Below are 113,723 nucleotides of genomic sequence, written 5' to 3'. Positions count from 1 at the left end.
GTCGCCGGTGTCGTCGAAGTCGCCGGGCAGGTGCGGGGTGGCCCCGGCGATCGCCGGACGGATGCGGTTGAGCCGGTCGGCGGCGGCGCGCCCGGCTTCGCTGGACAGGCCGTCCACCATCCAGGCCGTCAGGAAGCGGTCGGCGTCCCGGAATCGCCGCCCGGGTCTCGTCGTCAGCTTCCCGGTGTGCGCCGGCGTAGCGGCCGTCGCGGCGGTCCGCATCATGCCCATGGTGCCCGGGCAGAGCGTCGCCGCCAGGGCGAACTCCGGGATCCTGTAACCGACATAGAGCGAGATCACCCGCTCCCGGTCGGTTGCCGGATCCAGCCCGGCGAGCTCGCGGTCCACCCACTTGTACCCACGGCGCACCGTCCGCCCCCCAAGTCGAAGCCGTTCCCCCAAGAACAGGACGCAGAAGGGGCGTTCGCGGCTCCACCGTTCCGGTGTCGCGTCCGCCGGGCGTACCCGGCGGACGCGGACCGCTCAGACCTGATCGGGACGCGCCGTGTCCCGGTGGGAGACGGCGAGATAGCCGACGAAGCAGGCGATGGCGGCCGTCCAGGCGAGGGTCACCGGTGCCAGTCCGAGGCCGAGCCCGCCGCGGGCGTGGCCGACCGCCATCCAGTCGGCGAGCGAGGCGCCCAGGGGGCGGGTGACGACGTAGGCCGTCCAGAAGGCGGCCACGGCGTTCAGGGCGCCGCCGCGGTGGGCGAGCGCGGGGAGACAGATCGCGACGGCGAAGAGGACCACCGAGCCGAGGTAGCCGAGGCCGGCGGTGGCGGTCAGGTCGCCGGCGGCGGTGCCGAGGGCGAAGGTGGCGAGGACGGCCGCCCAGTAGAAGATCTCCCGGCGGCGGGTGCGGATGCCGTGGATGGACAGCGTCCGTTCGACGGCGTACCAGAGGGCGAAGACCCCGGCGAGCACGACGAGGAAGAACGGGGTGGACAGCGCGTAGGGCACGCCGAGGCCGACGTGCAGGACGTCGGCGGCCATCGTGCCGAACACGCTGACCATGACGACCGCGGTCCAGTACACCCAGGCGATGTACCGGCGGACCGCGAACTGCACGGCCAGGGAGACCGCCAGGGCGAGACCGCCGAGTCCGACGGCCGGTATCGGGCCGAGGACCCGGGCGAGCAGGTCGGACGCGGTCTCGCCCATCCCGGTGGTGAGCACCTTGATGATCCAGAAGTAGACGGTGACTTCCGGCACCTTGTTCGCCATGGTGCGGAGGGGAACGCGGGAACGGTCGTCGACGAGGTGCTCTGTGGTCATGAGCGGCACGATGACACGCGGCACACCCGGTGCCCCAGATGTCTTTGCCAAGGTTTGGACGCCTCTGGTGCATGAGTTTCAGGTCCACGCGTCGGACCTGAACACAACCTGAACGCCACAGCGAACTCCCTGGTCACGGGGATCGAGTGGGTGATAGGCAGGCGGGTTGGGATCCGGCGCCACGAGCGTGGGCGCCCCGCTGCCCGCCCGCGATCGTCTAGAGTTCCGTACGACGTCTACAAAGTTGTAGTCGCTCAGGTGTTCAGGTGAGACCGTCCGCCGGAAAGGGCCCCGTTCATGACCACACCGATCCTCGCGGCGTCGCAGCTGGCCGTGAACGTGCTCGACGCCCATTCGCTGCTGTCGGCCTTCGGCGTGCTGGGTGTCGGGGTGGTGATGTTCGCCGAGACGGGGCTGCTGGTCGGGTTCTTCCTGCCGGGCGACTCCCTGTTGTTCACCGCCGGCCTGCTGTGCACCGGATCGGCACAGGGCAGCCTGCACCTGTCCCTGGGCCCGCTGCTCGTGGCGGCGGCCGTGGGCGCGCTGGCCGGGGCGCAGTTCGGGTACCTGCTCGGCCGGAAGGCGGGCGGCGCCCTGCTGGCACGCAGCCGCTCCCGGCGCCTGCACGAGGGCGTGCAGCGCGCCGAGGACTTCCTAGGCCGGTACGGCCACGCCAAGGCCATCGTCCTGGCGCGCTTCGTGCCGGTGGTGCGCACGGTGCTCAACCCGATGGCGGGCGCGCTGGAGGTCCCGGTTCGGACGTTCACCCAGTGGCAGGTCGTCGGCGGACTCGTGTGGAGTCTCGGCCTCACCCTCGCGGGATACGCGCTCGGCTCCTCGATCCCGAACGTCGACCGCTACCTGCTGCCGCTGGTGGCGCTGATCGTCGTCGTGTCCCTGATTCCGGTGCTCGCCGAGGTGTACCGGGGGCGGCGGGCCACCAGGGCCGAGGAGGGACGCGGGTGACCGCCCCGGCCCGGGCCGCGGTACGGCCGTAGCCCCGACGGAGGACCATGCCTCACAAGATCCTGGTCGTGGAGGACGACCACGCCCTGCGGGACGTGCTGCGCCGCGGGCTGGCCGACGAGGGCTTCGAGCCCGTGCCCGCCGCCGACGGGGCCACCGCCCTGCGGCTGGCCGGCGACGGCATCGGCGCGGTCGTCCTGGACGTCGGGCTGCCGGACGCGGACGGCCGGGACGTGTGCCAGGCGATGCGCGCCAACGGACTCGCGGCCCCGATCATCTTCCTCACCGCCCGCCACCACCTCTCCGACCGGCTGTCCGGGTTCTCCGCGGGGGGCGACGACTACCTTCCCAAGCCGTTCCACCTCGCCGAACTCGTCGCCCGGCTGCGGGCCACGCTCAAGCGGTCCGCCCCGCCGGCCGTGTCCGCGGCCGGGAACCTGGTCCTGGACCCGACCCGGCACAGCGCGCGTGTCGGCGTGGCCCGGGTCGAGTTGTCCCCGACGGAGTTCCGGCTGCTGGCCACGCTGGTGGCCGCGGGCGGCGGCGTCGTGAGCCGGCGGGACCTGGTGCGGGCCGCGTGGCCGGACGGGGCCCAGGTCAGCGACAACACTCTGGACCAGTACCTGAGCCGGCTGCGCCGCAAGCTGCGCGAGGCCGGCAGCGGCCTGCGCCTCGGGACGGCCCGCGGGATCGGCCACCGGCTGTCGTGAGGAAATGCGTACGGCGCCTGGCCCCGCGCACGCTGCGCGGCCGGCTCTCGCTCGTGGCGGTGACCACCGCGGCCCTCCTGGTGACCGTCCTGACGGTGGCGTTCAACACCGTCATGGACCGGCACCTGCAGCAGCAGGCGGACGCCGAACTGGCCGGCCGCGCGGCCGCCGTCGCCACCACCGTGGACACCAGCGGCCCGCGGGTACGGGTCCTGGAGACCGTCAACGACCGGCTCCTCGACGCCAACGTCTGGATCTACGCCGGGCCGCGGCTGCTGGAGAAGCCCCCGTCCGCCACCGCCGACGGCATCCTGTCCGTGGCCGCCGCCCGGCTCGCGGCGGCCGGAGACACGGACGGGACCTGCAGGTCCGTGACGACCGGGGACCACCGGTCCGTGCGCCTGTGCGCCCACTTCGTGGCCGGGCGTCGCAGTGCGGCGACGGTCGTCACCGCTCTCGATCTCGCCCCGTACCGAAATTCGGCGGATGCCGTACTGCTGGGGTCCCTGGTCCTGGACTCGGTCATGCTCGCGTGCACCTACGCGCTGACCCGCCTGGCCGTCGGGCGGGCGCTGCGCCCGGTGCGCACCATGACGGACCGGGCCACCGAGTGGAGCGCGGCGGGCTCCGACGAGCGCTTCGGCGCCGCCGGCCAGCCGGCCGAACTCGCCCGCCTGGGCGCCTCGCTGGACGCGCTGCTGGACCGCATCCGGACCGTGCTGCGGCACGAGCGGCAGTTGACCGGGGAGCTGTCCCACGAGCTGCGCACCCCGCTCACCCGGATCGTCGTCGAGCTGGACTGGTGGCGGGCCCGGCCGCGCTCCGACGCCGAGACCCGGGCGACGCACGAGGTGATCGCCGAGGCGGCCCAGGCCATGCGCGCCATCTGCGACACCCTGCTGGACGACGCCCGCGAGGAGGCGCGCACCGACGGCACCGCCCCCGGCGCCACGGCCGTCGTACCGCTCCTGCGCCGGCTGGTCGACCGGCTCGGGACGCCGCAGCGGGTGACCGCGGTCGTCGACGCGGCCGGTCCGCAGACCGCGGCGGGCGTCCGGCCCGCACTCGTCGAACGCATCGTCAGCCCCTTGCTGACGAACGCGCTCCGGTACGCGCACTCCACGGTGACCGTGTCCGCGTGTCCGGTGCCCGGCGGGGTCCGGATCAGCGTCACCGACGACGGCCCCGGCGTACCGCAGGCCTTCGTGGGCGACCTCTTCCAGCCCGGCCGCCGGGCCGATCCCGGGGACGGTCACGACGGCGCGGGCCTCGGACTGCCCCTCGCACGGCGCCTGGCCCGGTCCGTCGGAGGCGAGGTCACCCACGACCCCGCGTACACCGCCGGGGCCCGCTTCCTGGCCGACCTGCCCGCCGGGTGAGCGGATGCGGGCCGCCGGGTGAGCCGGTGCGAGACCGATTCTCCGTCCCCCGGGCGCGGGCCCCGTCATCCGTAGGTCCTGCGTTCCCGGATCCGCGCGCAGGCCGTGCAACGACCGGTTGCCGCCCGCGGACGGCCCGGCACCGGCCGCCGCGGGCACGGAGGTCTTGGGCGGTTCATGCTGTAGGGGATGCTCCAATGAGAGTGGTCGGCGCAGGGGCGGCCCGCCACCCGCACCGCCGTGATCCCCGAGAGGCGCAGAGACGACCGGGCCGCGGACGACGCGCAGGAAGCGCGCGAACGGGGTGGAGCCGCGCCGGCGCATCCTGGACGCCACCGTCGAGATCGCCGGGAAGCGGGACTACGACGGCACCTCCATCGCGGCCGTCAGCGCCAAGTGCGGACTGCCCGCCAGCTCGATCTACTGGCACTTCAAGGACAAGGACGACCTGATCGCGGCCGTCATCGAGCGCAGCTTCGAGACCTGGCTCACGGCCGTCGACCGCCCGGGCGCGCCGACCTCGACCTCGCGGAGGGTGAGGACCTCGGGTCCGCCGGTCCGGTCGAACTGAACGAGTCTTGCCATGGTGCATCCGTCCCAGGGGCAGGCATCGGGAAGGAGACGCGCCGGAATCGACCCGGCGTCCCCAGTCACCCTGCCCCAAGGTTCAATGATCAAATTTTGAGCACGATCGAAATAAGCTCACCGGCCGGTCCGGGCCGCGCCCGCTTCCGGCTCCAGCGCCGCTGCGGCCAGCACCGCGGAGAGCAGGCCGGGGAACCGCAGTTCCATCTCGTCGGTGCGCAGGGTGTTCATCTTCGCCGTCCCGACGTAGTACTGCCGGATCACGCCGGCCTCGCGCAGCACGGCGAAGTGGTGCGTCAGCGTCGACAGCGAGACGGGCGCGACGAACGTCCCGCAGCTCAGGTCCTCCCCCGCCCGGGCCAGCTGGGACACCACCGTGCGCCGCACCGGGTCCACCAGCGCCTCCAGCACCTGCTGGAGCGAGACCTCGGACAGCTCGGGGTGCTCCACGGTGCGGGCGGCGGTGCGGGGGCGGGCCACGGTGACTCCTCGGGGCGGCTGCTGGGCGGTCACGTCATAGTACGACCGCCATCGCAGTCGGCCCCGGGATCGCGATGCGCGGGAGCCGGTACGGCCCAGCACGGGCCGACCGGACATCGGTCAGAGGTTGATCATGTGCCCCGCGAGGCCGTGCAGGGCATCCTGGACCGCCTCGCTCAGCGTCGGATGCGCGTGCACGTTCCGGGCGAGTTCGTGCACGGTGAGGTCCCACTTCTGGCCGAGGGTCAGCTCGGGCAGCAGCTCCGTGACGTCCGGTCCGATCAGGTGGCCGCCGATGAGTTCGCCGTACCGGGCGTCGCTGACGAGTTTCACGAACCCGACCGTGTCGCCGAAACCGTGCGCCTTGGCGTTGGCCGTGAAGGGGAACTTCGCCACCCGCACGTCGAAGCCCTGGGCGCGGGCCTCGGCCTCGGTCCAGCCGAAGCTGGCGATCTGCGGCTGGCAGAACGTCGCGCGCGGGATCATCCGGTAGTCCAGCTCCATGGTCTCCGCGCCGGCGATGCTCTCCGCGGCGACGACGCCCATCGCCTCCGCGGTGTGCGCGAGCATCAGCTTCGCCGTGACGTCGCCGATGGCGTAGATGTGCGGCTGGCTGGTCCGGCAGAATCCGTCGATGTCGATCGCGCCGCGCTCGGTGAGCCGTACCCCGGTGCTGTTCAGGCCGTAGCCGGCCGTCCGCGGCTGGAAGCCGGTGGCCTGGAGGACCTTCTCCGCCTGCAGGACCTGCTCCGCGTCGCCGGAGCGGACGGTCACGCGGACGTCGTCCTCGGTCTCCTCGATGGACTGCACCGCGGTGGAGGTCAGGACCCGGATGCCCTGGCGCTTGAAGCGCCTGGTCAGCTCGGCCGAGACCTCCTCGTCCTCCAGCGGGGCGATCCGGTCCAGGAACTCCACCAGCGTGACCTCGACGCCGTAGGACCGCAGCAGATAGGCGAACTCGACGCCGATGGCCCCGGCACCCGCGATGACGATGCTCGACGGGAGGGTGTCGGAGAGGATCTGCTCCTCGTAGGTGACGACGCGGCGGCCCAGCGTCGTGCCGGGGAGGAGCTTCACGGTCGAGCCGGTGGCGATGATGCAGGAGCGGAAGGACAGCGTGCTCTCGCCGTCCTGCATGCGCACCTGGAGGGTGTGCGGGTCGAGGAAGGTGCCCTGCCCGTCGAACTGCTCGATCCTGTTCTTCCGCATGAGGTAGCCGACGCCCTTGACGCGCCCGTCGGCCACCACCCGGCTCCGCTCGTAGGCGGCGCGGTAGTCCAGGGCCACCTCCCCGCTGATCTTCACGCCGAACTTCTCCGCGTCGTGCAGGATCAGCTGCGCGACCTCGGCGTTGCGCAGCAGCGCCTTCGCCGGGATGCAGCCGATGTTCAGGCAGACGCCACCCCAGAAGCGGCCCTCCACGACGGCCGTGCGCAGGCCCAGCTGCGCGGCGCGGATCGCGGCCACGTAGCCGCCCGGCCCGGCTCCCAGGACGACGACGTCGAAGTCGGTCTGCATGGCTCCACCTCACCGTTGTTCGCGTCGGTCTGCTGACTCCACCGTCGCACGATCGGGGCGCGCGATCAGCTGTTCGGGTAGAGGAGTTCGAGCGGACCGGACAGCGCGGCGCGCACCCGGCGGGCGGTCTCGTCGACGAGGACCTCGGGCTCGTCGCGGGCGATCGCGTCCATCGTCTGCGCGGCCACCTCGGCCGCGTCCGTCTTGGGCTCGTCGACCGCCACGGTGGCGTCGGTGTCGACCCAGCCGACGTGCACGCCGACGACGAGCGTCCCCTGCTCCCGCAGGGCGACCCGCAGCGCGTTGGTCAACGACCACTGCGCCGCCTTCGACGCGGCATAGCTGGGGAACCGCCAGGTCGAGCGCCACGACGCCACGGACAGCATGTTCACGAGGGCGCCGCCGCCGTTGGCCGCGAGTACCGGCGCGAAGGCCCGCGAGACGGCCCAGGTGCCCAGGTAGTTGACCTCCAGCTCCTGCCGTGCGCCGTCCAGGGAACCCTCCAGCAGGGGCGGCCCGCCCTGGATGCCCGCGTTGTTGATCACGATGGTCGCGTCGGACGCCGTCCGGGCGGCGGCCGCGATCTGCTCGGGGTCGGTGACGTCGAGGCGGAGCGGCACCGGCCCCGGCTCGGTGAAGTCCTCCGGCCGTCGGACGCCCGCGTACACCTTGGCCGCGCCCCGGGCGAGCAGGGCCCGGCAGAACGCCAGCCCGATCCCCCGGTTGGCGCCGGTCACCAGCGCGACCGATCCCTCGATCCTCATGGTCTGACACCTCGATCCACGGTTCGCGGCCGCCCGGCGGGCGGCCCGGCCCCCCGCTTCATGCTGCGGCCTGCGCGGTCCGCTCACATCCGAGACCGTAGCTGTCAGCAGAGTTTCTTCACAAGACTCGCTATCGTGGAGCCATGAAACGGACGTCGTTCGCCAAGTGGCCGTGCTCCATCGCACGGACCGTCGACCTGCTGGGTGACCACTGGACGCCGCTGGTGGTGCGGGAGGCCTTCTACGGGATCCGCCGCTTCGACGAGTTCCAGCAGGAACTGGGCATCGCCCGCAACACGCTGACCGACCGGCTGCGCCACCTGGTGGACGAGCGGATCCTGGAGAAGCGGCTCTACGAGGCCGAACCGCCGCGCTACGACTACGTCCTCACCGAGAAGGGCCGGGACCTGTTCGCGGTGCTGGCCGCGATGTCCGCGTGGGGCGACCGGTGGCTGGCCGGGGAGCGGGGCGTGCCCGTGGTCTTCCACCACGAGGCCTGCGGCCACGACACCACGCCCGAGGTCGTCTGCGCCCAGTGCCGTACGCCGCTCAGGTCCGAGGAGACCTCGATGCGGATGGGGCCCGGCTATCCCGAGCGGCTCAGGGAGCGGCCGGACATCCGCCGGCGGTTCGGCACGGGCTGAGGACGGCACCTCGCACTCCTCTTGACAAGGTAAGTCTCATCTAGCAACCCTGAAGCTCAGTCACCTGTACGGCGAGGAGGCCGACGGTCTTGGAGTGGACGGGCGCACGCTACGCGGACAGACCCACGGTCGAGGTGCGGACCTGGATCGACGCCCCACCGGCCACGGTGTGGGCCCTGGTCAGCGACATCGGCCTGATGCCGGACGTCAGCACGGAGCTCCGGTCCGTCGCCTGGCTGGACGGGGCCGCGGGTCCGGCGGTGGGGGCCCGGTTCGTCGGCCGCAGTGAGCACGATGCGCTGGGGGCGTGGGAGACCACCTCCCATGTGATCGAGTGCGAGCCGGAGTCGGTGTTCGCGTGGGCGGTGCAGGATCCGTCCGACCCCTCCGCGGTCTGGCGGTTCCGGCTCCGCCCGCAGGACGGTGGGACGGAACTGTCGGAGTGGATGCAGCTGGGCCCGGGGCGTTCCGGGCTGTCCTTCGCCATCGACCGGATGCCCGACAAGGAGCAGAAGATCGTGTTCGTACGGCTGCGGGAGTTCGAGCGCGGCATCACCGCCACCCTCGCCGAGATCAAGAAGCGGGCGGAGGCGTGATGCGGACGGCCACCACGATCGAGGCCTCGGGCGGCGAACACTGGTCCGGGACGGTCGACTTCGTCGTCGAGGCCGAGAAACTGGGCCTGGACGTCTGCTGGGTCGCCGAGGCCTGGGGCTCCGACGCGCCCTCCGCGCTCGGGTACTACGCGGCGCTCACCGACCGGATGCTGCTCGGCTCGGGCATCATGCAGCTCGGCACCCGGACGCCGACGGCCGTGGCCCAGACGGCCATCACCCTCTCCAACCTGTCCGGCGGGCGCTTCCTGCTCGGTCTCGGCGCCTCCGGCCCGCAGGTGATCGAGGGGCTGCACGGCATCCCCTTCGCCCGGCCGCTGCGCCGCATGCGCGAGACCGTCGAGATCGTCCGGCAGGTGGTCGCCGGCGGCCGGCTCTCCTACTCCGGCGCCGAGTTCACCCTGCCGCTGCCCGGCGGCGAGGCCGTCCCGATGCGGCTGTCCATGCGCGCCGAGCACGACATCCCCGTCCATCTCGCCGCCCTCTCCCCCGCGATGCTGCGGCTGACCGGCGAGGTCGCCGACGGCTGGCTCGGCACCAGCTTCGTGCCCGAGGGCGCCGCCGACGCCTACTTCGCCCACCTCGACGAGGGCCTGGCCCGCAGCGGTCGCAGCCGTGCGGACCTCGACGTCTGCCAGGGCGCGGAGGTCGCCTTCGCGGCCGACGAGGAGGCGCTCGGCGCCATGGTCGCCGGACGCCGGAAGGAACTCGCCTTCAGCCTGGGCGGGATGGGTTCGGCGTCCACCAACTTCTACAACAACGCCTACAGCCGCCAGGGCTGGGCCGAGGTCGCCGCCGAGGTGCGCGAGCGCTGGCAGGCCGGCGACCGGGACGGCGCGGCCGGTCTGGTGACCGACGAGATGGTGCTCGGCACGACGCTGATCGGCACGGAGGCCATGGTGCGCGAGCGGCTCGCGGTCTGGCGCGACGCCGGCGTCGACACCGTCCGCCTGTACCCGGCAGGTGAGACCCTGGAGGACCGGCTCAGCACGCTGGGGCGGGCGATCGAGCTGGTCCACGAGGTCGGCGGGGCCGCCTGAGCGCAGCCGGGTCAGTCGAGGGCGTCGCTGCGAGCGGGCTCCTGCCGCTGCCGGTGCTGCTCGTTCCAGAGGTCGGCGAGTTCGCCGAGGGCGTCGCTGACGCGGCTCAGCTCCCACAGCAGGTAGACGCCGGCCACGGCGAACGGGATCCACTCCCCCCAGTGGAAGAGCAGGACCGGCATGTACACCAGTCCGGCCAGGACGAGGAACCTGACCAGGATCTCGGCCACGTACCCCTTCCCGCGCGCGACGACGGCGTGCTCTCCGCGGCCGTGGGTCCACTGGAGGCGCGATGTCATGACTGCTCCCTCGGGGTTCTGGGCGCACACGCTGCTCGAACAGGCCGCCGCCGACTGACAGTCGCCAGTTTCGGGGCGCTTTCGGCGCGAGACCAGGCCCGCCCGAGGACTTCGGCATATCTCCATGTGACCGTCGCGACCGGAAGCTCGTGCTCCGTGTGCCGTTCCGCACGGGCCGCCAACACCGATCGCGCCACCGGGCGTTAGAGATCTCGCAGAGCGCCTGTCGCGAAACTCTCGCGGAATTGTCCGTGATCGGTAACGGAGGGATCCGGTGCCCGCCGTCTTCCGTCCTGACGGGTGCACGGGATCGACTCAACGGCAAGGATCGGGGCGGACATGGCGCGGCACGGCGGACGGGGATGGTACGGCCAGATGGTCGCGGCGGCGCTCGGGGTCACGGCCGTGACCGTGGCCGCCTCGCTGTGGACCGCTCAGGCAGGTCCCGTCGACCGCGCAACGGCAGCCGGCACCCCGGTGCACCGTCCCGTGCCGAAGGCGGCGCCCGCCGCGGTGTCCGTGGAGATCGCGCACGCCTCGGACCGGGGTGCGAGGGGCGTGAACATCACCATCGACGACGGACCGGACCCGGTCTGGACCCCCAAGGTGCTCCAGGTGCTCAAGGAGTACGGCGTGAAGGCCACGTTCTGCATGATCGGACCGCAGGCGAAGGCACATCCCGACCTGGTCAGGGCGGTGGTGGCGGCCGGTCACCGGCTCTGCGACCACACGGTCTCCCACGACGTCACCATGGACACCAAGTCCGAGGCCTACCAGTCCCGGCAGATCCTCGACGCCGAGCACATGATCACCGAGGCGTCCGGGGGCGTGCGGCCGCTCTACTACCGCGCCCCCGGCGGCGCCTTCACCCCGTACAGCCGCAAGGTCGCCGCCTCCCACGGCATGCGCCCGCTGGGCTGGAACGTCGACTCGAAGGACTTCGAGCGTCCCGGCACGGCCGCCATCGTCGCCACCGTCAAGGAGGAGCTGCCCAACGGGCCGACCGTCCTGTTCCACGACGCCGGCGGCGACCGCTCCCAGACGGTCGACGCCCTGCGCGAGGTGCTGCCCTGGCTGAAGGGACAGGGGTACTCGTTCGGCTTCCCGGTGCGCTGAGCCCGGGCCCCCCTCAGCGGCCCCGGCAAATGTTGCGGGCGGCCCGGCGGTGACCGCATATGGGTGGTGTGGGCGGTGCGGCGTCGGGGCCGGCCGCTCCGGGGCCGGCGGGAGGTGGACATGTCGGGGCGGGCGCCACGGTGGGTGACGTGGTTGCGCGGCAAGGACCCGGATCTCGCGGCGACCCGCCGGGCCGGGCGAACGGCGCTGGTGATGCCCGCCCTGTTCGCCCTGTGCAACGAGGTGCTGCACAACCCGACGATGGCGAGCTACGCCGCGTTCGGCTCGTTCTCGATGCTGCTGCTGGTGGACTACTCCGGGCCGATGGTGGAGCGGCTGCGGGCTCAGGTGGCGCTCACGGTGGCGTGGCTGGTGCTGATCTGCCTCGGCACGCTGGCCGCGCCGTGGCTCTGGCTCGCCGTGGCGGCCACGGTCGTGGTCGGGTTCGCGGTCCTCTTCGCCGGCGTGGTCAGCTCGGTGCTGGCCGGGAGTTCGACGGCGCTGCTGCTGGCCTTCGTGCTGCCGGTGACCGCCCCGGTGCCCCTGGAGCAACTGCCCGCGCGCCTGGCCGGCGCGGGCCTGGCGGGGGCGGTGGCCCTGCCGGCCGTCGCCCTGCTGTGGCCGCGTCCCGTCGCCGACCCGCTCAGCGCCCCGGCGGCGGCGGTCTGCCGGGCCGCCGCCGGGTATCTGCGGATCCGCGAGGCCCTGCCCGGGCCGGACGGGCCGGGGTCGGACGCCGAGCGGTGCCGGGCGGGGGCCGAGCACACCGCCAGGACCGGCGTGGAGCTGCGCGGGGTCTTCGACGCCACGACGTGCCGCCCCACCGGTCTGTCCGCGACCTCGCGTGCCCTGGTCCGGCTGGTGGACCAGCTCACCTGGCTGTGCGGCGTCCTCGTCGACCGGTCCGAGTACACCGACGAGCCGCCGGCCTGCGATCCGGCCGCGCACACCGTGCGCGGCGCCGCCGCCCACGTCCTGGAGGCGGCCTACGACCTGCTCACGGACCTGGACGGGGACACCGGTCCGCTGCGGACCCGGGAGAGCGACCTGCGGGCGGCCCTGGCCGGGATGGAGCACAGCTCCACCGTCCAGGTGCCGGCCGAACACCCGGGCGGCACCAGCACGGCGGAGGTCTACGGGTTCATCGCCACGCTCGACGTGTCCTTCCGCGCCCAGGAGATCGGGTTCGCCGTGCTGCAGATCGCCGAGAACGTCGACACGGCGGCCACCGCCTGGCAGCGCAGCTGGCCGGAGCGGCTCCTCGGCCTCGAACCCGGCGCGCTGACCGCACCCCTCGCGGCCGCGCGGGAACGCGCCGTCGCCCACCTCGAGCCCGACTCGGTGTGGCTGCACAACAGCCTGCGCGGCGCCGTGGGCCTCGGGATCGCCGTGTTCCTGACCGGGGTGACCGGTGTGGGGCACTCCTTCTGGGTGCTGCTGGGCACCCTGTCCGTGCTCCGCTCCAACGCGCTCAGCACCGGCCAGAACGCCGTCCGCGCCGTCCTCGGCACGGTCGGCGGATCGGTGGTGGGCGCCGCGCTGCTGTATCTGATCGGCCACCACGGCACGGCGCTGTGGTTCGTGCTCCCCGTGGCCGTCCTGGGCGCCGGGATCGCGCCCGCCGCCATCTCCTTCGCCGCCGGGCAGGCCGCGTTCACCGTCACGCTCGTGGTGCTGTTCAACATCGGCCACGACCCGAACTGGCACATCGCCCTGCTGCGCGTCCAGGACATCGCGCTCGGGTGCCTGGTCAGCGTGGTGGTGGCGGTGTTCTTCTGGCCGCGCGGCGCCCGGGCCGCCGTCCACAAGGCGCTCGCCGAGGCGTACGACGACAGCGCCCGCTACCTCGGGGACGCCGTGGACTTCGCGCTCGGTCACCGCACTCCCGCCGATCCCGAGCCGCAGGGCCGGATGGCGGCGGCCGCGGCCCGCCGCCTCGACGACGCGTTCCGCAGTTACCTCTCCGAACGCGGTGCCAAGCCGCTGTCGCTGCCCTGTGCGACCACGCTCGTCACCGGGGTCGTCGGGCTCCGGCTGGCCGCCGACGCCGTCGTCTCGCTGTGGCAGGGCGAGGACCTGGCGCGTGTCCAGGCCGTCCGGGCCGACGCCCACCGTGCCGTCCTCGGCTCGGCGGCCCTGGTCACCGACTGGTACCACGACTTCGCGGCCGGCCTCGGGGGCCGTACGGCCGTGCCCGACGCCGTCCCGCTCCGGCCCGAGGGGGCGGCACGGCTCGTGGAGTCCGTCCGCACCGAACTCAGCGACGGCCAAGGCCGGGCCACCCCGGTCGCGGTCCGGATCATCTGGACCGACGACCACGTCGACGCCGCCCGCCGCCTCCAGCCCGCCCTGTCCGAGGCCGCCAGGGCGCAGGCAAGGACCCGGCACCGCCGGGCGCGGCAGGCGCCCGCCGACCCGGCCGGGGCACCGGGGCCGGGCGTCCCGTCAGCGCCGCACGGCTCGGAGCGGTGATCCGGACGGGTGGGCCGGCGCGGCCGGGCGACGTCGTCGGCCGCCGGCCGCGGCGCGGTGGACACCGCGCGGGCGTCACCCCCCGCGCGGGGTCCTCGACGTGACCGCCGGGCCGGCGATCCCGCCCCCCGGTCCACCACGACGAGGCGACCTGGCTTCCGGTGGCTGTCCGGCCGGTCGCGGCGCTCCAGCGGGAGGACCTGCTGCTCCCGGTGACCCGCACCCTGGAACTCGCGCTCCCGTGGCACCCGCGGCGCCCGCCCGTCGGTCGACCTGCCGTCAGCTCGCGGTGCGCCGGATCCGTCCGGCGTACCGCTGCTCCAGCTCCAGGTTGCCCTCGAAGCCGCCGGGCACGTTGGCCGAGACGTAGACCGGCGGGCGGTCGCCGGAGGCGAGGAGGAGGCCGGCCGCCTCGGCCACCGCCATCTGCACCAGCATCACCCCGGTCAGCGTGGACAGCGCCGAGACCGCGCCGCCGCCCGGGAGTTCGAGCAGGGCGTCGCCGCGCGGGGCCGCGTTGTCGAGGACCACGTCGGCCAGGTCGGCGAGCTTCCTGCCGCTGGGATGGCCGGCCGGGACCGCCCGGGTGTGCGCGAGGGAGGTGAGCGCGAGGAGGCGGTGTCCGCGTTCCCTGGCGTGCAGGGCCATCCCCACGATCACGTTGTTCACCCCGGAGTTGGAGACCACGACGAACAGGTCCTGGGGGCGCGGGTCGGCGAGGGCGTAGAGGCGGGCGGCCACGTCGGGCGCGCGTTCCAGGAGCGGGTCGTCGAGGATGCTCGGGTGCTCGCCGCCGTAGAGGACCAGGTCGGCGATGCTGATCCGGTTGGTGGGGACCAGCCCGCCCGCCCGGCCGGCGACTTCGAGGACCACCGCCTGGGAGTGGCCGGTGCCGAAGGCCTGGACGACCCCGTCGGCGCGGACGCAGTCGGCAATGAGCCCGGCGGCCCTGGCGACGTCGGTGCGGGCGGACTCGGTGAGGCGGTGCAGGACGGCGAGGCCCTCACGGGCGAAGCGTTCGGCGCTCACCGGTTGGGTCCCGGACCCGCTGGCGGACTCGACGGACACGCGCGCACTCCCCACTGCCGGCACGACCGAGGCGCGTCACGGGGGCGGAACCGCCGAAACCCTGAACCGCCGGAACCCGCAACCGCCGGCGCCCGGAACCCGGATGCGACGGTGGATCGCAGCACTCCGGATTCACCCCGATCGACGAATCAATAAATCACGCACTCGCCGGCCGGTGCAACGGCGTGCAGTTCACGCCCGGTATTCAACTGACGGCTCATAAGGTGCCGGGTACGGTCTCCCCATGCCCACGACCGACGTCACCGCACTGATCCGAACCGAGCTGCCGCGCCTGGCCGGCTCCCTGCGGAAGGTGGGCGAGCTGATCCTCGAGGATCCGGCCGCCGTCGCACGCTGTTCGGCCGCGGAGCTGGGCCGCCGCACCGGCACCTCCCAGGCCACCGTCACCCGTTTCTGCCGGGCCGTCGGTCTCGACTCCTACCAGCACCTGTTGATCGCGCTCGCGCAGGAGCGGGGCCGCGGCGAGGTCTCCGACTGGGGCACGGCCGAGATCGGTCCGGACATCTCGCCGGACGACAGCCTGGAGCGGGTGGTGAAGGTGGTCGGCACCGCGGACCTGCGGGCCGTCCAGCAGACCCTGGACCGGATCGACCTGGACGCGGTCGAGCGGGCCGCGCAGGCGATGGCCCGGGCCCGCAGGATCGACGTCTACGGCGTCGGCGGCAGCGGCGCGGTGGCGCAGGAGACCGAGACCCGGCTGTTCCGGATCGGCTGTTCGGTGCGCGGCTGGACCGAGGTGCACGCCGCGGTCACCTCCGCGGCGCTGCTCACCCCGGCCGACGTCGCGCTCGGCATCTCGCACTCCGGGTCGACCCGGGAGACGACCGAGCCGTTCGAGACGGCCAGGGAGCGGGGCGCGACCACGATCGCACTCACCGCCGACCCGCGTTCCCCGCTCGCCCGTGCGGCCGGCATCCGGCTCATCTCGTCCACCCCGGAGACCAGCTTCCCCACCGGCATCATCGGCGCCCGCCACTCGGTGCTGCTGCTCATCGACTGCCTGTACGTCCGGGTCGCCCAGCTCACCTATCAACGGGCCAGCGCCGCACTGGCGTTGACCGACCACATCGCCGGGCAGCACACGGTGAAGGCCCGGCGTTCGTACTGAGCCGGCCGTGCCGGCCACCGAGTTCGGTGAGGCGACCGGTTCCGTCGCGCGTGTGCCACGGCCATCAGGCGCGGGGGTCGGCGGGTGCGGGTGGTCACGGGGCGTCCGGGGGCCGGTGGCCGGCGGCGAGCAGCCGTGCCAGCGCCACGGCCCCGGCACGGCCGTCCGCCACCGGCACGATCGTGAGGCCGGCGAGCCGCGCCGCGAGCGGGGTGAGCAGCGGACCGTCCGGGGCGGTCAGACCGCCCGTGACGACCAGGTGTTCGCCCGGGCGTGGCCGCAACGCCTCGACGGTCCGGGCCAGATGGGCGGCCGCCTCCCGGAGGATCGTCCGGGCGGCCACGTCGTCGTCCGCCGCCGCCTCCGGCACCAGCGGCGCGAGGTCGGCCAGCCGCACCGGCGGGCGGTCCAGCACGGCGGCCAGCAGCCACGCCCGGTAGGCGGCCCGCCGGGCGGGCGCCCAGAACCCGCCGCCGGCCGGCGGCAGCGTGTCGGCCGGAACCCCGAGGGCCCGGCCGACGGCCCCGGTCAGCAGCGTCGGCCCGCCCCGCCCGTCCACGGCCCGCAGCGCCGCGCGGGCCGCCTCACGGCCGATCCAGAACCCGCCGCCGTCGTCCCCGAGCAGCCAGCCGTCCCCGCCGGAGGTGGCGGCCGGCACCCGCCCCTCGATCCGGGCGGCGACCACTCCCGTGCCGGCCACCAGGGCGAGTCCGTCGGGCGGGTGCCCGGGTGCCCCGGCGAAGGCCGCCTCGATGTCGCTGTGGACCTCGACAGCCTCGGCGCGGATCCCCAGTCGTGACAGGGCCGCGCCGAGAGCGGCCAGCGCCCGTACCCGGCCGCGCTCCGCCTCCGGCGCCCGCGCGGCGCCCGCGAAACCGCCGGCCACCGCGCGGACCCGCCCCCGTATCGCCTCCGGTACGGCCGACCCGACCGCCTCGGCCAGATGGGCGGCGAGTTCGGCCCCCGTGACGGTCAGCGCGTTGCCCGGGCCGGCCTCGCCCTCCCCGCGGACCCGCCCGTCACGTGCGTCCGCGAGGACCGCACGGGTCCGGGTGCCGCCGGCGTCGATCCCGACGACCCAGCCGTCGCTCCGGTTCGCGTCACTTTTCATCGGGGCTCATGGTGGCCCCCGGACCCCGCTCCGGCGAAGGTGTGAGCATCCGCACTCCCTCCGGCATTGCGTCGGGCGGGCCGGCACGCAAGAGTGTTCCAACTGTCCCACCCGTCAAGCGAGAAACTTCCGTCGACCGCCGCACACGGTGGCCCGGGCGAAGAGGAAGAGAAGCGCGTGAGCCGCATAACGGTCCGGGGAATCGCGGTGGCGTCCGCCACCGCGGTCACCGCTGTCGGAAGTGTCGTCGGTGTCGCCTCGGGCAGCAGCGCGCAGAGCAATGACGCGGAGGCGACGGCGGCCGACGCCACCCTCCTCACCGACCTGCCCGCGGGGCAGCAGGCCCGGGTGCAGACCACGTCGCTGACCCAGCAGGCCGAGGCCATGGCCGTGCAGGCGGACGCGGGCGCCCGGAAGGACGCCGAGCAGGCCGCCCGGAACGCGGCGGCCAAGGCGGCCAGGGCCAAGAAGGCCGCGGCCGAGCAGAAGGCGGCGGCGAAGGCCGCGGCCGGCGACCCCGCCGCCAGCTTCCCGGTGCAGAGTTCCTACACCGTGGCGCAGATCAAGGCGATCGCCGCGGAGATCGTGGGCAGCGGCCAGTTCCAGTGCTTCAGCAACATCGTGGACCACGAGTCCACCTGGAACTACCTCGCGGTGAACCCCGAGTCCGGCGCCTACGGCCTCGTGCAGGCGCTGCCGGGCAACAAGATGGCCTCCGTCGCCGCCGACTGGCAGACCAATCCGGCCACGCAGATCAAGTGGGGCCTCAACTACATGAACACCACCTACGGCAGCCCCTGCCAGGCCTGGGCGTTCTGGCAGGTCCACCACGCCTACTGAGCGGCCCTGCCGAGGCAGGACCCGGCGGTCACCTCGTGTCCGCCGGGTGTCCGGGAGCCTCCTGAACGCTCAGGACTGGGACCCGGCGGAGCGGCCGGGGCGCCGGGTGAACCTGCGGAGCCCCCGGCGGGTGGGGCTGAGGGGCGTGTCCTCGGGGGCCATCGGTCCCTGACCCACCGTCAAGGCCGGTGCCGTGGCCGGGGCCGGGGCCGACAGTGGGCCGGGGCCCCGTTCGAGCCGGCTCCGGACGGCCCGGGCCATGGACTGGTGGGACGGTTCCAGCGGGATGCCCTCCGCGGCCAGGTGTTCCCACATGTGCAGCAGTTCCTGCCCACGGGTGGCGACCTGGCCGTCGTCCGTCAGCCGCTGCCACGCCGCGGTGGCGCGGGCCACCTCGGGGGCCGCCCGGTTCAGGTCGGTGCGGCAGCGGATGCGGGCGACGGTCAGCGCGAGGACGGTGGAGAGCATGTAGTCGCCGCGCTGGTACGCGAGGTACGCCTCGATCGCGCGCGCCTCCAGCGAGAGTTCGTCCTCGGCGCCCCGGCGCAGGGTGAGGTGCTCCCGCAGGGCGCTGGCGAGGACGGACGCGGCGTGCAGCTCCCCGCGCTGCGCGTGCTGGATGATGCGCTCGACGCGGGCGAGCGGCGGGAACGCCTCCTCCTCCGCGGCGGTGCGCTCGCGCCCGGGCGGCAGGTCCTCCTCGTCGGCGATGGTCCGGCTGGAGCCGTCGGGGTGGACCCGCAGCCGCGCCACCTGCAGGACGCTGCGGTCGATGACGGTGGCCGCCACCGGAGCGCCCAGGGTGCGGGCGAACATGGCGATCGCGTCGAGGATCGCCTCGTTGGGGGGCCGGGTGCCGCCCATCTCCAGCAGATGGCCGTTGACGACCGTCGATCCGTCCTCGGCCACGTAGGCGTCGAGCCGGATCAGCGGCGGCGCGCTCAGCGCGGGCAGGTTTCCCTCGTTGCGGGGGGTCAGTGAGGAGGTCATCCGCTCAGACTCCGGGTCGGACGACGCCGAGGATGGGCATGGAGGCGGCCGGGGCGGTCGTGACCGTGCGTCCGGGCCGCGGGGCGTGGACGATCTGTCCGTCGCCTATGTACATGCCCACGTGGGTGGCGTCGTAGTAGATGATCAGGTCGCCGGGCTGCACGGAGGACAGGCTGACCCGGGTCAGCCCCTGCCACTGCGCCTGCGAGGTGCGGGGTATGGGGTGCCCGGCGGCCGCCCACGCGGTGGAGGTCAGCCCCGAGCAGTCGTACGACGAGGGCCCTACGGCGCCCCACACGTACGGTTTGCCGATCTGCGCCAGCGCGAAGTCGACCGCCTTCCCGGCCGCTCCGCTCACCTTCGTGCGACCGTGGACCGAACCGGTCGCGGTGCTGCCGCCGGAACCGGGTCCCGTCCATCTGGCCTCGGCCTCCTTCGCCTCCTGCTTCTCCAACTGGGCCAGCTTGCTGGTCTGTTCCTTCTTCAGGCCCGCCTCGATCTGCTCGGCCTCGGCGATCCTCTGCTCGATCTTCTGCTTCGCCTCGGCCTTGTCCGCGCGGGCGTTCTTCAGTTCCCGCAGCTTCTCGGCGGCGGCGTCCGTCTGCCGGCCCAGCTCGGCGCGGGCGTTCGCCTGGCTCTCGGACACGGTCACCACGTCGCGCAGCGCCTGGCGGGCCTGGGCAGCGTCGTCCAGGGCGTGCTCGGGGTGGTCGCCGAGCAGCAGTTGGAGGCCCGTGGAGTCGAGATTGCCCCCGCGGTACTGCGTGCGGGCGGCCGCACCCGCGAGGTCGTGGAGGTCGGCGAGCCTGCTCTCGGTGCGGGCCAGGTCCTCGTGGAGCGACGCGAGCCGCTTCTCCTGCTCGGTCGCCTTCACCCCGGCGGCGTCGTACGCCTCGGTCGCCACCTCGGCCTGACGGTAGAGGCCGTTCAACTGGTCCTGGATGGCCTCGATCGACTGGCCGTCGCGCGGTTCCGGTGCGCCCGGGATTGCGTAACTCGGGCCTGGTAACACGGCGATCGCGCAGACGACGGCTGCGGTGGCGGCCCGGATCCGCAGCCGTCTGCCACGGGTCGACACGTTCATCGGCTCCATCTTCAGAGGTCACATGCGGGTGGCCCGGACGGCCCGGTCTCCCGTCGCAGCCGTCATCATGGTTCCCACGGGGAACTGTTCGACTCCTGAACACATTACCCCGCCGGGAACGACCCGCCGCTGTACCCCCGGGCGCGTCAACCTGCCCGCAAGCGCCTTCCGCACCACGCCCGGACACCGCCGGCGCGCCCCGGCGCGGCACCGGCGAGAAAGAACTCCCGGGCGGATGCCGCCACTTGTCCTCCGCTCAATCACCCGATCGAGGTCACTCCGCACGGCATGGGGCCCTCCTGGCCGACCATTCCGTTGCGAAACGGTCTGCTCGGCCAGGAGAACGGGCACCGTGAAGTGCCCGCGATGCAACCTCCGTTGCGCTGACGGCCGCGTCGGCTGTGCCGTCCGGCTAGCCGCAGGTCAGGGTCGGCAGCCCCCAGTCGCCGTGGTCGTTGCCGTTGCCGTCGCCGGCGTCGCCGACCTTGAGGTCGAGCACCTGGGCGCCGCTGACGTCGACGTCGATCGGCACCGCGGCCTGCTTCCCGCGGATCGTCGGCGTGGTCACCAGCGTCCTGCCGTCGGCGATCACGGAGAACGTCACCGTTCCCGCCCCGCCGGTCTCGTCGTCGACACCGACCTGCGCGGTCAGCCGGGAACACTGTCCGGCGAGGTAGAGCTGTACGTCGCTGACCGAGTTGGTGCCCAGGCCCTTGGGATAGCCGACGCCCGCGACGGTGATCGGACGGCCGTCCCCGGCCGCCTGTTCGCCGACGCTGGTGTCGCGTTCCACCGGGCCCCATCCATTGGTGGACGACAGGAACGGCAGGTCGCTCACCGCGCTCCGGCCGCCCGGCGGGGCCGGCGGGATCCCCCGGACGATGCGCTCGTCACCGCTGGTGGCCTGCCGTCCGCTCTGCACGTAGTCCACCGTGGCGGTGAGCGCCGAGGCGGACGGGAGGGTGCCGTCCGGCGGCTTCACCGTCCAGGTGAAGGTGGCCGACTCGCCCGGTTTCACCCGCTGGACCGAGGCAGGGCTCGTGGCGGTCACGCTCCAGCCGTCGGGGGCCGAGAGCGAAGCGGTCAGGTGGGAGGCGGACGGCCGGTCCTTCGGGATCCGGACCGTCGTCTCGGCCGTGAAGAGCTGGGCGGACTGCGCGGTGTCCGGCGCGTCCAGGGTGACGTCAGCCCCCGGGCGCTGCGGCATCGCGTACTTCCCGGCGTCGTAGCGGGGGCTGTCGTTCTGCGCGACGCGCAGGGACGAGGCGTAGCTGCCGTAGTCGGTGAGGGAGACCTTGCCGAGGCCGCCGGTGCTGCCGTCCAGGTTCCAGACGGCGATGGCGATGCTGTTGTGGCCGTTGGGGTTGAGGATGCCGTCGGGCACGGGGAAGGTGTGCTGCGGGCCGAGGTAGTTGACGTAGTTGCCGACCTGCCAGCCGTTCACGAAGATCGTGGCACGGTACTTGCGGGACGGGTCGTCGGTGAACGTCAGGCCGACCGAGGTGTCCTGGCCGTGGGGCAGGTCCAGGTCGGCGTCGGTGCGGTACCAGGAGACGCCGGGACGGGTGTCGGTCGTCGGCAGGGACACCTGGTCCCAGCCGCGGTCCGGGTAGCCGGGCAGGGACCAGCCGGCGCGTTCGCCGTACAGGCCGCCGGTGGAGAGCGGGCCACGCACGGTGTCCTGGAGGTCCTCACCGCCGCGTACGCCCTGCACCCGCCAGGTGACGGAGGTCAGCGGCGCCCCGGTCAGGGAGGCGCCGGTCAGGCCGCGGGCGGTCTTGTTGCCGTTGGTCGAGTTGTAGTCCTCCTCGTGTCCCATGTTCACGGTGAGGACGGAGACGACGTTGTCGCCCTTGGCGTTCACCGAGCCGGTGGGGAAGGTGAAGTCGGCGCTGCCGGTGGTGGAGCTGCCCAGGAAGGTGCCGTTGAGCCAGGCGGAGAACGCCTGCGCGCCGCCGCCGGAGTCGGAGACCAGGTGGACGCCGGTCTCCTTGCCACTGGCGCGGAAGCGGCCGCGGTACCAGGTGTTGCCGGTGTGGAAGCCGTAGTCGTCCGCGTAGAGCACCGGTTGCGAGTCGCTCCCCGAGACGCTGTTGGTGGCCGTCCTGTCGGCCACCTGCCAGCTGGAGTCGTCGAAGCCGGGGGCCGCTTCGGGGGACTCGTCGGCGTGTTTCCAGTTGGTCAGCTCCGGCAGGTGGACGGGGGCGGCCGTCGGTATGGTCCCGGTGCGGCTCGCCGTGCCGGTGGCCTCACCGCGAACCGTCCTGCCGTTCCAGGTGACGCGGTCGGCGGAGGTGAACACCTCGATGTTCTTGTCGTCGGCGTTGTCGCCGGTGAGGGCCACGGTGCGGCCGCCGTCCAGGCTGGTCGCCGTGCGCAGCAGGTGACTGCCGCGCACGAGTACCGGGCCGGCCGCCGTGTCCTGGCGCCAGAAGGTCTCGGCCGTGGCCTTGTCGCCGGCGAGCAGCAGGAGCGGGCGCTTGCCGTCGCCGCTGATGCTGATGCGGATCAGGCCTTTGTGCGTGTAGTCGAGGCGCAGGTCGCCGGTGGCCGCGTCCCAGGTGGTGGTGACCGTGCCGCCGGTGGCGGTGACGGTGGGCTCGGTGGCGTAGCGCAGGACGGTCTCGCCGTCGCTGCCCTGGTCGCCGTAGAGCACGGCGACGTCCCGGTCCCCGATCGTCGCGCTGGTCATGATCTCGGACGTCGAGTACTGCAACTGCGAGTCCCCGAGCCGGTAGTCGGCCACGATCACGTGCGAGTCGCGGCCGTCGAGGGTGATCGCGGTGCCGGGCTGCTGGGGCACGACCGGGTAGGTCGGCTCGGTGGCGGAGTCGCCCGTCGGTACGTCGATGGCGTCGACGGCCACGTAGTTGTCGGTCGACGCCGAGCTGTGGGTTCCGTCGACGACGATCTTCAGGGTGTGCGTACCCGGCGCGAGGCCGGTCTTCTGGAAGAGCACGGCCTGGTTCTCGCCGCCGGAGTCGTCGGCCGTCGCCACCTTGGTGCCGTCGAGGTAGACGTCGGCGTATCCGTGGTTGTCCGTCTTCGAGCCGATCCAGCGGATCGCGGTGCCGTCGAAGGGGACGGTGAGCGAGTCGCCGGCCTTGTTGGAGAACGACTCGGTGTGCTTGTAGTCGCCACCGGTGTAGCTGGTGTCGGCGACGTGCGACCACGAACCGGTGTACTGGAGCGCGGAGTCGGGGTCGTCCCAGGTGTAGGTGGTGTCCGCGGCCGGCTGGGCGTTGAGGTCCAGGGCGATGTGGGTCCTGTCGACCGCGGTGGACGTGGAGTTGCCGTGCCGCAGGACATGGAACTGGGTCCTGGTGTCGGGGTTCATCCGGGCGGTGTCGACGACGGCGGAGTCGTCCGGCGGGGTGGCCCTGATCGCCTCGGTCTTGGTCAGCGGAGCGACCGACTGCGTGAAGTACCCGATGAGCTTGTCCTCGTAGTACTTCGGGTCGAGCTGCCGGTTCTCGCGGATCGCGGCCCCGTAGTCGTACGACGTGTAGTTCTCCGGCATGCCCAGCCAGCCCCAGTTGGTGCCGCCGTAGGTCATGTAGAAGCTCTGCGCGGTCGTGCCGACGGCGATGTTCTGCTTGTAGAACACGTCCGCGAACCGGTCGTTGATCAGCTGGGCGCACTTGTCGTAGCCCGGGCCGCCCCACGGGTCGAAGGCGCCGCCCTGGAACTCCGGTGAGTACAGCGGCTTTCCGGCCGGGTGGTCGTAGCTGATGTCGGGGACACCGTTCCACTTCGCGGGGTTGGAGCAGTCGAAGCCCTGCGGGTAGGAGTCCGGGCCGTCGACGTCCAGGGCGCCGGTACCGGAGTTGAAGGTGCCGTTGTTGTTGCCGGTCAGCGGGACCGTGATGCCGTCGGCCCGGGCCTTGTCCTCCAGGTGCTGCATGTAGGAGCGGCCGGCGGCCGAGCCGTTGTAGTACTCGTTCTCGACCTGGTAGGCGATGACCGACCCGGTGCCGTTGGTCAGTTGGTGGCGGGCGATGATCCGGTCGATCTGCGTCAGCCACTCGTCCGCGTACTTCAGGAACCGCGGGTCGTCGCTGCGGTTGTTCCCGGCCTTGGTGGTCAGCCAGCCGGGCAGGCCGCCGCTGTCGACCTCCGCGTTGATGTAGGGCGCGGGGCGGGCGATGACGTAGAGCCCGGCCTCCTGGGCCATGTCGAGGAGCTTGTCGACGTCCCGCACCCCGCTGAAGTCGTACACGCCCGGCTTCGGCGAGTGGTACCCCCAGTCGAAGTAGAGCGAGGTGGAGTTGAAGCCGGCGGCCTTCATCTTCTGGAAGATGTCCCGCCACAGGTCCGGGCTCGGCAGCCGGAAGTAGTGGAACTCGCCGGACCACAGGTAGGTCCGCCTGCCGTCGACGAGGAACGAGTAGCCGTCCAGGCTCACCGTGTGGGCCTGCGGGGCCGCGGCGGCCGCGGCGGGCGCGGCGGGCGCCTGCCCGCCGACGTCCTGTGCCGCCGCGGCGGGGGCGATCATGCCCGCCGCCAGGGCGATGGTCGCCGCCGCCGCGAGGACGGGCCGCCACCATCGGCGCCCACCGGGTCTCGCAGCCTCCGAACCGATCCGATCACTCCGCACCGCGGCCTCCAGACCGACTGAGCAATCAACACCAAACAGACTCGGGCAAAGTCGAACAGTAAGGGGGTGCAAGGCTCAACACAATGGGGCGGGGGAGCACAGTCGAGGTGTTCGGCGGCGAGACGGACCCGTGGGTGGCGGGTCCGCCCTCGGCCGGCCGACGGAGCGGGCGTCAGGCCGTGAAGTGGTCCCTGCCGGGGCCTGACGGGGCAACAGCGTGGCGATCCTCAGCGTTCCGGTCGGAGCCCCGCGGCCGCCGCCCGGTCGAGGACGTCGTCGGCCGGGCAGCGGCCGCGTCGGACGTACCGGTCGGCGTACGCGGCGACGGCGTCCACGACCCCGGTGCTCGCCCCCAGGCGCGGCAGCGCGTCCAGGGCGGCGGCGAAGCAGGTCCCGGCGGCACGCCGGAGTTCCGGGTCGGCGAGACCGTGGCGGGCCGCGGCGGTCCACAGTGGATTGTGCGGTGCCGGGGTCCCGGCGGCCCGCTCGGCCAGGGGCCGCACCGCCCGGTGTGCGGTCACCGCGGCGTCCGGGTCGTCGAACAGGGCGGTGACGACCGCGAGCGGCACGATCCACCCGTCGTCGCCGGGTTGTGCGTCGATCATGCGGAGTTCCAGGTGTCCGCGCGGCCTGACCGGCGGAAACAGGGTGCTGATGTGGTAGTCGAGGTCCGCGTGGGTCGGCGGGCGCATGGTGCGCGAGCGGGTCCACGCGCGGAAGCTCACCCCGTCCGGGATCTCCCAGGGGCCGTCCCGCCGTACGCACATCACCGGGGCGTCGAGGACCCTCCGGACCCAGGCGTGCCGCGGATCCTGGGCCAGCGAGGGGCCGCCGGCCCGTCCCGGGTCGAGCTCCGCCCACATCAGCTGCCGGGTGGACAGCCAGCCGGTGATCCGGCCTTCGGCCATGGGCGAGTTCGCGAACGCCGCGACAGGACCGCGCCCAGGTGGTGCGCCAGCCACCAGCGGCGCGCGAATCCGAGGACGCCGGGCTCCTCGCGTCCGGCGTCGAGGCACACCTGGACGGAGGCCGAGGTGCACATCAGGGTGCGCCCCGCCGGGCCCGTCCGGTCGAGGCAGGCCTCCATCGCGTCGTAGCGGCGCTCCCGCAGGAAACGGCGGGGCCGTTGCCAGGGATCGACGCCCATGCCGGCGAGGGCCAGACCGTGCTCGCGCAGTGCGGTGCGCACCGCGCGCAGATCGGCGGAGACCTCGGCGACGCACACGGCCAGCGACGGGGCCGGCCGGGAGCTGAGTTCCACCTGGCCGCCGGGCTCCACGCTGAGCCCCGACAGCAGTGGCAGGGTGCGCAGGACGGCGTGGGCCGCGGCCAGTTCCTCCCGGCCGACGGAGTCGTGCGGCGTGCGCTCCCGGTGGACGAGCCACTCCACCTCGACGCCGACGCTGCGGGGCGGGCCCGTCTTGAAGCAGACCCCCTCGACCAGCGCCTCCGCCTGCCGTTCGGTGACAGCGGGACCGCCGACGCCGCACTCCGGTGAAACAGACATCCGGGAGCCTCCTGAGCCGCCTCAGGGCCGTCGGGGATCCGACGTCCGGTACGCGTGGCGCTGTGCCTTGCTGCCAGAGTCCGCCGTCCCGCCCCGTCACGACAAGAGCGCACTTTCCGGACGACCGGCCATTCGGCACCCCTTGTCCGGCGACGCGCCAGGACCCGGGGCCGCGGACCCCTGCGGCGTGCACGGGGACCGCGTCCGCGGTGACGTCTCCGACGTGGCCACGGGCAGGCGCGCCGCGGTCCGCCGGGCGTCACGGACGGACACGCGAGGTCCCGTCAGGGCCGCGGTCGCTCCGAGAGCGTCCGCGTGAAGTGGGTGACGGGGCGTTCCCGGCGTTCGCCGTCGACGGTGATGTCGACGGCCTCGTCGTAGAAGGCGAGCAGTCCCCTGACCGCGCCGGCCGCGGGCAGCGGGTCCGGATAGCTCCAGACGACGTTCGGGGGCACGTCGGACTCTCCGCGCCAGGACCAGTACTCGGCCGTGCCCTTGTAGGGGCAGCCGGTGTGGTGGCCGGTGGGTTCGAGCAGGTCGAGGCGGACGTCCTCGCGCGGCACGTAGTAGCGCGTGGGCAGGCCGGTCTCGAACAGCAGCACGGGACGGCGGGTGTCCGCGACGACCGTGCCGTCGATCTCCACCACCACGTGGCGGCTGCTCGGGATCGCGTCCACCCGTTTGTGCGGGTCACGGGGGTGGACGAAGATCTCTTCCTCCTCCTCGTACCAGTGGTCGAGGCCCCGGCCCACGCGCCGGAACCACTCGAAGGCGATGTGGTCGGCGAGGTCGGCGGCCGGGAAGGTCCAGGCGGCGTTCTCCAGCAGTTCGCCGCCGATGTCGAGGTCGTAGAAGACGCGGGAGCCGGTGTGCGTACCCGTCGGGGGGTTCTTCGCGGGGCGGAGCAGGTCCTCGCGGACCTCGGTGCGCGGGAAGGCGTACAGCGGGACGGGCACGCCCGGCTCCCAGACCAGGACGGGGTGCCGGCTGTCGACGACGGTCACCTCGCCCGTGCGCCCCCGTACCCAGCGCTCGCTCGGCTCCCACCGGAGGCCTTCCGGGGTGGTCCGCACGGCTCGCGCGTTCGGGGACGTGGTCACGAGCACCTCCTCCTGCCGGGGTACGGCGGTCGTGAGCAGCGGGGTACGGCGGTCGTAGCAGGCCGGCGACGACCCCGTTCTCCCGGACGGGCGTCACGGTACGGCATTGACGTACGACAAAACCGCTCCGTAGCATCGCCAACGGCATCGAGTGTCAGCGTCAGGCCCTGGCTCGCTGACCGGCAACCCTCCCGCGCGGTGGGGTGCTCCAGGTGAAAGCCCGGCGGGATCACCGACGAATTCCCGCAAGCGCGTGGCCCCGTGACCGGGGCCGGAGAAGGGGAGGGACCGGCATGCGACACAGCGACGACCCGGCCACCTCCCCCGCCGACGCCACGGCGTACTCCCGGCTCTCGCGCCGGCGCCACATCGATCTGAAGCGCTCGACCAGCTGCCTCTGTCGGGCCTGACCGGCCCGGCCGCCGCCGGCTGACATCCGTCGCCGGCCCCGGCACCTTCGCGCCGTCCTCTCCCCCGCCACCGGTTCCCGGTGTCGTCCGCATGCCGAACTCCCCTGTCAGCACAGCGCATCCCCGGCCGGAGGCGAACCGCCCGGGCCGCACACACCGTCATGCCCGCGCGCGTACGTGCGTGGTCGTGCCGCGGTGACACGAGTAGGAGAAGACCCTCCGTGACTGCACTTCCGGATCTCAGACCCTTCCGATGGGCGCCCCTGGCCGCGCTCCTGACCACCAGCGTCCTGCTGACCGCGTGCGGTTCGGGCGACGACGGCTCCGGCTCCGGAAGCGGCCGGGCGAGGGCGGGCGGCACCCTGACCTTCGCGGTGGGCTCCGACGCGGGCTGCATGGACCCGCAGCAGGTCGGCAGCAACGACACCATCTACTCGGTGCGCCAGATCGTGGACTCCCTCACCGACCAGGACCCGAAGACCGGCAGGATCGTGCCGTGGCTCGCCAAGAGCTGGGACATCAGCTCCGACGCGACGACGTTCACGTTCCACCTGCGGTCGGGTGTCACCTTCAGCGACGGCTCGAAGCTGACGGCGCAGGTGGTCAAGGACAACTTCGACGCGGTGCCGGGCCTCGGCGCCCTGGGCACCCTCGCCGAGGGCTACCTGAGCGGCGTCAAGAGCACCACCGTGGTCGATCCGCTCACCGTCAAGGTGACCTTCGAGCAGCCCAACGCCCAGTTCCTCCAGGCCACTTCGACCCACTCGCTGGGCATCGAGTCCTCGGCGAGCGTCAAGCGGAGCCCGCAGCGGAAGTGCAGCGACGGGGTGGTCGGGTCCGGGCCGTTCGTGCTCCGGCAGTACGTGCAGAACCAGTCGATCACCCTGGGCAGACGCACCGGGTACGACTGGGGCTCCGCCCTGTGGTCGAAGAAGGGCGAGGCCTACCTGGACAAGCTGGTGTTCAAGGTCGTGCCCGAGGCGGGGGTGCGGGCCGGCAGTCTCCGGTCGGGACAGGTGGACGCGATCAGCAGTGTCGGCAAGGCCAACGAGGCGGCGCTCGAGGGCGGCCCGGTCGGCCTGCTGAGCCGGGCCAACCCCGGTGTGGTGTTCGGCCTCGGGCTCAACAACGCGCGTCCGCTCCTGAAGGACGCGAAGGTCCGGCAGGCGATCTCGGCCGCCGTCGACCGGAAGCAGATCGCCGACACGGTCTTCCCGACCGGCACCCGGCCGGCGACCAGCGTCCTGGCGCACACCACGCCCGACTACACGGACCTCTCCGCGGACCTCGCGCTCGACACGTCCAAGGCGAAGTCGCTGCTGGACGCGGCCGGTTGGAAGGCGGGCAGCGACGGCATCCGCGCCAAGGACGGCAAGAAGCTGAGCCTGACCGTCACCTGGTTCCCCAACGCGGCCACCAACCAGCCGGCGCTGGAGCTGGTCCAGCAGCAGCTCAAGACCGTCGGGATCGACGTGGTGCTCAAGCAGCTCCCGGTCACCCAGTTCGCCACCACGCTCCAGTCGGGCGACTTCGACGTGGTGTGGGGGAACGTGACCCGCGCCGACCCGGACATCCTGCGCAGCTCCTTCTCCTCCCGGCTGGGCAACTTCTACCATCTGCCCGCCAGTTCGCTGGACACGGCGCTGTCCGCTCAGGCCGCGACCACGGACACCGCGAAGCGTGGGCAGTTGGTGGCCCGGGCGCAGAAGCTGATCGTGCAGAACGCGTACAACGTGCCGGTGGTGGAGCTCCAGACCCAGCTCGGCGTCTCGGACAGGGTGCACGACCTGGAATTCGACTCCGGCAGCCGCGTCCAGCTGCACGACACCTGGGTCGGGTAGCGGATGCGCCGCTATGTGATCAAACGGCTGGCCCAGGCGGTCGGGGTGCTGTGGGCGTCCTACACGGTGTCGTTCCTGGTACTGGACCTCCTGCCCGGTGACCCGGTCTCGGCGATGGCCGGGGCCGGGATGGACTCGGGGCAGGTCGACCCGGCCCAGCTCGCCGGGCTGCGCCACGAGTACGGCTTCGACAAGCCGGTGCCGGTGCAGTACGCGGAGTATCTGGGCCGGGCGGTGCGCGGGGACTTCGGCGATGCGGTCTCCACCGGCCGCCCGGTGACCTCCACGCTGGCCGACGCGTTGCCGCAGACGCTCCAGCTGACCGGTGCGGCGCTGCTGCTGGCAGTCGTCCTCGGCGGCGGTCTCGCGGTGGTGGCGACCTACACCTCGCGGCGGTGGCTGCGGCAGCTGCTGCTGTCGCTGCCCCCGCTCGGGGTGTCGGTCCCGACGTTCTGGGTGGGGCTGCTCCTCGTGGAGGCGTTCTCGTTCAAGCTGCGCTGGTTCCCGGCGTTCGGCAACGACGGACCGAGGGGTCTGGTGCTGCCGGCCCTGACGCTGGCGATCCCGACCGGCGCGCAGGTCGCCCAGGTGCTGGCGAAGAGCCTGCTGACCGCGCTGGACCAGGCCTACGTGGAGACCGCGCGAGCCAAGGGGGCCGGCCGCCGGCGGGTGCATCTGCGGCACGCGCTGCGCAACGCGTCGCTGCCGGCGCTGACGGTCGTCGGCCTCCTGGTCGGGCAGCTGATCGCCGGTTCGGTGGTGGTGGAGACGGTGTTCTCGCGCGACGGCCTGGGCCGGGTGACCGCCGGGGCGGTCACCACCCAGGACATCCCGCTGGTCCAGGGGGTGGTGGTGTTCGGCGCGCTGATCTTCGTGGCGACGAACCTGCTGGTGGACCTCGTCTGTCCGCTGCTGGACCCGCGCATCGCGGTGACCTCGGACAGAAGGGGGAGCTTCGCATGAGCCAGAGCCTTGTCGACGACCGGGCCGAGGCCGCCCTCGGCTTCGCCCGGCCGGCCGGGAACCGATCCCCCGGGGGGCCCGGCCGGCCTGCCGACGTCCGCCGGGTGCTCCGCTTCCTGGTGCGCCGCCCCGGCCTGCTGTTGTCCGTCGTCGTCCTCGTCCTGGTGGTGCTGGCCGCCTTCCGGCCGGACCTGTTCACCTCGCAGGACCCGCTGACGGGAGTGCCCTCGCAGAACTTCCGCGGCCCGAGCGGAAGTCACTGGTTCGGCACCGACGAGCTGGGCCGAGACGTCTTCTCCCGAGTGGTCCACGGCGCCCAGCTCTCGCTCAAGGCCACGCTGATCGCCGTCCTGGTGGCGTTCGTTATCGGCGGACTGCTCGGCGTGGTCGCCGGGTTCGTGGGCCGCTGGGTGGACGACGTGCTGATGCGTCTCGTGGACGTCCTCCTCTCCATCCCCGCGCTGTTCCTGTCCCTCGCGCTGGTCACCGCGCTCGGGTACGGGACGGTGAAGGTGGCCGTCGCGGTCGGCATCACCGGCGTGGCCTCCTTCGCCCGGGTGGCGCGGGCCGAGGTGCTGCGGGTGCGGCAGGCGGTGTTCGTCGAGGCATCCCGGTCCTGCGGGGCCCGCTGGTACTCGGTGCTCGGCCGGCACGTCCTGCCCAACGCCGCGGGACCGGTGATCGTGCTGGCCACCCTGGACTTCGGCGCCTCGATCCTGGCCGTGTCGGCGCTGAGCTTCCTCGGCTACGGCGCGCCGCCGCCCGCCCCGGAGTGGGGGACGTTGATCTCCGACGGCCGCAACTACCTGGCCAACGCCTGGTGGCTGACCGCACTGCCCGGTCTGGCGATCGCCGCGACCGTGCTGGCCGCCAACCGCGTCGCGCGGGCGCTGGACGGCGAATGGGCACGGCAGCGATGACCCACGACGCACGCGAGAACGACGACGCGCACAAGGACGGCGACGTGCACGGGAACAGAGACACGCACAAGGACGGCGGGGACGTGACCACACCACTTCTGGAGATCCGCGGCCTGTCGGTGTCGTACCGCACCCGCGGCGGCGCGGTACCGGCCGTACGGGGGGTCGACCTGGACGTGTGGCCCGGACAGGTGACCGCCGTGGTCGGCGAGTCCGGCTCCGGCAAGAGCACCACCGCACACGCCGTCACCCGGCTGCTGGCGGCGAACGGCAACATCGACGCGGGCACGGTCCGCTTCGGCCGGCACGACCTGGCCGCGCTCTCGGAGGCGGAGCTGCGCACCGTGCGCGGTGCGCAGATCGGGCTGGTCCCGCAGGACCCCACGGTCTCGCTGAACCCGGTGCAGCGGATCGGCGCGCAGGTGGCCGAGGTACTGCGGGTGCACGGCCTGGCGACCCGGCGCGGGGCGGCGGCCGAGGCGGTCGCCGTGCTCGACCGGGCGGGGCTGCCCGACGCGGCCGTCCGGGCTCGGCAGTACCCGCACGAGCTGTCCGGCGGCATGCGGCAGCGCGCCCTGATCGCGATCGCGATCGCGGCGAAGCCCCTGCTGATCATCGCAGACGAGCCGACCAGCGCGCTCGACGTCACCGTGCAGCGGGTCGTCCTCGACCATCTCCAGCGCCTCACCGAGGAGTCGGGCACCGCGATCCTGCTGGTCACCCACGACCTCGGGGTGGCCGCGGACCGGGCGCAGCACCTGGTGGTCATGGAGCAGGGCAGGGTCGTCGAGGCGGGCGATACCCGGACCCTGCTCGCCGCCCCGCAGCACGGGTACACCCGGCGGCTGCTGGCCGCCGCCCCGAGCCCGACCCCGGCCCGCCCCCGTGGCTGTACCCCGGTCGCCACCGCGCCGGCCGACACCGCGCCGCCCCTGGTCGAGGCGCGCAACCTGGTCAAGGAGTTCAGGCTGCCGCGGGCCGGCGGCCCGGCCCGGACCCTGCGCGCGGTCGACGACGTCAGCCTCACTCTGCGGCGCGGGCAGACCCTCGCCCTGGTCGGGGAGTCGGGCTCGGGCAAGTCCACCACCGCCCGGCTGGTGCTCCGCCTGGCCGAGGCGACCTCGGGACAGGTGCTGTTCGACGGCACCGACGTCACCACCGCCAGGGGCGCCGGGATCAGGGAACTGCGCCGGCGCGCCCAGCTCGTCTACCAGAACCCGTACGCCTCGCTCGACCCGCGCTTCTCCGTAGGTGAGATCGTCACCGAGCCGCTGCGGGCGTTCAGGGTCGGCGACCGTGCCGCCCGGCTGGACCGCGCCCGTGAACTCCTCGACCGGGTCGCGCTGCCCGCCGCGACCCTGGAGCGCCGCCCGGCGGAACTGTCCGGCGGGCAGCGCCAGCGGGTGGCCATCGCCCGTGCCCTGGCCCTCTCTCCCGACCTGGTGGTGTGCGACGAACCCGTCTCCGCGCTCGACGTCTCCGTCCAGGCCCAGGTCCTCGACCTGCTGGCCGAGTTGCAGGCGGACACCGGAGTCGCCTACCTGTTCATCTCCCACGACCTCGCCGTCGTAAGGCAGATCGCGCACCGGGTCGCCGTCATGCGAGGCGGACGTGTCGTCGAGACGGGACCGCCCGAGGACCTGTTCTCCGCGCCCCGGCACGCGTACACCCGCGAGCTGCTGGCGGCGATCCCGGGCCGAGGTGTCCCCGCCCCCGCCGCCGAGAACACCCCGAGCTGAGGACCGGCGCCCACGGCCACTCCGGCCGGCACCTCACCGGCGCTCCCGACGCCCGGCGACTTCGCGGACGACGCCCCCTGCCGGCGCCTCACGCGTCCTGGGCCGGAAGCGTGTACAGGCCGGGCAGGTTGACCACGATCGCCTCCTGGGTGGAGCGGGCGATGACGACCACGGCCTCCTCGGCGGGGTCCGGGTTCTCCTCGCGGTGCGGCACGAACGGGGGGACGAAGATGTAGTCGCCCGGCGCGGTGCGCAGCCGTACCTCCTCGGGCTGCCCGCCCGTGTCGTCCAGGAAGACGAACTCGGGATGGCCGCTCACGATGTAGATCGCGGTCTCGGACTCGCCGTGATGGTGGTCCGAGCTGGCGGTCGCGGGGGCGACGTGGGTCTGTCCCATCCAGAGCTTCTCGGAGCCCACGGTCCGTCCGCTGACGGCGGCGAACCGGCGCATGCCGCCGGACTGCGCGGTGTCGCCGTCGAGGGCGTCGGCGCGGACGTGGTGCAGCCGGGTGCGCAGGGGCGTCACCGGGCGGTCCTGGGGGTCGTGGAGATGGGGGTGGAAGCCTTCACCGGGGGTCGTCAGCGGCTCGCTCATAGCGGGACGCTAGGACCGTGCCAGAAAGGATGTCAAGAGGTGTCCTTTGCGGTTCACCTGCGGCAATGTTCCCGCAACGAACGAGCCGGGCGCCGCGAGGACCTCCGTCGCACACGGCCGGTCCGGCATGATGGGGGCATGTACATCTCCGCCAAGGCGGACTACGCCGCCCGCGCTCTGCTGGAGCTCGCCCGACAGCCGGACCGCCCCTTGACCTGTGAGGCGGTCGCCTCCTCGCAGGACATCCCGTTCCGGTTCCTCAAGTCCGTGGTGGGCGAGTTGCGCCGGGCCGGCCTGGTCCGCAGCCAGCGCGGCTGCGAGGGCGGGTACTGGCTGGGCAGGCCCGCCGCCGAGATAAGCCTGCTGGACGTCGCCCGGGCCGTGGACGGCGAGGTGATCACCCTGCGGGGGGAGCCGCTGGCCGGCCTCGGCTACCCCGGGCCCGCCGTCGGCCTGCCGGACGTCTGGCGGCGGATCGAGGCGGAGGCCACCGCCGTGCTGGCCGGGGTCACCATCGCCGGGCTGCTGCTGTCGGAGGGCGCGGGGCGGCCGGCCGCCCAGGGCGCCGCGTGACGGGCGGCCGGGCGATGCCGCCGGTCGAAGTCGTCGAGTACACCGACCCGTTGTGTCCCTGGGCATGGGGTTCGGAGCCCGTCTTCCGCGGACTGCGCGCGGCACTGGCCGGCCGGATCCGCTGGCGCCGGGTCTACTGCATCCTCTTCGACCACGACGACGACCCGGCCCCCGACCCGGTCGCCGAGACCGCCTGGTACGCCCGCTACGTCGAGGGCATCGCCGCTCACACCGGGGCGCCCCGGGCGCTGCGGCTGAGCCGGGTGGCCGCGAGTTCCTGGCCCTCCTCGCTGGTCGCGAAGGCGGCCGAGCTGCAGGGGCCCGAGGTGGCCGACCGGGTGCTGCGGCGGCTGCGGGAGTCCGTCTTCGTGCTCGGCGAGCCGGCGGACACCCTCGGTGCGGCGCTGGACGCGGCCGCCGGCGTACCCGGGCTCGACCCACGGCGGCTGGCGGCCGACGCCGCCTCGGCGGCCGTACTCGACGGGGTACGTGCGGACCACGCGGAGGCACGGCGGCCGGTGCCCGAAGTGCTGCCCGGGGCACCCGCCGCGGCCAGTGGTTCGCCGCATCCGGGAACCGCGAAGGAGACGCCCGACGGCGGGCACCGGTACGCGCTGCCGACGCTCGTCGTGTGCGGGCCCGGCGGCCGCCGCGTGGTGCCCGGGTGGCGGCCGTACGACGTGTACGCCGCCGCCGTCGGCGCCTTCTGCCCCGGGCTGCCGACGGCCCCTCAGGCGCTGTCCGGTGTGGTGGCGTTGGCCCTGCACCGCACCCTGACCGACCCCGAGCGCGCGCTGCTGACACGGGGCGTCTGGCCGCCGCCGGACGTGGTGCGGGTGGAGACCGCGGGCGGGCCGCTGTGGCTGGCCCCGGAGGAGGCCGGCACCCATCCCGCCACCCGGCCGAGGCCCTGACCGGCGGCGGAGCTCCGTCCCGCTGAATGAGACACCAATTGGTGTCCATTGACAGCCGCACCCCGCGGCCCGCACGATGTGGGGCATGCACACGACCCACCCCGGTGTGGTGTGCCGCTATGTGGATCTGCGGCGCACCTGCAGCGCTCTCTGTCGCTGACCGCCTGCCGCCCTCGCCCCGCAGGCGCCTGACCGCAGCCACCGGTACCGGCCCCTTCCCGTTCCGCCGGACCCGACCGCTCTGCGCGCCCCTCTTCTGACGCCGCGACGTTTTCCGCGCCCCGCCCGCCGCCGCACCCCCTGGGACCCGACAGGACCCGCATGTCCCCGTCGTGACAGGCCCGGTGCGGCACGCCCCGGGCCGCAGCCCGACGCCTTTTCCCGCTCCCCCGGTCGCCTTCGCGATGCGGACCGGGGCCGTAGCAGAGAGACAGCCATGTCCACACGCCGCACCCCCGCACGCCCCGGACCGGCCGCCCGCCGCACCCCGCGACCCGCCGCCCGGCTGCGCGCGACGGCCTTCGGTACCGTCCTCGCCGCCCTGCTCGTGCCCTCCCTCAGCGCCTGCGCGGGCGGGTCGTCCGCCGCGTCCGGCGGCGACGCCACCCTGAAGTGGGCCTCCTCCTACTTCCCCGCCCACTGGGACCCGGTGGTCTCCGGCAGCGGCGCCCAGTTCCGTGAACTCTCCCTGGTGTACGCGTCGTTGACGCGCACCGACGCGAAGGGCAACGCCGTTCCCGACCTGGCCAGGAGCTGGGACTACAACAGCAGGGGCGACCGGATCACCTTCCACCTGCGCCCCGGACTGAAGTTCAGCGACGGCACACCGGTGGACGCGACGGCGGTGAAGGACGCCGTCGAGCGTGCCCAGAAGCAGAAGAACTCCGCTCTGTTCGGCGACCTGACCTCCATCAGGTCGGTCGACGCCGACGGGCTGGACGCGGTCGTCCACCTCACCCAGGTCGACTACCAGATCCCGCAACTGCTCGGCGAGCGCGTACTGCAGATCGCCAGCCCGAAGGCGGCCGCGTCCCCGTCGAGGCTGGACCAGAACCCGGTCGGCGCGGGCCCGTTCATCGTGACCCAGCTGGTGCCCGGCACGAAGGTGGTGCTGAAGAAGAACCCGGACTACTGGGACGCGAAGAACATCCACATCGACCATGTCGAACTGACCTCCGCCCCCGACGCGTCGACCGTCGTCTCCGGACTGCAGACCGGCGTCTACAACTTCGCCGACATCGCGCCCAGTCAGGCGGACGCCGCGAAGAAGGCCGGCCTCGACGTCTTCGTGCAACCCGGGTTCAACGCCTCCAACATCAGCCTGAACACCAACAAGGCGCCCTTCACCAACGACAAGGTCGTCGACGCGGTCCGCTACGCCGTCGACCGCCGGGAGTTCGTGGACAAGCTGACCTTCGGCTACGGCGAGGCCACCGACCAGCCCTTCCCCAAGGGGTACGTCGCCTACGACCCGAAGTCGGCGAACGCCTACCCCTACGACCCGGCGAAGGCCGAGAAGCTGCTGGCCGAGGCGGGCTACAAGGCCGGGGACATCAAGCTGAACCTGGTCATCCCGGCGGAGGACCCGCAGGCCGAGATCGTGCAGTCGCAACTGGCGAAGGTCGGCATCACCGTCACCATCAAGATCGACAAGAACTGGGCCACCCCGTTCTTCGCCAAGGACCTGACGTTCTCCGTGTACGGCACCACCGGCCGGGACTCCGCCCTGCAGACGCTGACCGCGCACTTCGGCCCGAACGGCCCGCTCAACCTCAGCTCCCCGTACGAACCGGCCGGGTTCGAGGCAGCCGTCGCCAAGGTGCGCCAGACCCCGCTGGACTCCTCCGACTACCCGCAGGTGCTCCAGGCCGCGACCAGGGCCGGGCTGCAGAGCAAGGCGCTGGTCTTCACCTACTCCTCGCCGAACCTCTTCGCCAAGAGCAGCTCGATCTCCGACCTGCCGAAGAACCCGGCCCACGTCGACTGGACCGGAGTGACCATCTCCGGCTCGAACTGACCGCCGGCCGCCGGAAGGAGACACCGAGATGAGAGAGGGGGCAACACCATGACGACGACCGACACGGCGGCCGCGCCGGCCGCGTCCGGCGCGCCCGCCGTACCGGCACCGCGTCGCCGGGGTGCCACCGCCAGGACCCGGCGCGCGTCGGCCAGGATCCTGGCCGCCCTCGCCCGGTCCGTCGCGATCTTCGTACCCGTCTTCCTGGTCGCGACCTTCGTGACCTTCGCGCTGCGGTCGCTGAGCGGGCTCAGCCCGGCGCGCATCCAGCTGGGCGAGGACGCGACTCCCGAGGCGATCGCCCGCATCGAGGCCGAGTGGGGACTGAACCGGCCCTTCCTGGTGCAGTACGGGGACTGGCTCAACGGCGTCCTGCACGGACAGCTCGGCACCAGCTGGGTCAACGGTGCCGACATCTCCACCCTGATCGGCCTCGGGCTCGGCGTCAGCCTGTCCGTGGCGGTCCTCGCCCTCGTCATCGGCGTGGTGGTGGGCTTCGTCCTGGGCACCGTCGCCGCGCTGCGCCGCACCACCTGGGTCGACCGCGCGATCACCGGCTTCGTCACGGTGATCTCGGTGATGCCGGCGTTCGTCGTCGGTATCGTGCTGGTCGCGGTCTTCGCGGTCGGGCTGCACCTGTTCCCGTCGGCCGGCTACGTCCCGGCCGCCCAGGGGATCGGCCCGTGGCTCGCCCACATCACCCTGCCCGCGGTCGCGTTGAGCTTCGACGTGGTCGCCGACGTCGCCCGCCAGCTGCGCACCAGCCTGGTCGCGGCATACGGCGAGAACTACGTGACCGGCGCGGTCGTACGCGGGCTGAGCCCCCGTCGGATCTTCTTCGGCCATGTCCTGCGCAACGGGCTCGGCCCCGCGCTGGCCACCCTCGGGCTGAAGTTCCCCGCGCTGGTCGGCGCCTCCGTGGTCACCGAGTGGATCTTCGGTCTGCAGGGCTTCGGCCGGTTCGCCAACGACTCCGCGCAGGCCGGTGACGTGCCCGCCGTGCAGGGCGTCCTCGTGGTGTCGATCGTCCTGGTCGTCACCTTCAACCTGATCGTCAACCTGGTGCTGGCCCGGGTCACCCCGGCCGCCCGGCGGGGGGTGTGACCATGATCCGCCGCGTGCTCTCCCTCACCTCCGGCAGGATCGCCGTCGCCGTCCTGGTCCTGGTCGCCCTGCTCGCCCTGCTGGGCCCGCTGCTCGCCCCGCACAACCCGCTGGGCACCAGCGACGACACCCTTGCCGCCGTCTCCGGATCGCACTGGCTCGGCACCGACTACCTCGGCCGGGACGTGCTCAGCCGGCTCCTGGCCGGTTCCCGGATCAGCGTGCTCGGCTCCCTCGAAGTCGCCGTCACCGCGCTGGTCGTGGGCGTCGTCCCCGGCATCCTGTCCGTGCAGCTCGGCCGGGTCTTCGAGTGGATCACCCTGCGCCTTGCGGACACCCTCGTGGCGCTGCCGTTCCTGCTGTTCGCCGTCGCCGTGGTCGCGCTGCTCGGCAACGGCATCACCCAGGCGATGCTCGTCACCGGGGTGCTGGTCTCCCCGCTGTTCTACCGGGTGGCGCGGGCGGCGACCCTCTCGGTGACCCGCTCCCCGTACGTGGAGGCGGCGGTGATCTCCGGGGCGTCCACCGGCTGGATCGTGCGCCGGCACGTGTGGGCCAAGGTGCTGCCGCCGATCGCGGTCGCCCTCGCCCAGACGGTCGGCGTCGGCTTCGTCATCGTCTCCAGCCTCACGTTCCTCGGCATCGGAGTGCAGCCGCCCGCGCCCACCTGGGGCGGCCTGCTCGCCTCCGACCTCGGTTACCTGAGCCGGCGCCCGTGGGCCCCGGTCGCGCCCGCCCTGCTCATCACGGTCACCGTCTGGGCCTGCAACCTGCTCGCCGACGCCGTCCGGGACGTCTCCGGGGAGGCGGGGCGCGCCCTCGCCGACGACCGCCGCGCGCGGGCCAACCGGGCCGGCAAGGCCGAGCCCGTCACCTCCGGAGGTGCGTGATGACCACCCTGTCCGGCGACCTGGCCCCGGCCGGGACCCGTACCGCCGGGACACCGGCCGCGCCCGTGCTCGCGCTGCGCGGGATACGGATCACCGACCACGCGGGCGGCCGCGAGCTCGTGCACGGCGTGAGCTTCGACCTCACCCCCGGCCGGACGGTCGGCATCGTCGGCGAGTCCGGCAGCGGCAAGACCCTCACCTGCCGGGCCGCGCTCGGCATCCTGCCCCCGCACTTCGAGGTCACCGAAGGCACCGTCGAGATCGCCGGTACCGACATCGCGACCCTGACCGCGCGCCGGTGGACCGAGTTGCGGGGCGCCACCATCAGCGCGGTGTTCCAGGACCCGGCGTCCTACCTCAACCCGTCCGTCCGGGTCGGTGCGCAGATCGCCGAGGTGGTCCGGGTCAAACTCGGCCTCAAGCGGCGCGCGGCCCGGCAGCGGGCGCTGGACCTGCTCCGTGCGGTCCGGCTGCGCGACCCCGAGCTGGTCTACGACCAGTACCCCCACGAACTCTCCGGCGGCATGCTCCAGCGCGTCCTGATCGCCACCGCGGTCGCCGCCGACCCGCTGGTCCTCATCGCCGACGAGGCCACCACCGCCCTCGACGTCACCGTCCAGGCCGAGATCCTCGACCTCCTCGCCGATCTGCGCGAACGCACCGGGCTGGCCCTGGTGCTGGTCTCCCACGACCTGGCCCTGGTCGCCCAGTGGTGCGACGAGGTGCTGGTCATGCGCCAGGGCGAGGTGGTCGAGCAGGGCCCCACCCGCACCGTCCTCCACGAGCCCCGGCACGAGTACACCCGGCTGCTGATCGCGGAGCACGAGCAGTACGGCCTGGAGAAGTTCCTCGCCGCGAAGGAGGAAGCGTGAGCGGCATCGACGGAGCCGGACCCGCGAGCCCGGTGCCCACGGACGCCGGCCCCCCGGTCCCGGTCCTCACCGTCACCGGGCTCGACGTCGACTACGGCCCGCGCCGCCGACGCCGGCGCGCCCTGCACGGCGTGTCACTGGACGTCGCCCCCGGCGAAACCGTCGGCGTCATCGGGGAGACCGGATCCGGCAAGTCCACCCTCGCCCGCGCCGTGCTCGGCCTGGTGCGCCCGGCGGGCGGCTCGATCACCGTCGCGGGCGAGGAGGTCACCGGGTACGGCCGCCGCCGGTGGCGCGAGCTGCGCCGCCGGGGTGTCGTGCAGTACGTCTTCCAGGACCCGCTGCGCAGCCTCGACCCGGACCTCACGGTCGCGGACTCCCTCACCGAGCCGCTGCTCGTCCGGGGCGTCCCCCGCCAGGAGGCCGTCGAACGGGCCCGCGCGCTGCTGGACCGGGTGCGACTGGCGGCGGAACTCCTGGACCGGCTGCCGTCGGAGCTGTCCGGCGGCCAGCGGCAGCGGGTCGCGGTGGCGCGGGCGCTGATCACCCAACCGCGGCTGATCATCCTGGACGAGCCGGTCAGCGCCCTGGACTCCGCCAACCGTGTCCAGGTCCTGGAGATCCTCAAGGAGCTCCGGGACACCGGCGTGGCCCAGATCTTCATCTCCCACGACCTCGGCTCCGTGGCCGGCGTCGCCGACCGCATCGCGGTGCTCTACCGGGGCGAGCTGGTGGAGACCGGAACCGCCGGTGACGTCATCGCCCGTCCCCGGCACCCCTACACCCGGCTGCTCGTCGGCTCGGCGCCCACGCTGCGCGGTCCGGCCGGCGCCGGCCGCGCCGAACGCGAGGCGCTGCGTGCGCTGTTGCACGCCTGACGAATCCCCTGCGACTCCCCGAGCTGCGTACCCCTGACCCTGCGTACCCCTGACCTGCGCACCCTTGACCCTGCGCACCCCTGAGAGGACCCGTCATGTCCCGCAAGATCCACCTCGCGCTGCATCCCTACGGCGTCGGCGGCCCCGGCCAGCACGGCCTGTGGAAGGACCCCAGGATCGCCAAGAACGCCAGCGTCGACGTCAACTACTACATCCGGCAGGCCCAGGCCGCCGAACACGCCCTGTTCGACGCGCTGTTCATCGTCGACAGCCAGTTCATCAACGCCACCTACCCCGCCCACTACCTCAACCGCCTGGAGCCGCTGACCCTGTTGTCGGCGGTGGCCACCCACACCCGGCACATCGGTCTGGTGGGCACGGCCAGTTCGACGTACAACTCGCCGTTCAACCTCGCCCGCCGGTTCGCCTCGCTCGACCACATCAGCGGCGGGCGGGCCGGCTGGAACGTCGTCACCAGCTTCGACACCGGCACCTCGAAGAACTTCGGGCTCGACGAGCACCTCGACTACGCCACCCGCTACGGCAGGGCCCTGGAGTTCGTCGAGGTGGCGCGCGGTCTGTGGGACTCCTACGAGGACGACGCCTTCCCGGCCGACGTCGCACGCGACCTGTTCCTCGACCCGGGCAGGCTGCACGAACTCAACCACGTGGGCGAGCACTTCAAGGTGGCCGGCCCCCTCAACCTGTCCCGCTCGCCCCAGGGCCAGCCGGTGATCTTCCAGGCCGGGGTGTCCGAGGAGGGCCGCGAACTCGCCGCCCGCGTCGCCGAGGGCATCTACGCGCCGGGCGGCTCGCTGGAGCAGGCCCAGGACTACTACGCCGACATCAAGCGCCGTACCGCCGCCCACGGACGGGACCCCGAGCACATCAAGATCTTCATTCACGGCGGCCCGGTGGTCGCCGCGACCGACGGGGCCGCCCTGCGCCGGGAGCGGGAGATCTTCGAGGAGGACAACGACCTGGTGCGCAACCTGGCGCTGCTCGGCCGGTCGTTCGGCGCCTACGACTTCGGCGCCCATGATCTGGACGCGCCGTTCCCGGACATCGCCCACCTCGCCGAGAAGGGCGGCCGCACCAGCGCGGCCCGGATCGTCGAGCGGGCCCGGACCGAGCGGCTGACGCTGCGCCAGGTCGCCGAGTCGGCCAACGAGTTCCGCCGCTCGCCGTTCGTCGGGGCGCCGGAGACCGTCGCGGACACGATCGAGCGGTGGTTCGCCGCGGGCACCTTCGACGGCATCAACCTCGCCTTCCGCACCGAGGACGACCTCGAACTCTTCGTGGACGGGGTGGTCCCGCTGCTGCAGAAGCGCGGCCTGTTCCGCACCCGGTACGCCGCCGACACCCTGCGCGGCAACCTCGGCCTGCCGGTCCCGGTCAACCGCCACACCCGCGAGCGCGCCCTCGCGGAGGACTGAGAACACCCACCGCCAAGAACCACCGACGACCGACCGCAGGAGTGAGGACATGACCACGACCGAGTACACCGACCACCACGGCCCCGAGGGCCTGCTCGTCCGCGGCACGGTCGTGGTGGTGCCGGGCCGGGGAGAGAGCCGGGCGACCTACGAGCGGTTCGGCAGACGTCTCGCGGCCGACGCCTACCGGGTCCGCGTGATCGATCCCCCGGCCCTCGGCGCCACCCGCCTCTCCGACGTCCTGGACCGCTTCGGCGCCGCCCTCGCCACGGCCGTCGAGGACACCGTCCCCGAGGGCGCCGACGGTGTCGTACGACCCCTGGTGCTGGCCGGAGCGGACACCGGCGCCCTCGCGATCGCGGCCCTGCCGACCGGGCCTGAGCCCGACGGGGTGCCGCGTCCGGACGCCGTCGTCCTCGCGGGCCTCCCCGGCCCCGGCCGGACCGCCGCCACCGCCGCCGGCAGCTGGGAGGACGAACTCGACGTGCGCACCTCCTGCCCGACCCACCGCGCCCGGCTCGCCGACGACACCCGGTTCCGCCGGGGAACGCTCGCGGAGGCGGTGGACCCGGCCCTGCTCACGGCGGCCTACGAGAGCGAACCCGCCGTGCCCGCCCTGCTGCTGACCGGTGACGCAGACCCGCTCGCGGACCGCGACGCACTGGACCGCGCGGCCAAGTCCTGGCCCCGCGCCCGGCTCGCGGTCGTCCGCGGCGGCCGTCACGACGTCCTCAACGACCTCCAGCACCGCTCGGTGGCGGCCGAGGTCGTCACGTTCCTGGAGACGCTGCGCAACGGCCTCGTCCCGCTGGTCACGGTGGAGTCGAGCGCGTGGTGAGCCCCGTGGACAGTTCCGCTCCCTGACCGACCCCCGCCCCGACCCTGGAAGGTTCGCCATGGCCACAGTCCTGTCCGTCTCCGGAAGCCCGTCCGCCACCTCACGCACCGGCCGCCTGCTGCGCCACCTCGACCGCCGGCTGGCCGCGCACGGCCACGAGGTGATCGCCCTCGACGTGCGGACCCTGCCCGCGGAGGCCCTGCTGGGCGCGGACTTCGCGCATCCGGCCGTCGTCGAGGCCGCCGCGCTGTTCGAGCGGGCCGAGGGTGTGGTGATCGGCACGCCGATCTACAAGGCGGCCTACTCGGGCCTCCTGAAGTCGCTCCTCGACCTGCTCCCCCAGTACGCGCTGGCCGGCAAGACCGTGCTGCCGCTGGCGACCGGCGGCAGCACGGCGCACGTCCTGGCCATCGACTACGCCCTGCGCCCGGTGCTCAGCTCCATGGGCGCGGCGCACATCGTGCCGGGCTGGTTCACGCTCGACAGGGACATCGCGACGGACGCCGACGGACGCCTGACCGTGGCCCCCGCCTCGGCCGAGGCACTGGCCGAGGTCACCGACCGCTTCTCGGCGGCGCTGCACGGCCGCCCGGCCCACCTGGCGGCGGCGGGCTGAGCCCTGTCCCTCGCACGGGGGTTGCGGCCGCACCTCGCGCCATCCGCCCGATTTAGTGTTGACTGATACTATATCGAGTGAGACGATCTCGGGAGTACCGGACGGAGAGGGTGCTCGCGATCATGAACGTCTACGAGGCAGTCACGAGTCGGCGGGCCGTGCGGGACTTCACCGACCGGGAGGTCCCGCGGGAGGTGCTGGAGCGCGTGCTGTCCGCCGCGGCCTGGGCTCCGTCCGGGTCGAACCTTCAGCCGTGGCACGCCTACGTACTGACCGGCCCGCCGCTGGCCGAGCTCAAGAAGCGGGCCGGCGACCGCATAGCCGCGGGCGACCCCTGGGACGAGCCGGAGTACGAGCAGTATCCCCCGGTGCTCGAAAGCCCCTACCGGGAGCGCCGCGCCGCCTTCGGCGAGCAGCGCTACGGCGCGCTCGGCATCGCGCGCGAGGACCTGGAGGCGCGACAGCGGGCCGCCGCCGCGAACTGGGAGTGCTTCGGGGCGCCCGCCGCGCTGTTCTGCTACCTCGACCGCCGCATGGGCCGACCCCAGTGGTCGGACTTGGGCATGTACCTGCAGTCCGTGATGCTCCTGCTCCGCGCCGAAGGGCTGCACAGCTGCACACAGATGGCCTGGGCGAAATATCACCGGACCGTCGCGGAGATCGTGTCACCTCCGGATGACCTCCTCCTGTTCTGCGGCATGTCCATCGGCCACGAGGACGTCACGGCAGACCGGTCCCGTACCGGCCGGGCGCCGCTCGGGGAGACGGTCACCTTCGTGGACGGCCGGGGCCGGGGGGCTGGTCCTGGTTCCAGGAGCGCAGCTTGTCGGGGTTGAGGACGACCCAGACCTGTGCGACACGGTGTTCGGCGACGTCGAGGCTGATGACGGCGGCGACCTGGCGGCCGTACCGGGCGATGAGGCCGGTGCGCCCGTTGACGGGGTGGGTGGCCAGGGCGGTGCGGGGGTGGCGGGCCAGGAGCGTCAGCAGGCTGTGGGCGACCTGACGGCTGCCGTGCACGGGCCTGCTCAGTGCCCGGACCTTGCCGCCACCGTCGAAGAACGCCGTGACGTCCGGGCACAGCAGCGACTCGAGCAGTTCGGCGTCCTCGTCCACGCAGGCCTGGCGGACGGAACGGGCGAGGAGATCGTGGCCCTCCGGCGGAGTGGCGCGTGAACGCCGGCCGCGAAGACTGCGGCGGGCACGGTCGGCGAGTTCGGCGCACTCGGACTCCGGGCGTCCCACGATGTCGGCCACCGCGTCGGAGGCCATCCCGAAGACGTCGTTGAGCACGAACGCCGCCCGCTCGGCCGGCGACAGCGAGTCCAGCGCGTTCAGCAGAACCCGGCTGACCTCCTCCTCCACCATCGCATTCGGCCGGTGCCCCGCCGCGTCCTTCTCCGTCGCACCGCGGCAGGGGCGGGCGAGCAGGCCCAGGCAGATCGCGCCCGCGGTCTTCGCGAGCCAGTAGCGGGGAGCCGCGATCCGCCCGCGCCTCGCTTCGGACAGCCCGAACCACCGACGGTAGGTCTCGGCGACCACGGCCTCCGCCTCGGAGGGGTCGCCCAGCATCCAGTAGGTGACTTCCAGCAGGTGCCGACGCTCATCGAGCAACTCCGCGACCGGCACCGCGTCAGCATGGCCCATACGACTTCTCCCCCTGACAGAACTCAGCGCGACACGCGGCCGCCGACACGGCGGGTGCCGTACGTCCGCGATCCATCGGTTCAGTTCTTTGACCGGACAGACCGCGGGCTTGTGACGCACCCGACTCGCCCTCCCCGGCCTCGGACCGGTTCGGAGGGCCGCCCGCCGGAGCCGGTCCCGGCGCGTCACACAGGCCGGGGGCGCCCGGTCTTCACTCCAGGCAACGAAACGCTGCCGTCACCGGGTGTGACTCGAACGTCGAGAGGGAGGGCCTGACTGTGCTCGTTGTTCCGGATCCGAAGGTCGTCAGAGGACTGCTGACCCGGTACGCGTCTCTGCGGATCGCGCTCGCCGAAAGCGAGGGGCCGCAAAGGGCGCGCGAGCTCGAGGACGTGAGTTACACGCTGTGCATCACGATGGGCACCCAGAACGTGCACGAGGCCGTGGCGGCCGCGGACACGCTCCTCGGCGCACCCGTCAGCAGTCCGGCGCGTGCGCTGGGCGCGTGAACCCTGGGCGGTCCGCGCGGTCCGGCCGTGCCGAACCCGCGCGCTCATGACCTGCCGTCCTCGAGGGGATGGGCGAACCGGGTCAGCAGCTCCGTCAGCTGCTCGCGCTCGCCCTCCTCCAGGCCGGCCACCAGGCGCTCGGCCGGCGGTTCCGCCGCCACGTGCGCCGCGTCGAAGAGCTCCAGGCCCCGAGGGGTGATCTCAACGGCCCGCACCCGCCGGTCTCCCGGAACCGGCCGGCGCACCGCCAGCCCCATCCGCTCCAGGTCGTCGACGACCCTCATGACCCCTGCCTTGTCCGACCCCGTCGCAGGCCCCAGATCCCGCTGCACCGTCGGCCCGCGGTCCACCAGAACCAGCAGCACCGCGAAGTGCCGCAACTCGATACCCAGCGGCCGCAACGCCTCCGTCATGGCCCCCGCCGCCCGCCAGTGCGCCCGCCGCAGCAGCAGGCCGAGGGCGAAGGGAGAGGTGTCCCCGGGGCGGTCGGTCGCACGCGCGCCGGCCGAGGGGTGAGGGGAGTCGGTGGTCACCCTCCCAGAATACCCGTTGTCCACTCATTCGATACCGTAGCGTTTGAAACCATATGCCCTCGGGGCCGGCCGTCTCCTCGGGCGCCCGGTGACCGAGGAGATGCACAGCACTCCAGGCTTCGTTGTCACACCTTGCCGCGCTGTCCGGTCAGTAGTGCGTACCAGCAATTCTTCCAGGAGGGCTCATGGACGCACGTCTCGACTACTACGGCAATCCCTTCGCGGGCAAGGTGCTCAGGCACCTCATGTCGACCAGCAAGGTGCTGTCGGACTCGACGCTGCCGGCCACCGTCCAGCACCTGGTGGAGATCCGCGCCAGCCAGATCAACGGCTGCGGCTTCTGCACCGACATGCACACCAAGGAGGCCGCCCACGCCGGGGAGACCGACGTGCGGCTCAACCTGATCGCGGCCTGGCGGGAGGCGACGGTCTTCACCGAGGCCGAGCGCGCCGCGCTGGAGCTGGCCGAGCAGGGCACCCGGGTCGCGGACGCGGCCGGTGGCGTCACCGACGAGGCCTGGGCGAAGGCCGCCGAGCACTTCGACGACGAGCAGCTCGCCGCGCTGACGACCCTCATCGCCGTCATCAACGCCTACAACCGCATCAACATCATCACCCGGCAGCCGGCCGGCGGCTACAAGGTCGGCATGTTCGGCTGAACCGCTCCGCACGCCCGGCGTCACAGCCGGCAGCCGGATCGTGGCGGGCGGAGCGCCCGCCCGCTGTAAGGCAATCTGTCCTGAGCCCGGAGTCGGCCGACGCGAGATCGTCCGTTCCGGGCCGGCCTACGGAGGTCTAGCACCATGCACGAAATGCACTCAGGGGACGGCTTCGGACCCAGGATGCTGGCGGACGTCAAACCGCCCTTCGTTCCCGAGGGCGCTTCGGGAATGACCGTCCTCGTCGAGTGGGCGCCCGGGGACCCCGGGACTCCACCGCACCGGCACTCGGGGCCGTGTTTCGGCTACGTCATCGAAGGCGCGGTCCGCTGGGAGCTCGAAGGCGAGCCGGAGCACGTGATCAAGGCCGGCGAGACGTTCTGGGAGCCGGGCGGCGAGGTGATCCACTACCAGAACGGCAACGCCTCGCAGGACGAGCCGGCCAAGTACATCGTGTTCATGATGTGCGCGCCGAACCAGCCGATGCTCACCCTGGTCGACGACGAGGAACTGGCGCAGCGCGCCCACCTGCGCGCCCCGCGCCCCACCGACTGACCTGCCGCCGGCGCACACGCCGGTCACGGACGGTCTCCCGCACCGCCATGGTCCCGGCCATGGCGGTGCCGTCGTGCGACCGGGGCGCACACCCGATGCCCCGCCACGTCCGTGGGCACGAGTCGGTCAGGACAGCCAGTCGGCGTAGTGGGTGGGTGCGAGGTGGGCGTTCTTGTCGGTGAGGACATCGCCCTTGACCACGGCGAACATGCCGGCGGTGGGGTCGGTGACGACGGTACGGGGGTCACCCTTGCGGGACAGCGTGATCCGGCCCAGTTCGTCCAGGGGGAAGATCTCGGGGCCGGCGATGTTGCGGATCCCGTTCAGCGGGGGGCCCGCGGCGACCTCCGCCACCGCGGCCGCCACGTCCCCGGAGGCGATGGGCTGGATGGGCGTGGTGGGGAGCCGGACGCTGTCCGCGTCGGCGGTCCAGGACAGAACCGCGTCCATGAAGTCCATGAACTGCGTGGCCCGGACGATCGAGTAGGGGATCGGCCCGTCCGCCAGGATCTTCTCCTGCAGCGCCTTGGCGCGGTAGTAGTCCATCTCGGGCACCTGGTCCGTGCCGACGATCGAGAGGATCACGAAGTGGCCGACACCGGCCTTCTCGGCCGCCGCCAGGAGGTTGTCCATCGAGGTCCGGAAGAAGGCGAGGGAGGCGTCGTCGAAGGTCGGCGAGTTCGTCAGGTTGACGACCACGTCGGCCCCTGTGAGCGCCTCGTCCAGCCCCTGTCCGGTGATGATGTCGACCCCGGTCGACTGCGAGTGCGGTACGGCCTCGTGTCCGGCGGCGTTCAAGTCCTTGACGACCTGCGACCCGACCAGTCCCGTACCGCCGATGACTGCGAACTTCATGGCGTGCCCTTTCGCCGGGAGTGCACCCGAAGTGAGACATAAGACACTATATGTGGACCAAATGGGTTTCACCCGGGCACATGCCGCCCGCCTGCCGCGGGGGCCGGATCCCTGTCACAACAGCGGAGACGGGCTGGTCAACTGACTGTCCGCAGCTGGCAACCCTCCCTACGCGAAGGTGCACCGACATGGCATTCGACATCACCGGTCCGTGGGGCTCTGCCCGCGGCCCGGAACCCGGTATCGCACGGCGGCCCGACACGCAGAGGCCGCGTGCCGTGAACGGAGACACGCCGTGACCGAGCGGATCCCGTTGCCCGACCTGTCCACCGACAAGGACTTCGGCGGAGACGCGTTCGCCCCGATCTACGCCACGACCGTGACGGTGGACGGAGGGACGGCGAGTCACGGGCGGGCCTCCGGGAGGGCGCGCTCGGGCGACGGGGCCCTGGATCTCGACCTGCGCATGCCGGCGGAGCTGGGCGGAGACGGCGAGGGGACGAATCCCGAGCAGTTGTTCGCCGCCGGCATCGCCGCCTGTCTCCACGGGGCGCTGAGCCTGGTCGCACGGCAGGCCGCGCTCGACCCCGCGGTGATCTCCGTGGCAGCGACCGTGGCCTTCGGACGGGACCCGGAGGACGGCGGCTACCTCCTGCACGTCGACCTCCAGGTGAAGTGGCCGGGCATCGACCTCGCCGTCGCCGCCCCGCTGGTGGAGAAGGCCGACTCGCTGTGTCCCTACACGAAGATGGCCCTGCGGGGAACACCGACGAGGATCAGGCTGGCCGCATAGCCGACGGCGTCGGCCGTCCGTCCCGCGGTACGCCGTCCGCGTGGCCGTGGTGCGCCTCCTGCCGGCACACCACGGCCACGGAACCTGGTGCACCGCACATCCCGCCGCCGAGGACACCGGAGCCATGACCGTGCAGCCCACGAGAGTGTGACGGTCGGCGCCGGACCCGCGAGCTCGGAGGACGAAAGGTGTCACAGGTTCCCGGACGACCCGGTCGTACTGAGTGACAATGTCTCGGCGACCGGAGTAGATCGTGACTACCACCGAAAAACATATTTCCACGATGGTGCTGGTGATCGGGACCGGCGGCGCCGGGCTGCGGGCGGCGATCGAGCTGGCCGAGTCCGGCGTCGACGTCCTCGCGGTCGGCAAGCGCCCCAAGGAGGACGCCCACACGGCGCTCGCCGCCGGCGGAATCAACGCCGCCCTCGGCACCATGGACCCGGAGGACAGCTGGCAGCAGCACGCCGCCGACACCATCAAGGAGAGCTACCTGCTCGCCGATCCCCGCACCGTGGAGATCGTCACCCAGGGGGCCGCGCGGGGCATCGGCGACCTGGAGCGGTACGGCATGGCCTTCGCGCGCGAGGAGGACGGACGGATCTCCCAGCGCTTCTTCGGCGCTCACACGTTCCGGCGGACCGCGTTCGCCGGCGACTACACCGGTCTGGAGATCCAGCGCACCCTCATCCGGCGCGCGGACCAGCTCGGCGTTCCGGTGCTCGACGGTGTCTACATCACCCGGCTGCTGGTCCACGACGGCGCCGTCTTCGGTGCCTACGGCTTCGATCTCACCCACGGCACGCGGTACCTGATCCACGCCGACGCCGTCATCCTCGCCGCGGGTGGCCACACCCGCATCTGGCGGCGCACGTCGTCCCGGCGCGACGAGAACACCGGCGACTCGTTCCGGCTGGCCGTGGAGGCCGGCGCCCGTCTGCGCGACCCCGAACTGGTGCAGTTCCATCCCTCCGGGATCATCGAGCCCGAGAACGCGGCGGGCACCCTCGTCAGCGAGGCCGCGCGCGGCGAGGGCGGCATCCTGCGCAACGCGCTCGGCGAGCGGTTCATGAACCGCTACGACCCCGCACGCATGGAGTTGTCGACCCGCGACCGGGTGGCCCTCGCGTCCTACACCGAGATCAAGGAGGGGCGGGGCACCCCGAAGGGGGGTGTGTGGCTCGACGTGTCGCATCTGCCACGGCAGACGATCATGACGCGTCTCCCCCGTGTCTACCAGACCCTGCTCGACCTCCAGATGCTGGACATCACGCGCGATCCGATCGAGATCGCGCCCACCGCGCACTACTCGATGGGCGGGGTGTGGGTGCGTCCCGAGGACCACAGCACCGACGTGCGCGGCCTGTACGCCATCGGTGAGGCGTCGAGCGGCCTGCACGGCGCCAACCGCCTCGGCGGGAACAGTCTCATCGAGCTGCTGGTCTTCGGCCGTATCACGGGCCGGGCGGCCGCCGCCTACTCGCAGTCCCTGACCGCTCAGCCGCGGTCGGCGTCGGCTGTCGCACAGGCCCGCGCGGAGATCGACGACCTGCTGGTGGCCGACGGGCCGGAGAACGTCCGCGCCCTCCAGCGCGCCATCCGCAACACCATGACCGAGCACGCCGGAGTCGTACGCGACGAACAGGGTCTGCGCGCCGGGCTCGCGGAGCTCGCGGCGATCGAGAAGCGGATGGAGGACGTCGGCGTCCACCCGGACATCGCCGGCTTCCAGGATCTCGCGCACGCCTTCGATCTGAAGTCCGCGGCGCTGGCGGCCCGGGCCACCCTCGAAGCGGCCCTGGAGCGCCGCGAGACCCGCGGCTGCCACAACCGCAGCGATTATCCCCACCTGGATCCCGCCCAGCGGGTCAACCTCGTGTGGTCACCCGCGACCGGGATCACCCGCGAGAGCATTCCGGACATCCCCGACGAGATCTCCGCCCTGATGGCAGAGGTCTCGACCGACGGAAAGCTCGCCGAATAGCGCACGCCGGTGATCCGACCGGTACTCCGGTGCCGAACCCGGCGACGGGCGCGGCACCGGCGGTGGTTCCCGCGAGTGGCCCCTGGCAGCTGCCAGGGGCCACTCGCGGACGCGGATTCCGCGCCGCTCGGCGCCGTGTCCACCGGAGGCAGGCGCGGTGAGGCAGGAAACGGGGAGCGGCATCGACCCGGCGGCCGTGGTCGCAGCGCTGACCGCCGAAGCCGCCGAACTCCGCGCACGCGTCGACGCGCTGCGCGGGGAACTCGCCGCGCTCGACGAGCGGATGAAAGCCGTCTCGGCCGCTCAGCGGGAGACCGCGTCCCGTCGAGGCCGGCGCCTGCCCCGACCCGCAGGCCCCCGGCGACGGTGGGCGGCGCGACTGCCCTGCTCCGGGGCTGCTCTCCTCCTCCAGGACCTCGCCGCACCGTCGCCCGCGCGTACGGCCCGGCCGGGGACGGGACCGCTCAGCGCTCGCCGCCCGGCCCCGGCCACAGCGCCCGCACCGCGTCCGGCACCTCGGCCACGACGGCCTGGTCGAGCAGGGCCACTTGGAGAATGTAGCCGGGGAGCACGGAGAGCATCGTCGAAGCGATCCCCTCGGCCGTCGCGGTCGTCGGCAGAGCGCCCCGCTGCTGGTTCTCACGGACCAGGGTGACGAGGTTGGCGCGTATCCCGCCCATGAGGTGGTCGAGCTTGTCCGCCAGCGAGCGGTTGCGCATGGCCTCTCCCCAGACCAGGACCGCGAGACCGGCCACGTCCTCCTCGGCGGACTTGGCCCGGATCACGTCGAGCAGTTCCGCCATGACCTCCCCCATGGACCGGCCCTGCCGGTTCACGGCCACGGCGACCGTGATGTCGAGGACGTCGCGCATGTTCTCCTCGGCGATCGCGAGGATCATCTCGTCCTTGCTGGTGAAGTGCCGGTACACCGCACCCGCGGACAGCCCCGACTCCGCGAACAGGTCCTGCATGGACGTGGAGTGGAACCCGTCACGGAGAAAGCAGCGGCGCGCCGCGTCCAGGATCTGTTTGCGGCGGGCGTCCATGTGCTGCTGGGTGACCTTGGGCATGTGATCAGGCTATCAAAGAAAACGAACATTCGTGTTGACGCTGGCCGACCCGGCAGGCCAGACTGGGCCCTCAAGAAAAACGATCATTCTTTTTTGTGAGAGGGCAGGCCGTGAGGAACCCCTTGTCAGGACACCGGACATGGCGGGAAGTAGCCATTGCCGCCGTGGCGCTGCCCATAGTGATCACGCTGGCGGTGATGGCGTTCGCCTGGCCGGCGGGGCGGATCGCGCCGCGCGACGTCCCGGTCGGGATCGTGGGCACCGGGCCGGCCGGTCAGCACGCGGTGGAGGCCCTGACCCGGCAGCAGCCCGGCGCCTTCGACTTCCGCCTCTATCCCGACCAGCAGGCGGCGCGGTCGGCGATCAGGGACCGGGAGGTCTACGGCGCCCTCGCCGTCTCCGGGGGCAGCGTCACGGTGCTCAAGGCCAGTGCCGCAAGCCCCTCCGTGGCCCAGCTTCTGACCGACGTCGGACAGCAGTTGGCGGACAAGGCCACCCAGCAGAAGGCCGCCCTGCAGAAGGCCGCCGAGCAGAAGGCCGCTCAACTGAAGGCCGCCGAGCGGAAGGCCGGCAGTACACGTTCCCCGGCGAAGACCCACCGGCAGGAAGCCGCCGGTACCGATTCCCCGGTTCAGGTCCTCGCCAAGTCGGTCGACGTGGTGCCCGTCGCCGCGGACGACCCACGCGGCGCGGTGTTCAGCTCGTCGGTCTTCCCGCTCACCATCTGCGGCATCCTGATCGGGGCGTTCGTCACGATGGCCCGCGGTCTGGCCCGCCCGCGGCACCGCGTGCTGACCCTTCTCGTCGCCTGCGCCGTCGCGGCTCTCGGCGTCTATCTCGTGGCCCAGGGATTCCTCGGGGCGCTCCCCCACAACCACGTGGCCACATGGGCGGTCCTGACGCTCGACCTGCTCTCCGTCAGTGCCACCGCCGCCGGTGTGATCCGGCTCCTGGGGCCGGCGGGCCTCGGGCTCAGCGCCGCGCTGATGGTCTTCGTCGGAAACGCCTTCTCCGGCGCCACCTCCGCTCCGGAGCTGCTTCCCAAGGGTGCGGACGACGTCGGCCAGTGGCTGCCACCGGGCGCCGGAGCCGGCCTGCTGCGCGACACCGCCTACTTCGACGGCAACGCCGGCACCGGTCACCTCGCCGTGCTCGTCCTGTGGACCGTCTGCGGGCTCACAGCCGTCATGTGCGGGCACTGGGTCATCAGGGAGTCCCGCGCCACCACGACCGGGACGCCGGCATCCGGCGCACCGCTCCCGGCACTGCCCGGGTCCGGCTCCGCCCTGGCGGTCCGGCGTCACGCGCACGCCCGTGGCCATGACGGCGAGGACTGACACCCCGAGCGCTTCGTGAGGGCGAGCTGTCGCACCGCGACGGCTCGCGCCGCCGTACCGGAACGGACACCCACCATGCCCACCCCACAGGACCCCCACCCGGCACACCGGCCCGGACATCCGCGGTACGCGGGCTCCTCACCGGCCGTCGCCCGGGCCTTCGACCTGCTCAGCAACGGCTGGAACGGCCTGATCCTGATGGCGCTGGCCAACGGGCCGGCCGACGCCGCACGGATCCGCGCGCGCGTCCCCGGCATCAGCAGCCGCACGCTCGCCCGGCGGCTGCGGGAACTGACCGCGATCGACCTGGTCACCCGGGAGGCGCGGACCGGACCGTCGGCGCGGCCCCGGTACGCGCTCTCCGCGCACGGCAGCGCCTTCCTCGTCCCCCTGGCCGTTCTGTTCCTCTGGGCGGAGGACCACCTTCCGGCGAGCACCGCACAGGGCGCGGGCTGACCCTCCCGCAACTCCCCCCCGTTCCGGCCCTACCATGTCCCTTCGCGGCCCTCCGGCCGACCAGGGCGGCGGTGCACCGGACGAGGGAGCCTGGTTGATCTTGGACGTCTACGAGGCAGTGACCAGCCGACGAGCCGTACGTGGATTCACCGACCGGCCCGTCCCGAGGGAGGTGCTGGAGCGGGTGCTCTCCGCCGCGGCCTGGGCGCCCTCCGGATCGAACCTGCAGCCGTGGCGGGTCTACGTGGTCACCGGCCGGCCGCTGGACGAACTCAAGGAACTCGCAGGCGTACGCGTGGCCGCGTGCGACCCCTGGGACGAGCGGGAGTACGAGATGTACCCGCGGACACTGAAGTCCCCCTACCGCGAGCGCCGATCCGCCTTCGGTGCCGAGCGCTACAGCTCGCTCGGCATCGGCCGCGAGGACTGGGAGGCGCGCCAGCGGGCGGCCTCCGCGAACTGGGACTGCTTCGGCGCGCCCGCCGCCCTGTTCTGCTACATCGACCGGGACCTGGGCCGGCCCCAGTGGTCCGACGTGGGAATGTATCTGCAGACCGTGATGCTGCTGCTGCGCGCCGAAGGCCTGCACAGCTGCCCGCAGATGGCGTGGTCGGTCTATCGCAGGAGCGTCGCGGAGGTCCTCTCGCCCCCCGACGACCTCATCCTCTTCTGCGGCATGTCGATCGGATACGAGGACGCCGCCGTGCCCCACACCCGTACCGGCCGGGCACCGCTCGAACAGACGGTCACCTTCGTCGACGGCTAGGCCTCGGCCGACCGGGGGCACTCGGGCGTCGCGGCGTCAGGACGCGATGCCGCGGCTGTCCATGGCGTCCTCGACGATGTGCAGCCCCTCCAGGCCCGGCAGTTTCGCGATGTGCGCATCGATGCCGCGGACGAGCTTGCGGCCTTCGGGGCCCGCGAAGAGGTGCGTCATGACGTACGTGACCTCGGTCTCGGGCATGACGCCCGAACCGACCGGGCCCCAGGCCCTTTCGAGCGCCAGGCGGGCGACCACGCGGGCCTTCCTGCTCGCGGCGAGCCGGTCGCGTGCCTGCGACGCGTAGAACGCGACATGCTTCGTCTCCTGCTGAGCGATCCGCTTCAGCAGCGGTACCAGCACGGGGTGGCTCTCCAGCGCGGCGAGCCGGTGGTAGGCCGCGGTCGCCGACCACTCGTTCGCCGCCCCCCACGCCATGTGCACGGCGACGAAGTCGTTTCCGACCAGCCGTCCCATCACCGTCTGCTTCACCGTCCCCAGGCGGTCCCTCCAGCCGAGCCTGAGACGGGTCGCCTTGAGTTCGTCGAAGTCGACCCGGAGGCCGTGCCGCTCCAGCACGGCCGCGAGCGCTTCGCCGTGCCAGAACTCCTCGCGGTTCCACATCGTCATGAAGGCGCCCACCGCGGGCTCGTCGTGGGACGGGGTGGTCAGCAGATCACGCAGATAACACACCGTGTGGTATTCGATGTCACACATGTAGCGCAGGGTGCGCAGCGTCTCCTCGGGCAGCGGGTTGCGCTCGAACTCCTCGAAGTCGAGGTCGGCCCACTGCACGCCGGTGGAGTTCCTCGTGTACTTGTCCATGTCGAAGGCCATCAGTCGCCCTTCCCGTCGGTGCGCGCCGGAGCCGTCGTCACCCGGGCCGCGACGACCTCGCGGCGCGCCCGCGAACCGCCGCTCCGCCAGCGGTGGATGTCCCAGTTCCTCCTGTGTGACTCGCGCGCCAGCCCGGCGTCCGGGTTGATCGCCGAGGGCCGGCCCAGCAGTGACAGCCACGGCAGGTCGCAGTGGCTGTCGCCGTAGCCGTAGGAGGCGGTCAGGTCGTAACCGCCTTCCTCGGCGTACCGCTGGAGCCACGCGGCCCGCGCCTCGTCCACCAGCGGCGGCTTCGCCAGGTAGCCCGTGAGCACCCCGTCCCGGACGTGCATGGAGCTCCCGACGACCTCGTCGAACAGGTCGGCGAGCGGAGCGGCGAGAAGGGCGACCGAGCCGGTGACCAGCACCGTGCGGTGGCCCGCCGCACGGTGCTCACGGATGCGCGCGACGGCGTCGGCGCTCGTGTGCCGCAGCATCGTGTCGGCGTAGCCGCGCCGCACCACGTCCTCCAGCCGGGCGAGGGGCATACCGCGGTAGCGGCGCAGGAAGGCGCGGATGAACTCGCCGCGGTCGCGTCGCTCGTCGCGAAGGTAGCCGGGCAGCGAGACGAGCAGGTCCGCCGCCTCCTTCGGCCAGGCCGCCTTGCGCAGGCCCGTGGTGCGCACCCAGAGGTACTGCTCGACGATGTTGGAGTCGACGACGGTCCGTTCGAGATCGAAGACGGCGAGTACGTCGGTGCGCCGCGGCAGTTCGGGCCTCGGGCGGGCGGCCGTCGGGCGGGCGGCCGCGGCCCTGCGGCGCCGGTGGGCCGCCGTCAGCCCGCCGATGGCGGGGAGGTGCACCTTCTGCAGGTACTCCTCCCAGTCGATCCGCTCCACGTCGAAGCCCCGGTCCTCGCGCACCCCGGCCGGGAGGGCGTGGTGCAGCGCGCGGGCGTTGCGGTCGTCGAAGACGATCTCGGTCTGCGCGTACGCGCGGTAGAGGTCGACGAAGTTGCCGAGGGTGGCGATGCCGGCGCGCAGCCTGGCGTTCCGGGTCGCGAGAGCCCGGGTGCGCTCGTCGTTCGGCATCAGCCGCAGCGCGGCGTCCCACAGGTCGGCCTTGGCCCCGGCGAGCCGGAGGCCCCGGTTGAACCGGCGCTCGCCCGCGAACTTCCAGACCGGCACCTCGACGAATCCGTCGTCCTGCGCAACCGGGTGCCGTGTGTAGTAGTCGCGTACGTTCTCGTACATGCGGTGGAACGGCAGCGGGTTCGACGCGCCCGAGGCGATGTGGAAGTACTCCGGCTCGTCGGCCGGGGCCGGGTTGGCCGCCACGGCCAGGATGGCGTTGACGACGAAGTCGACGGGGATGACGTCGAGGATCGAGTCGGGCAGCCCCGGGAAGTCGGGCAACTGGCCCCGGCCGTAGGCGAAGATCAGCGGATCGGCGACCTTGAAGCCGTCGATCCAGCCGGGGAACGGATGGTGGAGCGCGCTCTCGATGATCGCGGGCCGGACCACCGAAAGCCGGTGACCGGCCTCGCCCCAGAGGTCCTCCGCGGCCCGTTCGGCGAGTGCCTTCGTCAGGGTGTAGACGTCGGTCCACCCCAGGCTCTGCGCGCGCCGCCGGCCGGCGGCGACGAGCTGGGAACGCACCCATTCGCGCCGCGCGTTCTCGCTCGCGCGGGCAGCCGCGATCGGGCCCTCCTTCCCGTGGTCGCCGCGGGCACGGGACATGAACCGCTCGAGCATGGCCGGCTCCCGCGAGGTGAGTTCGGTCTGCTGGTGGGTCCGTGTCGCCAGGGTCCACTCGGTGTGCCAGAGGACATCGTGTTCGAGCCTGGCCTCGGGCACCACGCCACGCCGGAGCCCGCCGACGTAACAGGTCGACACGTGGACGACGTGCGGGTCGGATCCGGACGCGAGCAGGGCCTCGTAGAGACCGACCGCGCCGTTGACGTTCGTGTCGAACGCCTCGTGGATGGGCGGGTCGAACGAGACGGTCGACGCCGAGTGGATGACGACGTCGAGGTCGGAGGGCAGCTCGGGGATGCTGGTCATGCTGCCGTCCAGCACGGTGACCCGTGCCCGGACGATGCGCTCGGCCTCTTCGGCGCCCACGGCGTCCCGCCAGCGCCGGAAGACGGGTTTGCGCAGCAGTTGCCGGAGCCGGTCCTGCCCGGTCTGGCTGCCCTTGCGGCGCACGAGGAGCGAGACACGGGTGGCGGGGTGGTCGGTGAGCAGCCGCTCGAGCACGGCCTGGCCGACGAAACCGGTGGCGCCGGTCAGCAGGACATGTGCGTCGCCGAGTTCGGTGTTCGCGTGGTGCGGTGTCACGGAAGGAGCCTCGATTCCACGGTGGACGCGACACCGGGACGGATGCCGGGGAGCGCGGCGACCATCCCGCGGATACGGCGTGCCTCGGCCCGTCCGTTCCGGTCGCCGAAGACATGGCGTTCGAAGAAGGCGCGCTCGTGCTCGGCGCGGCCGGCCGAGCCGAGCGGCCAGGCGGTGTGCCGGAGTGCCCGGCAGGTGATGCGCCGGGCGCGGGCCGAGGCACGCAGCCGGCGCTCCGCCTCCTCGGCGAGGAAGCGGATGTGCCGGCGCTTGATCTCCACCACCGGGTCGACGATCGACGCCATGGCGCAGGACACCCCGGCCAGCCGCCGGTAGGCCGCCTGCGTGATCCATTCGTCCACGAGGCCCGTGGTCACGTGTTCGGCGACGATCTGCGTACCGGTGACGTTGGCGACGAGGGAGCGGCGGACCGGGCCGCGGCGTTCCCGGCGCTCCGCCCGTGCCCGCCGTGCCGGACCGTCGCTCGACGGGAGGTCACGGGCGGCGGGAGAAGCGTCCAGGACGGCGTCGAGGGCGTCGGCCGTCCAGAACCTCTCGAACATCCACGTGGTGAGGAAGGCGGTGACCCGGGCGTCCTTGTGCGTCGCCGTGACGAGGAGGTCGCGCACACGGTGCAGCGTCGTACGTTCCATGTCGCGCAGCGCGCGTACGAGTCGGAGGGAGTCGGCGTCGAGCGGTTCGTCGGCGAGCGGCCCGAGGTCGAGCCGTCCGCGGTGGCTGCCGTGTGCCGTACGGGCGAACTCCCGCACGTCGAAGCCCACCGGCTCGGACGGCACGGTCGTCGTCTCGTTGTTCGAGTTCATGCACGGGCTTTCTGGACGGGAGCGGGGAGACACTGCGCGATCGCCCCGGAGCCTGCGAGAAGCCGTCGGGGGCCGTCATCTGAGACCGGGCGACCGGCACATGTGTGACACCGTCCGTCTCCCCCGTGTGCGGATGCCGGTGTCACAGGACGGCGGCGTGGCCGGTCTAACGCGATGACCCCAGAGACGAAAGGTGTGTCACACGCGTGGACTCAGCCATCTGCAGTCGCGGTACCCGGGTCGCACTCGTCACCGGTGCCACGTCGGGGATCGGGGCGGCGTTCGTGCACGCCCTGGCGGACCGCGGCTGGGACCTGGTCCTGGTGGCGCGCGACAGGGAGCGGCTCGGCCGGGTGGCGGCCGAGCTCGAAGCCCGGGGCCGTGCCGTCGAGGTGCTGCCCGCCGACCTGTCCGACCGTGGCGACACCGAACGTGTCGCCGCCCGGCTGCGGGACCCGGCCCGTCCGGTGGACCTGCTCGTGAACAACGCCGGTTTCGGCGTGCGCGCACCGCTGACCGCTGCCGACACCGCTCCGCACGACCGGGCGATCGAGGTCATGGGGCGGGTGGTGCTGGTGCTCGCCGGCGCCGCCGGGCGCGCCATGCGCGAACGGGGGCACGGTGCGATCGTCAACGTGTCGAGCACGGCCGGGTTCGTCACGATGGGGAGCTATTCGGCGGTCAAGGCCTTCGTGACCGTGCTCTCGGAGGGACTGGCGAACGAGCTCCGCGGAAGCGGCGTCACCGTGACGGCACTCTGTCCGGGCTGGGTCCGCACCGAATTCCACACCCGGGCGGGAATCCGCTCGTCGGGCGTTCCTGACCTCCTCTGGCTCGACGCCCGCCGAGTCGTCGAGACGGCGCTGCGCGACGTGCGCCGCGGACGGGTGCTCTCCGTGCCGGATCTCCGGTACCGGTCGCTCATCTGGCTCACACGTCATCTGCCCCGCCGCACCGTGCGGTGGATCTCGCGACGGATCTCCTCCAGCCGCGACTCCAGCCGCGACGGCGGTCTCACTCACTGAAGGAATCAGTGCGGGCGTACCCGCACGGGAAGGACGCGGATGCCTGCGGCGATACGCGACCGGTTCACCTCACGCTCACACGCTGCGGCGCGGTTCGTCGCACAGCGGGGGCTCTTGAAGCCCCTCGTCTGGAGCGTGACCAGCGTCACGGTGCTCGGGCGGGAGCGGTTGGCGAACGTCGAGGACTCATATGTCGTCGTCGCCAATCACACCTCGCACCTCGACGCGCCACTCATCATGGGCGCGCTGCCGCGCCGGCTGGCGCGCTACCTCGCGGTCGGGGCCGCCGCGGACTACTTCTTCGACGTGTGGCGGCGGCGCGGCCTCACGGCCCTCTTCTTCAACGCCTTCCCGGTCGACCGTACCGGCGTGACCGCGCGCGCGGTGGACGCACGCGGAGCGAGCGCGCGCGGAGTGAGCGCCAAGGCCCTGCTGAACCGGGGAGTGCCGCTCCTGATCTTTCCCGAGGGGACCCGATCGCGCGACGGTTCGCTCGGCACGTTCAAGCCGGGTGCGGCGGCGCTCGCCTCGTCCGCCGAGGTGCCGGTGCTGCCCGTCGCGCTCATCGGCGCGCACGCGGCGCACCCCCGCGGATCGAACTGGCCGAAGCCCGGCCGGCTGCCGGTCGGGGTCGTCTTCGGCGAACCGCTCACCGCTCTTCCCGGCGAGTTGAGGACCGAGTTCACCGAGCGCATCCGCTCGGCGATCCTCGCCCTCACCGAGGAGAACTCCGACCGCATCCTCGGCGTGAGGACCACCTCGCGTCGTGTACCCGAAGGAGACCGTTCGTGACCGAACCCAACGAGCCCACCGGCCGCGCCGGCACGACGCGCACCGCCGATGTGACACACATGAAGTGGTGGGGCTGGGGCGTGGAAGGTGTCGGCTTCCGGCACGAGGACAAACCCGATTTCGCGCCGTTCGTGCAGCGGGCCGTCGGCCTCGATCTCCGGACGGCCGAACGCACCACGGAACGGCCCGACTTCTCGCGGCTGAAGGTGCCCGCCTCGACGGTGCCGGAGGAGTTCGTCGCGCTCCTCACGGACCTCGTCGGAGCCGGGAACGTCCTGGTGGACGACCTGTCCCGGCTCGTCCACACCTACGGCAAGAGCCTGCGCGACCTGGTCCGCATCCGGGCCGGCGAACTGGCGCGCAGTCCAGACGTGATCGTCTACCCGGCCGACGAGGCGGAGGTGCGGAGGGTCGTCGACGCGGCCGTCGCGGCGGACGCCGTGATCATTCCCTTCGGGGGCGGCAGCAACATCGCGGGCAGCCTGGAGCCGCATCCGGACGAGTCCCGGGTGGTCGTCTCGCTCGACCTCGGCCGCCTCGACCGGGTGCTCGAGATCGACTCCGGCTCCGGTCTGGCGCGTGTCCAGGCAGGGGCGCTGGGGCCCCATCTCGAGGCCCAACTCAACCGGGAGGGCTGGACGATGGGGCACTTCCCGGACTCGTTCAGCCACTCGTCGCTGGGCGGTTGGGTGGCCACGCGATCGTCCGGAATGCAGTCGGACAAGTACGGCGACATCGCGGACATCGTCAAGGGGCTGCGTGTCGTGCGGGCCGGCGGGGTCCTGGTGGTCCGAGCCGTTCCGAGCGCGTCGACCGGGCCGAGCGTCCGGGAGATGGTGGTGGGCTCCGAGGGGCGGCTCGGCGTCATCACCGAGGTCACCGTGCAGGTGCACCGGCTCCCGGCGGAGCGGGCCATCCACGCCTACTTCTTCAGGGATCTCGACCACGGGCTCGCGGCGATGCGGGAGATCGCGGAGAGCGACGTCTCGCCGTCGGTCACCCGCGTCTCGGACGCACACGAGACGGCCTTCTCCCTGGCGACGGCCAAGGAGTCGAAGGGCATACGGAGGACGGCGCAGGCCGGTCTCATGGCGTACCTGAGGAGGCGGGGCTGGAACCTCGACGAGATGTGCCTCTCCTTCATCGGCTTCGAGGGCGACGGGGCCCATGTGAAGCGGCAGAAGTCGATCGTCGACCGGATCGTGCGCAGGCATCACGGCATCGGCGTCGGCAGGGGGCCCGGTGCGCTCTACGACCAGAAGAAGTTCGACACGCCGTACATCCGCGACTTCCTGCTCGACCGCGGTGCCGCCGGCGACGTGAGCGAGACCGCCGGTCCGTGGTCGAAGCTCCGCGGCATCCACGCGGCGGTCTACGAGGCGGCCGACCTCGCCTACCAGAGGATCGGCCGCACCGGCTGGACCATGTCGCACATGTCGCACTCCTACCACTCCGGCGCCTGCCTCTACTTCACCTTCGCCTTCGTCTTCGGTGACGACCCGCTCGGCGAGTACGACACCGTCAAGCACGCGATCCAGCAGGCGTTCGTCGACGCCGGCGGCACCCTCTCGCACCACCACGGGGTGGGCCTGGAGCACGCGCCCTGGCTGGCGGAGGACATCTCGCCGCAGGGCGTCGCGCTCGTGTCGGGCCTGTTCGGCGCCGCCGACCCGGGCGGCAACTTCAACCCCCGCAAGATCGTGGTCTGACCGGGCGCCTCGGGGGCGGGCCTGTCACATTCCCGCCCCGCGCCCGGTCATAGGGGTGAAAGCAGTCATGAGCCTGCTCGCCCGAGGAGTGCGGATCAGGCACCCCAGGCTCATGGCGTCACGAACTCCCTTTCGGGCCGGGTGAGGAATGGTTGCCGGGCATGGATGATCAGATCCAGCAGGAAGAAACGGGCGAAGGAGGCGGTGGGGAGCGCGTGGCCCGCTGGGCGGAGGGACGCCTGGGGCCGTACAGCCTGATACGGGCCAGAGCACGCAGGGCTTTTCCGGACCACTGGTCCTTCCTGCTGGGGGAGATCTGTCTCTACAGTTTCGTCGTCATCGTCGTGACCGGGGTCTATCTGACCCTCTACTTCCATCCGTCGATGAAAGAGGTGCAGTACAGCGGAAGTTACCCGCCGTTGCGCGGGCGGACGGTGTCGGAGGCGTTCGACTCGACCATGCACCTCTCCTTCGACGTCCGGGGCGGCCTGCTGATCCGGCAGGCGCATCACTGGGCGGCCCTGGTGTTCATCGGGGCGATGCTCGCCCACATGATGCGCGTGTTCTTCACCGGCGCCTTCCGCAAGCCCCGTGAATTCCAGTGGCTGTTCGGCTTCCTGTTGCTGGTCCTCGGAATGTTCGGAGGGCTCACCGGATACGACCTGCCGGACGACCTCCTCTCCGGAACCGGGCTCGCCGTCGTGAACGGGACGATCCTCTCCGTACCGGTCGTCGGAACCTACCTGTCGATGTTTCTCTTCGGAGGCGAGTTCCCGGGCGGTGAACTGGTGGCGCGCTTCAACGCCATCCATGTTCTGGTCATCCCGGCCCTCATGGTGGGGCTGCTCGTGGGCCATCTGATCCTGCTGCTCCACCACAGGCACACGCAGTATCCGGGCCCGGGGCGGACCAACAGGAACGTGGTGGGCCCACCGTTCAAGGTCCGGGCGGTGAAGTCCGCGGGCTTCTTCTTCCTGGTCGCCGGCGTCATCTTCGCGATCGCGGCACTCACGCAGATCAACCCCATCTGGTTGTACGGCCCCTACCGCGCCGACCAGGTCTCGGCCGGGTCGCAGCCCGACTGGTACATGGGCGTGGCGGACGGGCTGCTGCGCGTCATGCCCGGCTGGGAGATCGCCCTCCGGGGGCACACCCTGGCCCTGGACAACCTGGTTCCGCTGGTGGCAGGCGTCGGCTTCTTCCTGGCCCTGGGCGCCTACCCGTTCATCGAGGGCTGGGTGACCGGGGACGGCCGTGATCAGCACCTTCTCGACAGACCGCGCAACCGGCCCGTGCGCACGGCGCTCGGAGTCGCCTGGATCAGCTTCTACGTGGTGTCGCTCGTCGGCGCCGCGAACGACATCATCGCCACCCGGTTCCACCTCGCGGTCGAGTCGGTGACGTGGGCGGTCCGCATCGGCCTCCTCGTCGTGCCGGTCCTGGCCTACGCCGTGGCGAAGCGGTGGGCCCTCGGTCTGCAACGCGCGGACCGCGACAAGGTGTTGCACGGCCGCGAGACAGGTGTCATCAAGCGCTTGCCGCAGGGCGAGTTCGTCGAGGTGCACGAGCCTCTCGGTCAGGCGGAGCTCCACCTGCTCACCCAGCACGAGCAGTACACGCCGATCGCACCCGGCGCGGACGACGGCCCGGGCGGCCGGGGCGCGGGCGCCCGCCTCGGCCGGCGCCTGCGGGTCGGGCTCAGCCGCGCTCTCTACGGCGAAGGCTCGCAGATCCGCAAGCCGACCCTGCCGGAGTACCGGGAGATCACCGACAAGCACCGTGTGTGACAACGCCGTCCGGCTGCCGGCAGACGGTGTGGGAGAGAGGTTCGGAAGACTGTGCCGAGAACATGTCTCATAGTGGACTTCGGCGGTGTGCTCACGACGTCGCTCGACGAGGCGGTGCGTGGCTTCGAGGCCCGCGAGGGCCTGCCCGCGGGGGCGGTGGAGCACGGCTGGTACCAAAACCCGGCGATGGTGGCGCTCACCCACGACCTGGAGCGTGGCAGGGCCACCCAGTTCGACTGGAACCGGCGTATGGGCCGGGCGCTGGGCGTCGACGGTACCGACCTGCTGGGCCGTGTCTTCGCGGATTCCCGTCTCGACGGATCCATGGTGTCGCTCCTGGCGCGGGCCCGCGCCGGCGGGCTGAAGACGGGTCTGCTGTCCAACAGCATGGGTCTGGCGCCGTGGAACATGTACCACGGCTTCGACATCGACGCGGCCTTCGACGCGGCCTTCGTCTCCGGGCGGCACGGGCTGCGCAAACCGGAGCCGGACGCGTACCGGCTTCTGCTCTCGATGCTCTCCTTGCCCGGCGAGGAATGTGTCTTCGTCGACGACAACGCGGAGAACCTGCCGCCCGCCGAGGCCCTGGGGATGGCCACGGTGCTGCATCGCAGCGCGGAGCGCTCCACGACGCTGCTCGGGGAACTGTTCGGCGTCGCCCTCAGGCCGGAACCCGGTACCGCGTTCGCGCCGGTGTAGGGCATGAATGCCACTGATGTCGTCCACTGCCTGCTGACCGTCCTGTTCTCGGTGGCCGCCGTCCGGGCGCTCCGCCAGGGTGTCCGGTCCCCGGCCGGCGGTTGCCGCGACCGCGTCGACCACCTGCTGCATGCCGCCATGGCGCTGGCCATGGCGGTGATGCCGTGGCGCCTCGGCGGCGTCCTGCCCGCGCTGCCGCAGTCGGTCTTCTTCGCCGCCGCCGCACTGTGGTTCCCGTGGACCGCCGTCAGGAGCGGCCGGGAGGGGCGGTTGGCGGCCACCGTGCGGCGACTGCCCTACGCGGTGGGCATGGCGGCGATGACCTGGATGTCCTACCGCGCGGCGGGTCATCAGGGGCACGAGACCATGGCCGGCGGCCTTCCGGCCGACGACGACGTCACCTGGGTGCTGGCGCTGTACCTGCTCATCTGTGCCCTGCGCTCGCTGACCCGCGACATGCCCGCACTGCGCGCGACCACCGGGACGGCCGGCGACTGCGCCGGTCCCAGGAGCGTGTACGACAACTTCTGGGACGGGGTGACGGCCATGGGCACGGTGGTCATGCTCCTGATGCCCCACTGACATCCCGGCCGCGCGAACCCGGTGTGCCGGCAGCCGTCACACACCGGCCGGCCCGTCGGTCAACTGGTGGTCCCGGAACCAAGAGCCACCAGGAGAACGACATGACCATCACTTCCGCCGCGCTGTCGGACGACCTGCTGGGCGCGGACTTCTACCGCTACGAAGCGCTTCTCCCGGACGGGGAGCGCGAGATACTGCGCAAGGCCCGCGTCTTCCTGCGCGACGAGGTGAAGCCGCTGGTCAACGGGTACTGGGCCAAGGGCGAGTTCCCCGTGGAGCTGATCGAGAAGTTCCGCGGGAGCGGCCTGACCGCCCTGTCGTACGAGGGATACGGCGATCACCTGCCCGCCGCGAGCCATCTGCTCGGCGGCATGCTCGCGATGGAGATGAGTCGCGTCGACGCCTCGGTCGCCACCTTCTTCGGCGTCCACAACGGGCTCAGCTTCTACTCCGTCTACACCGGCGGCGACCAGGAGCAGCGGGACAGGTGGCTGCCCGCCATGGCCTCGATGGAGAAGATCGGCGCCTTCGCCATGACCGAGCCGCTGGGCGGCTCCGACGTCTCCGGCGGCATGCGCACCACCGCCGAGCGCCGGGGCGACACCTGGGTCCTCGACGGGGCCAAGCGGTGGATCGGCAACGCCACCTTCGCCGACCACGTCGTGGTGTGGGCGCGGGACGTGGCCGACGACCAGGTCAAGGGCTTCGTCGTCGAGAAGGGCACCCCCGGGTTCGTGCCGGTGAAGATCGAGGGCAAGATCGCGCTCCGGATCGTCGAGAACGCCGAGATCACCCTGACCGGCGTACGGGTCCCGGAGGCCAACCGCCTCCAGAACATCAACTCCTTCAAGGACGTCGCGGAGATCCTGCGGTTCACCCGCAGCGGTGTCGCCTGGCAGGCGCTGGGGGTCATGATCGGCGCCTACGAGCTCGCCCTCGCCTACGCCAAGGAGCGCCGGCAGTTCGGGCGGCCGATCGCCGGGTTCCAGATGGTGCAGGACCTGCTGGTGCGGAGCCTGGGCGACATCACCGCGTCGTGGGGCATGCTGGTGCAGCTCGCCCGGCTGCAGGACCAGGGCGTCTTCCGCGACGACCACTCGGCGCTGGCCAAGGGGTTCGTCACGTCCCGGATGCGGGAGGTCGTCGCCGCCGCCCGCGAGATCTTCGGCGGCAACGGCATCGTCCTCGACCACGACGTGGCACGGTTCTTCGCCGACGCCGAGGCCCTCTACTCCTACGAGGGCACCCGCCAGATGCAGACCCTCATCGTCGGCAAGTCCATCACCGGGCAGAGCGCCTTCGTGTGAGCGGTGCCCCTTCTCACCCGGTCCCGTCGGCGGCGTCGCCCCGTTCGACGGCCAGCCGGGTCAGCTCGACACGGGTGTTGATGTCGAGCTTGGTGAAGATGTGTCTCATGTGGGTGTTGACGGTGTGCACGGAGACGTGGAGGCGGTCGGCGATCGCGCGGTTGGTGAGGCCGTCCACGACGAGCGGTATCAGTCTCCGCTCGGACGCCGTCAGGCTCTCCCACCCCGGGGAGCCGCCTGCCTCGGGCCGCGGGGCGGGCGAGCGCACGCCCAGCTGGCGTAGCCGCCGCCCGAGCCGTTCTTGATCGGCGAGGGCTCCCGAGGCCGACGCCAGCCGAGCCGCTTCTTCGAAGCAGTCGGTCGCCTGCGCCGTAGCGTCCGAGGCGGCCAGGATCTCACCGAGGTCCTCGCAGGCCGCGGCCAGGGCCAGCCGCCTGCCGGTGCTCCGGTAGCCGGCGACGGCGGACGCCAGTGCCCGGGGGTCGCCGTGGAGCAGGCCCTCCACATGGGTACGGACGGTCCTGCCGATCTCCTGGCTGTCGTCCCGGGCCGCCAGGGTGGTCAGTGCCCCGGACACGGCCTGCGCGACCGACGGTCGCGCGCCGCGCAGCGCGATGCGCACGATCGCGGGCCAATGGGACGGCGGCAGGGTGAGCAGCATCGTGGGCTCGTTGTCCTCGACGAAGCCCGTGAGTGCCGTTGCCGCCGCCTCGGCCCTGCCCTCCGCGTCCGCCAGGCAGGCGCGCGCGAGGGCCACCCACAGGGCGTACCGCCGGGTGTTCGTGCCGGAGCCGGCTTCGGCCGCGTGGAGATGGTCCCTCGCCCTGGCCAGGCCGCCGCGCCTGATCTCCACCAGCGCCAGCACGGCGCGGGCCTGCGCATTCGGCTGGGTGATCTCGAGCTCGTCCGCCACCGCGAGGCTCGCCTCGGCCTCCACGGCCGCGTCGTCCAGCGCGCCCTGTTCGAGCAGGGCGCAGGCACGGCGGGCGTGCCAGTGCGGAAGTGACCAGCCGAGGCCCAGCGCCTCCGCTTCGTGCTGGCCCTCACGCAGCACCCGCTCGGTGTCCGCGAGCCGGTCGGTGCTGGTCAGTACCGTGGCCAGCCACAGCGCCGGAATTCTCGGAGGCCTCAGGTAGGGCACGGTGGGCTCGGCACGGGCCCGCGCGGTGGCGGCCTCGGCGAGTTCCAGCGCTCGGGCCGGGCGCCCGCGGTAGAAGTACGTCTGCGACTGGAACACCATGACGCTGACGACGACGGCCGGATCGTGGCTCCGGTAGGAGGCCGCGACCAGGCCGGCGTCCGTCTGCTCGGCGGCGGTGAGGTCCCCGAGGTACAGGTGGCCCGTCGCCCGGGTCTTCAGCAGCAGGTCCCGCAGACCGGCCGGGAGCGCGGGGAGGTCCAGGGCCTCCTTCAGGTGTGTCATGGCGGCGGCGTCGTCACCGGCGGCCTGGTGTATCTCCGCGGCCACCAGCCGCAGGTTCGCCTCCTGGGACGGCTCCAGACCGTCCGACAGGGTCGCGTCGACCAGATCGAGTGCCTCGTGCACCCGGCGGGTGCGGCCGAGGTACTCGGCGGCGTCGGTCAGCAGACCGACGCGCCGCCGGTCGCGCGGGTTCAGCAGCCCGGCGATCCGCTGCGCCAGGTCCGCGGCCGCGTCGGGGGCCGTCGCCGACAGTTCCCGTACGGCGGTGTGCAGCGTGGTCACGGCGTCGTCGTCGACCGGGCCGCCCGCCATCACGACGTGCCAGGCCACCTCGGCCGATCGTGCGCCGGTGGCGCGCAGGCTCTCGGCGGCCTCCCGGTGCAGGGCCGTCCGTACGGCCGGCGGCAGGTTCTCGTGGACGGCCTGCCGCAGCAGGTCGTGGCGGAAGGCGAGTCGCGGGCCGTCCGCCGAGAGCAGGCCGCTGTTCAGAGCGGCTTCGGCTGCGGACAGCAGGCTGCCGACCCGCCTCCCGAGCATGCGGGCGACCGTGCCGAAGTCGAATTCGCGGCCGAGGACGGAGCCGATCTGGAGCAGGCGTACGGCGTCCTCCGGGAGCTGCTGCAAACGTGCGGCGACGCTCTGCCGGAAGCCGACGGGGATGTCGCGGTAGAGGCGGCCCGCGGCGCCCTGCTCCGCTTCCACGGTCTCCGGGTCGGGGAAGGAGCGCACCAGTTCGATCGCGAGGAACGGATTGCCCGCGACGCCTCGCAGCATCCTGACCAGGCCCGGTGAGGGTGCCGTCCCGAGCACGTCGGCCGCGATGTGCTCCAGGTCCTGCTGGGGCAGCGGGCCGAGGGTCAGCCACCGGGCGCCGAGACGTTCGAGGTCCTCCCGCACCCTGGCCACGGTCGGGCGCTCGGTCTCCGAACGCACCGCCAGCACCCAGAGGATGCGCGAGGAGGCCAGTCGTCCGGGCAGGGTGCGCAGCGCGAAGAGCGTGGCCGGGTCCGACCACTGCGCGTCGTCCACGAGCACGAGTACCGGCGCGCGTTGGGCCCGGTCCTCCAGAGCGTCCGCGATGCTGTCCAGCAGCCGGAGCCGCTGGTCGTTCAGGCCCGTGGCGACGCGCGCGGAACCGGCATGGGGCCGCAGCACGGACTGCAGGGCGGCTCCTGCCGCGTACTGGTCGAACTCGTCGGCCCGTACCGAGACCACGTCGAAGCCGCAGCGCCGCGCCCGCCCGTCCAGTTCCGCGAGGAGCCGGCTCTTGCCGACGCCGGGCGCCCCTTCCACGACGACGCAGGCGCCCCGTCCGCCGCGCACCGCCACCAGAGCTTCGCGGACGGCCGTGATCTCACGGTCGCGTCCCCTGAGGTGCAGCCCGGCACCGGCCCGGTCTCCGCGCCCGGGGTCCAGGTCGCCCGTGGGGTCTGAGCTGCCCATGGGGCAAGCATGCCGCAGGCCGGTCGTGCCCTCAACGCCGGTCCCTCCGGTCCCGTGGGCCGCGGCTCCCGCCCACGGCCCGGCGGATCAGTCGGTGGGGCGCGGGGCGCGCAGGTGGGCGCGCCGTGCCAGTTCCTCGTCGTCGACCAGGGTGAGCATCGGCTGGCCCGGTGCGCACATCATGAACACGATGTACTTGGCCGGCTCGTCCTGCGAGGCGTTGCCGTTCTGGTAGTGGATCACCTCGCCGCCCGGCTCCCAGAACGTCTCGCCGGCCTTGATCACGTGCTCCGGCTCGCCTTCGAGCTCCCAGCGGACCGCGCCTTCGATGACGTAGCCGAAACACGGCCCCGAGTGCCGGTGCGGTGGAGTCCCGGGGTCCCCGGGCGGCCACTCGACGAGCACGGTCATGCCCGAAGCGCCCTCGGGAACGAAGGGCGGTTTGACGTCCGCCAGCATCCTGGGTCCGAACGTCGACTCGTTGTCCTGTGCGGCGCTCTCGGTCGCCGCGTCCTCTGCCGACACCGCTGACACCTCCGTGGGCCTGACCGGAACGGATGGTCCGGCACTGCTGCTCCAGGAACCACCCTGCATCCTGTCGGCGGCCCTCACAAACGGGGAGCCGACGCCATGGCGGGCGCACTACCAGGGCAGGGACTCGCGTCCCGCGGGGACTCCGGAGCCCGCGCCCGTCGCGGACACCAGAACGGGCCGCTCCTCGGGCACGGGCGGCACCCCGACGGCCTCCGCGGGGGTCTGGGCGAGGGCGAGATCCTCCTCGGCCCAGACCACCTTGCCGCCCGACTCGGTGCGGAAGCCCCATCTGCGGGACAGCTGGGCGACCAGGAAGAGGCCGCGGCCGTTCTCGTCATGGGTGCGTGCGCTGACCAGGCGTGGGGCGCAGGCGCTCGAGTCGAACACCTCGCAGGTCAGGACCTGGTGCCGGACCATGCGCAGGGTGACCTGGCCGGTGCCGTGGCGGACGGCGTTGGTGACCAGTTCGCTGACGATCAGCATCGTGGCGTCCGCGAGACCTGCCAGGCCCCACTCGGCCAGCTGACGGGCTGCCAGGTGCCGGGCGCTGCGGGCGGCGGTCTGGTCGCCGGGCAGTGTCCAGGAGGCCACCTGGGCGGGGCTGAGCGTACGGGTCCGGACCAGGAGCAGCGTGGCGTCGTCGGAGGGTGCCTGCCCCGGGAAGGTCTCCATGGCGCGGCCGCAGAGCTCTTCCAGCGGGCGGCCCGGCTGGGCCAGGGCGCTGCCGAGGCGGTGCATTCCCACGTCGATGTCGTGGTCGCGGGTCTCGACGAGACCGTCGGTGTACAGGCCGAGGAGACTTCCCTCGGCCAGTTCCAGCTCCGCGGCCTCGAAGGGGACGCCCAGTCCCAGGCCCAGCGGGGTTCCGGTGGGCAGGTCGGGGAAGGTGACCCGCCCCTGCGGGTCGACGACCGCGGGCGGCGGGTGTCCGGCCCGTGCCATGGTGCACCGGCGGGTGACCGGGTCGTAGACCGCGTACAGACAGGTGGCGCCCACCGCGGCCGAGTACTGCTCGGGAGCGTCGGCGTCGTCCTCGGCCAGCCGCTGGACCGTGTCGTCGAGGTGGGTCAGCAGTTCGTCGGGGGGCAGTTCCATGTCGGCGAGGGTGCGTACGGCGGTGCGGAGCCGGCCCATGGTCGCGGCGGCGTTGATCCCGTGTCCGACCACGTCGCCGACGACGAGGGCCACCCGCGCGCCGGACAGCGGGATCACGTCGAACCAGTCGCCCCCGACGCCGTGGTCCATGTCGGCGGGGAGGTAGCGGGACGCCGTCTCGACCGCCGCGCCCCCCTTCAGACGGTGCGGGAGCAGGTTTCGCTGGAGGGCGAGGGCGGCGGTGTGCTCGCGGGCGTACTGGCGCGCGTTGTCCAGCGCCAGCGCGGCGCGGCTGACGAGTTCCTCGGCGAGGAGTACGTCGACCTCCTGGAACGGCCCCTGGTCCGAGGTGCGGACGAACAGCGCCATGCCCAGCAGGACGCGCCGCGCACGGATGGGTACGAGCATCAGGGAGTGGATGCCGTACTCGTGGATCGTGCGCGCCCGCTCCGGGTCCTGGTCGATCCAGGTGCCCGGCGCGGTGTCCAGGACCGGCTCCAGGTGGGGCATGCCGGTGCGCAGGACGTCGGTGAAGGGTGAGTCGGCCGGCCAGGGGACCACCTCGCCGTGCGTCCACGGGGACTCCGGGACACCCTGATGGATCGACGCCAGGCCGGCGCGCTGGAAGACGGGGAGGCGCCGGCCCATGGAGCCGATGCGGAACGGCGGCCCTTCGCCGAACGGCACCGACTGTTCGAGATCGACGGCGACGTAGTCGGCGAGCAGCGGGACGGCCAGGTCGGCCAGTTCCTGGCTGGTCCGCATCACGTCCAGGGTGCTGCCGAGGTGGCTGCTGCCCTCGCTGAGGATGGCCAGGCGATCGCGCGCCCGCAGGCTCTCGGTGAGGTCGACGCTGATGACGCACACCCCGAGCACCTGGCCGTCGGCGTCCTGGAGGCAGAAGATCGACGCCGCGTAGGTGTGCTCGCGGTGCGGGCTCGACGGCAGCCACGTCCGGTGGTCCTGGACCCTGGCCGGCCCGCCCCGCATCACGTCCCGCATCGCCGACTCGAGGATCTCGGCCTCGGCGCCCGGCCGCACCTCGGCGAACCGCCGTCCGAGCCGCTGGTCGCGGGAGATGCCGTCGTGGCTCTCCATCGTGTCGTTCACCCAGGTGCACCGCAGTTCCGGGTCCCGTACGACGATGCCCATGGGGACGCGGGCGAGCAGCGACTCCCGTACGAGTCCGTTCGTCGTCTCCCCGGAGGCCTCGCCGATGTCGGTCACGGAGACGAGCCACCGGACGCTTTCGCCGTGCCCCCACAGCATCGAGACCCGCAGGCTCACGTCGAGCCCGTGCCCTTCCCGGTGCCGTACCGTCGTCGTGCCCGACCAGCCGTGCTGCTCACGGCACCGGTCGACGAACTCCGCCGTCGTCGACGCCTCTTCGGAGTGCGGCAGTACGACCGCGGCCGACCGGCCCACGACGTCGCCGGCGGAGTAACCGACCAGCCGTTCGGCGGCCCGGGTCCATCCGACCACCGTCCCCTGCTCGTCGAGCATCGCGATCGCCGACTCCGAGGGCTCGCGGATGTTCTGCTGCCCACGGGATATCGCGCTGTCTGTGCTGATCATCTGTTCGTCACCCTCGGATAGGCGGCGGCGAGGCAGGCACCTGTGGCACGCGGTGCTTCGTCACCGTTCTCGGTTCCGGTCTCGGTCCCGGTCTCGGACATGAGCGCGATTGCGCCCCTACTTGTCCCTTTTCAGCGCATTGACCGGACGGCGCTCCGATCTGTGACAGGGGCCACTGCGCCGCCGGCGGCCCGGGCCGGCTCTCCCGCGCGGGGCCGGCCGGTGCGGACGTACGGTTCTGGTATGTGCGCCATGCGGGAAGAGGGCGCGGGTCGATCCCACGGGCCCGGTCCGTCCGCACCCGCCTCCGGGCCGGCTCGCGGGGCGGGGCTGGACCTGCTGCTGGAGGCCGCCGTGCGCGACACCGGGGTGCTCGCGGGCGCGGTCTTCCTGCTGACGTCCGACGGCCGGGCGCTGCAACTGGAGGTGGCCGCGGGGCTGCCGGTGGAAGCCCTGACGCCGTGGTCCCGGATGGCGCTGTCGAGCCCCGCTCCGGTGGCGGAGGCGCTGCGCCGGCGACGGCTGGTGTGGCTGAGCGACCCGGAGGAGGTCGCCCGGCGCTATCCGCGCACGGCCATCGCGCTTCCCTACCGCTGCGCGGCAGCGGCGGCGCCGATCGTCACCGGCACCACGGCGTGGGGCGCGCTGCTGCTCCTGTGGCCCGGGCCCGGCACCGCCGGAGCCGGCGCTCCGGGACCCGAGCGGGTCGCCGCCGCCTGCCGGAGCCTGGGGCGGTTCCTGCGCGACGCCGCCGGCACCGGCCACGCCGTACGTCCGGGACCGGCACCGCACGCCCTGCCGCGGCCGCACGCCCGCGGCCGGGATCCGGTCGAGGCGCTGGCCGCGGCGGACCTCGTCGAACGGCTGCCGGAGGGCAGCTGCTCGCTCGACCTCACGGGGACGTTCACCTACGTGAGCGTCACCGCCGCGACGCTGCTGGGCGGCGGCGTCGCCGAACTGACCGGCACACGTCCCTGGCAGTCCCTGCCCTGGTGCGCGGACTCGCCCCTCGAGGAGTGCTTCCGCGGCGCCCTGGTCAGCCGCAGGTCCGCCTACTTCACCGCGCTGCGGCCACCGGACCGGTGGCTCGCCTTCGAGCTCTACCCGGACGGATCCGGCGTCAGCCTGCGCATCACGCCGACAGGTACCGGGCCCACCTCGTCGGCCGGGCCCGCGAGAACGGGGACGTTCCTGGGCCAGGCGCTCCCCCTGGGCGAGGTCTACCAGGTGCTCCATCTGGCCGCCGCCCTCTCGGAGGCCGTGGGCGTGTCCGACGTGGTCGACCTGATCACCGAGGAGATGCTGCCGGCCTTCGGTGCCGGGACCGTGGCCCTGCTCGCCGCAGAGGACGGCAGGATGCGTGTCATCGGCCGTCGCGGGTACGGCCCCGAGCTCCTCGACCGCTTCGACGGGGCGCCGCTGACCTGCCTGGCGCCCGCGGTCCGGGTGCTCGCCACCGGCCGGCCCGCCTTCTTCGCCACGTTCGGGGAACTCACCCGTGCCTACCCGCGCGCCGTCCGTCAGGAAGGCCTGCACGCCTGGGCCTTCCTGCCGCTCATCGCCTCCGGGCGCCGGGTGGGCTCGTGCGTGTTCGCCTTCGACCGCCCCCACACCTTCTCCGAGCAGGAACGGGTCGTCTTCACCGCGCTCGCCGGACTCATCGCGCAGGCACTGGAACGGGCCCGCCTGTACGACGCCGGCAAGGAGCTCGCGCAGACCCTGCAAGCCGCCCTGCTCCCCGACTCGCTGCCCGACGTCCCGGGCCTGGACGCGGCCGCCCGCTACCTCCCCGCCGCCCGGGACCTGGACGTGGGCGGCGACTTCTACGATCTGGTCCGGGTGGACGGCACCACCGCGGCCGCGTTCATCGGCGACGTCCAGGGCCACAACGTCACCGCCGCCGCGCTCATGGGCCGGATCCGCCCCACCCTCCGCTCCCACGCCGCCACCGGAGCAGCGCCGGGGCAGGCCCTCGCGATGGCCAACCGCCAGCTGGTCGACCTCGACCCGGGCCGCTTCGTCAGCTGTCTGTACGCGCATCTCGACCTCGCCCGACACCGTGCCGTCCTGGCCACCGCCGGGCATCCCCCGCCGGTCCTGCGTCACCCCGACGGACGCGCCGAGGTCCTCTCCCTGCCACCCGGGCTGCTGCTCGGTATCGACGGCGACACGGACTACCCCGACGCCGAGATCCCGCTGACGCCCGGCACGGTCCTCGCCCTGTACACCGACGGACTCGTCGAAACTCCCGGAGTCGACCTGGACGACGCCATGTCCGGGCTCGCCACCCAGCTCGCCCGGGCCCGGTCCCAGCCGATGGACGGGCTTGCCACGGCCCTGATCGACCACGCACGGCGAACCGCCCCCAGGACGGACGACATCGCCCTGCTGCTCCTCGGGGTCGCCGCGACCGGCTAGAGAGCGTGTTGGCGTCGTGCGCGTCAGCCGGGGGTGCGGCTCACCCGTCGGCGGGCGCGCCCCCGGGGACGGTTGCGTGGCAGGCGCCGGACTCCAGGAACGCGGCGACCTTGCCGGGGTTGAACACCCACATCACCCTGCGGATGCCTTCTCCGGAAGCACCGACCGTCAGGATGGTGGTGGGGGAACCGTCGCGGCAGATCAGCATGCCCGCACGGCCGTTGGCCTGGACCGGTCGCAGCTCCGTCCCCTGCCAGAACCGCCGGGTGGCGGTGGCCAGGTTGGCCACCCGCGCCCGGCCCACCACGGGTACCTGGGCGGCCCCCCGCAGGCCGTTGCCGTCGGACAGGCTGACGACGTCGGGGGCGAGGACGGCCTCCAACGAGGCGACGTCCCCCGTGCGAGCCGCCGAGACGAAGGCGTCCAGCAGGCGCCGGTGCTCCACCGCGTCCACGCTCGCGCGCGGCTCGCCCGCCAGGCGTCTGCGCGAACGGCTCACGATCTGGCGGATGTTGACGACGCTGAGCCGCAGGATCTCGGCGATCTCGGGGTAGGAGTAGTCGAACGCCTCGCGCAGGACGTACGCGGCCCGCTCGGTGGGGCTCAGCTTCTCCAGCACGAGCAGCAGGGCCAGCTCCAGAGCCTCCGCCCGCTGCGCGCCCAGCTCCGGATCGCCACTGGTGTCGACGGGCTCGGGCAGCCACGGGCCGATGTAGGTCTCCCGGCGCACCCGCGCCGACTGGGCCACGTTGATGGCGAGGCGGGTCGTCGCACTGGACAGGAAGGCCACGGGGCTCACCACCACGGAGCGGTCGGTCTTCTGCCAGCGCAGCCACACCTCCTGGACCACGTCCTCGGCCTCGGCCACACTGCCGAGCACGCGGTAGGCGATCCCGAAGAGGCGTGCCCGGTACTGCACGAAGACGGAGACGGCGTCGTCAAGGTCACACGTCGTGGGGGACGACTCGAGATGCATGATGCTGGGGTCCTCGTTGTTCCGGATACGGCAGTCGCGGGGCGGGATCACCTCGCTGCCGCGGGCCGGCGGACGGCTTCGGCGGGCCGTCCCGCGATGTGCTGCGCACGGCCGGCGCGCTGCCGGGCACGAGGGTCCCCCTGGCTCGTTCGGGTGGTGCGGGAAAAGCGGCAACCAAAAATCACGACTGTCCAATCGCAGCTGAACCAGAGAACCGGCGGCCCCGCTCTTGGACAGAACCGGCCCGTGGAAGGGCCGCGGGCCGTTGTCGGGGCGGCGGCGGTCAGGCAGAGACGTCCAGGTCTCGCGACCCGCCCCTCGACTCACCTCAGGACTCTGGTCAGGTAGTGAGTGCATTCTTCGCCAACAAGGCCAGACTGGTTCATAACACTGCCCGGACACATCGCATGATCGAGTGATTCGGCAGGCACCGCGACCGGCAGTGGATCGCGCGGCGCGCGCGCCTCCCGCCGCCTGGCACGTCGCACCACTGACCGGTGAGGATCAAAAGGTGTGACACCGTGCCGACACAGCATGTGCGCGCCTGGACGGCGGGAGTGGCACGGTTCGCTCAGGGACGCATCGCATGATCTGACGACTCGGCTCCGCCGGCCCGGCGTCGGGGAACGCACGCCCTCCGGGGGCGGACGCCCGGCGGTTCAGCCCGACGACTTCAGGAGCACGGTGCAGCACGCGGCCATGGCCACGCTGGTCAGGACCATCGCGGTGAGCGTGCCGCGCAGCCAGCGCGTGAACCGGACGCGGTGCCGCTGCCGCATCTCGTCGGCGTTCGCCGCGATGTGTTCCGTCACCATACGTGCGACGTACGTCTGTTCCCTGAGGTACCAGCTCTCGATGTCCGCCTTCTGCTCCAAGGTCAGTCCCGGCACCAGGGTGGTGAAGACCTCGACGCGCTGCCGTGCGGCTTCCAGATGGGCGTGCCGGTACAGGAAGGTCTCGATGTCGCTCAGGCCGCGCGCGGCCTCCTTGCTCGCCTTCATGGTGTGCTCCACGGTCATGCGGCCGTGCGGCCGCTCGCCGGGCCCTCGCCGGGACGCCGCGGGTCGCCGCTCGTGACGAACGCGTCCCGCGGATGCTGGACGGAGGCGAGGGAGACGAGGTCCCGGCCGAAGAAGGCGGCCGTGAGCCAGACCGTCAGGACTCGGATCTTGCGTTCCCACGAGGGCACGGCGAGGACGTGATAGCCCCGGTGCATGAGCCAGGCCGGAAGCCCCTTGATGACGATCCTCCGGTACTGGAAGATGCCCCGGCCCAGCCCGAGCGTGGCCACCACGCCCAGGCTGCTGTGGCGGTAGTCCTTGACGCGTCCGCCGCGCAGGTCGGCCACGATGTTCTTGGCGAGGCGTCTGCCCTGCCGTACGGCGTGCTGGGCGTTCGGTACCGTGTGGGCCCCCGGCACCGGGGACGCCAGATCGGGCACGGCCGCGTCGTCCCCGGCCGCCCATGCGTCCGGGACGAGTTCGCCGCCGGTGCCCACGCGCAGGTCGGCGCGGACCACGAGCAGGCCCCGTTCGTCGACCGGGAGGTCCGAGTGGTTGTGCACGACCGGATTGGAGGCGTTGCCGGCGGTCCACACGATGAGCCCGGAGTCGAACTCCTCCCCGTCGGAGAGCACCACCCGGCCGTCGGCGAGGGAGCGGACCTGGGTGTCGAGGTGAACGTGCGCGCCCCGGCGCTCCAGGGAGCGGACCACCCAGGCGCCCGGCTTGTCCCCCACCTCGGGCAGGATGCGGCCCCGGGCCTCGACCAGGTGGAAGGAGAGTTCGTCGCCGCTCAGCTCCGGATACGACTTGAGCATCGCCGTCGCGAGCGACAGCAGCTCCCCGAAGCCCTCGACTCCGGAGAACCCGCCCCCCACGAACGTGACGGTCAGCAGCCGCCGCCGCTCGGCGCCGGGAGGAAGGGACGCCGCCTGGTCGAACGCGGTCATCAGCCGGTCGCGGATGGCCACCGCCTCTTCGACGTGCTTGAGACCGATCGCGTGCTGGGCGAGCCCCGGGACGGGGAAGGTACGGGTCACGGCCCCGGCCGTCACGACGAGGGTGTCGTAGCGCAGTTCGTAGTCCGCCCCGTCGGTGGGACGTACCGTGATCGTCCGGTCCGCGTGGCGGATCCCGGTCACGGTACCCGAGATCAGCCGGGCGCGGCGCAGGTGCCGTCGCAGTGAGACGGCGGCGTGCCGGGCCTCCACCGATCCGGCCGTCACCTCCGGCAGGAACGGCTGGTAGGTCATGTAGGGGCGGGGGTCGACGACCGTGACCCGCGCCTCTGCCGCGCCGAGCCTCTTCTCCAGGCCCCATGCGGCGTAGAAGCCCGCATAGCCGCCACCGACGATCACAATTTCGCGCATCAGACCCTCTGTTCGTTGTTCGACACCCCTTAGACAAGGCGGGGCCGGAAGGTGTGACACGGTGATCCCACGACCCGGCGGAGCACGATCCGGGCCGACAGCGCCGCGATGCCGCTGGTCCGTCCGTCGCGGTGGAACCGGGGCCACAGGGCGAGGGCACCCACGGGCGCGCGGCGGCGCCGCGCGCCCGGGCGGACACCTGGCGCGTGGGTCGCCACGACACACCCGACCTGGCTGCGGTGGGCCCGAAGGTGCCGGTCCGATACTCGGTCCATGCGTGTGGAATACACCCCTGAGGCCATGAGCAGTGTCGACTTCTACAGGTTTCTGACATCGGTCGTCATCCCGCGGCCGATCGCATGGGTCTCCACGATCACACCCGACGGACGCACCGAGAACCTCGCCCCGCACTCCTTCTTCAGCATCGCCAGCACCGATCCCCCGATCGTCCAGTTCACCTCGATCGGCCGGAAGGACTCGCTGCGCAACGTCGAGGCGACCGGGGAGTTCGTCGTCAACTTCTCGTCCGAACCACTCCTGCCGCTGATCAACGCCACGGCCACCGACTTCCCGCGCTCGGTGAGCGAGTTCGACATCGCGGGCATCGAGCGGGAGGCCAGCAAAAGCGTCCGCCCGCCCAGGGTGGCGGCCGCCCACGTGGCTCTGGAGTGCCGTTCCCACACCACCCTGCGCATGGGAAACTGCACCCTGGTCTTCGGGCGGGTGCTGCAGGCCGCGGTCGACGAGAACTACCTCGCCGGCGGTCGCCCCGCCAGCGAGCTGCTGCGGCCTTTGACCAAGCTGGGCGGCGACGAGTGGGGCACCCTGGGCGAGGTCCTGCACCTGAACCGCATCCCGTACGAGGAACCCGGCCCCGCCTGATTCCCGCCCGTCCCGCCCGGGCGGCACGCCCTCCTGGCGGCACCTCGCCCCCGCACCCGCGCTCACAGGAGTTTGACAGCGCCGACGGACATCCACCATGCTTCCATTAATTCATTAGTACAAGCATGGTGGAACCGAGGAAGGCGACGTGATCGACTACCGGATCGACCGCGGCAGCGGCGTACCGGCCTATGTACAGATCGTCGAGCAGACCGAGCGAGCGCTCCGGATGGGGTTCCTCAAGGTCGGGGACAAGCTGCCCACGGCCAAGGAGGTGGTGGCGGCGACCGCCATCAACCCCAACACCGTGCTCCGGGCCTACCGCGACCTGGAGCAGGCCGGCCTGGTCGAGCTCCGCCGCGGCCTCGGAACCTTCGTGACGCGATCACTCGCCCGGCCCGGCGCGGAGGACGACTCCCCGCTGCGCCGGGAGGTCACCGGCTGGGTGGCCCGCGCCCGGGCCGGAGGCCTGGAACGGGCCGACGTCCTCGCCATGGTCACAGCGGCCCTGGACGCCCACGACAACGAACACGACAGCCACACCCCGGGCGACCGGGGACGCACGAAGGAGGACGCATGACCGGGCCTGACGCGCCGGCCGCGGTGCGCGCCACGGGACTCGGATTCCGGTACCGAAGGCGGGGCGGCTGGGCCCTGCGGGACTGCGAGTTCACCGTACCCGGCGGCCGTATAGCCGCCCTCGTCGGACGCAACGGCGCGGGCAAGAGCACCCTGCTGCACCTGGCCGGCGGCCTCCTGCGACCCGCCACCGGGGACCTGCAGGTGCTGGGCGCCGCGCCCGGCACCCCCGAGGCCCGCAGCCGGGTCGCCCTGCTCACCCAGGACAAGCCGCTCTACCCCCGCTTCACCGTGGCGGACACCCTGCTGATGGGCGAGAAGCTGAGCTCCACGTGGGACCGGGCGGCCGCCGAGCGGATCGTCGACGAGGGCGGCATCCCGCTGCACGCCCGCGTCGGCGACCTCTCCCCCGGCCGGCGCACCCGCGTCGCGCTCGCCCTGGCCCTCGGCAAGCGGCCGGACCTCCTGCTGCTCGACGAACCGCTGGCCGACCTCGACCCGGTGGCCCGGGGCGAGATCATGGCGGCGCTGATGTCCGAGGCCGCCGAGCGCGGCACGAGCATCGTGCTCTCCTCGCACGTCCTGCCCGAACTGGAGGAGACCTGCGACTGGGTGCTGGTGCTGCGCGACGGCCGGGCCGAGCTGAGCGAGGACGCCGAGGCGCTGCGCGAGAGCCACGCCCTGCTGACCGGACCCGCCGACCGGGCCGACGCCCTGGCCGCACAGCACACCGTCGTACAGCGACGTACCGCCGGCAGGCAACTGACCGCCCTGGTACGGCAACGCGGACCGCTGCGCGGCGACTGGCACACGGCACGGCCACGGCTGGAGGACATCCTGATCGGCTACCTACGGACCGAACAGGAACCGGGCGGGCCCGCCGCGGACGAGCGGACGGAGGCGGCGGCGTGAAGGGCTCCCTGTGGCTCGCCTGGCGCCAGCAGCGCGTCCCGGCCGCCGTCGGCGCGGCCGTCCTGCTGCTCACCGCGGCGATCGCCGCGTACTACCGCTCGGGCATGCTGGACGCCCTGCACAGCGGGCTGTTCGACCACTGCGCCACCGGGCCGCTGTACTGCACGCAGTCCGGTACCGGCCTGCCGCTGCTGCTGGACGTCGAGCCGCTGAAGTACCTCGGGGCGCTGAACATCGTCCTGCCCGTCGTCGTCGGCGTCTTCTGGGGCGCCCCGCTGCTCGGCCGCGACCGGGAACTGGGCACGCATCGCATGGTCCTCGCCCAGGGGCCGAGCCGCGGTCAGTGGTTCGCCTCCCGGTTCGCCCTGGCCGCGGTGGCCACCACCGCCCTCTCCGGCCTGCTCGCGGGAGTGTTCGCCTGGTGGTGGCACCCGGCCGCCGACCGCAGCTACGGCCTGTTCTGGTACGACACCACCGCGCTGAGCGGCTCGGGCCCCCGCGTCGTCGCGGCCGCCCTGTTCGGGCTGGCGGCCGGCACCCTGCTGGGCCTGCTGACCCGCCGGGTGCTGGCGGCGATGGGGCTGACCCTGCTGGTGACGGGGGTGACGACCCTCCTGCTGGAGTGGACGCACTGGACCCGGCTCCTGGTACCGCCGCACACCTATGTCAGCGCCGGCAGCACCCCCAAGGCGCCGATGGGCGAGAAGTGGTCGACCGGGAACTACGGCCTGATCACGGCCTCCGGCCGCCACGACTCCGTGTTCAACTGCGCCTTCCCCTCCGGTGACCGGCTCAGGGAGTGCATGACGGCACACGGGTACGTGGCCCGCTTCTACGAGGCCAACCCGGCCGGTGACTACTGGACCTTCCAGTGGACCGACACCGCGGTCCTCGGCGGACTGGCCCTCCTGCTCACGGTCCTCACCGTGCTGCTGCTGCGCCGCCGCGTCTGAACCGTCGCCGCACCCTCGCCCGCCGCCTCTCACCCGCCGCCTCTCAGCCCGCACCGGGATTCCCCCGACTCCCCACCTCTCAACTCTCCCCGCACGGAGGTCGCCTCGCCATGCCCGCCGACGCCGAGTCGCCGCAGAAACCGCTCCCGAACGGCCGGTCCGGGATATCCGTCAGCCGCCCGCTGCCCAGCGTCTGCTGACCGGGCCCCGGTTCCGAGATGCCGTCCCCCGAACCTCCCAGCGGGCCCTCGCGCCTGGTCGCGATCGACGGGCTTCGCCTGGTCGCCGCGCTGATGGTCGCCGCGTACCACTTCCTGGGCACGCCCACCCCGCACTTCTGGGGCAAAACCGAACTCCGGGAATCCGCCCCGCTCCTGCACGAGATCAGCGGCTACGGCTGGCTCGGCGTCGAGTTCTTCTTCCTCATCAGCGGCTTCGTGATCTGCATGAGCTGCTGGGGGCGGACCCCGGCGCAGTTCACCGTCTCCCGCGTCTCACGGCTCTTCCCGGCCTACTGGTGCGCGGTGCTCCTGGTCGTCCTGCTCGTCCTGGTCTCACGGCTGGTCCGGTGGCCCGCCGCCACCCCCATCGACCCGCGAACGGTACTGGGGAACCTGACCATGGCCCCGGGGCCGCTGGGACTCGACCCCGTCGACGGAGTCAGCTGGACCCTCTGGGTGGAGGCACGCTTCTACCTGCTGATGGTCGCGCTCCTCGTCTTCGGCCTGACCTACCGGCGGGTGGTGGCCTGCTGCGGAGCCTGGCTGCTGGCCGCCGTCGTCGCCCGTGAACTCCGCTCGCCTCTGCTCGACGAATTCGTCCTGACCCGGTACACCGGCCTGTTCGTCGCCGGGATCGTGCTCTACCTCATGCACAGGTTCGGGCAGAGCCTGCTGCTCTGGCTGCTGCTCGGCTTCGCCTGGTGCTACCAGCTCACCGTGCTCGACCTACGGGTGGCCGACCACGCCGCCGTACCCCCTGGCGAGGCCAGAGCCTCCTGGGCCGTCTGCGCGGTGGTGCTCACCCTCTGCCTCGGGCTGCTGGCCCTGGCCGGCACCGGCCCGCTGACCGGGCTGCGATGGCGCTGGCCGGTCACCGCCGGGGCGCTCACCTACCCCTTCTACCTCGTCCACCAGAGCCTCGGAATCCCCCTGGCCAAGGGCCTGGTCCGGGCGTTCCCGGGGCTGGGGCCGCTGCCCGCGACGGCGCTGTCCGTCCTGTGCATGCTGGGACTCTCCCTGCTGGTCCACCGCCTGGTGGAGCGTCGGCTCGGACGCCGGCTGAGGCAACGCCTGACCCTCGACATGCGGCCGCCGGAACTCTCCGCGCAGCCCGCCCTCACCCGCACGCGGTGAACTCCCCGACCCGACCCAGGAAAGGGTTCGTATGCTCCTCAACACACGTACCAGACGCAACCGCATACTCATCGCCGTCGTGGCCGTGGCCGCCGCCGTCGTGGCCGTCGCCGTGACCCTGGCCCTGACGGTGACGACCTACGATCACACCTCGCCGCGCGCCGCCCGGGACAAGGCATCGGGATCGGTGAGCGGAGGCGTCGACTGCCGCAAGGCCAAGTGCGTGGCCCTCAGCTTCGACGGCGGCCCCAGTCCGACCACCCCCAAGCTGCTGGACATCCTCGAACAGCGGCATCTGCACGCCACGTTCTTCGTTCAGGGCAGGGGACACATCTCGAAGTACCCCGACATCCTGCGCCGCATCGCGGAGGCGGGCGAGGAGATCGGCAACCACACCTGGACCCACCCGAGGCTGACGGACCTGGACGAGGCCGGCGCCCGTGCGGAGCTGAGCAGGACCCAGACCGCCATCGAGAAGATCACCGGCACCAGGCCCGTCCTGATGCGTCCGCCGGAGGGCCGCACCGACCGCAAGGTGGCCGAGGTCTGCCGGGAACTGGGCCTTGCCCAGGTGCTGTGGAGCGTCACCGCCAAGGACTACGAGACGACCGACTCGGCGCTGATCACCAAGCGGGTGCTCGACCAGACCCACCGCGACGGCATCATCCTGCTGCACGACCTGCACAAGGGGACGGTGCCCGCCGTTCCCGGCATTCTGGAGGCGCTCAAGCAGCGTGGCTACACCGTCGTCACGGTGTCGCAGCTGCTCGCCCCCGCGAAGCCCCGGCCCGGGATGGTCTACCGGCCCTGAGGCGCCTCGACGGCGCTCCCGCCCCTTGTCGCCCTGCCCCGCAGGAACCTAGACTCCCTGGGTGAACTGAAGTTGGTTCAGTTCACGATCCGTCTCGGGCGGAAGGGAGCGGACGATGGATGGTTCCCTGGAGGGCAGGGTCGCTCTCGTCACCGGCGCGGGCCAGGGCATCGGCCGGGCCGTCGCGGTGGAGCTGGCCCGGCAGGGTGCGAGGGCCGTGGTGGTCGCCGACCTGAACGCGGCGGCCGTCGGCCGGACCGCCGAACTGGTGCGCGCCGAGGGGGCGAAGGCCGAGGCGGTCGGCTGCGACCTGCGGGTGCGCGCCGACATCGAGGGCATGGTGGCGCGGTGTGCCGAGCGTTTCGGTGGCCTCGACGTGCTGGTCAACAACGCCGGAGTGATCGACACCGCGTTCACGACCGGCCAGGACCACGGGGTCGGCTCGCTCCCGGAGGAGGTCTGGGACGCCGTCTACGAGGTCAACCTCAAGGCCGTCTGGCTGACGACCAGGTTCGCGGCGCCGCTGCTGCTGCGGTCGACGCGCGGCCCGGCCATCGTCAACAACGCCTCCGTGTCCGGCCTGGTCGGCTTCCCCAACTGCCCCGCCTACGGCGTCACCAAGGCCGCTGTCATCCACCTGACCAGGGTCACCGCGGTCGACCTGGCCCCGGTGCGCTGCAACTGCCTCTGCCCCGGCGTCATCGACACCCAGCTGACGCAGGACCACTTCGCCGCGGCCGAGGATCGCGGGGCGACGGAACGGGCGCTGGCGGCACCGCAGTTGGTGGAGCGGCTGGGGCGGCCGGAGGAGGTGGCGCGGCTGGCCTGCTTCCTGGCCTCGGACAGCGCGGCGTTCATCACGGGCGCCGCCCATGTGATCGACGGCGGCGCGCTGGCCTGGCGCGGTGTCAGGCGCTGAGGGAGGGACGGACATGACGGAGACGAGGCTGGGCGGTCGGGTGGCCCTGGTGACCGGCGCGACCGGAGGCATCGGCGACGCCGTCGCACGACGGCTCGCGGCCGAGGGTGCCGCGGTGGTGGTGACGGACGTCGACGCGGAGCGCTGCGAGAAGCTCGCCGCGGAGATCGGGGGCGGGGCCCTCGGACTGGCGCTGGACGTGACCGACGAGTCGGCCTGGGAGTCCGTCGTGGACCGGGTGACCGGCCGGCTCGGCTCGCTGTCCGTGCTGGTGAACAACGCCGGGATCGCCGCGATGCGGACCGTCGAGACGGAGACCAGGGAGTCCTGGGACCAGGTGATCGCGGTCACCCAGACCGGGGTCTGGCTGGGCATGAAGCACGCCGGTGCGGCCATCGAGAGGTCCGGCGGCGGCTCGGTCGTCAACGTCGCGTCGATCTTCGGCACGGTCGGCGGCTTCGGTTCCCAGTTCTCCTACCACGCGGCCAAGGGCGCCGTACGCCTCATGACGAAGAACGCCGCGCTGCACTGGGCGCGGCGCGGGGTCCGGGTCAACTCCCTGCATCCCGGCTTCATCGAGACGCCCCGCTCCCGTGAGCTGTGGCGGGACACACCGCGGTTGGCCGCGATGCTCGACGGCACGCCGCTCGGCCGGCTCGGCACGCCCGAGGAGGTCGCGGCGGCCGTGGCGTTCCTGGCCTCCGACGACGCGAGCTTCATGACCGGCTCGGAGCTGTACGTCGACGGAGGCTGGACGGCACGTTAACCGGCGGACGCGGTGTAGTGGTCGACGCCGTCGGCCGACCGGGTACGCCGGACGTGACCGCGGGCCGCCAGTACGTCGAGGTGGGCCGCGGTCTCGTTGACCGCGAGCATCTGGTTGAAGGCGTCCAGGTCGGCGAAGGCGAGCTTGCGCCGCGTCCACCCCAACTCCCCCGCCACGTCGTGGGCGTCGAGCGTTCGGTCACCGAGGACCGCCAGGGTCTGGGCAAGCCGGTCGTCGTGGTGGGCCAGCAGCTCGCCGACCCGGGCGTGCACGCTGTCGCCCACCGGGCCGTGCGCCGGCAGCAGCCGGGCGTCCGCGAGCGTCGTCATCGTCCGCAGCGAGTCGAGGTAGTCCCCCAACGGCAGCTCGGACGGGCCCAGTTCGAAGCCGATCGACGGGGTGATGTGCGGGAGGACGTGGTCCCCGGAGAAGAGCAGGCCGCGGGCGTGGTCGAGGTAGACGACGTGGCCCCGGGTGTGACCCGGTGTCGGGACGACCTGCAACGTGGCGTCGCCGAAGCGGAGTTCCTCCGCCTCCAGCCAGCGGTCCGGGGCCTCCCACACGCCCGGGTCGAAGTCGCCGTGGTCCATCGCGGCCACCCGTTCGGCGAGTTCGCCCGCGCCGGAGCGCGTCAGCGTCTCCAGGGAACCGGCCGGCTGCGTGGTACGGAGCGATCCGAGCAGGTCCAGGCCCCGGCGCTCGCCCGAGCCCAGGTAGACCCGGGAACCGAGCAGTCTGCGCAGTGCGACGGCCTGGGTGTAGTGGTCGCGGTGGATGTGGGTGACCAGGATGTGGCTGATCTCGCCGAGGTCGTGGCCGAGGCCGGCGAGCGCGTCCTCCAGCGCCGCGCGGGACTCGGGGACCGACCAGCCCCCGTCGACCAGGACCAGCCCTTCCGCCAGGCCTTCCAGCGCGTACACGTTGACCGCGCGCAGTCCGTCGTCCGGCAGCGGCAGCGGGATGCGGTGGACCCCGGGACGTACCGTCTCGGCGCCCGCCTCCGCCCACCGGCCGCGGTCGAAGCGGGGGGTGCGGGTCGTGGGGGAGGTCATGCGTCTCCTTGCTGGTGCGACGGCCGGTGGGGGTGCGAGACCGGCTCCGGGGTGAGCCGGGTGTGCAGTTCGTGCGCGAGCCTGCGGGCTCCGGAGCGGTCGAGCTTGCCCACCGTGGTCTGCGGCAACTCGGCCACGGTGAAGGCGAATTCGGGCCACTTGGCCTTGGACAGGCCGGTGCGGTCGAGGTGTGCGGTGAGATCGCCGAGGCCGATGCCGTCGTGGCCGTCCTCCGGGACCACGAGCACGGCCGCCCGTTCGCCGAGCAGCGGGTCCGGCACCGGCACCACACACGCCCGGGCGACCCCCGGGTGGGCGGCGACGGCACGCTCGATCTCGGTGATGTCGAGGTTGCGGCCGCCCCGGATGATGACGTCCTTCTCCCGGCCCATGACGGTGACCGTCCCGTCGTCGCCGGTGACCAGCAGGTCCCCGGTGGGGAAGAAGCCGTCCGGGGTGAGGGCGGGCGGTTCGACCTTGCCGTCACGGGCGTAGCCCAGGAAGAGGGAGGGGCCGCGCACCTGGGCCCGGCCGGTCGTGCCGGGGCCGAGGACGGCGCCGTCGGCGCCGACCGCGCGCAGCTCGGTGCCGGGGAACGGGCGTCCGTCCCGGCCCAGCCGGATCTCCTCGGGGTCGTCCGGCCGGGGGGAGGTGTGCCCGAGACATTCCGACATGCCGAAGACACGCAGGATCCGGGTCCCGAGGGAGCGTTCGGCACGGGCGAGGGCGCCACGGTCCATGGGGCCACCGCCGACGGTGAGGGAGCGGACGCCTTCGAGGACCCGTGACCCGGCGGCCGCCGAGCCCATCTGCAGTGCCATGGTCGGCACGCACATGGTCCACCGGACGTCGTTCGCGGACATCCGCGCCAGTGCCTCCTCGCGGTCCCACCGGCCGCTCAGCACGAGCGGGCCGCCGAGCATCAGCGCCATGGCGACGCCGAAGCAGTAGGCGGCGGTCGAGGAGAGGGGCACGATCGCCGCCACCGCGTCGCCGGTCCGCAGTCCGTTGATCTCCGCGGTACGGGCGCACGCGTAGCGCAGGGCGCCCTCGGACTGGACCACCCCTTTGGGCCGGCCGGTGGAGCCGGAGGTGAGGCCGATGAGCGCGCCCCCGGACCAGCGGGAGACATCGCGCGGCCCGTGGCCGGTGAGGACCTGCCAGCCGTCGAGCACCTCGGCGGTCCGCGCGCCCGCCACCCCCTCCCCCGCCCGCCATTCCCCGGCCGCGGACGGCTCGGCGACGACGGCGTCGGGGCGGATGTCCTCCAGGGCCGCCGCGAACTCGGCCCGGGTCGTGTGCCGGTTGACCAGGGCCAGGACGCCACCGGTCAGCCCCACGGCGAGGGTGGCGGCCACGGTGCGCCAGGAGTTGTCGGCCTGGAGCAGGACGGTCCCGCCGGGCGAGCCGTCCGGGGCCATGGCGTCGGCCAGTCGGACCGCGCGCGCCAGCAGGTCGCGCGCGCCGTACCGGCCCGTGTCGTCGACGACGGCGGTGAAGTCGCCCTTCTCCGCGCGTTGCTGGAACTCCCGCACTGTCTGTCGCATCCGCTGCTTCCTCGCCTCTTCGCGCGAAAGATGGTGGTGGCTGTCAGGCCCCGACGGGCGTTCAGCCCGGGTACATGTCCATCTCGCCGCCCATGACGGCGATCCTCCGGCCCCGCATGTCCCCGACCTGGGCGACCGCGGCCGCCCACTCGGGGCTCTCCAGGGCCTCGCGCAGGGCCTCCGCGGTGTCGAAGCCCAGGACGGAGACCCCGTCCCAGCCCTCGGAGCGCGGTTCGAGGGCCGTGTCGACGTCGGTGTGCCGCCAGGACCGCAGGCCGGGCAGGGTACGGGTGAGTTCGGCGTGTTCGCCGCGCCACCAGGCGATGAACCGCTCGTGCGTCCACTCGGGCGGCCGGGCGGCCAGCAGGACCAGGTTGTACATCGCGCCCTCCTCGGGTTTGTCAGGTGAACAGCACCTCGGGCGAGCGCCCGATCATCAGCCGCCGCAGCCGGCCGTTCTCGTCCAGCCGTGCGCCGGCCACGAAGGTCGCCTCCGGCACCCCGGAGCGCCGCACCTCGCCGAGGAACAGCTCGTCCCGGCCGACGGTGCCCGCCGTGAGCAGGTGGTGGGTGCGGACGCCCACCTGCCGCTGGGCGAGGTACCCCACCATCTCGGGCCGGCCACCGTGGAAGTCGGCAGCGCCGCCGTCGCCGGTCGAGAACAGGATGGAGAACGAGAAGTCGTCGCTGATCAGGTCCAGGATGCGGTCCGCGTCCTCGCTGTCGAGGATGGCGAACCACCGGGTCAGGAACGCTGCGGTGGACTGCGCGGCGGGGGCGGTCACGGCCGGTCCACCAGGTCGAAGCCGGTGGTGAAGAAGGACTGGTAGCGGGCCATCAGCCCGGCGGGCGAGACCTGTACGGCGGAGAGGAACGCCCCCGTGGTCACGCCCTGCTCGACGACGAAGCCGTACGCGGTCTCGACGTCGCCGTCGACCGCGTACCTCTTGATCTCGTGGGTACGGTCCACGGCCCGGCGCCCGGCTATGTACGCGGCGAACTCCTCGCGTGAGGATCCGCTGCGCTCACCGCCGGGCAGGGCGATGAGGAAACGGAATCCGGGCTCCACCAGTTCCAGGGCCTTCTCCGGATCCTGGCCGTCCATGCGGGCCATGTATTCGCGAAGCACCATTGCCGATCGCTCTCCCTACCAGAACCTTGCAGCAACCTGAGTTCAGTTCAGTTTGATCCCGGGACGGCCGCCCCGGCAAGGGGCGGGACGGACCCGGAGGTTATTCGGCGACCATGCGCACCACGCACCCCTCGATCATCTCGCTGATCTCGGAGAGCGGGATCGCCCCGGTCGGGCGGTACCAGCGCCAGACGCTGACGATCATGCCGAGCACGGCCAGGCCCAGGGTGTGGGCGTCACGCAGCGGGAAGGCCCCCTTGGACATGCCCCGCATCAGCAGGTTGGTCCAGTCCCGCTCGACCATCTGCACGAGCTGGCGGGCCGCGACCCGCTCGGTCTCCTCCCGCTTGGACTTGCGCGGGTTGGCCAGCAGGGACATGTTCGCCTGGAGGATGCGCATCTGGCGGATCTCCTGTTCGGTGACGGCGAAAGCGGTGCGCACCGCCGCGCGCACCTCCTCGACCGGCTCCGTCACGTCCTTCGTGGCCTCGACGAACTGGTCGTGGGAGCGCTGGAGCTCCAGGCGCATGATGGTGAGCAGGCAGTGGGCCTTCGACTCGAAGTAGTGGTAGAGCGCCGTCTGCCCGATGCCGACCCGGTCGGCGACCTCGGACCACTTGGTGCTCTCGTAGCCGTCCTCCCCGAACCGCTCCACCGCGGCCACCAGGATGGCCGCCCGCTTCGACCTGGGCCCCTCCTCCGGATCCACGATCCGTGCCCTTGCCATCGTCTCTCCCTCTGCTCCACGGCCGGTTCCGATCACCGTCCGGTCGTCCGAGAGTAGACCCAAGTTCAGGTCGGCTACGACTCGACGGGACGCACGGGTTCGGACGGCCCGGCCCGGCCCGTCACCGCGCCGCCGCACGCCCGAAGTCCGGCGGGCGCCGGCCGAGGAACGCGGCCATGCCCTCCTGCCCTTCCGCCGACACGGCGGCCGCGGCCAGCCGGCCGGCCTCCGCGTCGAGCTGTTCGTCCAGCCCCGCCGAGAACGCGCCGGCGACCAGCCGCCGGGTCACGCCGCAGGCGCCGGGGGCCCCGCGTGCCAGTGTCCGCGCGGCGGCCTCGGCCTCCGCAAGGAGCCGTTCCGGCGCGACCACCCTGCTCACGAGCCCGATCTCCAGGGCCTCCGCGGCCGACACCCTCCGGTTGGTCAGCAGGAGGTCCAGGGCCCGCCTCGGGCCGACGAGACGGGGCAGCAGCCAGCTCACCCCGGCGTCCGGTGTGTACCCGATCGCGGTGTATGCCGCGGTGAAGTGGGCGTCCGCGGCGGCGAACCCGAGGTCGGCGGCCATGGCCAGCCCGAGACCGGCCCCCGCGGCCGCCCCCTGCACGGCCGCCACCACCGGCGCGTCGAGGCGGGCGAAGATCCGCAGCGCCCCGTGCAACGCCCCGGTGACGTCGGTGAGATGCCCGGCCAGCCGCTCCCCGGGCAGGGCCCCGAACTCCTTCAGGTCACCGCCCACGCAGAAGGACGGCCCCCGCCCGGTGAGCAGCACCGCCCGCACCCGGGCCGCCTCGCACTCCCGAGCCGCCTCCAGCAGTCCCCGGGCCGTCGCGAGGTCGATCGCGTTGCCCGCGCCGCGGCACATCTCGACGTGCGCCACCCCGGCGTCGTCGACCCCGACCGTGACCCTCATCGCGCCGTCCACCCGCCGTCCACGGTGAGCACCTGGCCCGTGCAGTACGAGGACGCGTCCGATGCCAGGTACAGCAGCGCTCCGTCCAGCTCGCCCGGCGCGCCGCCGCGCCCGAGCATCGTGCCGCGCTCCACCCAGCGCCGGGAGCGTTCGTCGGTGAACAGCCCGTCGGTCATCTCGGAGCGGAACCACCCGGGTGCGAGGGCGTTCACCCGCACCCCCGCCTCGCCCCACTGTCCGGCCAGTTCGCGCGTCAGCCCGAGGAGCCCCGCCTTGGAGGCGGCGTAGGCGGCCCCGCCGAGCGGGGCACCGGCCACGAGCCCGAGGACGGAGGAGACGTTGACGACCGATCGCGTACGGCCGTCCACGCACCGCGCCTCGGCGAGCAGCCGGGCGAGATGGAAGGGGGCCACGAGGTTGACGGCCAGGACGTCCGCGAAGTCGCCGGGGCTCTCGTCCTCGGCGCGCACGGCGCCGGGTGCCCCCGCGTTGTTGACCAGGACGTCGAGCCGGCCGCCGTGCCCGAAGGCGGTCTCCGTCAGCCGGACCCGGTCCGCCTCCCTCGCCACGTCGCAGACGACCGGGTGGATGCGCGGGTCGCCGTCGGCCAGGTCCTTCAGCCGGTCCGGCCGCCTGGCCGCCGCGAACACGGTGGCCCCGGCGGCGGCCAGCACCGTGGCGAAGCGCGCGCCCAGCCCCGACGAGGCCCCGGTGACCACGGCCGTCCGGCCGTCGAGCGAGAACAGGTCCGCGCCCGCGCCGGTCATCCCTCCACCCCGATCGGCAGTGCGGTAGCCCCGCCGTCCAGGACGAGGGTCTGTCCGGTCATCCAGGAGGAGGCCCCGGACGCGAGGAACACCGCCGCATTCGCCACGTCCTCGACGGTGCCCAGCCGGCGCAGGGGCAGCTTCGCGGTGAGGATCGGCTCCCTCGGCTCCCATACGGCCCGCGCCAGTTCGGTCTTGATCAGGCCGGGCGCGATGGCGTTGACCCTGGCGTGCGGCCCGAGTTCGTAGGCGAGCTGCCGGGTCAGGTGGAGCATCGCCGCCTTGGTGGCGTTGTACCAGCCGATGTGCGGATCGACGACCAGCCCGCCGACCGAGGCGATGTTGACGACGGCTCCCCCGTGCTCGCGCATCCACGCCTGCCAGGCGTGCCTGGTCCAGACGACCATGCCGTACTGGTTGACCTCGACGGTCTTGCGGGCGCGCGCCGGGTCGAGGTCGAGGAGCGGGCCCATGTAGGGGTTCGTGGCCGCGTTGTTGACCAGGACGTCGAGCCGGCCGAACCGGCCCATGGTCTCCGCGACGCAGCGTTCGGCGTCCTCGGGCCGGCCCGCGTGGGCGACCACCCGGTGCACCTCGCCGTCACCCTTGGCCCGCAGCAACTCCTCGCGCGCGACGGCCAGTCCGTCCGGCTTGCGGGCGGCGACCACCACATGGGCGCCCGCCTCCCGGTACGCCTTCGCGATGCCGAGCCCGATCCCCCGGGAGCCGCCGGTGATCACGGCCACCCGTCCCTCCAGTGCCTGTCCGGTCACGCCGACTCCTCGGGGTACTTCGCCAGTTCGCGCCGGGCCACGGTGCGCAGGTGCACCTCGTCCGGGCCGTCCGCGATCCGCAGCGCCCGGGTGATGGCGTAGAGGCGGCCCAGCACGGTGTCGTCGCTGACCCCGGCCGCCCCGTGCGCCTGGACCGCCCGGTCCACCACCCGGTGGGCCACCTCCAGCGCGGCCACCTTGATCGCGGCGACCTCCGTGCGGGCGGCCGCGTTGCCCGAGGTGTCCATCAGCCAGGCCGACTTCAGGACCAGCAGGCGCAGCTGCTCGATCTCGATCCGGCTGCGGGCGATCCACTCGCGCACGACGCCCTGTTCGGCGAGCGGGCCGCCGAAGGCGGTGCGGGTCAGGGCCCGTCGGCACATCAGCTCCATGGCGCGTTCGGCGAATCCGACCGCCCGCATGGCGTAGTGCATCCGGCCCGGCCCCAGCCGTCCCTGGGCCAGTGCGAACCCGTCGCCCTCGCCGCCGAGCAGCGCGGACACCGGCACCCGCACGTTCTCGAAGAGCACGTCCCCGTGCCCGCAGCGGTCGGTGTAGCCGAACATGGGCAGATCGCGCAGGACGGTGATGCCCGGGGTGTCGCGCGGGATCAGCAGCATGCTCTGCTGCCGGTAGGCGGGTGCGCCGGGATCCGAGACCCCCATCAGGATGATCAGCCGGCAGTCCGGGTCCAGGATCCCCGAGGTGTACCACTTGTGGCCGTCGACGACGTACTCGTCGCCGTCCCGCGTGATCCGGGTGCGGATGTTGCGTGCGTCGGAGCTGGCCACCTCGGGCTCGGTCATGGCGAAGCAGGAGCGGATCTCGGCGGCCAGGAGCGGCCGCAGCCAGCGGTCCTGCTGTTCCGGTGTGCCGTAGAGGGCGAGGAGTTCCATGTTGCCGGTGTCGGGGGCCGCGCAGTTGAAGACCTCGGGTCCGATGACGGAGCGGCCCGCCAGCTCGGCGAGTGGCGCGTATTCGAGGTTGGTGAGCCCGGCGCCCCAGCCGCCGTGGGCGAGGAAGAGGTTCCACAGTCCCTCGGCGCGTGCCTTCTCGCGCAGCTCCCGCATGATCGGGGGGAGTTCGTGCGGGTCGTCCGCCTCGGCGAGCTGACGGTCGTGGACGGGTTCGGCGGGCAGGACGTACTCCGCCATGAACGCGGCCATGCGCGAGCGGAGTTGTTCGGCCCTCGGGGAGAGTCCGAAATCCATGGGATGGCTCCTTCAGGACCGTGGGGAGCGTCGGGCGAGGATGCCGGCGGCCGCGCGGATCATCGCCGCGATGGTCGGGGGCAGCCGTTCCTGGTCGGGGTCGTGGTGCTTGCCCTCGCGGTGCCTGCGCAGGTTGTGGCCCATGATCGCGGCCATCTTGGTGCGGGCCAGGGCGCGGAACCAGTCGAGGGCGGCCGGTTCGGGACGGCCGTCGAGGTAGGCGGTGAGCAGTTCCTCCTCGGTGGGCAGGCCGGGGACCGGGCGACCGAGGCGGGGGAAGTTGCGGTGGTCGGCGAAGAGCAGGAACCACGCGAGGTCGATCCGCGGATCGCCGTACGCCCAGATCTCCCAGTCCACGACGGCGACGGGCCGCTCGCCGCGGCACAGGACGTTGCCGAGACGGAAGTCGCCGTGGGTGAGGGCGGGGCTCGTGCGGCCGGGGATCCGCGCGGCCAGAGCCGTCAGCACCGCCGCCGAACCGGGCCGGAGTTCGTCCGGGACGGCCCGCATGGTGCGGCTCCACCGGTCCAGCTCTCCCGCCGGATCCAGCGTCTCGGGAGCCGCCGCGCCCGGCGTCGCGTGCAGGTCCCGCAGCACGCCGGCCAGGGCCAGCATGCGGGTCCGGCACAGACCGGGATCGAGCCGGTGTTCGTCGAGGACCGGCTCGACGGCCTCGCCGTCCACGAACTCCATGGCGAACCAGGCAGGTTCGGTCTCGTCCACGGCCACCACGGCCGGGACGGGCACCGGCGATCCGGCGAGGGCGCGCAGGATCCGGGCCTGCCGCAGGACGTCGTTGCGGCCGACGGCGCGCTGTCCCGGTGGCACCGCCTTCACGACGTACGACACCTCTCCGGCCGTGACCGAGTAGGTGAGGCCCGAGTGGCCGCCGGGCAGGGTGCGCAGGTCGCCCGGCGGCTCGTGCGGGTGCCGGGCGGCGAGTCGTGCGCGGACCCGCCGTCCGAGTTCGGCCGCTTCGGTCGTCGTATTCAATTCCCTGTCCCCTTCGGCTCTTTGGGCAGCCCGAGCACGCGCTCGGCCAGGATGTTGCGCTGGATCTCGTCGCTGCCGCCGGCGATGCGGTAGCCGGGAGCGCCGAGCAGGTGCTCGGTCCAGGCGAAGGTGCCCCACTCCCCCGTGTCGGCGGCGAGCCGTGGTCCGAGGAGCTGCTGGACGAGATCGGTGGTGGCGCGCATGGTGGCGGTGGCGTGCAGCTTGCCGACGGATGCCTCGGCGCCCGGCTCCCGGCCGGCCGCCAGGGCCGCCGTCACCCGCAGTCCGGTGAGCCGCTGGACGAGCGTGCGGACGTAGAGCCCGGCCGCCTGCTGCTGTTCTCCGCCGGTGAGCGGGCGATCCAGGTGCCGGGCGAGGTCCAGGGCCCGGTCGGCGTTGTCGAGGCCCAGGCCGCCGGAGTCGAGGCGCTCGGCCGCGAGCACGGTGAGCGTGACCCGCCAGCCCTCGCCGACCGGGCCGAGCCGGTCGGTGTCGGGCACGAAGACGTCGTCCAGGTAGACCTCGTTGAAGCTGGAGCCGCCGGTCATCTGCCGGATGGGCCGCACGGTCACGCCCGGCGCGTCCATCCGGACCAGGAGGACCGTGATGCCCGCGTGTCGGGGGGCGTCCGGGTCGGTGCGGCAGACGGCCACGCCCCAGGTGGCGACCCCGGCACCGGACGTCCACACCTTGTGGCCGCGCACCACCCAGCCGTCGCCCTCCCGTACGGCCCGGGTGCGGACGCCGGCCAGGTCGGACCCGGCCTCGGTCTCCGAGAAGAGCTGGCAGGCGAGTTCGTCGGTGCGGAGCATGGGGCGCAGCCAGCGGCGCTTCTGTTCGTCCGTGCCCCAGATGCGGACGGCCGGCGCGACGAGCTGCTGGGTGACCGGGAAGACCTCGGTGCGCCGCGGCACGTCGAAGGCAGCCTCCTCGGCGCGGTACAACTGTTCGTAGTACGGGGGAAGTTCGCGGCCCCCGTACTCCGGCGGCCAGCCGAGGGCGCCCCAGCCCTGGTCGTACCGGGTCCGCTCCCACCGCCGTACCAGGTCGGTGTGGGCACGCTCCTGCGCTTCGGTCCGGTTCTCGAAGACCGCCACCGAGTCGTCGCCGCGGCCCCAGTCCTGGTGCGCCGCGCGCTCCTTCGCCACGCCGGCCAGCCAGTTCCGGGCCTCGGCGCGGAACTCCGCGGGCTCGGGAATGCCGCTCATGGTCCTCCGACCTCCCTTCTTCTCCTCGATGCCTGGATGCGTCGACCCCTGGACGCGTCGATGTCTGGATGCGTCGATGCCTGGACGCCTGGACGCCTGGACGCGGTCAGCGGGTCAGCACGGTGCAGGCGCTGACGCCCGGCGCCCCGTAGACGTGGGTGAAACCGGCCGCCGGGTCACCCGGCACCTGGCGTTCACCGGCCCGGCCGCGCAGTTGCTGGACGACCTCGTGGACCTGGCGCAGTCCGGAGGCGCCGACGGGTTCGCCGTTGGCGATGCAGCCGCCGTCGGTGTTGACGGGCAGCGAGCCGCCGATGCCGGTCGCTCCGAACGGGATGAGCGACTCCTGCTCGCCGTGTGCGCAGAACCCGCACTCGGCCAGGTGCATCACCTCGGCCCCGCTCTCGGTGTCCTGGAGCTGGCAGACGTCGATGTCTCCCGGGCCGAGCCCGGCCTCCTCGAAGGCGTGCCGGGCGGCGTCCGCGCTGACGCTGGTCGGGCTCCCGGGCGGCGCCCAGGGGCTGAACACCTCGAAGGAGCCGAACCGCCGGGTCCGTACGACGGCCGCCCGCAGCGTGACCGGTGTACCGCCGAGTTCGCGGGCCATGGCGCGGCTGCACAGGACCAGGGCGACCGCCCCCTGGCCCGGCGAGCAGAACATGTACCGGGTCAGCGGGTCGTTGACCATGCCGGACGCGAGGATCTCGTCGGCGTCGAGCCGCCCCCGCCGCCAGGCAAGGGGGTTGAGCGCCCCGTTGGCGTACGCCTTCTCGGCCACCAGGGCGAGGGTGCGGGCGCTGATGCCGTGGTCGTGCATGTACCGCTGGATCTTCATCGCGAAGAACTGGGTGGTGACCATCAGCCCGTCGCGGCCGTAGGCCTCGTCGAGGCCCCAGTCGGCGGGCCGTGGGTCGAAGGCGCCGCGCGGGTGCTTGTCGAAGCCGACGGCGAGCGCCACGTCCGCCGCCCCCGACCGGATGGCGTTGACCGCCGACACCAGCGCGCTGCCGCCGGTCGCGCAGCCGTTGCGGACGTTGGTGAACGGCACCCCGGTCAGGCCGAGTTCGGCGACCAGCGTGTCGGCGTTGCCGGCGGCGTCGCTGCCGCCGTACGCGGCCCGCACCCGCGACCACGGCAGGCCGGCGTCCTGGAGCGCGTCGCGGACGGCCCGCACGGCCAGCTCCCGGCCGCTCGCCTCCGTCCGGGCGAAGGAGGTGATCCCGGCACCGCAGACGAGCACGTCCTCGCCGCTCATGCGACCGCTCCGGTGGCCCTCGGCACGCCGTCGGCCGCGGTGACGGTGACCGGCATGCCGATCTCCGCGTCCTCGGGCGCGATGTCGAGGGCGGCCAGCACCCGTACGCCTTCGGGGAGTTCGACGTATCCGACGGTGAACGGCGTGAACCCGGCGGCGGGCGGGAGGTACGGCGGCGACTTGGGCGCGTACCGCTGCACGGTCCAGGTCCACAGCGTGCCCGTGGCGGAGAGCACCACCGGCTCGGCCGGTCCCCCGCAGCGGGGGCACCCGGGGCGGGCCGGGTACACGGCGACCGCGCAGTCGGCGCACCGGGAGCCGCGCAGCCGGCTCCCGGTCCCCGCCGGGGCGCTCAGCGGCCCTTCCACTGCGGTTCCCGCTTCTCCAGGAAGGCCGCCACGCCCTCCGCCGCGTCCTCGGAGTTGAGCATCACGCCGACGGCGAGGTGCTCCATGACCATCAGGGACTGGATGTCGGCGTCGAGGCTCCGGTCGATGGTCATCTTGGTGATCCACATGGTGAACGGGCTCTTGTCGACGAGCTGGTCGGCGAACTCCTCGACGGTGGCGTCGAGTTTGTCGGCGGGCGCCGAGGAATTGATGAGCCCGAACTCCGCGGCCTCCACCCCGGTGAGCAGCTTGCCGGTGAGCATGAGCTCCTTGGTCTTGCGGACGCCGATCATGCGCGGCACCCGGTAGATCGGCCCCGCGCCGCCGAACAGGGCGCGGCGGATGTGGAAGTCGCCGATCAGGGCGTCGTCCGCGGCGATCGCGAAGTCGCAGGAGATCATCAGCTCGAAGCCGCCGGCGGTGACGTGCCCTTCGAGGACCGCGATGGACGGGGTCTTCATCGAGTACAGCCGGTCGCAGACCTTGGCCGACAGCACGGCGACGTCGATCGCGTTGGACCTGCCGACGAAGTCGGCCTTGAGGCTGTCCAGGTCGAACCCGGAGCAGAAGGTGTTGCCGCGCCCACGCAGCACCAGCACGCGCAGTTCGGGGTCCGCGTCGACCTCGGTGATGATCTCGTCGAGGCGGTTGAGGATCGGCACGGTCACACAGTTCTTCTTGTGCGGGCGGTTCAGCCAGACCCGCGCCACGTGCCCGTCCCGCTCGAACTGGATCTCGTCTTCGACTGCCATAAGCTCCTCCAAACTGAACTGAATTGAGTTCGATTCTGGGGGCGGTGGATGCCCCTGTCAATGGTCGGGACGGCCGACGAGCGGCGAACGGTCAGTCGCCGTCGCGGGCCAGGCCCAGCAGGCGGGCCAGGCGCGGGCACTGGTCGTCCGCCGTGCCGAACAGCGCCTCGTCGGCCCTGGCGCGGCGCACGTAGAGGTGGGCCGGATGCTCCCAGGTGAAGCCGATTCCGCCGTGGAGCTGGACGTACTCGGTGACGGCCAGGCGGTACGCACCGGTGCAGACGACCGCCGCGGCGCTCGCGGCGACGGGCAGTTCCGGCCGCCGCGCGGCCAGGCAGGCGCTCGCGTACGACGACGCCGAGCGGGCGCCCTCGACCGCGACGAGGAGGTCGGCCAGCCGGTGCTTGACCGCCTGAAAGGATCCGACCTTCCGACCGAACTGAGTTCGGCTGGACACATAGTCGAGGGTCGCGTCGAGCGCGTGGGTACTGCCGCCCACGTGTTCGGCGGCCAGTGCCACCCGCCCGGCGTCCAGCACCGCGGCGGCGATCGCCGGGGCCTGCCCCGGCGCACCGACCGGATCGGCCGGGGCTCCGGCGAAGCGGACCAGCGCCTGCCGCCGGGTGGGGTCGAGGACACGGCGCGCCGTGCGCCGGCAGGTCGCGGCGTGAGGGGTGCAGGCGAACAGCCGCTCACCGTCCGGGGCGCGGGCGGCGACGAGCAGCAGATCGGCACCCTCGCCGTCCGGCACGAAGTCCGCCTCGCCGCGCAGCACCCAGCCCTCGGGACCGCGCTCGGCGGTGACCCGGGCCGGGTGCAGCACTCCGGCGACAGTGGCCGTACGGGCTCCGGAGGCGATGCCGGGCAGCCCGCGTTCGCAGGCCCGCCGGTCGCCACTGGCCAGCAGGGCCTCCGCGGCGAGCACCACGGTCGGCAGCAGCGGCGCGGGCCACAGGACACGGCCCGTCTCCTGCAGGGCGACGGCGAGTTCCGCGAAGGTGTAGCCGGCGCCGCCGTACTCCTGCGGGATCGCGAGGCCGTGCACGCCGATCTCGCCGGCGAGCCTGTCCCACAGCGCCCGGTCGAATCCGCGCGGGCTCGCGGCCTGTTCGCGGACCTGCCCGGGCCCGCAGGAACGGCTGAGCACCTCCCTCAGCACCGTTCGTAGTTGACGCTGCTCCCCGGTCTCCACCAGCAGCGCGGGATCGACATCGAGCCGGACCATCCGAACCTCCCTCACACCGTGAACCGTCCACCGTTGGCCAGCAGCACCGCGCCCACGAGATTCGCCGCGTCCCCGCTCGCCAGGAACAGGGCGATGTCGGCGATCTCCTCCGGCGTGGCGTAGGGCCGGACCCGCGGGTCGGCGAAGCCGCGTCTCAGCACCGTGGGCGTGCGTTCCGCCATGCCCGTCCGCGTCGGCCCCGGCGCCACCGTGTTGACGCGGACGCCGAACGCGAACGCCTCCTTGGCGACGGCCTGGCTGAGCGCGTGCGCTCCGGCCTTCGACGCCGCGTAGTGCGGGTAGCCGGCCAGGGTGTCGAAGGCCGAGGAGGAACCGACGGTGACGACCGCGCCGGACCTGCGGGGCACCATGACGCGCAGCGCGGCGCGCAGCACGTGGAAGGTGCCGTCGAGGTTGACCCGCAGCACCCGCCGCCACGCGTCGTCGTCCAGCCTCGCGGTCACCTCGGGCGGCCGGTCGCCGAGCAGCGCCTCGGCGATCCACTCCTTGGCCGCCGGGTCGTCGACACCGGCCGCGTGCACCACCACGTCAAGACGCCCGTGCGCCGCGGTCGCCGCCGTGAACGCCCGGTCGACCTGTGCGGGGTCCGCGACGTCCATGGCCAGCGCGTGCGCGCCGGACAGCTCCCCGGCCACGGCCGCGGCGGCGGCGCCGTCGATGTCGGCGGCGACGACCTCCGCGCCCTGGTCCGCCAGTCGCCGGGCGACCGCCGCGCCGATACCGGAACCCGCACCGGTGACCAGAGCGACGCGTCCGCCGAACCGGCCCGCCCTCCCGTCACCGCGTTCGCCACCCATACGGCCACCTCTCCCTCCACCCACGCCATCTCTACTGAACTGACTTCATTTTTGTTACCGTCTCAGCCATGTCAACAGCCAGAACAAGAGCGGTCCGGCTGACGCGCTGGGGCGGGCCCCCCGTCCTCACCGACGTGCCGCGGCCGGTGCCCACGGGCGAGGAAGTGGTGGTGAGGGTCGAGGCGGCCGGGCTGTGCCGGTCGGACCTGCACGTCGTCGACGCGGCTCCGGGCGGTCTCCCCTACCGGCTGCCGTTCACCCTCGGCCACGAGATCGCCGGCCGGGTGCTGGAGCGGGGGCCGCGGGCCGTGGGTCCGGCGGTCGGCGAGCGCGTCGTCGTGTACGGGCCGTGGGGCTGCGGGCGGTGCGCGAACTGCCGTACGGGCGCGGAGAACTACTGCGACCGGCGACCGGACCTCGACCGGGAGCTGACCGGCACCGGGGCGGGACTGGGCCGGGACGGCGGGATGGCCGACACGGTGCTCGTACCGTCCGGGCGGCTGCTGGTCCCGGTGGGCGACCTGGACGCGGTCCAGGCGGCGCCGCTGACCGACGCCGGGCTCACCGCGTACCACGCCGTCACCGGCGCGGGGCGCCCGCTCGCCGACGGCGCGAGCGTGGTCGTCCTCGGCGTCGGCGGGCTGGGGCACCTCGCGGTCCGGATCCTGCGGGCCACGACCACCGCGCAGGTGCTCGCCGTGGACGTGCGGGAGGAGGCGCTGGTGCTGGCCCACGCGTGCGGCGCGCACTTCTCGACGCTGCTGCGGCCCGACACCGCCCAGGTCCTGCGGGCCCGGACGGGCGGCGCCGGCGCGGTGACCGTGCTCGACTTCGCCGGCAGCCGCTCCAGCCTGGAGCTCGCCGTCGCGGTACTGCGGTCCGGCGGGGAGCTGGTCGTCGTCGGCAGCGGGGGCGGCGAGCTGACGGTCCGCAAGCCCGGCGCGCTCCCTCCCGGGACGCGCATCTCGCTGCCCTTCTGGGGAACGGTCACCGAGCTCGAACGGGTGGTCGCACTGGCCCGCGAGGGTGCCCTGCACGTGGCGGTGGAGCAGTTCGCGCTGTCGAGCGCACCGGAGGCGTTCGAGAGGCTGCGTGCCGGTGCGGTACGGGGGCGCGCGGTCGTCGTTCCCGACTGAACGCCCGGCGGGGTCCTGGACCGTGTTCCCGGCCCAGGCGCCCGTCCGGCCGAAACCGTACCGCCGCAGCCCCCGCATGCCGACCTCTCGACTCCAGAAGTGAGTTCAATTAGCGTCGTGTCTCGGTCAGTGACGCAGAGGCGGAGGCGGCCCATGGGCGCGGACACGGTGGACCTGCTGGTGATCGGGGGCGGCATGGCGGGGCTTTCCGCCGCCGCCCGGGTGGCGGCCGGGGGCGGCTCGGTGGTGCTGGTGGAGAAGGCGGAACGCGTGGGCGGTTCCGCGCGGTTCGCCGGCTTCATCTGGACCGCGCCGACGGTCGGGGAGTTGCGGCGGGTCAATCCGGACGGCGACCCGGAACTGGCGGCGGCCCTGGTCGAGGGGTTCGCGGACGGGGTGGCCTGGGTCCGGTCGGTCGGCGTGGAGTGCAGGCCGCCGGTGCCCGTGCTCGGCTTCGGCCGCGGGCACCAGGTCGACACCAACCACTACCTCGACACCTGCGAACGGCTCGTCCGGGACCACGGCCAGGAGGTGCTGACCGGCACCCGGACCCGGACCCTCCTGACGGAGGACGGCCGGGTGACGGGGGCCGAGTGCCTCCTGCCGGACGGCTCCGCCCGCCGTATCGGGGCCACCTGGACCCTGCTCGCGACCGGCGGCTTCCAGGGCGATCCGGAGCTGCGCGCCCAGCACCTCCACCCGCGCGCCGCGGGCCTCCCGCTGCGTGCCAACCCGCACAGCCGGGGCGACGGACTGACGCTCGGCCTGGCCGCGGGAGGGGCGTTCGGCGCGAAGGACGCCGGTTTCTACGGCCACCTGATGCCGGCGGGCGTCTCCCTGGCCGACCCGGCACGCTTCGTCGACCTCGCGCTCTACTACAGCGAGCACGCCCTGCTGTTCGACACCGCGGGTGAGCGCTTCGTCGACGAGACGGCCGGTGACCACCTCACCGCCATGGCCCTGCTGGACCGGCCGCGGGCCCGCGGTCTGCTGGTCGCCGACGCGCGCGTGCACCGGGAGTGGATGAGCGCCTCGTACGTCGAGGGCATCCCGGGCGTCGACAAGTTCCAGCTGTGCCATCGCGCGGGGGCCCGCTGCGCGGTGGCGGAGGACCTGGCGGACTTCGCGTCGATGCCCGGGGAGTGGGGCTATCCCGGCGCCGTGATCCGTGACCGCATCGGGGAGTTCAACGCCACCGCGGCGTCGGGCGCGGCGCCGGCACCCGGGCGCCTGCTGGACCGCCGACCGCTGGACGAACCGCCCTTCTACGTCGTCGAGGCCGCGCCGGCGGTCACGTTCACCTTCGGGGGCCTGCTGATCGACTCGGCCGCCCGCGTCCTGTCCGGGTCCGCGGACACCGGAACCGACGGGCGCCGGCCCGTCCCCGGGCTGCTGGCGGCCGGCGCGGACGCGGGCGGGCTGTACCGGCGCGCCTACGCGGGCGGCCTCGCCCCCGCCCTGGTCTTCGGGCTGGCGGCGGCCCGCACCGCGCTCACCGGGCGACCCGCGGCCGACGACCGCTGAGACCGCCCACGGGCGGCCCGCACAAATCCCGTGCACGAGTCTTGCCCGTCCGGCCCCGCAGTGCCTAGCTTACTGAAGTGAGTTCACTTTGACTCGGCGCCCGCCGCGGTGCCCGTACATCCCGCACGCGTGGCGTGAAACGCGCTCTTCCCCGAGGGAGGGACTGTGAGTCAGTTCCTGCTTGTCCTGGTCAGCGGTGTGGCGAGTGGAGCCGTCTACGGCCTCATGGGCCTCGGGCTGGTCATCATCTACCGGGCCACGGACGTCGTGAACTTCGCGATGGCGTCGCTCGCGACGCTGGGCCTGTACGTGGCGGTCTCGCTGCACGACCGCGGCGTGGCGACGGTGCTCGGCCTGCTCGCCGCCGTCGTGGTCACCGTCGCGGCGGGCCTGCTGGTGCGCGAGACCGTGATCCGGCCGCTGGGCCAGGGGCAGCTGTTCTCCGCGCTCGTCGTGACCATGGGGGTCTCGCTGATCGCCGAGAACCTGGCCGGGTCGGTCTGGGGCGAGCAGCCCAGGGACTTCCCCAACCTGGTGGACGGCACGGTGCGCTGGTCGGGCGCGGCGCTGCCGGTGCAGAGCCTGGTGACGATCGGTGTCGCCGCGGTGGCGATGGCGCTGGTGGGCTTCCTGTTCTCGCGCACCACGCTGGGCTCGGCGATGCGTGCCGTGGCCGAGTCGGCCGAGACGGCCCGGGTCGTCGGCCTCGGCGCCCAGCGGCTCGCCCGGATCTCCTGGGCCCTCGGCCTCGGTCTCGCCGCGCTGGCCGCGTGCCTGTACGCGCCACGCTCGGGTCTGGCGACCACCGCGCTCACCGCACCGCTGTTCCGGGCCTTCGCGGGAATCTTCCTGGGCGGTCTGACCAGCATGTACGGCGCCGTCGTCGGCGGGTTGGCCATCGGTGTCCTGGACAACCTGGCGGCGAACTACGTCTCCGCCGGCTTCCGCGACACGTTCGTGTTCTCGTTCACCGTGCTGGTGCTGCTGATCCGCCCCCAGGGCCTGTTCGGCACCCGCACCTTCCAGCGCGTCTGAGGGGTCGCATCCATGGTCTTCAACCGTTCGGTCCTGGCGAGGGCCGCCCTGGGACCGGCCGCCGGCGCGGTGCTCATGGTCTTCATGGCGGCCGGGGCGATCCCGGCGTACCAGATGTACTCGGTGGCCCTGGCGGCCGTGTACACGATCGTCGTGCTCTCGGTCGGCCTGCTCGCCGGCTGGTCCGGCATCTGGTCGGTGGGGCACCCCGCGTTCTTCGCCGTCGGCGCCTACTTCGCGGCGTACGGCAGCGCGCACGGCTGGGCGCTGGAGACGGTGGTCCTGGGGGCGGTCGCCGCCGGTGCCGCCCTGGGCGCCTTCCTCGGGTACGCGGGCGCCCGGTTCTCGGTGCTCTACATCGCCCTGCTGACCCTCGCCTTCACCACGGTGACCCTGGAACTGGTCAACAGGTGGAGCAGCGTGACCGGGGGCGACCAGGGAGTGCCGGTGCTCGAATTGCGCAGCGCCCTGGGTCTCGGCACGTTCGCGGGCGGTGGCACGCAGGCCCAGTACCTGGCGGTGGGCGCGGCGGCCGTGGTCCTCGCGCTGGCCGTGCCGGCCCGCGCCTCGGCGCTGCGGATGCGCCTGGTGGCCGCCAAGTCGCATCCGATGGCCGCCCGTACGGTCGGCATCGCGCCGGAGGCCCAGTCGTCGCTGTCGTTCGCGGTGAGCGGGGCGTGCACGAGCTGCGCGGGCGTGCTGCTGGGCCTGATCACCGGGTTCGTCAGCCCGGACCCGTTCTCGCTCGCCTTCGGCATCTCGCTGATCGCGGCGTGCGTGCTCGGCGGGGTCGGCTCGGTCCTCGGCGCCGTGGCCGGCGGCGTCTACCTGACCTGGAGCCCGTCGCTCTCGTCCACCGTGGGGATGCCCCAGCCGGTGGTGCAGGGCGTGGTCCTGATCGCGGTGCTCCTCTTCCTGCCCGCGGGCGCCGTACCGTCCCTCGCGGGGCCCGCGCGGAGCATCCTGCGCCGGGTACGGCGACGGCCGGGGACCGCCTGCCCGCCCGCCCCCGAGCCCGCCGCGGGACAGCCGGAGACGGCACCGCCCCCCTCCTCGGGCTCGCCCGCCGGTCGGCCGCCGGAGGCGTGCGGCGCGGCCCCCGCCCTTCTGCGCCTGGAGCACGTGTCCGTCGCGTACGGCGGGCTCAAGGCCCTGGAGGACGCCTCGCTGTCCGTGCGGCAGGACGAGGTCCTGGCCGTCATCGGGCCCAACGGGGCGGGGAAGACGACCCTGTTGAACGTGCTGTCCGGACTGACCGGCAACGGGCGGGTCAGCGGCACGGCCGACTTCGCGGGACGGCCGCTGCTGACGGCCAGGGCGACCGCGCGACGGCGGCTGGGGATCGGCCGCACCTTCCAGCACGCGGAGGTGTTCTCCGAACTCACCGTCGCCGAGAACGTGCTGTGCACCCGCCGCCGCGTCACGGCCCGCGACCGGGACGCCGTCGCCCGGCTGCTGAGCTCCGTGGGCCTCGCGGACGTGGCGGACCGTCGCCCCGCGGAACTGCCCTTCGGCCTGCAGAAGCGGCTCGACCTCGCGCGGGCGATGGCCGAGCGGCCCCGGCTGCTGATCCTGGACGAACCCTTCGGCGGCCTCGACGCGGGCGAACGGGCCCTGCTGGCCGGGCACATCAGGCGGCTCAACGCCGAGGGCACCGCCGTGGTCGTCATCGACCACGTCCTGGACGACCTGTTCTCCGTCGCCCACCGGGTGCTCGCCTTCGACTTCGGCCGCACCGTCGGCGACGGCGCCCCGGACACCGTGCTCCAGGACCCGAAGGTGCGGTCGTCCTACCTGGGCACGGTCGGCAACCGGGCCCAGCTGCCGGACGCCGTGGGCGAACGGAACCTGATCCGGCTGCGCGGAACGGGTCACTCGTACGGCGGTGTGGCCGCGCTGCGGGACGTCGACCTCGACGTCCGCGAAGGAAGCGTCCTCGGCGTCGCCGGGGCCAACGGCGCGGGCAAGAGCACCCTTGCCGGGATCCTGCACGGCTCGCTCCGGCCGACCCACGGCGTACGGGAGTCGGGCGGTTCGGTCCGCACGAGCCTGGCTCCCGAGGGCCGCGGGCTGTTCAAGACGCTGTCGCTGCGCGAGAACCTGGAGGTCGCGGCGTACGCGGCCGGCATCACCGGCTCGGAGCTGCGCGCGCGCCTGGCGGACACCGTGCAGTGGCTGCCGGCGCGGCTGCGCGACCGGATGTCCGCCCCGGCCGCCGGGCTGTCCGGCGGCGAGCAGCAGATGCTCGCCGTCGCCCGCGCGCTGATCGCCCGGCCGGACGTCCTGATCGTCGACGAACCGGCCCTGGGACTGGCCCCCGCCCTGGTGGACGAGGTCTACGACCGCCTGATCGGGCTGACCCACGACGGCCTGACGGTGGTGCTGCTGGAGCAGTCCCTCAGCCGGGCCCTGTCCGTCTGCCACGAGGTGGCCGTCCTGCACGAGGGCGTCGTCGCCGCTCAAGGACGGCCGGACGACCCGGAGTTCGCGGCCCTGGCGGAAGCCGCGTACTTCAGCGGCGGCCCGGTGCCGGCCACGGCCGAAGCGGCCGCCGCCCGGACCTCCCAGGTGCGGTGACATCCGTCGCGCCTGCCGCACCCCTTGCACCCGCACTAACCGTTGTGATCGTAGTGAACGAGGTGGACCGTGTTCCGGACAACCAGCAGATCCCGCCGCGCCGCGGGAGCGACAGCCGTGCTCGCCGTACTGGCACTGACCGCAAGCGCGTGCGCCGGTCAGGACTCGGCGTCGGCGGGCGGCGACTCCTCCGAGATCCACATCGGCGCGTGGCTGCCCCTCACGGGCTCCACCGCCACGTACGGCGTGGCCGAGAAGGCGGGCGCCGACGCGTACTTCAAGATGCTCAACGCGCAGGGCGGCGTCAACGGCCGCAAGGTCGACTGGACCGTCAAGGACAACGCGGCCGATCCGCAGCAGACCGTGCAGATCGCACGTGAACTGGTCGGCCAGGACAAGGTCGTGGCCATCGTCAACGCGAACGGCACCTCCCAGGCGGAGGCGGCCTTCCCGTTCGTCCTCACCCAGTCCAAGGTGCCGGTCCTCAACGAGGTGGGCGGCGCCGAGAACTGGTACAAGCCGCCGCGCGCCGGTCTGTTCGGCACCCAGACCCTCTACGAGGACCAGGCCGCGGCGGTCGCCGCGTGGGCGGTGCAGGACGGCGCGAAGAAGATCCTCGTCGTGCACAGCGACCCGGCCGCGTTCGTGAACGTCGCCGAACAGGTGGCGCCCGTGGCGAAGAAGCTGGACCCGTCGGTCGACGTCGAGCGGCTGCCGGTCAAGTACCAGACCACCGACTACACACCGGTCATCAGCAAGGTGAAGTCGGCGAAGCCGCAGGCGGTCGTCCTGATCCTCACCTCCCCCGAGGCGGCCGCCTTCCTCAAGGAGGCCAAGCTGCAGGGTCTCTCCCTGCCCACGTACGCCTACGCCCCGGTGGCGGCCGAGTCGACGATCGCCCTGGCCAAGGACGCCGCGGAGGGGCTCAAGGCCGTCCAGCTGGTCAAGGCGCCCTCGGACGACGATCCGGCGGTCAAGGAGTTCCGGACCGCGATGGCCACGTACGAGCCCGGCCAGACCGCCGGCTTCCTCGCCCTGTGGGGCTGGAGCAACGCCAAGGTGTTCGCCGAGATCGCGAAGAGCGTCAAGGGCCCGGTCACGGCCCGGTCCCTCACCGCGGCCTACCAGAAGGCGGCCAAGGTGGACCCGGGGGTGTCGCCGGTCATGAGCTTCAGCGCCGACAACCACCTGGGGACACGCAGCGTGCAGAAGGTGGTGGTGAGGAACGGCGTCTGGACCTCTGTGGGCGACTTCTACACTCCCCCGGCACGCGACTGAGGCTCCCCGCACGACGCGGTTCCGCCCGCCTCGGGGGTCTCGGGCAGGGGCGGGGCCGGTCACCCGAGCGCGCTCCAGAACGCGCAGTGGTGGCGGGACTCCGCCGTCCGGGTGGGGACGACCTGGTCCGGTGCCAGGGAGAGCACCGTGTGCCGGGACCAGGCGGGCGTCGACGGGCCGTTCGGGTCGGCGGTGCGGGCGAAGCCGGCCCAGTAGTCGATCATGGTGTCGGCCAGCCGGTGCTGTGCCGCGGTCAGTTCGCGGGCGCGGCCGCCCAGGTCGAAGAGGTAGGGCAGCTCACTCGCGTGCGGCGCGCCGAGCGGGAACGGCGGTGTGCCCGGGGTGAGGGGCGGGGCGTGCTCGTCGGCGAACTCGTAGCGCCAGACGGGCACCCGGGACGCGAGCAGGCCTGCGGTGCGCGCCGTCGGGCAGGCGAAGTCCGCGTCACCGATGACCGCGCCGAACACCGGGCCGCCGTCGGTGCCGCGCACCGGGTACTCGCGGACGACCGCCTCGGCCTGCCCCGGGGCGGGGAAGAAGGCGGCGGCGACGTCGGGCCAGGTGGCGGGGGTGACGGCGGTGCCGGCCTCGATGATGCCGGCGGACCAGGCGGTGCCCTCGTCGTGGTTGTTCCCGATGAGCACGGGGACCCGGTGGAAGCGGCCGCGGGCGATCGCCGCCGCGGGATCACCGGGCAGCAACGGGGTGCCGTAGGCGGGCTGTTGATCCGTGTCCTGGTCCGCGAGCAGCCGGGAGACACGCACCCGCCGCAGACAGGCGAGGACGTCGCCGGAGGAGCCGCAACCGGCTTTCGCCGCGAGGTCCGCGCCTGCCTCGCGGGCCGTGGACAGGGGGACGGCGGACGGTGCGAAGGGGCGGTCGGGGCTGCCGGTGCAGGGGCCGCTCTCGATGATCGCCCGGTCGAAGAGTCCGGCGGCCGCGGGGGAGGCGAGCTGGGCGCAGACGCTGTAGCCGCCCGCGGACTCGCCGGCCAGCGTCACGTCGTGCGGGTCGCCGCCGAAGGCACCGATGCCGGCGCGCACCCAGCGCAGCGCCGCCTGCTGGTCGGCCAGCCCGAAGGTGCCGGAGCCGGGCAGCCCCGCGTGCGCGAGGAAACCCAGCGCCCCGAGACGGTAGTCGACGGTGACGACCACGACGTCGCCCCGGACGGCCATGCGGTGGGCGTCGTACGAGCTGCCCGCCCCGGTGGTGAGACCGCCGCCGTGCAGCCACACGATCACCGGCCTGGGGCGCGCGGGGCGCGCGCCGTCGGGTGTCGTGACGTTCAGGTGGAGGCAGTCCTCGTCGGTGCTGCCGCCGGGCACCTCGCCGGCCTGCTGTGGGCAGGCGCTCGCGGGCCGGGTCGCGTCCCGTGTCCCGGCCCAGGCGGCCGGACGGCGCGGCGCCGCCCAGCGCAGCGCGCCGACCGGCGCGGCCGCGTAGGGGATGCCCTCGAAGGTGCGGTATCCGTCGTGCGCGGCCCCCCGCACCAGTCCGTCGGGGGTGCGCACCGTCGTGGCCACGGCGGGCCGGGCGGGTGGCACCGGAGACCAGGCCGTCGCCAGTACGGCGGTCAGGGCGCAGGCCAGTGTGGTCAGGGTGCGGTGCATGGTCGTCGTCTCCCCCTTGCGATCGGTCGTCCCGCAATACGGCCGGTCGTCCGGCCCTGCGGCAAGTCGGCTGGTGATGCAGCCGGGCGTCCGGCCCTGCGGTGAGTCACCCGGCATTGCAGACACCCGTCCGGCCCGCGGCCGGTCGCCCGGCGTCGCGGCCGGCCGTCCAGCGTCGCGGCCAGCCCTCCGGCCCCACGGCCACTCGCCCGACGTCGCGGCCAGCCGCCCAGCGTCGCGGCCAGCCCTCCGGCCCCGCGGCCGGTCGCCCGGCGTCGCGGTCAGCTGCCGCCCATGCCGCCCTGGGCGGCGATCATGGTCGTCGGCAGCGCGCGTACGGCGTGTTCCAGGCCGGGCGCGAGGGTGCCGAGGCGCCTCGTGCAGGCGTCGATACGGGCCCGGCGGCTCTTCCGGTCCTGCCGTGACACGACCGCGCGGACCCGGCCCGCCGCGGCCAGCGCCACCAGCACGGCGTCGGCGTCGGGGACCTCGCGCACGGGGCCGACGCCGTGCAGCGCCGCGGACACCCTGGCGCGCAGTGCCGCGGGGACGGCGCGGTCCGTCACGGTCGACCGGCGGGCGCCGAGGCGGAAGCGGGGCGCCCGCAGGGTGAGCAGTCCGGCCGCGGCCAACCGGTCCTCGACCTCCGTCAGGCTCTGCCTGCGGTGGCGGCGCACGAGCTGCTGCCAGCCGTGCCCGCCGACGGCGTCGCGCAGCACCCCGTCCAGGACGGGGTCGCCGGTCGGTTCCGTGCCGGACACGGTGACCGTGCCGCGGTCCTCCCCCAGCCGGCCGCGCAGGGCTAGGTCGGCGAGGGCGGCGGCGCGGACCAGCAGCTCGGCCCGGGAACGGTCGTACGGGCCTTCGGCCGCGTCGTCGTGGGCGAGCAGGTACATGAGGCAGGCCAGGTCTTCGGTCACATCTCGACGCTAGGGCCGGTCACCCGGGCCGCGGATCGGCCGCCGGGACGGGCCGGGACCGGGAGCACGGGAGGACTGCGGCCCGGTCTCCTCCCTGAGGAGGAGGGGCCGGTCCCCGGCGGCGTCAGGCGCGGCGCGGTCGTACGAGGCCGTGGTCGTAGGCGGCGACGACGGCCTGGACGCGGTCGCGCAGGCCCAGCTTCCGCAGCACCGCCGTGACGTGGTTCTTCACGGTGGCCTCCGAAAGACGCAGCCGCTCGGCGATCTCCGCGTTCGACAGCGCCTGCCCGATCAGGGTGAGCACCTCCCGCTCCCGGCCGGAGAGCTCCCGCAGGGACGGCGGCGGCGCGGGGTCGGGCGTGGTGCGCAGGAACCGGTCGAGGACGCGGCTGAGCACGGTGGGCGCCAGCAGCGCGTCACCGCGCGCGGTGACGCGGATGGCATCGACGAGTTCGGGGGCGCGGATGTCCTTCAGCAGGAACCCGCTGGCACCGGCCCGCAGCGCGTCGACCACGTGCGCGTCCACGTCCCAGGTGGTCAGCACGAGCACCCGGGCCCGGCCCCCCTCCGCCACGATCCGGCGGGTCGCCTCGATGCCGTCCATGACGGGCATCCGGACGTCCATCAGCACCACGTCGGGCGCCAGCTCCCGGGTGAGCCGCACCGCTTCGCCGCCGTCGGACGCCTCGCCGACCACCTCCAGGTCGTCCCGGGCATCGATGATCATGCGGAAGCCGGTACGGACCAGGGCCTGGTCGTCGGCGAGGACCACACGCAACGTCATGACACGCCCTCCACCGGCAGCCGCGCCGCCACCTCGAACCCGCCGCCGGGCAGCGGGCCCGCACGCAGGGTGCCGCCCACCAGCCGCACCCGCTCCCGCATGCCCACAAGCCCGCGCCCCGCTCCCGTCGTACCCGAACGCCCCTGCCCGCTAAGGCCGTTGTCGACCACGGTGACCTCCACACACGTCCCTTCCCGCAGCACCCGCACGCTCACCTCGTCGGCGCCCGCCGCGTGGCGCAGGGTGTTGGTCAGGGCCTCCTGCACGATCCGGTACGCCGCCAGGTCCACCGCGGCCGGCAGTCCGCCGATGGCGCCGTCGCGCTCGACGCGCACACTCATCCCGGTCGCCCGCACGGTGTCGGCCAGTTCGTCCAGACGCGCGAGCGAGGGCCCCGGCCGCCGCAGCTCGCCGGTTCCCCCCTCGCCCTCGTCGGGTCCGAACGCCCGCAGCAGCAGCCGCAGTTCGCCGAGCGCCGAGCGGGCACCCGACTCGATGGCCCGCAACGCCTGACGGGCCTGTTCGGGCTGCCGGGTGAACACGTCGTCGGCGGCACCCGCCTGGACGACCATCACCGACAGGGTGTGCGCCACGACGTCGTGCACCTCGCGTGCGATCCGCGCCCGCTCCTCCACCACGGCCCGGCGCGTCTCCGACCTCGTCCGGTCCCGCTGCGCCCTGCGCCACTGCCCCGCGGTCCATGCCAGGACCACCGTGAGCAGGTAGACCGCCAGGCCCGCGGGGCCGCCCGCGCCGAAGGACAGCGGCGCCGGCAGGCACATCGCCAGGAGCGCCCGCGCGGACACCCGCCGCGGCCTGATCGCCGACAGCACGCACAGGGCGATCTGTGCCGCGAGCAGGGCCCCGGTCAGGCTCACCGCGGGCAGCAGCGCCCACACCGCCACTCCCGCCGCCGCGGTCGCGGCCAGCACGGCGGCCGGGGCGCGCGCCACCCGTCCCAGGGCGCAGACCTGGACCAGGACCAGGGCCACGGCCGCGGGCAGCCGTCCGGCGTGTTCCGCGCCGACGACGACCACCGAGGTGCCGAGGACGGCGAGCACCAGGGCCGCCGATCCCCACCACAGGACCCGCGCCGACCGGGGCGAAGGCTCCTGCCCCGCTTCCCCGGCGAGCATCTCGTCCGGCTGCCTGTTGCTGCGGTCCACGCCCCGACCCTATCCGTTCCGTGGCCGGGTCACGTCACCGATTCCGCCCGGATGGCCCGCATTATGTACCTATAAACGCAAGCATTTATGCCAACGTCTTGACGCCCTGAAACGGAGGGCACGCTGATCGCTATAGTTTCCGGAGTTGCGCAGGTCAGCGCATGAGCGTGTCGGTGCGAAGTAGAGACGATATTCCTCCTTTAGGCGGCGCGGTGCTCACATCCGAGGAACTGGCCAAACAGAACGTTCTGGAAGCATTCTCCTTCACGTGCTCGTTTCTCCTTTCTTCTTCGTCAATCGCGTCGTTGTCCCGATGAGAAAACGTGTCAGGGGGTCGACTTCGGCGACTCCGAGCACCGCTGGCCGGGCGGTCCCGACCGGGATCCGGCCGGCCTGCTGAAACTCGTGGCGGCACAGGACGAACTCGTCGGCCGCACCCTCGACGAGGCCGGAATCACGATGGAGGATGTCTCCCGCGTGGCCTGTGCGAACGGATCCCGGGAACGTGTCGAAGGCCGCGCGATGATACCGCTGGACCTGCCGATGTCCCTTTCCACGTGGGAACAGGGGCGCACCGTCGGCCATATCGGCGCCAGTGACCAGATGGTGGCCCTGGAACAGCTGCTGCTCTCCGGAGAACTGCGCCGCGGGGACCCTTTCCTGATGCTCGGCGTGGGACCCGGACTGAACATCGCGTGCGCGGTGATCGAGATCATCAAGAATCCGCACTGGTCCGCCGCCCGTCCGGCCACCGCCGCGTGAAAGGCGCCCCATGGATTGCGGTCTGAGCGCTCGGCAGCAGGAGCGCTACGCGCGGGCGAAAGCGGCCGCGCACGAACTTCCCGCGGACTCCTCCTCGGATTCCGCCCCGGATTCCCCCCCGGATTCCTCCATGGATTCCTCCACCTACCCCGTCGCCGCCGCCTCCCCGTTCCTCCGGGACGTCTGACGACGACGCCCCCACGCCCCGTACCGCCCCGTCCGGAGCCG

Annotated in this window: 103 protein-coding genes, 2 pseudogenes and 1 riboswitch (1 of these 106 cut by a window edge); of the genes and pseudogenes, 57 read left to right on the top strand and 48 right to left on the bottom strand. The window is 72.8% G+C overall.

From position 1 onward, the window contains the following. Both AB0472_RS22425 and AB0472_RS22420 read right to left on the bottom strand, forming a co-directional pair. Window positions 1–369: the 5' portion of a DUF2236 domain-containing protein gene (locus AB0472_RS22425; RefSeq protein WP_366358239.1), read on the bottom strand. It extends 321 nt beyond the left edge of the window; only the first 369 of its 690 coding nucleotides appear in the window; the start codon lies at window positions 367–369; its stop codon lies off the left edge, out of view. Window positions 370–483: 114 nt separating this feature from the next. Beyond that, entirely contained in the window at window positions 484–1,275 is a 792-nt protein-coding gene (locus AB0472_RS22420; RefSeq protein WP_366358238.1) for a hypothetical protein, read from the bottom strand. A gap of 297 nt (window positions 1,276–1,572) precedes the next feature. Here AB0472_RS22420 and AB0472_RS22415 point away from each other — a divergent pair, with 297 nt between their 5' ends. From AB0472_RS22415 to AB0472_RS22400, 4 genes and pseudogenes are all read left to right on the top strand, one after another. Further along, window positions 1,573–2,241, top strand: coding sequence for a DedA family protein (locus AB0472_RS22415; RefSeq protein WP_366358237.1), 669 nt, complete (start codon window positions 1,573–1,575; stop codon window positions 2,239–2,241). Between the two features lie 47 nt (window positions 2,242–2,288). Then, window positions 2,289–2,951: a response regulator transcription factor gene (locus AB0472_RS22410; protein ID WP_366358236.1), complete on the top strand. Its 663-nt coding sequence runs from the start codon at window positions 2,289–2,291 to the stop codon at window positions 2,949–2,951. Next, the gene (locus tag AB0472_RS22405; RefSeq protein ID WP_366358235.1) at window positions 2,948–4,330 is read left to right on the top strand and encodes a HAMP domain-containing sensor histidine kinase; all 1,383 of its coding nucleotides are present in this window, start codon (window positions 2,948–2,950) and stop codon (window positions 4,328–4,330) included. Before AB0472_RS22410 ends, AB0472_RS22405 begins: the two co-directional genes overlap by 4 nt. A 304-nt stretch (window positions 4,331–4,634) precedes the next feature. Continuing rightward, window positions 4,635–4,832: pseudogene (locus AB0472_RS22400) on the top strand (helix-turn-helix domain-containing protein); the annotation flags it as partial. A gap of 200 nt (window positions 4,833–5,032) precedes the next feature. Here AB0472_RS22400 and AB0472_RS22395 read toward each other — a convergent pair. The 3 genes from AB0472_RS22395 to AB0472_RS22385 all read right to left on the bottom strand — a co-directional run bounded on the left by AB0472_RS22395 (window position 5,033) and on the right by AB0472_RS22385 (window position 7,677). Beyond that, complete coding sequence (locus AB0472_RS22395) at window positions 5,033–5,395, bottom strand: helix-turn-helix domain-containing protein (RefSeq protein ID WP_366358234.1); 363 nt, start codon at window positions 5,393–5,395, stop codon at window positions 5,033–5,035. A gap of 120 nt (window positions 5,396–5,515) precedes the next feature. Further along, entirely contained in the window at window positions 5,516–6,913 is a 1,398-nt protein-coding gene (gene lpdA, locus AB0472_RS22390; protein ID WP_366358233.1) for a dihydrolipoyl dehydrogenase, read from the bottom strand. A gap of 65 nt (window positions 6,914–6,978) precedes the next feature. After that, window positions 6,979–7,677 carry an SDR family oxidoreductase gene (locus AB0472_RS22385; RefSeq protein ID WP_366358232.1) on the bottom strand — a complete coding sequence of 233 codons (699 nt, stop codon included), beginning with the start codon at window positions 7,675–7,677 and terminating at the stop codon, window positions 6,979–6,981. A 143-nt stretch (window positions 7,678–7,820) separates the two neighbouring features. Between AB0472_RS22385 and AB0472_RS22380 the strand changes: the two genes are divergently transcribed. The 3 genes from AB0472_RS22380 to AB0472_RS22370 all read left to right on the top strand — a co-directional run bounded on the left by AB0472_RS22380 (window position 7,821) and on the right by AB0472_RS22370 (window position 9,975). Beyond that, window positions 7,821–8,321, top strand: coding sequence for a helix-turn-helix domain-containing protein (locus tag AB0472_RS22380; protein WP_366358231.1), 501 nt, complete (start codon window positions 7,821–7,823; stop codon window positions 8,319–8,321). 89 nt (window positions 8,322–8,410) lie between these two features. Continuing rightward, window positions 8,411–8,917: an SRPBCC family protein gene (locus AB0472_RS22375; RefSeq protein WP_366358230.1), complete on the top strand. Its 507-nt coding sequence runs from the start codon at window positions 8,411–8,413 to the stop codon at window positions 8,915–8,917. Then, entirely contained in the window at window positions 8,917–9,975 is a 1,059-nt protein-coding gene (locus tag AB0472_RS22370) for an LLM class flavin-dependent oxidoreductase (protein ID WP_366358229.1), read from the top strand. The genes AB0472_RS22375 and AB0472_RS22370 overlap by 1 nt, the downstream gene beginning before the upstream one ends. Window positions 9,976–9,986: 11 nt before the next feature. Here the strand turns inward: AB0472_RS22370 and AB0472_RS22365 are convergent, their stop codons facing one another. Next, window positions 9,987–10,274 (bottom strand): hypothetical protein, encoded by a 288-nt coding sequence (locus AB0472_RS22365; protein WP_366358228.1) that lies wholly within the window; start codon window positions 10,272–10,274, stop codon window positions 9,987–9,989. Window positions 10,275–10,613: 339 nt separating this feature from the next. On the opposite strand from AB0472_RS22365, the gene AB0472_RS22360 reads away from it, so the two are divergent. Continuing rightward, window positions 10,614–11,390 (top strand): polysaccharide deacetylase family protein, encoded by a 777-nt coding sequence (locus AB0472_RS22360; protein WP_366358227.1) that lies wholly within the window; start codon window positions 10,614–10,616, stop codon window positions 11,388–11,390. 144 nt (window positions 11,391–11,534) lie between these two features. After that, on the top strand, window positions 11,535–13,862 hold the full coding sequence (locus AB0472_RS22355; RefSeq protein ID WP_366358226.1) for an FUSC family protein: 2,328 nt from the start codon (window positions 11,535–11,537) through the stop codon (window positions 13,860–13,862). A 279-nt stretch (window positions 13,863–14,141) separates the two neighbouring features. Here AB0472_RS22355 and AB0472_RS22350 read toward each other — a convergent pair whose 3' ends face one another. Next, window positions 14,142–14,930, bottom strand: coding sequence for an SIS domain-containing protein (locus AB0472_RS22350; RefSeq protein ID WP_366358225.1), 789 nt, complete (start codon window positions 14,928–14,930; stop codon window positions 14,142–14,144). 244 nt (window positions 14,931–15,174) lie between these two features. On the opposite strand from AB0472_RS22350, the gene AB0472_RS22345 reads away from it, so the two are divergent. Further along, window positions 15,175–16,059, top strand: coding sequence for a MurR/RpiR family transcriptional regulator (locus AB0472_RS22345; protein ID WP_366358224.1), 885 nt, complete (start codon window positions 15,175–15,177; stop codon window positions 16,057–16,059). Between the two features lie 94 nt (window positions 16,060–16,153). On the opposite strand, the gene AB0472_RS22340 is transcribed toward AB0472_RS22345, so the two are convergent. Next, window positions 16,154–17,170, bottom strand: coding sequence for a BadF/BadG/BcrA/BcrD ATPase family protein (locus AB0472_RS22340; RefSeq protein ID WP_366358223.1), 1,017 nt, complete (start codon window positions 17,168–17,170; stop codon window positions 16,154–16,156). 177 nt (window positions 17,171–17,347) lie between these two features. On the opposite strand from AB0472_RS22340, the gene AB0472_RS22335 reads away from it, so the two are divergent. Then, window positions 17,348–18,010: a lytic transglycosylase domain-containing protein gene (locus AB0472_RS22335; RefSeq protein ID WP_366358222.1), complete on the top strand. Its 663-nt coding sequence runs from the start codon at window positions 17,348–17,350 to the stop codon at window positions 18,008–18,010. A 69-nt stretch (window positions 18,011–18,079) separates the two neighbouring features. Here the strand turns inward: AB0472_RS22335 and AB0472_RS22330 are convergent, their stop codons facing one another. The 5 genes and pseudogenes from AB0472_RS22330 to AB0472_RS22310 all read right to left on the bottom strand — a co-directional run bounded on the left by AB0472_RS22330 (window position 18,080) and on the right by AB0472_RS22310 (window position 27,288). Next, the gene (locus AB0472_RS22330) at window positions 18,080–19,000 is read right to left on the bottom strand and encodes a hypothetical protein (protein WP_366358221.1); all 921 of its coding nucleotides are present in this window, start codon (window positions 18,998–19,000) and stop codon (window positions 18,080–18,082) included. A gap of 4 nt (window positions 19,001–19,004) precedes the next feature. Beyond that, window positions 19,005–20,084: an NlpC/P60 family protein gene (locus AB0472_RS22325; protein ID WP_366358220.1), complete on the bottom strand. Its 1,080-nt coding sequence runs from the start codon at window positions 20,082–20,084 to the stop codon at window positions 19,005–19,007. Window positions 20,085–20,496: 412 nt separating this feature from the next. Continuing rightward, complete coding sequence (locus AB0472_RS22320) at window positions 20,497–24,681, bottom strand: beta-galactosidase (protein WP_366358219.1); 4,185 nt, start codon at window positions 24,679–24,681, stop codon at window positions 20,497–20,499. 227 nt (window positions 24,682–24,908) lie between these two features. Then, window positions 24,909–26,188, bottom strand: a pseudogene (egtA, locus tag AB0472_RS22315) (ergothioneine biosynthesis glutamate--cysteine ligase EgtA). A gap of 284 nt (window positions 26,189–26,472) precedes the next feature. Further along, the gene (locus AB0472_RS22310) at window positions 26,473–27,288 is read right to left on the bottom strand and encodes a DUF427 domain-containing protein (protein WP_366358218.1); all 816 of its coding nucleotides are present in this window, start codon (window positions 27,286–27,288) and stop codon (window positions 26,473–26,475) included. A gap of 143 nt (window positions 27,289–27,431) precedes the next feature. Beyond that, window positions 27,432–27,546, top strand: a riboswitch (SAM riboswitch). 35 nt (window positions 27,547–27,581) lie between these two features. Here AB0472_RS22310 and AB0472_RS22305 point away from each other — a divergent pair. The 5 genes from AB0472_RS22305 to AB0472_RS22285 all read left to right on the top strand — a co-directional run bounded on the left by AB0472_RS22305 (window position 27,582) and on the right by AB0472_RS22285 (window position 33,161). After that, a complete protein-coding gene (locus AB0472_RS22305; protein WP_366358217.1) occupies window positions 27,582–27,698 on the top strand; it encodes a putative leader peptide in 117 nt (38 codons plus the stop codon). 221 nt (window positions 27,699–27,919) lie between these two features. Then, the gene (locus AB0472_RS22300; protein WP_366358216.1) at window positions 27,920–29,539 is read left to right on the top strand and encodes an ABC transporter substrate-binding protein; all 1,620 of its coding nucleotides are present in this window, start codon (window positions 27,920–27,922) and stop codon (window positions 29,537–29,539) included. A 3-nt stretch (window positions 29,540–29,542) separates the two neighbouring features. Next, window positions 29,543–30,502: an ABC transporter permease gene (locus tag AB0472_RS22295; RefSeq protein ID WP_366358215.1), complete on the top strand. Its 960-nt coding sequence runs from the start codon at window positions 29,543–29,545 to the stop codon at window positions 30,500–30,502. After that, a complete protein-coding gene (locus AB0472_RS22290; RefSeq protein ID WP_366358214.1) occupies window positions 30,499–31,422 on the top strand; it encodes an ABC transporter permease in 924 nt (307 codons plus the stop codon). Before AB0472_RS22295 ends, AB0472_RS22290 begins: the two co-directional genes overlap by 4 nt. Beyond that, window positions 31,419–33,161, top strand: coding sequence for an ABC transporter ATP-binding protein (locus tag AB0472_RS22285; RefSeq protein ID WP_366358213.1), 1,743 nt, complete (start codon window positions 31,419–31,421; stop codon window positions 33,159–33,161). Before AB0472_RS22290 ends, AB0472_RS22285 begins: the two co-directional genes overlap by 4 nt. An 88-nt stretch (window positions 33,162–33,249) precedes the next feature. On the opposite strand, the gene AB0472_RS22280 is transcribed toward AB0472_RS22285, so the two are convergent. Beyond that, entirely contained in the window at window positions 33,250–33,756 is a 507-nt protein-coding gene (locus AB0472_RS22280) for a cupin domain-containing protein (protein ID WP_366358212.1), read from the bottom strand. A gap of 138 nt (window positions 33,757–33,894) precedes the next feature. Between AB0472_RS22280 and AB0472_RS22275 the strand changes: the two genes are divergently transcribed. The 11 genes from AB0472_RS22275 to AB0472_RS22225 all read left to right on the top strand — a co-directional run bounded on the left by AB0472_RS22275 (window position 33,895) and on the right by AB0472_RS22225 (window position 44,730). After that, window positions 33,895–34,329 (top strand): Rrf2 family transcriptional regulator, encoded by a 435-nt coding sequence (locus AB0472_RS22275; RefSeq protein ID WP_366358211.1) that lies wholly within the window; start codon window positions 33,895–33,897, stop codon window positions 34,327–34,329. A gap of 14 nt (window positions 34,330–34,343) precedes the next feature. Further along, complete coding sequence (locus tag AB0472_RS22270; protein ID WP_366358210.1) at window positions 34,344–35,243, top strand: DsbA family protein; 900 nt, start codon at window positions 34,344–34,346, stop codon at window positions 35,241–35,243. A 436-nt stretch (window positions 35,244–35,679) separates the two neighbouring features. Continuing rightward, the gene (locus AB0472_RS22265; RefSeq protein ID WP_366358209.1) at window positions 35,680–37,260 is read left to right on the top strand and encodes an ABC transporter substrate-binding protein; all 1,581 of its coding nucleotides are present in this window, start codon (window positions 35,680–35,682) and stop codon (window positions 37,258–37,260) included. Window positions 37,261–37,308: 48 nt separating this feature from the next. Then, the gene (locus AB0472_RS22260; protein ID WP_366358208.1) at window positions 37,309–38,364 is read left to right on the top strand and encodes an ABC transporter permease; all 1,056 of its coding nucleotides are present in this window, start codon (window positions 37,309–37,311) and stop codon (window positions 38,362–38,364) included. Window positions 38,365–38,366: 2 nt separating this feature from the next. Continuing rightward, the gene (locus AB0472_RS22255) at window positions 38,367–39,254 is read left to right on the top strand and encodes an ABC transporter permease (RefSeq protein WP_366358207.1); all 888 of its coding nucleotides are present in this window, start codon (window positions 38,367–38,369) and stop codon (window positions 39,252–39,254) included. Continuing rightward, window positions 39,254–40,126, top strand: a complete 873-nt coding sequence (locus AB0472_RS22250) for an ABC transporter ATP-binding protein (protein ID WP_366358206.1) — start codon at window positions 39,254–39,256, stop codon at window positions 40,124–40,126. Before AB0472_RS22255 ends, AB0472_RS22250 begins: the two co-directional genes overlap by 1 nt. Before the next feature lie 5 nt (window positions 40,127–40,131). After that, window positions 40,132–41,004 (top strand): ATP-binding cassette domain-containing protein, encoded by an 873-nt coding sequence (locus AB0472_RS22245; RefSeq protein ID WP_366358328.1) that lies wholly within the window; start codon window positions 40,132–40,134, stop codon window positions 41,002–41,004. Between the two features lie 95 nt (window positions 41,005–41,099). Beyond that, a complete protein-coding gene (locus AB0472_RS22240; RefSeq protein ID WP_366358205.1) occupies window positions 41,100–42,440 on the top strand; it encodes an NtaA/DmoA family FMN-dependent monooxygenase in 1,341 nt (446 codons plus the stop codon). A 49-nt stretch (window positions 42,441–42,489) separates the two neighbouring features. After that, window positions 42,490–43,278 carry an alpha/beta hydrolase gene (locus tag AB0472_RS22235; protein ID WP_366358204.1) on the top strand — a complete coding sequence of 263 codons (789 nt, stop codon included), beginning with the start codon at window positions 42,490–42,492 and terminating at the stop codon, window positions 43,276–43,278. Between the two features lie 58 nt (window positions 43,279–43,336). Next, the gene (gene ssuE, locus AB0472_RS22230; protein ID WP_366358203.1) at window positions 43,337–43,894 is read left to right on the top strand and encodes an NADPH-dependent FMN reductase; all 558 of its coding nucleotides are present in this window, start codon (window positions 43,337–43,339) and stop codon (window positions 43,892–43,894) included. A gap of 122 nt (window positions 43,895–44,016) precedes the next feature. After that, a complete protein-coding gene (locus tag AB0472_RS22225) occupies window positions 44,017–44,730 on the top strand; it encodes a nitroreductase (RefSeq protein WP_366358326.1) in 714 nt (237 codons plus the stop codon). On the opposite strand, the gene AB0472_RS22220 is transcribed toward AB0472_RS22225, so the two are convergent. Continuing rightward, window positions 44,663–45,541, bottom strand: a complete 879-nt coding sequence (locus AB0472_RS22220) for a sigma factor-like helix-turn-helix DNA-binding protein (RefSeq protein ID WP_366358202.1) — start codon at window positions 45,539–45,541, stop codon at window positions 44,663–44,665. The two genes, AB0472_RS22225 and AB0472_RS22220, sit on opposite strands and share 68 nt — an antisense overlap. A gap of 278 nt (window positions 45,542–45,819) precedes the next feature. Between AB0472_RS22220 and AB0472_RS22215 the strand changes: the two genes are divergently transcribed. Next, window positions 45,820–46,050: a DUF5133 domain-containing protein gene (locus tag AB0472_RS22215; RefSeq protein WP_366358201.1), complete on the top strand. Its 231-nt coding sequence runs from the start codon at window positions 45,820–45,822 to the stop codon at window positions 46,048–46,050. 44 nt (window positions 46,051–46,094) lie between these two features. Here AB0472_RS22215 and AB0472_RS22210 read toward each other — a convergent pair whose 3' ends face one another. After that, window positions 46,095–46,583: a MarR family transcriptional regulator gene (locus tag AB0472_RS22210; protein WP_366358200.1), complete on the bottom strand. Its 489-nt coding sequence runs from the start codon at window positions 46,581–46,583 to the stop codon at window positions 46,095–46,097. Between the two features lie 185 nt (window positions 46,584–46,768). On the opposite strand from AB0472_RS22210, the gene AB0472_RS22205 reads away from it, so the two are divergent. Then, on the top strand, window positions 46,769–47,242 hold the full coding sequence (locus AB0472_RS22205) for a carboxymuconolactone decarboxylase family protein (RefSeq protein ID WP_366358199.1): 474 nt from the start codon (window positions 46,769–46,771) through the stop codon (window positions 47,240–47,242). Window positions 47,243–47,395: 153 nt separating this feature from the next. Next, window positions 47,396–47,797 carry a cupin domain-containing protein gene (locus AB0472_RS22200; protein WP_366358198.1) on the top strand — a complete coding sequence of 134 codons (402 nt, stop codon included), beginning with the start codon at window positions 47,396–47,398 and terminating at the stop codon, window positions 47,795–47,797. A gap of 126 nt (window positions 47,798–47,923) precedes the next feature. On the opposite strand, the gene AB0472_RS22195 is transcribed toward AB0472_RS22200, so the two are convergent. Then, on the bottom strand, window positions 47,924–48,652 hold the full coding sequence (locus AB0472_RS22195; RefSeq protein ID WP_366358197.1) for an SDR family oxidoreductase: 729 nt from the start codon (window positions 48,650–48,652) through the stop codon (window positions 47,924–47,926). A gap of 295 nt (window positions 48,653–48,947) precedes the next feature. Between AB0472_RS22195 and AB0472_RS22190 the strand changes: the two genes are divergently transcribed. After that, window positions 48,948–49,445 (top strand): Ohr family peroxiredoxin, encoded by a 498-nt coding sequence (locus AB0472_RS22190; RefSeq protein WP_366358196.1) that lies wholly within the window; start codon window positions 48,948–48,950, stop codon window positions 49,443–49,445. Between the two features lie 283 nt (window positions 49,446–49,728). After that, the gene (locus tag AB0472_RS22185) at window positions 49,729–51,429 is read left to right on the top strand and encodes an FAD-dependent oxidoreductase (RefSeq protein ID WP_366358324.1); all 1,701 of its coding nucleotides are present in this window, start codon (window positions 49,729–49,731) and stop codon (window positions 51,427–51,429) included. A gap of 464 nt (window positions 51,430–51,893) precedes the next feature. On the opposite strand, the gene AB0472_RS22180 is transcribed toward AB0472_RS22185, so the two are convergent. Beyond that, window positions 51,894–52,499 carry a TetR/AcrR family transcriptional regulator gene (locus AB0472_RS22180; RefSeq protein ID WP_366358195.1) on the bottom strand — a complete coding sequence of 202 codons (606 nt, stop codon included), beginning with the start codon at window positions 52,497–52,499 and terminating at the stop codon, window positions 51,894–51,896. Between the two features lie 164 nt (window positions 52,500–52,663). Between AB0472_RS22180 and AB0472_RS22175 the strand changes: the two genes are divergently transcribed. The 3 genes from AB0472_RS22175 (at window position 52,664) to AB0472_RS22165 (ending at window position 55,058) form a co-directional block, all read left to right on the top strand. Then, a complete protein-coding gene (locus tag AB0472_RS22175; protein WP_366358194.1) occupies window positions 52,664–53,836 on the top strand; it encodes an ABC transporter permease in 1,173 nt (390 codons plus the stop codon). Window positions 53,837–53,911: 75 nt separating this feature from the next. Beyond that, the gene (locus AB0472_RS22170) at window positions 53,912–54,292 is read left to right on the top strand and encodes a helix-turn-helix domain-containing protein (protein ID WP_366358193.1); all 381 of its coding nucleotides are present in this window, start codon (window positions 53,912–53,914) and stop codon (window positions 54,290–54,292) included. Between the two features lie 100 nt (window positions 54,293–54,392). Beyond that, window positions 54,393–55,058: a nitroreductase gene (locus AB0472_RS22165; protein ID WP_366358322.1), complete on the top strand. Its 666-nt coding sequence runs from the start codon at window positions 54,393–54,395 to the stop codon at window positions 55,056–55,058. 36 nt (window positions 55,059–55,094) lie between these two features. On the opposite strand, the gene AB0472_RS22160 is transcribed toward AB0472_RS22165, so the two are convergent. Genes AB0472_RS22160 through AB0472_RS22150 form a run of 3 tightly spaced genes read right to left on the bottom strand, consistent with a single transcriptional unit; the run spans window position 55,095 to window position 59,031 of the window. After that, the gene (locus AB0472_RS22160; protein WP_366358192.1) at window positions 55,095–55,889 is read right to left on the bottom strand and encodes a ferritin-like domain-containing protein; all 795 of its coding nucleotides are present in this window, start codon (window positions 55,887–55,889) and stop codon (window positions 55,095–55,097) included. Further along, window positions 55,889–58,207, bottom strand: a complete 2,319-nt coding sequence (locus AB0472_RS22155; protein WP_366358191.1) for an HAD-IB family phosphatase — start codon at window positions 58,205–58,207, stop codon at window positions 55,889–55,891. Before AB0472_RS22155 ends, AB0472_RS22160 begins: the two co-directional genes overlap by 1 nt. After that, the gene (locus AB0472_RS22150; RefSeq protein WP_366358190.1) at window positions 58,204–59,031 is read right to left on the bottom strand and encodes a hypothetical protein; all 828 of its coding nucleotides are present in this window, start codon (window positions 59,029–59,031) and stop codon (window positions 58,204–58,206) included. The genes AB0472_RS22155 and AB0472_RS22150 overlap by 4 nt, the downstream gene beginning before the upstream one ends. 206 nt (window positions 59,032–59,237) lie before the next feature. Here AB0472_RS22150 and AB0472_RS22145 point away from each other — a divergent pair, with 206 nt between their 5' ends. The 7 genes from AB0472_RS22145 to AB0472_RS22115 all read left to right on the top strand — a co-directional run bounded on the left by AB0472_RS22145 (window position 59,238) and on the right by AB0472_RS22115 (window position 66,932). Then, window positions 59,238–60,056, top strand: coding sequence for an SDR family oxidoreductase (locus tag AB0472_RS22145; RefSeq protein ID WP_366358189.1), 819 nt, complete (start codon window positions 59,238–59,240; stop codon window positions 60,054–60,056). A gap of 135 nt (window positions 60,057–60,191) precedes the next feature. After that, complete coding sequence (locus AB0472_RS22140; protein WP_366358188.1) at window positions 60,192–60,848, top strand: lysophospholipid acyltransferase family protein; 657 nt, start codon at window positions 60,192–60,194, stop codon at window positions 60,846–60,848. Beyond that, window positions 60,845–62,557 carry an FAD-binding oxidoreductase gene (locus AB0472_RS22135; protein ID WP_366358187.1) on the top strand — a complete coding sequence of 571 codons (1,713 nt, stop codon included), beginning with the start codon at window positions 60,845–60,847 and terminating at the stop codon, window positions 62,555–62,557. The genes AB0472_RS22140 and AB0472_RS22135 overlap by 4 nt, the downstream gene beginning before the upstream one ends. A gap of 161 nt (window positions 62,558–62,718) precedes the next feature. Further along, on the top strand, window positions 62,719–64,344 hold the full coding sequence (locus AB0472_RS22130) for a cytochrome b N-terminal domain-containing protein (protein ID WP_366358186.1): 1,626 nt from the start codon (window positions 62,719–62,721) through the stop codon (window positions 64,342–64,344). Between the two features lie 51 nt (window positions 64,345–64,395). Further along, on the top strand, window positions 64,396–65,043 hold the full coding sequence (locus AB0472_RS22125; protein ID WP_366358185.1) for an HAD family phosphatase: 648 nt from the start codon (window positions 64,396–64,398) through the stop codon (window positions 65,041–65,043). A 3-nt stretch (window positions 65,044–65,046) separates the two neighbouring features. Continuing rightward, on the top strand, window positions 65,047–65,625 hold the full coding sequence (locus AB0472_RS22120) for a DUF5134 domain-containing protein (protein WP_366358184.1): 579 nt from the start codon (window positions 65,047–65,049) through the stop codon (window positions 65,623–65,625). Between the two features lie 101 nt (window positions 65,626–65,726). Continuing rightward, on the top strand, window positions 65,727–66,932 hold the full coding sequence (locus AB0472_RS22115) for an acyl-CoA dehydrogenase family protein (protein ID WP_366358183.1): 1,206 nt from the start codon (window positions 65,727–65,729) through the stop codon (window positions 66,930–66,932). A gap of 13 nt (window positions 66,933–66,945) precedes the next feature. Here AB0472_RS22115 and AB0472_RS22110 read toward each other — a convergent pair whose 3' ends face one another. The 3 genes from AB0472_RS22110 to AB0472_RS22100 form a co-directional block, all read right to left on the bottom strand. Beyond that, a complete protein-coding gene (locus AB0472_RS22110; protein WP_366358182.1) occupies window positions 66,946–69,798 on the bottom strand; it encodes an AAA family ATPase in 2,853 nt (950 codons plus the stop codon). A gap of 87 nt (window positions 69,799–69,885) precedes the next feature. Then, window positions 69,886–70,257 carry a cupin domain-containing protein gene (locus tag AB0472_RS22105; RefSeq protein WP_366358320.1) on the bottom strand — a complete coding sequence of 124 codons (372 nt, stop codon included), beginning with the start codon at window positions 70,255–70,257 and terminating at the stop codon, window positions 69,886–69,888. Window positions 70,258–70,440: 183 nt separating this feature from the next. Continuing rightward, a complete protein-coding gene (locus AB0472_RS22100; RefSeq protein ID WP_366358181.1) occupies window positions 70,441–73,002 on the bottom strand; it encodes a SpoIIE family protein phosphatase in 2,562 nt (853 codons plus the stop codon). A 243-nt stretch (window positions 73,003–73,245) separates the two neighbouring features. On the opposite strand from AB0472_RS22100, the gene AB0472_RS22095 reads away from it, so the two are divergent. Beyond that, complete coding sequence (locus AB0472_RS22095; protein ID WP_366358180.1) at window positions 73,246–75,420, top strand: SpoIIE family protein phosphatase; 2,175 nt, start codon at window positions 73,246–73,248, stop codon at window positions 75,418–75,420. Window positions 75,421–75,460: 40 nt separating this feature from the next. Here AB0472_RS22095 and AB0472_RS22090 read toward each other — a convergent pair whose 3' ends face one another. From AB0472_RS22090 to AB0472_RS22080, 3 genes are all read right to left on the bottom strand, one after another. Then, complete coding sequence (locus AB0472_RS22090; RefSeq protein WP_366358179.1) at window positions 75,461–76,396, bottom strand: RNA polymerase sigma-70 factor; 936 nt, start codon at window positions 76,394–76,396, stop codon at window positions 75,461–75,463. 659 nt (window positions 76,397–77,055) lie between these two features. After that, window positions 77,056–77,397 (bottom strand): hypothetical protein, encoded by a 342-nt coding sequence (locus AB0472_RS22085; RefSeq protein WP_366358178.1) that lies wholly within the window; start codon window positions 77,395–77,397, stop codon window positions 77,056–77,058. A gap of 14 nt (window positions 77,398–77,411) precedes the next feature. Then, window positions 77,412–78,767 carry an FAD-dependent oxidoreductase gene (locus AB0472_RS22080; protein ID WP_366358177.1) on the bottom strand — a complete coding sequence of 452 codons (1,356 nt, stop codon included), beginning with the start codon at window positions 78,765–78,767 and terminating at the stop codon, window positions 77,412–77,414. A 273-nt stretch (window positions 78,768–79,040) separates the two neighbouring features. Here AB0472_RS22080 and AB0472_RS22075 point away from each other — a divergent pair, with 273 nt between their 5' ends. The 8 genes from AB0472_RS22075 (at window position 79,041) to AB0472_RS22040 (ending at window position 85,944) form a co-directional block, all read left to right on the top strand. Continuing rightward, window positions 79,041–79,649, top strand: coding sequence for a flavin reductase family protein (locus AB0472_RS22075; RefSeq protein ID WP_366358176.1), 609 nt, complete (start codon window positions 79,041–79,043; stop codon window positions 79,647–79,649). Window positions 79,650–79,797: 148 nt separating this feature from the next. Then, window positions 79,798–80,229 carry a GntR family transcriptional regulator gene (locus AB0472_RS22070; protein ID WP_366358175.1) on the top strand — a complete coding sequence of 144 codons (432 nt, stop codon included), beginning with the start codon at window positions 79,798–79,800 and terminating at the stop codon, window positions 80,227–80,229. Beyond that, on the top strand, window positions 80,226–81,140 hold the full coding sequence (locus tag AB0472_RS22065) for an ABC transporter ATP-binding protein (RefSeq protein WP_366358174.1): 915 nt from the start codon (window positions 80,226–80,228) through the stop codon (window positions 81,138–81,140). Before AB0472_RS22070 ends, AB0472_RS22065 begins: the two co-directional genes overlap by 4 nt. Next, window positions 81,137–82,093 carry a transporter gene (locus AB0472_RS22060; protein ID WP_366358173.1) on the top strand — a complete coding sequence of 319 codons (957 nt, stop codon included), beginning with the start codon at window positions 81,137–81,139 and terminating at the stop codon, window positions 82,091–82,093. Before AB0472_RS22065 ends, AB0472_RS22060 begins: the two co-directional genes overlap by 4 nt. A gap of 218 nt (window positions 82,094–82,311) precedes the next feature. Continuing rightward, window positions 82,312–83,448, top strand: coding sequence for an acyltransferase (locus AB0472_RS22055; RefSeq protein ID WP_366358172.1), 1,137 nt, complete (start codon window positions 82,312–82,314; stop codon window positions 83,446–83,448). 31 nt (window positions 83,449–83,479) lie between these two features. Next, window positions 83,480–84,259, top strand: coding sequence for a polysaccharide deacetylase family protein (locus tag AB0472_RS22050; protein ID WP_366358171.1), 780 nt, complete (start codon window positions 83,480–83,482; stop codon window positions 84,257–84,259). Window positions 84,260–84,374: 115 nt separating this feature from the next. After that, complete coding sequence (locus AB0472_RS22045) at window positions 84,375–85,178, top strand: glucose 1-dehydrogenase (RefSeq protein ID WP_366358170.1); 804 nt, start codon at window positions 84,375–84,377, stop codon at window positions 85,176–85,178. A gap of 13 nt (window positions 85,179–85,191) precedes the next feature. Then, a complete protein-coding gene (locus AB0472_RS22040; RefSeq protein WP_366358169.1) occupies window positions 85,192–85,944 on the top strand; it encodes a glucose 1-dehydrogenase in 753 nt (250 codons plus the stop codon). Here the strand turns inward: AB0472_RS22040 and AB0472_RS22035 are convergent. The 17 genes from AB0472_RS22035 to AB0472_RS21955 all read right to left on the bottom strand — a co-directional run bounded on the left by AB0472_RS22035 (window position 85,941) and on the right by AB0472_RS21955 (window position 100,703). Continuing rightward, complete coding sequence (locus AB0472_RS22035) at window positions 85,941–86,996, bottom strand: MBL fold metallo-hydrolase (RefSeq protein ID WP_366358168.1); 1,056 nt, start codon at window positions 86,994–86,996, stop codon at window positions 85,941–85,943. The two genes, AB0472_RS22040 and AB0472_RS22035, sit on opposite strands and share 4 nt — an antisense overlap. Continuing rightward, window positions 86,993–88,543, bottom strand: coding sequence for a class I adenylate-forming enzyme family protein (locus AB0472_RS22030; protein ID WP_366358167.1), 1,551 nt, complete (start codon window positions 88,541–88,543; stop codon window positions 86,993–86,995). The genes AB0472_RS22035 and AB0472_RS22030 overlap by 4 nt, the downstream gene beginning before the upstream one ends. Window positions 88,544–88,604: 61 nt before the next feature. Further along, window positions 88,605–88,925 (bottom strand): EthD family reductase, encoded by a 321-nt coding sequence (locus tag AB0472_RS22025; RefSeq protein ID WP_366358166.1) that lies wholly within the window; start codon window positions 88,923–88,925, stop codon window positions 88,605–88,607. Between the two features lie 19 nt (window positions 88,926–88,944). Then, complete coding sequence (locus AB0472_RS22020) at window positions 88,945–89,328, bottom strand: nuclear transport factor 2 family protein (RefSeq protein WP_366358165.1); 384 nt, start codon at window positions 89,326–89,328, stop codon at window positions 88,945–88,947. Further along, window positions 89,325–89,675 carry a nuclear transport factor 2 family protein gene (locus AB0472_RS22015; protein WP_366358164.1) on the bottom strand — a complete coding sequence of 117 codons (351 nt, stop codon included), beginning with the start codon at window positions 89,673–89,675 and terminating at the stop codon, window positions 89,325–89,327. Before AB0472_RS22015 ends, AB0472_RS22020 begins: the two co-directional genes overlap by 4 nt. Window positions 89,676–89,775: 100 nt before the next feature. Next, window positions 89,776–90,402, bottom strand: a complete 627-nt coding sequence (locus AB0472_RS22010; RefSeq protein ID WP_366358163.1) for a TetR/AcrR family transcriptional regulator — start codon at window positions 90,400–90,402, stop codon at window positions 89,776–89,778. A gap of 121 nt (window positions 90,403–90,523) precedes the next feature. Continuing rightward, entirely contained in the window at window positions 90,524–91,312 is a 789-nt protein-coding gene (locus AB0472_RS22005; protein WP_366358162.1) for an enoyl-CoA hydratase/isomerase family protein, read from the bottom strand. Further along, window positions 91,309–92,079: an SDR family oxidoreductase gene (locus tag AB0472_RS22000; protein ID WP_366358161.1), complete on the bottom strand. Its 771-nt coding sequence runs from the start codon at window positions 92,077–92,079 to the stop codon at window positions 91,309–91,311. The genes AB0472_RS22005 and AB0472_RS22000 overlap by 4 nt, the downstream gene beginning before the upstream one ends. After that, window positions 92,076–92,852 (bottom strand): SDR family oxidoreductase, encoded by a 777-nt coding sequence (locus tag AB0472_RS21995; protein ID WP_366358160.1) that lies wholly within the window; start codon window positions 92,850–92,852, stop codon window positions 92,076–92,078. The genes AB0472_RS22000 and AB0472_RS21995 overlap by 4 nt, the downstream gene beginning before the upstream one ends. Further along, window positions 92,849–94,063, bottom strand: a complete 1,215-nt coding sequence (locus tag AB0472_RS21990) for an acyl-CoA dehydrogenase family protein (protein WP_366358159.1) — start codon at window positions 94,061–94,063, stop codon at window positions 92,849–92,851. Before AB0472_RS21990 ends, AB0472_RS21995 begins: the two co-directional genes overlap by 4 nt. A gap of 12 nt (window positions 94,064–94,075) precedes the next feature. Beyond that, entirely contained in the window at window positions 94,076–95,056 is a 981-nt protein-coding gene (locus tag AB0472_RS21985; RefSeq protein ID WP_366358158.1) for a phosphotransferase family protein, read from the bottom strand. Beyond that, a complete protein-coding gene (locus AB0472_RS21980) occupies window positions 95,053–96,264 on the bottom strand; it encodes an acyl-CoA dehydrogenase family protein (protein ID WP_366358157.1) in 1,212 nt (403 codons plus the stop codon). Before AB0472_RS21980 ends, AB0472_RS21985 begins: the two co-directional genes overlap by 4 nt. Before the next feature lie 106 nt (window positions 96,265–96,370). Then, entirely contained in the window at window positions 96,371–97,519 is a 1,149-nt protein-coding gene (locus tag AB0472_RS21975) for a thiolase family protein (RefSeq protein ID WP_366358156.1), read from the bottom strand. After that, entirely contained in the window at window positions 97,516–97,887 is a 372-nt protein-coding gene (locus tag AB0472_RS21970) for an OB-fold domain-containing protein (RefSeq protein ID WP_366358155.1), read from the bottom strand. The genes AB0472_RS21975 and AB0472_RS21970 overlap by 4 nt, the downstream gene beginning before the upstream one ends. Beyond that, entirely contained in the window at window positions 97,872–98,660 is a 789-nt protein-coding gene (locus AB0472_RS21965; protein ID WP_351803895.1) for an enoyl-CoA hydratase/isomerase family protein, read from the bottom strand. Before AB0472_RS21965 ends, AB0472_RS21970 begins: the two co-directional genes overlap by 16 nt. A gap of 91 nt (window positions 98,661–98,751) precedes the next feature. Continuing rightward, complete coding sequence (locus AB0472_RS21960; RefSeq protein WP_366358154.1) at window positions 98,752–99,885, bottom strand: acyl-CoA dehydrogenase family protein; 1,134 nt, start codon at window positions 99,883–99,885, stop codon at window positions 98,752–98,754. A gap of 11 nt (window positions 99,886–99,896) precedes the next feature. Beyond that, complete coding sequence (locus AB0472_RS21955; RefSeq protein WP_366358153.1) at window positions 99,897–100,703, bottom strand: SDR family NAD(P)-dependent oxidoreductase; 807 nt, start codon at window positions 100,701–100,703, stop codon at window positions 99,897–99,899. A 68-nt stretch (window positions 100,704–100,771) separates the two neighbouring features. Between AB0472_RS21955 and AB0472_RS21950 the strand changes: the two genes are divergently transcribed. From AB0472_RS21950 to AB0472_RS21930, 5 genes are all read left to right on the top strand, one after another. Next, window positions 100,772–101,839: an NAD(P)-dependent alcohol dehydrogenase gene (locus tag AB0472_RS21950; RefSeq protein WP_366358152.1), complete on the top strand. Its 1,068-nt coding sequence runs from the start codon at window positions 100,772–100,774 to the stop codon at window positions 101,837–101,839. Window positions 101,840–101,992: 153 nt separating this feature from the next. Beyond that, window positions 101,993–103,363: an FAD-dependent oxidoreductase gene (locus tag AB0472_RS21945; protein WP_366358151.1), complete on the top strand. Its 1,371-nt coding sequence runs from the start codon at window positions 101,993–101,995 to the stop codon at window positions 103,361–103,363. 165 nt (window positions 103,364–103,528) lie between these two features. Continuing rightward, window positions 103,529–104,398, top strand: coding sequence for a branched-chain amino acid ABC transporter permease (locus tag AB0472_RS21940; RefSeq protein ID WP_366358150.1), 870 nt, complete (start codon window positions 103,529–103,531; stop codon window positions 104,396–104,398). Window positions 104,399–104,410: 12 nt separating this feature from the next. Further along, window positions 104,411–106,975, top strand: coding sequence for an ATP-binding cassette domain-containing protein (locus AB0472_RS21935; RefSeq protein WP_366358149.1), 2,565 nt, complete (start codon window positions 104,411–104,413; stop codon window positions 106,973–106,975). Between the two features lie 117 nt (window positions 106,976–107,092). Continuing rightward, the gene (locus AB0472_RS21930) at window positions 107,093–108,253 is read left to right on the top strand and encodes an ABC transporter substrate-binding protein (protein ID WP_366358148.1); all 1,161 of its coding nucleotides are present in this window, start codon (window positions 107,093–107,095) and stop codon (window positions 108,251–108,253) included. A 59-nt stretch (window positions 108,254–108,312) separates the two neighbouring features. Here AB0472_RS21930 and AB0472_RS21925 read toward each other — a convergent pair whose 3' ends face one another. The 4 genes from AB0472_RS21925 to AB0472_RS21910 all read right to left on the bottom strand — a co-directional run bounded on the left by AB0472_RS21925 (window position 108,313) and on the right by AB0472_RS21910 (window position 112,733). Beyond that, window positions 108,313–109,863 carry a carboxylesterase family protein gene (locus AB0472_RS21925; RefSeq protein ID WP_366358147.1) on the bottom strand — a complete coding sequence of 517 codons (1,551 nt, stop codon included), beginning with the start codon at window positions 109,861–109,863 and terminating at the stop codon, window positions 108,313–108,315. Window positions 109,864–110,144: 281 nt separating this feature from the next. After that, on the bottom strand, window positions 110,145–110,783 hold the full coding sequence (locus AB0472_RS21920; RefSeq protein WP_366358146.1) for a GPP34 family phosphoprotein: 639 nt from the start codon (window positions 110,781–110,783) through the stop codon (window positions 110,145–110,147). Between the two features lie 124 nt (window positions 110,784–110,907). Further along, window positions 110,908–111,567 carry a response regulator transcription factor gene (locus AB0472_RS21915; protein ID WP_366358145.1) on the bottom strand — a complete coding sequence of 220 codons (660 nt, stop codon included), beginning with the start codon at window positions 111,565–111,567 and terminating at the stop codon, window positions 110,908–110,910. Then, window positions 111,564–112,733, bottom strand: coding sequence for a sensor histidine kinase (locus AB0472_RS21910; protein WP_366358144.1), 1,170 nt, complete (start codon window positions 112,731–112,733; stop codon window positions 111,564–111,566). Before AB0472_RS21910 ends, AB0472_RS21915 begins: the two co-directional genes overlap by 4 nt. Window positions 112,734–113,138: 405 nt before the next feature. On the opposite strand from AB0472_RS21910, the gene AB0472_RS21905 reads away from it, so the two are divergent. Further along, entirely contained in the window at window positions 113,139–113,495 is a 357-nt protein-coding gene (locus AB0472_RS21905) for a 3-oxoacyl-[acyl-carrier-protein] synthase III C-terminal domain-containing protein (RefSeq protein WP_366358143.1), read from the top strand. Window positions 113,496–113,723 lie beyond the last annotated feature (228 nt).

Origin of the sequence: Streptomyces sp. NPDC086777 (genome assembly GCF_040702065.1) — a bacterium.
Classification (GTDB): domain Bacteria; phylum Actinomycetota; class Actinomycetes; order Streptomycetales; family Streptomycetaceae; genus Streptomyces.
The sequence above is the reverse complement of the archived record's forward strand: the minus strand, read 5'-3'. Positions and strand labels throughout refer to the sequence as shown.

Coding starts and splice junctions, on each gene's coding strand:
- AB0472_RS22420 (WP_366358238.1), bottom strand. CDS start 1,275: ATGACCACAGAGCACCTCGTCGACGACCGTTCCCGCGTTCCCCTCCGC.
- AB0472_RS22415 (WP_366358237.1), top strand. CDS start 1,573: ATGACCACACCGATCCTCGCGGCGTCGCAGCTGGCCGTGAACGTGCTC.
- AB0472_RS22410 (WP_366358236.1), top strand. CDS start 2,289: ATGCCTCACAAGATCCTGGTCGTGGAGGACGACCACGCCCTGCGGGAC.
- lpdA (WP_366358233.1), bottom strand. CDS start 6,913: ATGCAGACCGACTTCGACGTCGTCGTCCTGGGAGCCGGGCCGGGCGGC.
- AB0472_RS22385 (WP_366358232.1), bottom strand. CDS start 7,677: ATGAGGATCGAGGGATCGGTCGCGCTGGTGACCGGCGCCAACCGGGGG.
- AB0472_RS22380 (WP_366358231.1), top strand. CDS start 7,821: ATGAAACGGACGTCGTTCGCCAAGTGGCCGTGCTCCATCGCACGGACC.
- AB0472_RS22370 (WP_366358229.1), top strand. CDS start 8,917: ATGCGGACGGCCACCACGATCGAGGCCTCGGGCGGCGAACACTGGTCC.
- AB0472_RS22365 (WP_366358228.1), bottom strand. CDS start 10,274: ATGACATCGCGCCTCCAGTGGACCCACGGCCGCGGAGAGCACGCCGTC.
- AB0472_RS22360 (WP_366358227.1), top strand. CDS start 10,614: ATGGCGCGGCACGGCGGACGGGGATGGTACGGCCAGATGGTCGCGGCG.
- AB0472_RS22345 (WP_366358224.1), top strand. CDS start 15,175: ATGCCCACGACCGACGTCACCGCACTGATCCGAACCGAGCTGCCGCGC.
- AB0472_RS22340 (WP_366358223.1), bottom strand. CDS start 17,170: ATGAAAAGTGACGCGAACCGGAGCGACGGCTGGGTCGTCGGGATCGAC.
- AB0472_RS22330 (WP_366358221.1), bottom strand. CDS start 19,000: ATGACCTCCTCACTGACCCCCCGCAACGAGGGAAACCTGCCCGCGCTG.
- AB0472_RS22325 (WP_366358220.1), bottom strand. CDS start 20,084: ATGAACGTGTCGACCCGTGGCAGACGGCTGCGGATCCGGGCCGCCACC.
- AB0472_RS22305 (WP_366358217.1), top strand. CDS start 27,582: ATGCGACACAGCGACGACCCGGCCACCTCCCCCGCCGACGCCACGGCG.
- AB0472_RS22295 (WP_366358215.1), top strand. CDS start 29,543: ATGCGCCGCTATGTGATCAAACGGCTGGCCCAGGCGGTCGGGGTGCTG.
- AB0472_RS22290 (WP_366358214.1), top strand. CDS start 30,499: ATGAGCCAGAGCCTTGTCGACGACCGGGCCGAGGCCGCCCTCGGCTTC.
- AB0472_RS22285 (WP_366358213.1), top strand. CDS start 31,419: ATGACCCACGACGCACGCGAGAACGACGACGCGCACAAGGACGGCGAC.
- AB0472_RS22280 (WP_366358212.1), bottom strand. CDS start 33,756: ATGAGCGAGCCGCTGACGACCCCCGGTGAAGGCTTCCACCCCCATCTC.
- AB0472_RS22275 (WP_366358211.1), top strand. CDS start 33,895: ATGTACATCTCCGCCAAGGCGGACTACGCCGCCCGCGCTCTGCTGGAG.
- AB0472_RS22270 (WP_366358210.1), top strand. CDS start 34,344: ATGCCGCCGGTCGAAGTCGTCGAGTACACCGACCCGTTGTGTCCCTGG.
- AB0472_RS22265 (WP_366358209.1), top strand. CDS start 35,680: ATGTCCACACGCCGCACCCCCGCACGCCCCGGACCGGCCGCCCGCCGC.
- AB0472_RS22260 (WP_366358208.1), top strand. CDS start 37,309: ATGACGACGACCGACACGGCGGCCGCGCCGGCCGCGTCCGGCGCGCCC.
- AB0472_RS22255 (WP_366358207.1), top strand. CDS start 38,367: ATGATCCGCCGCGTGCTCTCCCTCACCTCCGGCAGGATCGCCGTCGCC.
- AB0472_RS22250 (WP_366358206.1), top strand. CDS start 39,254: ATGACCACCCTGTCCGGCGACCTGGCCCCGGCCGGGACCCGTACCGCC.
- AB0472_RS22240 (WP_366358205.1), top strand. CDS start 41,100: ATGTCCCGCAAGATCCACCTCGCGCTGCATCCCTACGGCGTCGGCGGC.
- AB0472_RS22235 (WP_366358204.1), top strand. CDS start 42,490: ATGACCACGACCGAGTACACCGACCACCACGGCCCCGAGGGCCTGCTC.
- ssuE (WP_366358203.1), top strand. CDS start 43,337: ATGGCCACAGTCCTGTCCGTCTCCGGAAGCCCGTCCGCCACCTCACGC.
- AB0472_RS22225 (WP_366358326.1), top strand. CDS start 44,017: ATGAACGTCTACGAGGCAGTCACGAGTCGGCGGGCCGTGCGGGACTTC.
- AB0472_RS22220 (WP_366358202.1), bottom strand. CDS start 45,541: ATGGGCCATGCTGACGCGGTGCCGGTCGCGGAGTTGCTCGATGAGCGT.
- AB0472_RS22205 (WP_366358199.1), top strand. CDS start 46,769: ATGGACGCACGTCTCGACTACTACGGCAATCCCTTCGCGGGCAAGGTG.
- AB0472_RS22200 (WP_366358198.1), top strand. CDS start 47,396: ATGCACTCAGGGGACGGCTTCGGACCCAGGATGCTGGCGGACGTCAAA.
- AB0472_RS22195 (WP_366358197.1), bottom strand. CDS start 48,652: ATGAAGTTCGCAGTCATCGGCGGTACGGGACTGGTCGGGTCGCAGGTC.
- AB0472_RS22185 (WP_366358324.1), top strand. CDS start 49,729: ATGGTGCTGGTGATCGGGACCGGCGGCGCCGGGCTGCGGGCGGCGATC.
- AB0472_RS22180 (WP_366358195.1), bottom strand. CDS start 52,499: ATGCCCAAGGTCACCCAGCAGCACATGGACGCCCGCCGCAAACAGATC.
- AB0472_RS22170 (WP_366358193.1), top strand. CDS start 53,912: ATGCCCACCCCACAGGACCCCCACCCGGCACACCGGCCCGGACATCCG.
- AB0472_RS22160 (WP_366358192.1), bottom strand. CDS start 55,889: ATGGCCTTCGACATGGACAAGTACACGAGGAACTCCACCGGCGTGCAG.
- AB0472_RS22150 (WP_366358190.1), bottom strand. CDS start 59,031: ATGAACTCGAACAACGAGACGACGACCGTGCCGTCCGAGCCGGTGGGC.
- AB0472_RS22130 (WP_366358186.1), top strand. CDS start 62,719: ATGGATGATCAGATCCAGCAGGAAGAAACGGGCGAAGGAGGCGGTGGG.
- AB0472_RS22120 (WP_366358184.1), top strand. CDS start 65,047: ATGAATGCCACTGATGTCGTCCACTGCCTGCTGACCGTCCTGTTCTCG.
- AB0472_RS22115 (WP_366358183.1), top strand. CDS start 65,727: ATGACCATCACTTCCGCCGCGCTGTCGGACGACCTGCTGGGCGCGGAC.
- AB0472_RS22110 (WP_366358182.1), bottom strand. CDS start 69,798: ATGGGCAGCTCAGACCCCACGGGCGACCTGGACCCCGGGCGCGGAGAC.
- AB0472_RS22105 (WP_366358320.1), bottom strand. CDS start 70,257: ATGCTGGCGGACGTCAAACCGCCCTTCGTTCCCGAGGGCGCTTCGGGC.
- AB0472_RS22100 (WP_366358181.1), bottom strand. CDS start 73,002: ATGATCAGCACAGACAGCGCGATATCCCGTGGGCAGCAGAACATCCGC.
- AB0472_RS22095 (WP_366358180.1), top strand. CDS start 73,246: ATGTGCGCCATGCGGGAAGAGGGCGCGGGTCGATCCCACGGGCCCGGT.
- AB0472_RS22090 (WP_366358179.1), bottom strand. CDS start 76,396: ATGCATCTCGAGTCGTCCCCCACGACGTGTGACCTTGACGACGCCGTC.
- AB0472_RS22085 (WP_366358178.1), bottom strand. CDS start 77,397: ATGAAGGCGAGCAAGGAGGCCGCGCGCGGCCTGAGCGACATCGAGACC.
- AB0472_RS22080 (WP_366358177.1), bottom strand. CDS start 78,767: ATGCGCGAAATTGTGATCGTCGGTGGCGGCTATGCGGGCTTCTACGCC.
- AB0472_RS22075 (WP_366358176.1), top strand. CDS start 79,041: ATGCGTGTGGAATACACCCCTGAGGCCATGAGCAGTGTCGACTTCTAC.
- AB0472_RS22065 (WP_366358174.1), top strand. CDS start 80,226: ATGACCGGGCCTGACGCGCCGGCCGCGGTGCGCGCCACGGGACTCGGA.
- AB0472_RS22055 (WP_366358172.1), top strand. CDS start 82,312: ATGCCGTCCCCCGAACCTCCCAGCGGGCCCTCGCGCCTGGTCGCGATC.
- AB0472_RS22050 (WP_366358171.1), top strand. CDS start 83,480: ATGCTCCTCAACACACGTACCAGACGCAACCGCATACTCATCGCCGTC.
- AB0472_RS22045 (WP_366358170.1), top strand. CDS start 84,375: ATGGATGGTTCCCTGGAGGGCAGGGTCGCTCTCGTCACCGGCGCGGGC.
- AB0472_RS22040 (WP_366358169.1), top strand. CDS start 85,192: ATGACGGAGACGAGGCTGGGCGGTCGGGTGGCCCTGGTGACCGGCGCG.
- AB0472_RS22035 (WP_366358168.1), bottom strand. CDS start 86,996: ATGACCTCCCCCACGACCCGCACCCCCCGCTTCGACCGCGGCCGGTGG.
- AB0472_RS22030 (WP_366358167.1), bottom strand. CDS start 88,543: ATGCGACAGACAGTGCGGGAGTTCCAGCAACGCGCGGAGAAGGGCGAC.
- AB0472_RS22025 (WP_366358166.1), bottom strand. CDS start 88,925: ATGTACAACCTGGTCCTGCTGGCCGCCCGGCCGCCCGAGTGGACGCAC.
- AB0472_RS22015 (WP_366358164.1), bottom strand. CDS start 89,675: ATGGTGCTTCGCGAATACATGGCCCGCATGGACGGCCAGGATCCGGAG.
- AB0472_RS22010 (WP_366358163.1), bottom strand. CDS start 90,402: ATGGCAAGGGCACGGATCGTGGATCCGGAGGAGGGGCCCAGGTCGAAG.
- AB0472_RS22005 (WP_366358162.1), bottom strand. CDS start 91,312: ATGAGGGTCACGGTCGGGGTCGACGACGCCGGGGTGGCGCACGTCGAG.
- AB0472_RS22000 (WP_366358161.1), bottom strand. CDS start 92,079: ATGACCGGCGCGGGCGCGGACCTGTTCTCGCTCGACGGCCGGACGGCC.
- AB0472_RS21990 (WP_366358159.1), bottom strand. CDS start 94,063: ATGGATTTCGGACTCTCCCCGAGGGCCGAACAACTCCGCTCGCGCATG.
- AB0472_RS21980 (WP_366358157.1), bottom strand. CDS start 96,264: ATGAGCGGCATTCCCGAGCCCGCGGAGTTCCGCGCCGAGGCCCGGAAC.
- AB0472_RS21975 (WP_366358156.1), bottom strand. CDS start 97,519: ATGAGCGGCGAGGACGTGCTCGTCTGCGGTGCCGGGATCACCTCCTTC.
- AB0472_RS21965 (WP_351803895.1), bottom strand. CDS start 98,660: ATGGCAGTCGAAGACGAGATCCAGTTCGAGCGGGACGGGCACGTGGCG.
- AB0472_RS21960 (WP_366358154.1), bottom strand. CDS start 99,885: ATGGTCCGGCTCGATGTCGATCCCGCGCTGCTGGTGGAGACCGGGGAG.
- AB0472_RS21955 (WP_366358153.1), bottom strand. CDS start 100,703: ATGGGTGGCGAACGCGGTGACGGGAGGGCGGGCCGGTTCGGCGGACGC.
- AB0472_RS21950 (WP_366358152.1), top strand. CDS start 100,772: ATGTCAACAGCCAGAACAAGAGCGGTCCGGCTGACGCGCTGGGGCGGG.
- AB0472_RS21945 (WP_366358151.1), top strand. CDS start 101,993: ATGGGCGCGGACACGGTGGACCTGCTGGTGATCGGGGGCGGCATGGCG.
- AB0472_RS21935 (WP_366358149.1), top strand. CDS start 104,411: ATGGTCTTCAACCGTTCGGTCCTGGCGAGGGCCGCCCTGGGACCGGCC.
- AB0472_RS21925 (WP_366358147.1), bottom strand. CDS start 109,863: ATGCACCGCACCCTGACCACACTGGCCTGCGCCCTGACCGCCGTACTG.
- AB0472_RS21915 (WP_366358145.1), bottom strand. CDS start 111,567: ATGACGTTGCGTGTGGTCCTCGCCGACGACCAGGCCCTGGTCCGTACC.